The sequence below is a fragment of the Fibrobacter sp. UWB15 genome (assembly GCF_900177705.1).
Taxonomy (GTDB): Bacteria; Fibrobacterota; Fibrobacteria; order Fibrobacterales; family Fibrobacteraceae; genus Fibrobacter.
Genome location: NZ_FXBA01000001.1, coordinates 517056 through 632398, shown reverse-complemented (window position 1 = coordinate 632398; position 115343 = coordinate 517056). Strand labels below are relative to the sequence as shown.

Genomic DNA, 115343 nt, shown 5'->3' with positions numbered 1-115343 from the left:
CGGCTTTAGCGGCGGCGAAAAGAAGCGCAACGAAATTCTGCAGATGGCGATTCTGGACCCGAAGGTATCGTTCCTCGACGAAACGGACTCGGGCCTTGACATTGACGCTCTCCGCATTGTGGCTCACGGTATCAACCAGATTATGTCGCCCGAAAAGGCGGTGATTCTGGTGACGCACTACCAGAGGCTTTTGGACTACATCAAGCCGACTTACGTGCACGTACTCCGCCACGGTAAGATTATTCTTTCGGGCGGCCCGGAACTCGCGCTTAAGCTCGAAGAACAAGGCTACGACTGGATCGAGGAAAACTAATGGACGCCATTACCCGCATTAAACAATTGGGAATGCCGCGTCGCAATAACGAATTGTGGACGTTTTTCCCAGTCAACAAGATTCCGAATGTACTGGGCGCGGATGGAGATTGCCGCGTCGCAGACGTATGCACCTGCGACGAAGACTTTGCTAGCGAAGACGACTTTGCCGCCCTTCTGCCGATTGCCTGCAACGCCCGTGAACTCGTGAAGTCGATTGATGACGGCGAAAACGAAATGGCGATGCTCAAGTGCAACAACGACTTCGGTCGTACCGTCTTGAACATCGGCAAGAATGCCAAAGCAAGCATCGAAATCCTGGACAACAAGGTGATGCACGAAATTTGCGCCGAACGATTCGACATCAACGTTGCCGAAGGTGCCGAACTCGAAATCTTTTTTGCAAACCCCGCAAACGACTTGCCGCTGACCTTTAGGCATTTCGACATCAAGCAGGCCGCGCATTCTACGGTGCATTTCGCAAATGTTCTGCAAGATGCAGGCATCGGCCGCATCAGTGCGCGCGTCGAGTTGAACGGCGAAGGCGCGAACTTCGATTACCACAGCCTGAACATTCTGAAGGGTACGGCGTCTAAGCACCAGCGCCTGACGATTTTGCATAACGCCCCCGAAACAGTGAGCACGCAATTTGTACGTAACATTCTTGACGAAAACGCTTACGCCAGCTACGATGGCCAGGTGATTGTGGGCAATAACTGCAGCCAGGTGAATTCGAGCCAGCTGGTGAACACGATTCTCTTAAGCGACGGTCCGAGTGTTTCGGTGAAGCCGGTGCTCAAGATTTACCACGACGATGTGGAATGTACGCACGGCAATACCGTTGGCGAACTCGACAAGGATCAGATGTTCTACTTGACGAGCCGCGGAATTCCCTCCGACAAGGCCCGTGCCATGCTCACCAAGGCATTTGCGAAGGAATTGTTCCTGGAATTGCCTGAAGGACCTGCGAAAAAGCGATTGATGCAAGGCATCTGATTTTTAGCTAGAAAAGCTGACCCTGAACCAAGTTCAGGGTGGCGGTAGGCGTGACTAGCGGGAGTATACGGTCAACACGTCGGGGCCAATCATGAAGGATTCCTTAGCCACAAGACCCGTCGGTAATTCCGGATAAGCAAGGCCGTCGGCGCCGCTAGATTCTAGCGCACGATCGACCGTTGCGTCGGAGGACTGCCACAAATCAAGGCGGTTCCAAAGACCGCATTTAAAGATTTCTTCTGCAAGGCGTGCACCCGGCTCAACCATGAGGCGGTGCATGCCGCGGGCAGAAAGATTCGCATGCATTTCGTGCCAGTTGGCAACGAAAGAGGCATTACTTAAAGCGACGACTTCAATTGCGAAATTTTCAGCAGCCGGCGCCTCCCCTGCATTCAATTTATCCAGCGCGGGCTGCGGCACGCATGTAAAGACAATGGGTGCCTTGCCTTCTTCTACAGGCGTTTGAAACACGCGAAGGGTCGCTACTTCATCAGCGCTAAATTCGTGATGCCCGGCCCAGATGATTTTCACGGGATTATTCCCTTGGGCAAGGCGTACATCGAGCGAGGGATTGTCGGCAAGTACGGTGCCTGCGCCCACAAGGATTGCATCGCTCATGGCGCGAAGTTCATGATTCCAGCAATTGGCACCTTGAGCGGTGATTTTGAGCGGCGCATTGCACGCAGTACCCTTTGCACCACCTACAACCGCCCCCATGTAGCCTTCTTGCGAAATGGCCGACTTGATTTCGACAAAGGTCGCCTTGTTGCGGACATAGAAATCGTAGGCTTCGAAGAAGCGTTCGATTTCGTGAAAGAGCATACGGGCTTCGGCGATTGCCTCGGCGCGAGTTTCAGGCTCCCCCGCCATGGCAGCCGGATTGCCAGAAAGTACCTTGCAGCCGTCATGCGAGCAGGAATCGATCCAGCCGGTATCGGCAATCGCACGTTCGCAAGCATCCTGACCTTCGTAAACCTTGATTCCGGCTTCTTCTAAAATGCTTCGGCTCTTGCCGCGCACCACCGGATTCGGGTCGGCATGCGCGAAGTAGACTTCCTTGATGCCGGCTTCGATGATTGCCTTTGTGCAGGGGGGCGTGCGGCCATAATGGCAGCAGGGTTCAAGAGTTACATAGATGGCCGCCCCGCGGGCGAGCTCGCCCGCGTCACGCAGCGCCATCACCTCGGCATGAGCATTCCCCGGGCGCTGTGTACGCCCCTTCCCGACAACGATGCCATCGCGAACGACGACGGCACCTACGGCAGGATTCGGACGGCTGATGCCGACCGAGAAAAGAGAATTTTCAAAGGCGAGGTTAAGGTAGTTCATTACTTCTGCGGAAAGGCGAGGTAACCACCGAGTACATTATACACGCGAGTATAACCCTGACCCAGCAGGTAATTCGTAGCGGCTTCGCTGCGACGGCCCGAACGGCAGTAAATCAGCAAGTCCTTGTCTTTCGGAAGTTCAGCCAAGCGGTTCTTCAATTCGCCAAGAGGGATATTCTTTGCTTCAGGAGCATAGCCTTCGTTAAGTTCCGGCGGATTACGGACATCCACAAAAATGGCACCGTTCTTGTTCATTTCAAGAGCCTTATCCCAATCAATGGACTGCATTGCCGGACGTTCTTCAGCCGGAGCAGGCTTTGCAGCAGGCTGTTCAACTGCAGGAGCGGGCTGCGTCTGAACCTGAACTTGTTCGTCTTTCTTTCCTTCGCATGCAGAAAGCACAAGCAGCGAAGCAACAGCAAGTAACATCAACTTTTTCATTTTTTCTCCAGTGTTAAATTATTTACGGAACTAAAGTCATTTTCATCCAGCTGCAGATACACTCCCAAAACGCGGTATGTGTAGCCATCAGGGCGTTTCAACGGCACCGCATTGAACCACAGCAAGCGCTTTCCCACACCAAAGGCGCCTTTCCAAGATTTAGAAAGACCTTTTTCGAACACTTCCGAAAGTACGCCGTGGAAGAGCGAGAAATAGCGTGGGCGAACGACTTCGAGTAGGCGTTTGCCTTTGATATCTTCAGGAATCGGGCTACCAAAAGCAAGGGAAAAGGCTTGATTACAGCCACAAATCTTGTAATCTCGGTCAATCCAGAACAGACGAATATCCGGGAAAGCCAATGCGGACACCTGGGTCGATTCGCTCATGGCCGACGCTTCCACAACCGGAGTTTCAAGTTGCAAGTCCAACCTACGGGCAGAACCGCGGAACACAATCTTTGCGTTTTCTTCGGTATAAAGGCGACCACAGAACGCATACCAGTCCAACTTGCCGTTTTCACCTTCTAGGCGCAGTCTCACGCCGCGTGTTTCACTAAAATCTTGACCCTTGGCACGAAATTCCACAATACGGGCGTTCAAATGCTTGTCAAAGAAGGCATAATCTTCTTCAGGCATCATGGCACGAATATCTTGCACCCCCTGGGTTCTAGGAATTGCACGACCTTCGTCATCTACAAGAGGCGTCAAAAAAGTGAACTTACGGGAATCCACATCCATAGACCACAGAAAATCTCCCGTACTCTGAAGTAACATATCCACTTTTTCTTTCAATTCATCGCGCTGCGTACGGGATTCCACATCCAGGGTCACATTTTTCAGCAAAAGGACCATATGAACATCACCCTCCTGCTTTTGCCGTGCACGAATTTCGTACCAGTTCAAGCCATCCCCTGCATCTTGAGAGAATACGAAGGGAATATCAGGATAGGCGTCCAGACCTCTAATGTACTCCGAGAAACGCTTGTATTCCGGCGCCGAAAATACCTTCTTGAAGGACTTTTTGCGCATGATCAAGTTATAAAGGGGGTCCGAAATATAAGAGGGAGATGCGTCAATCAGTCGGCCTTCTTTAGAAATAATGACCAGAAAATCACTCAGGAATCCAGAAAAATTGGAATAGATTTTCTGCTTGTGGAGCAAGTCCCTAATCAAAAGGACCGAAATCACAAACGCCGTTGTCACAAGAAAACAGACAAAAGAAAGCGCTATCAAAAGACCTACAGATACCTGCATATCTACAATATAGTCTTTTTTCGGATTGTCTTAGATACCGTAAACCCAAACCAATCCCATATGGGGTAGGCATCGCCATAAGCCCCCGAAAGAGACCACCCCCCAACCGAGATTACCAGCGAAACAGAAATGGCAAACTCCGGAAAGCGGTAAGCGGATATTACTGACATATGCGAAAAATTCAAGTAGTTCCCTACATCAACGGAATACCCATCATATTCCACGAAAGTCCCGAAAATTTCACCATCGAACCGAAGGGACACCCCATAATCCATCTGGAAAAACGAACCTTGGTTGACTAGGGATGCCATTCCGGAAAAAGTCAAAGGCCTTTTTAGAACCGCAAACCCAACTTTATAGCGATTCAAGGTCCAGCTTTCTTCGCCTGGAAGCCAATCAACCGAAACACCATAACCCACGCCAGCAATCAACCAGGAACGTGTCAACGAAAGATCAGTCTCGGAATACACCTGCCTGTAAAGAGTATCCATTTCTGTATAGGAGCCGAAAACGCCGACCCGACTTTTCCACAGACCGATTTCGACTGCAGCCCCCGCCACTTGAAAGTCGGCCCCGGGTATTCGGGCATAGGCCACTCCAAATCCGGCTGCAGTCCCCTCTTCCAAATAACGGGCCGGAGTTGACTTGTACCCGGGCAACCCCGAAAAGGCGAGATTACCCTCGGGATTTTGGACAAATTCTCCCGGAAAATCCATCGCACAGGCAAGGCTCGCTAGCCAAACGAAGAAGATAACAGCACTTCGCATATTACGGCCTCAACAAGAATCCGACCAATTTTTCGTAGCGACCGGAAGAAAGCGAGATATAGGCTACGCCTATACCCGATAGGTGTTGAAGCGGTATATTCAGCCACGCATTGGAATAGGGAGACACGTTCATGTTCCATTGTTCTCGACCAGCAGAATCCAGTAATTTCAACACCACCGACTGTTCGCTTTCTACATAAACCCGCAAGGGCGTCTTGTTCACCCGCACAACGCGAGTCGACAACTTGAAGGTAAAGGGAGCCTTCTGATAAACCGTTCCTGCCCCGCGAGAACCTCGGCTGTCAATCGTCTTCTGGAAGCCCGGCGTATTTTCGGCGCGGCCCGTCCGCGGATTGAAACCCGAAGGGCAGGCAACCGTCGACTTATCCCATGCCACACTGTCAATGACAGAGTCCCCCTTGCAAATGGCAAGCGAGCCTGCCGTATTGTTCAAGTACCCCATGGCATATTGAATCAATCGCACATCCTTGAACCCGAGATATTCGCGAAGCAGGAGCGTGTCGCGGGTAAAAAGCACCGTCTCGTACGGGGCAACGGTGTCGCGCCGAGTCTTTGCCTTGCCTTGACTTGCGCCCCAGTTCTTGGCGCGGTTGCAAAAGCGGTAATCCTCTACCGGGAGCGGACGCCCCGAAGCATTGTAGACCTCCACCCATTCGGGTTCCGGTTCTACAGGGCAATGGTGAACCTCGGTAAAGTAGAGATCCGGAGTTTCGTCCGCTCGGGCCAAACCGAAAAAGAAAAACACCACGCCCCAAAGAAGCGTGTACAAACGCAAAAATGCATTCTGATTCATGAGACCCCCTAGGGGGTTACTGCCCTTAGCCAGTCAAAGCCGGCGCCATATTTTAGGGGCAGAGCGTTACCCGGAACCGTTAGTCGACGGTATATCCGTTGGGCAACATATAGGCAAGCGGGTTAACAGGGCTGTTGCGGACCCAGACCTCGTAATGGAGGTGAGGACCGACGGAACGGCCGGTGTTTCCCATATAACCAATCACTTGGTAGCGATGCAAATACTGACCCGGATGCACAATGGACAACTGCATGTGACCGTAGCGTGTCTTGATGCCGTTTCCGTGGTCGATCGTTACAAAGTTACCGAAGGTAGAACTCAACTGGGCGACTTCCACCACGCCATCGGCAGGAGCATAAATCGGAGTCCAGCGTTCGTTTGCGATATCCACACCCTGGTGCATTTTGCCGACTTCACCCGTCACCGGATGGATACGGGGGCCGAAAGCCGAGGCATAGCGGCCGTTTGTCGGAGAAATAGACGGAATGAAGCGCCACATGTAGTGCTTCTGATCCATGAACTTGTTCAGTGTGCGGAAAGAGGAATCGTTGTTCGCAAGCTTGCCCTGAATGCGCTGAGCGGTTTCATTCAAAATGGACATGCGTTCGTAGACCGGGGACGTCTTGCGCAGCAAAAGAGAATTAGGACTTACAGAACCACCCATACCGAGTTCACGAGATTCTTTATCCTGCACAGGCAGTCCAAAGCTTGCATAAAGGCGGTTTTCGTCCGAGAAGAAAGAAGCCGTGGTGTTCGACAGGTAGTCGAGGGTTCCCTGAATCTGGGACATTTCCTTGTCGAGCTTATGGCGCTCGTTCAACTGGTGATTCAGGATGCCATCGTAAATCGTGGTCGAAACCATCTGGACGACAAACAACAATACACCAATCGCAACAAAGATCCGAAGCACGGGCCATGCCTTGAAAAGGAACACCGGCATATGGACGGTCATCGACTTCGAGGAGTTCTGGAAGTGTATGGTTGTCTTGTAAAAATTCACGAGCGGAAAGATAGCAAAAAGGTCTCAGGTGGCAATGTAAAATAGTGTGACATGGGTCATACAGGGGGGTATACCATTCAAAAACGGCGATTTTCGTTCAAAATCGCCAAATCATTCTTCTTAGGGAAAGGAAAAAGTAACATTACACGAGGTGTAAAATCAAGGAAATTTACACTTCGTTATCGATATCGATAAAAGAGGCCGGGATACCCAGTTCGGCCTGGATTTTAGCAGCCAGGGCCCGGACACCGAAGATTTCGGTACGGTGATGCCCGCAGCTGAGCAAGTTGAAACCCAGTTCTTCGCAGGCGATAGGAACCGCTTCCTTGATTTCACCCGTCACAAAGGCATCGCAACCGAGAGCGATTGCTTCTTCAATGGCTGGAGCTCCGGCCGAGCCACTGCAGACGGCGAGCTTTTTAATGGATGGTTTGCCGTACATCAGGGAATGCTGCACGCCATGTTCGAACACGCCACAGGCCAGTTCCTCAAACGCTTCGCAGGAAACGGGTTCGGCAAACTCGCCCACGACCCCGATGGTACGCTCCCCTTCGCGGAGGAACCCTTCCACATTTTGGAGGCCGAAGGCGTTGGCAATCAAGATGTTATTCCCCACTTCCATATGACCGTCGAGCGGCAGGTGGAAGCCGTAAAGAGAAATTCCATGCTGCATGAGTCGGCGCATGCGTTCACCGAATTTACCCACTAGCCTGCAGTTTTCGCCCTTCCAGAAACCATTCGGGTGATGCACGATGATGCAATCGGCCTTGTTTTCAATAGCGGCATCGATGAGGCGATCGCGAAAAGAGACTCCGGTGACGATTCGCGTGACCTTGTCGGAAGCTTCGACGCAAAGACCGTCGACGCAGTAATCCCTGAACATCTTCGGTTCAAGCAAGTTGTCTAGCCATGTCGAGAATTCGGAAATTTGCATCGGGCACCTCTTTTTGCCTAAAATATAAATATCGAATCAGAAAGTCGCGGGCACTAGAGCCGCCCGAACCGGCCCTTGAGTTTTTTCAGGGCGTCATCTTCGATTACATCTTCGGAATCGTCGCCCTTGCGCTTGAACTTGAGGACTTCGAAGCCCTCGAGCAGGGCGTTTGCCTGCAAGTATAGTTCCGGATATTCAGGATCGTCTTGCGAGAGGCGCTCCATTTTCGAAAGCAAGTCACGGGCGTTTTTGAGCTCGTGGTCCTTCATGAAGCGGGCCTTGAGGTAGGGCCGGAACTTTTCGCGGAGCGTGCGCACCGATAATTCGGGGCGGGCAGGCACCACAGAATCACTCAAAAGACAAACCCTTTCAAACAGAATTGACTCTTTATCGGAGGTATAGAGCGCAACAATTTTACCGATAGACTTGTGGTTCGCCGTGATGACGCCGAGGGCATCGCGAGCATGGTCGCCGCCCTGGCGCATGGCAACCGAGAATTCGCGGAGAACGTCCCAATACTTTACGAACGCCTCGGCACCGAGAAGCGCCGACTCGTACGTGGCACGCACCAAGGCGAGGCGCACCTCGTCATCTTCGCTGCGAGAGGTCGCCGCGAGATTCTTGAAATCGTTGATTTTTTTTCCGCGGGAAAATTCCAGGCCGGTAAAGCGTACGCAGCGGTTCGCATCCAGATGGTCGGCGACGAGTGATTTGAGAGCCCAAGCTTTGAGCGCTGTCTTGAATCCGTCGGAATAGAGCCCCCCGGTTTCGAGCAAGTTCAGACGATCGGTTATCAACGCTGTATGCGCATCAGAGCCTTCGGGGGCAGCATTTGTGCTCCCTTCCACTCGCTTTCTAAAGTCCTGCCAGAAAGCAGATTCTTCAGAAGTCATCAGGGCCGATTCGCCGAGGCGCCAACCGAAGCGCATACCGCCGAGCGCAAAATCGATGCCGAAGGTCACCACAATCGGGCGGACTGCGGCGAACAAATTGAAGCATCCCCATTCCGGATTAAGCTCGACGGCGAATTTTTCCGGAAAGCCTTGCTTAAAGATTTTGGCATGCAGGCGCAGGTGGTTCTCTTTTTCGGGCGTCACCGTCGGAATATCGCAATCGATTTGCTTGATTCCGGCAAATACCTCGTACAGCGAGACCAAGGGTGACTTGTGCGGAGCGGCCTTCAGACGATCACAGAAAGCATCGTCGATAAAGGTGCGGCGGTTTTCAAGCTGTTTTTTTGCGGCCTTGGGCATTTCGCGCACGATGGATTCAATCATCCATTCGCGCCACTGGTGAATCGAAAGCGCAAGTTTCGCAGGAGTCAGTTGCGGAATCAAGTCGTAAGGCAAGTCGAGAGTAATGCCATCGTATTCCTTGGTCGCGTCAAAAACCATCTCGCCCGTAACCATGCGGCTAGAACCGTCGAGTCCTTCAATGCGGAACTGCTCGATAGAACCGCCGAGAGTGGGCTCGAGGTCGGCGCGTTGCGCCTTTGATGTATAGGGTTTAAGGTCCGAGTTTCGGGTCAAAAAATCGCCCAATGTATTTCGACCTCTCTCGTCTCTCGTCTGTAGGGCAGCGCCCGTTCTCTCGTCTAACTGGTCCAGCCAAAATTTCGCATCAAATTTCAGGAACTGGTCGGTGTGCTCCCGAATGTAATCCTTGAGCGTCTTGATGGAATTGACCCGCGGGGCAATGCGCACGTAGTAATCCACCAGGGCGTCTTCGCTGGGAGCAAGCCCGAATTGGCGCTTGCGGGCCTCAAGCCCATGCAGGTCTTCGACGACGCGCTCGTTGTGGGTCATGAAGGCGAAGGGGCGGGCCATTTGCCCAAGCACCACGGCCTCGCGCCAGAAAATTTCGGCACATTCGTCGGGATTTACGCGGGCGTAATCCACCCGGTGACCGCGACTGATGACAAGCCCCCTGAAGCTCACTTCTTCGACCGCTTCTACAAAGCCGCGTTCCTGATTCCAGGTCGGCATAAACCAGCGGCGGGTACAGAAGGGTTCTGCCACCTGCATAATCCATTCAGGCTTGATTTCGGCACCCTTGTTCAAAAAAATGCGGCTTGTTTCGCGGACTTCGGCGCTAAAGAGCCATTCCACACTCTTGCCGTACAAATCGCTACCGGGGAATACATGCGTTTCGCGGCCACTCACCAGTCGGTAGCAACCGTTTTCGATATCGCGGCGGGCAATGCCACCCAAGAATCCTGAAAGGAGAGCGATATGCAGGTTGTCAGCGTGGAAACTATCGAGTGGGCAGACGCGATTTTCATATTTCACGTCGAGGATGCGACCGAATTGTTCGTACAAATCAATCCATTCACGGCAACGCAAAAAATGGAAGCTGAACTTGTCGCAATACTTGCGCAACTTGTTCCACGATTTTCCGTCCCATTCACTGCAGAAACCATTCCACATGCAAATGTAGGTGAGAAAGTCGCTCTTGTGCCCCGCAAACTTGCGATGCAGCTGGCGGATACGGGTGCGCTCCGGCTCTTCGCTCGGCACCACTCGCGGGTCCTGAATCGAGAGTGCCGAGCAGACAATTAACGCGGGTTGTAGCACTCCCGATTCGCGCGCCCGTAAAAGCACCGCCGAAAGCGCCACGTCCATCGGGAGCCGCGTCATTTCGCGGCCAAGCTTCGTCACATGGCCACTGGAATTATCCGCAGTCAACGCGCCGAGTTCGAAAAGCGTCTTGTACGCGCCGCGGAATGCCGAATGCGGCGGCGACTGCAGGAACGGGAAATTTTCAAGTTCAAGCCCGAGGCTTCTGAGTTGCAAAACGACGTTCGCGAGATTACTACGCCGGATTTCCGGCTCCGTAAACTCGTCTCGCTTCTCGAATTCTTCGGGCGAATAAAGTCGAATACACACGCCGGGCTTTACGCGCCCCGCGCGCCCTGTGCGCTGCCGTGCAGACGCTTTTGAAATTTCTTCTACCGGAAGCCCCTGAATTCTTGACTGCGCGTTGTAGCGCGAGATGCGGGCCATGCCCGTATCGACCACGTAGGCAATCCCCGGAATCGTCAAGGAAGTTTCGGCAATGTTTGTCGCGAGCACCACGCGGGTTTTGCTCGTATGCTTGAAAATGCGGCGCTGCTCATCGGGGCTCATGCGGCCATAAAGCGGCAAGATATCGAAACTCGCCGAATCCAGTTCGTGGGCAAGCTCCCCCGCTAAATCCTGAATGTCGCGTTCCGTCGGCAAAAAACAAAGCAGATGGTCGCGATGGCGCGTTTCCAGGTCGAGAATCGCATCGCGGGCTTCATCCAGCAAACCCGAATCCCCCTTGCCACTGATATCGCGCCCCAAAACCCTCTCGTCTCTCGTCTGCAGGGCTCTGCCCGTTCTCTCGTCTGAAAAATAATACTCGACATCCACCGGGAACGTGCGCCCCTCGGCTTCCATCACGCAGCTGTTATCGTAAAATTCTTCAAAAAGTTTGGCATCCAGCGTCGCAGACGCTACAATCAACTTGAAGTCGGCGCGTTCTTTCAGCACCGTCTTGAAAATGCCAAGCAGGATATCAATATTCAGCGAACGTTCATGCGCTTCATCAATCACAATCGCCGAATACTGGCGGAAGAGTCTATCGCGGCGGAATTCCTGCAACAGGATACCGTCGGTCATCACCTTGATGGGCGCATCACTTTGGCCCTGCTCCCAAAAGCGAATCTTGGTGCTGACGAGCGTTTCGTCCTTGAGTTCTTCGCGCAGGCGGTCCGCAATAGAAATCGCCGCCAGGCGCCTCGGCTCCGTCACACCGATTTTAAAGGGGTTCTGAGGACGCGCTTCGCGCTCTGATGTCTGAGATTCCGAAACCTCTCTTCCTACTTCCGACTTCCTACCGTCTACTTTTTTAGCATACCACTCTAGCAAAAACTTCGGTAGCTGCGTCGACTTACCGGACCCAGTATCCGCTTTGACAATCACCACCTGGTGCGTTTCAAGCAACTCAAAAAATTCTTCCCGATGTTCAACAACAGGAAGCTCTGGGTAGGTAATTTTCAGGGACGACAAAAGCATTAAAAAAAGTGGCTAGTGGTTGGTGGTTAGTGGTTAGGATTTTCTAATCACTGTTTACTAACCACTGTCTACTTCCTACTGTATACTGTCTACTCTTTTATGTGTCCGCACTTGTCGCAAGTCAGCTTGTAGCTATTATCGGGGTCGACGACCATCACGCCGTCGCATTCCGGCACTTCGCACGGGAGTTCGCCCGGCATCACTTCACGGTAAGTTTCTTTTTCTGCCATCGATTATTCTCCGATTTCCTTGAGGTAGCGGGCCAACGCATCTTGCCACGTCGGGAGCGGCTTGAATCCGTTTGCAACAAGTTTGCTCTTGTCGAGGCGGCTGTTGAACGGACGTGCAGCCTTACTCAGGCCATATTCAGCCGTCGTTACCGGAACCACCTTGGTCGAAAGCCCTGCCTGCTTGTAGATTTCGCAGGTAAAGTCGTACCAGCTGATGAATCCGCCTTCGTTGGTAGCGTGGTAGTAGCCGTACTTTTCGGTTTCGTTCATGTCGATGAGCAGGCGCGAAAGGTCGAGCGTGTAGGTTGGGGTGCCGATTTGGTCGTTCACCACGCGCACGGTATCGTGAGTTTTGCCCACGTTCAGCATGGTCTTGATAAAATTCTTGCCATTGAGGCCGAACACCCAAGCGATACGCACAATAAAATACTTGCTGAGGGTATTCGCGACTGCAAGTTCACCTTCGAGCTTGGTCTGGCCATAAACATTCAGAGGTTTGTAATCCTTGCAGTCGGGCTGCCAAGGTTCCGTGCCCTGACCGTTGAACACGTAGTCGGTGCTAATATAGGTCATCTTGCAGCCCAGGCGCTTGCAGGCATCGGCAATGTTCTGCGTACCGCCGGCATTTACCGCGCGGACCTTCGCCACGTTGGCATCGTCTTCGGCCATGTCGACTGCAGTCCATGCGGCACAGTGGATTACGGCATCGGGCTTGATTTCAGAAAGAGCCTTGTCGACGGCGACAGAGTCCGTAATGTCGAGCTGCACATAAGGCATGGTCGTGACAGCAGAGCCGTCAGCCACACCGCTGTAGGCAGGAGCCATATCGGAGCCCACGCCCGTATGGCCGCGCTTTGCAAGTTCATTCATTACATCATGGCCCAGCTGGCCACCCACACCTGTCACAAAGAATTTCATAGTGTAAACCTCAGAGAGAAATATAGCATTAATGAAAAGCTGATGCTGAGTGTCCTCAGCATGACTCAAGCATGAAATGCCGATGCTGAGCGTCCTCAGCATGACAGTAGGCAAAGGCTGTATCTACAAAAAAAACACCCCGCGTTCGCGGGGCGCCTTCTCATCCACAATATAGGAGCATTTGGATGTTAAGTTTTACTGAATCACGCGTACCAGATTGAGCTTGTTACCCTGCTTGACCATGTAGACACCAGCCTTCTGGAACTTGGCGAAGAGAGCGTCAGATACTGAAGCACCGTTTGCCACATCCACGCGACCGAGGTTACGACCCTGCATGTCGAACACCTGGTAGGTCTTGCCAGTAGCGTTCAGGCGGAGGTCAGCAGCGATAGCCTGCGGTTCACCACCTTCCTTGCTGAACTTCACGTAGTCAACGTTGGTGTTGTCGTTGGCAATCGTGATGCGAAGAACATGCTGACCCTTGGTGAGCGTAGCCTTACCGGTAGCGTCTTCATAGGCATCCCAGTCGTTGCTTGTACCCGTGAAGGAGAGCGAAGCAATCTGCTTGCCATCGATAGCGAGGTTCAACTTGCCAGCACCGGAACCATTCGAAACAGAAGCCACGATATCGTATTCACCATCTTCAGCAACATTCACGGTATATTCCATCCACTGGTCGGCACTCGTATAACCGATAGCCTTGCCAGTACCGCTGTTCACAATACCGATATTGCTGTAATCGGAACCACGGTAATCCTTATCGACTTCAGCACTCGAACTTACACTGGAGTTGCCATAGGTAGAATCCTGGTTACCTTCGTCAAAGTTTTCAGCTTCGACAATACCCGGAATAGAAGCCGGGGTACCACCAAACGCCTTGCGTTCAATCGGCTTCGGCGGTTCAGGCGGGACATAGGAACCCACATAAACCCTAGCATGCGGGAAGTCCATGTGACCGCTGCGAACTTCACCATTCACGTTACCAGCTTCACCGAGCACCTTGGCTTCGTAAAGCTTACCCATGGTCAGGCCCATCTTTTCCCACTGTCTCATGTGTTCGGAAATATTGATGGTACCGCAATCACGCGGAGAAGTACGCACGCTGAAATACTGATAGAACGTCACGTTACCGGAGTTCTTAATAGCCGGACCCGTACGAGTGTTACGATAAACCGTATAGGTACCGCCGTCAACATTAATAGTACCCTTTCTTTCATTACCAATCCAGCTACCCGGCATATCATTGGCGAGGGTATTGTCGATCACGTAGTATTCCACCAACTGGCTAGCCGTTCCGGGAACGCCTTCCATCCAGCCGTAAATACCGATGTAGGAATAACCCACATTCTGTGCATTATTCTTGATGAGCTTGAATTCGGCAATCATGTCACCATCAAGCTGATCGTAGGTTTTGTTACTGCCGAGGGAAAGACCCGCGCGGCAGAGATAGTCCTTAGCACCGGAAATGTTACATTCCATGGAACCATCGCTATAGAAGGTTGCATCACCACCATAGCCGTTTTCGTCCCAAAGTTCGTAACCGATATCACCGATTTGACCGGTCTTGTTCGAAGAGACCTTCACAGACTGACCCGAGTGTGCAGCGGTGCTGCAGAAACTTTCAGTCTGAGCGAACGCACTGGTTGCAAGCCCAAAGGCAAGCACCAAGCCTGTTTTAACAAAAAGATTGGTTTTCATAATATACTCCTTAAGAAAATCCCGTTCAACCTCTATTCCAAAGTTATATCCATTTGGTCTAATTTGGAATAGTCCCCATATAAATGGCGTTGTTGCAAAAAACAACACCAAATCCACAATTTTTACACAAAAAAGCCTATTTTACGTCAAAATACGGCATTCTTTTCGTGTATATAAAAACGCCCCACAACAGTGTGTGAGGCGCCTTCTTCCACAAAATTTGGAGTTTTTTTCGGGATTTCCTGAAGATTGTGGAAACTCTTAGCGGTTGACTCTGACAGTGTTCAGGTAGCTACCCTGCTTGACCATGTACACGCCCGGCTTGTGGAACTTGGCAAACAGCACATCCTTCATGTTGCTGCCGGCCTGCATTTCCACAGAACCCAGGTAGCGGCCCTGCATGTCGAGTACCTGGAACTTGCCGCTGATTTCGTGCACTGCAAATTCCACCGGAGCGATACCGATAGTACCCTGGCTAGAAGAGCTCTTCACCTTTTCGCTAGAGCTAGACTTAGCTTCTTCGCTGCTGGATTCCGGTTCCGGTTCGGCAAGAGGATGCTTCTTGTCGGTCATCCTGAAGTAAGAAACGTCGAAGGAACCCGAACCACCGCCAGCTTCGACAAGCACCTTGGCTTCGTACATCTTACCCATCTTCATACCGAGTTCTTCCCACTTCTTGAAGTGAGCCGTAATGTCGATATGACCACAGGAGCGAGCTCCCTTACGCTTGCTGAAGAACTGCGGGAAGGTTTGGTTCCCCTTGATAGAGGGTGCATTGTAGCGCATGTTCTGGTAAACTTCATAAGTTGCTCCATCAACCGTGAACTCACCCTTCTTGGAACCCAGGAGGTTCGGCCCCGGTTCGCTGAACCAGTCATCCACGATGTAGTATTCTACAAGCGGATCAACCGTCCAGCCATAAATACCGATATAATTGTAGCCACCGGCATTACCCTGCTTACTCCAATTAAAGTACGCATCAATGGGGCCAACATCACTGTATGTCGATTTTTCGTCATATTTGAAGCCGACACGGGCAAGGAAGTCGTTGGTACCGTTCCAACTGGCCTTGTACGTACCGTTGTCATAGAACGTCATGGAGTTGTTGCCGCCCTGGTACCAGATTTCATAGTGGTACGGAGAGCTACCGACATTACCCGTCACGCTCGAGTTGTTCTGGCCCTGGGTCCTCGTTTCCTTGCCTTCATGGCCCATCTTATCCTTACAGGCATCAATTGTGCCCGAAACATTCGAGCCACCCTTAGAAGAACTGGACTTTGCAACCGCAGTCGAAGAACTTGACTTGGCAACAGAAGCACTGGACTTCGGAGTATCACCGTTAGAAATATACACCTTGGCATGCGGGAAATCCATATGGCCACCATTAACCTGACCATTGACGTTGCCAGCCTCACCAAGCACCTTGGCTTCGTAGAGCTTACCCATGGTCATGCCCATCTTTTCCCACTGTCTCATGTGCTCGGAAATATTGATGGTACCACAATCGCGCGGTTTGTCACGGACGCTGAAATACTGATAGAACTGCACGTTGCCGGAGGTCTTAATTGCAGGACCGGTACGAGTATTACGATAAACGGTATAGGTACCACCATCAACCGTAATGGTCCCTTTTCTTTCATTACCAATCCAGCTACCCGGCATGTCATTGGCGAGAGTATTGTCAATCACATAGTATTCAACCAGGTTGCTCGGAGCACCGGAAACTTGTTCCATCCAGCCATAAATGCCGATATAGGAGTAACCCACATTACTCGCACCGCTCTTCACAAGCTTGAACTCGGCAATCATATCGCCACCAAGTTCCTTGTAAGTCTTGTTACTGCCAAGAGAAAGGCCCGCACGGCAAAGATAGTCCTTGGCTCCCGTGATTGTGCAGTCCATGGAACCGTCGCTATAGAATGTTGCACTACCGCCATGACCGTTTTCGTCCCAGAGTTCGTAACCGATATCGCCGATTTTACCAGTCTGGTTCGAGGTAATCGTCACTTTCTGACCGGAATGTTGAGCATTGCTACAGAAATCCTGAGCAAAAGCCCCTGAAGTTGCACACAAAGTCAAAGCCAACCCGACTTTGACACCCGATTTGAATGGAATTTTCATTTTAGACTCCTATCAAAATAATCCCTAGGATTAAAATTATATCCATACAAAGCAATTCAGACTTTATATATAAGAAATGCCGTTGTTCCGAGAAACAACGGCAAAAGATTTACAAAATGCCGAATCCGGCGTAATTTAGCGGAATTTGAAGCTATTCTTCGTCAGAAGAAGGAACTCCAATCTGCTGTTCCGGCTTGTCTTCAACCTTTTCGACAGAATCGTCGTCGACTTCGACGCCTTCCACCTTGTCGAAGGTTTCCTTCGCCTCGGCGCTATCCTGTTCGATATCTTCGACGCTCGGAAGTGCGGTAGCATCTTGCACCACATCACCTTCGCGCAGGCTAATCGCCTTGACACCCTGGGCGTTACGGCCCGTGAGGCGGATATCGGCGGCCTTGATACGAATCACCTGGCCTTCGCGGCTGGTAATGATCAAGTCGTAGTCGTCAGCGACGCTTTCCACGAACACGGCGGCGCCCACCTTGTCGGTCACATTCAGGTTGCGCACGCCCTTGCTTCCGCGACGGGTAATGCGGTAAGTCGAAGGTTCGCTGCGCTTGCCGTAGCCGTTTTCGGTAATGGTCACGATCTTGTTGCCGGCCTTGAGCCACAACAGAGAAATCACTTCGTCGCCTTCGGCCAAGGTAATGCCCTTCACGCCGTGCGTGCCGCGACCCATGGCGCGGAAGCAGCTGATCGGGAAGGTCACGGCCTGACCGTTCTTGGTCGCAAGCATCAGCAAGTCCTTCGGAATCGGACGACCTTCGATATCTTCGGCGTCTTCGGATTCCTCGGCGATGGCGGCCTCGGCAGCCTGTGTTTCGGCTTCGGCATCAGCGTCTTCGCCTTCGGCAGCCTGGCTAGCCTTGAAGTCTTCGGCAGACATGCCCACGAGCTGCACCTTCACCAGTTCATCGTCTTCGTCCAAACTGATGGCGTTCACGCCCGCCTTGCGCGGACGGCTGAACAAGGTGAGGTCCATCTTGTTGATGACACCCTTCTTGGTTGCAAACACGAGACAGAAGTAACCGCCGAACTTGCGCACCGGCACAATCGCCTGAACCTTTTCGCCTTCGGTAAGACCGATAAAGTTGATAATCGGGCGGCCCTTGCCGTTGCGGGTTCCTTCGGGGAGTCGGTAAACCTTGGTCCAGTAAGCGCGACCCTTGTTCGTAAACACCAGCAGGTAGCTGTGGGTCGATGCCGTGAAAATCTGATCCACGTTGTCTTCGTCCTTGAGGGTCGCACCGATAATTCCCTTGCCGCCACGGTTCTGGGCCTTGAAGGTATCGATCGGCAAACGCTTGATGTAGCCTTCGCGGCTGAGCGTAATCACCTGTTCTTCTTCGGCAATCAGGTCTTCGTAATCGTAGTCATCGACAGCATCTTCGATAGAAGTACGGCGGTCATCGCCACACTTGTCCACGATGGCGTCGAGGCGGTCAAGCATAATCTTCACGCGGCGTTCGCGCTTTGCGAGAATGTCCTTCAAGTCGGCAACAGTTGCAACGAGTTCGTTGTATTCGTTTTCCAACTTTTCCAAGTTCAGGCCCGTGAGCTGAGCAAGACGCATGTCCACGATAGCCTGGGACTGAATTTCGTCCAGGTTGAAGCGGTCCTGCAAGCCCGTCTTTGCCGCTTCGGTCGTCGGGCTCGACTTGATAATCTGCACCACTTCGTCGATGTTCTGCGTTGCAATACGCAGGCCTTCGATGATGTGCAAGCGGGCTTCGGCCTTGTTCAAGTCAAACTGCGTGGAACGCGTAATCACATCAAGGCGGTGATCCACGTAAACCTGGATAAGTTCCTTGAGCGTCAGGAGCTTCGGCAGGTTGTTGACGAGAGCGAGGTTATAAATGCTGAAGGTGGTCTGCAGCTGCGTGTTTTTGAACAAATTATTCAAAACGACTTCGGCGACCACATCCTTGCGCATTTCGATCACGATGCGCATACCTTCGCGGCTAGATTCATCGCGAATGTCGGTAATGCCGTCAACGCGCTTATCCTTCACGAGTTCCGCAATCTTCTTGCAGAGTTCGGCCTTGTTGACCATGTAAGGAATTTCAGAGACGACAATGCGCGGTTTGCCTCGGCTATCGACATCGATTTCGGTACGGGCACGCACGCGCACGCGGCCATGACCCGTCAAATAAGCATCACGGATGCCCGCACGGCCGCAAATCACGCCACCCGTCGGGAAGTCCGGACCGGACACATACTGCAAAAGGTCTTCGCCGGAGATATCCGGATTTTCAGCCACCGCATGAATGGCGTTTGCAATTTCGCGGAGGTTATGCGGAGCCATGGAAGTCGCCATACCCACGGCAATACCCGTGGTACCGTTCACGAGCATGTTCGGGAGCGCGGAGGGCAGCACCTTCGGTTCTTCCAAAGATTCATCGAAGTTCGGGCCCATGTCCACGGTATCTTTTTCCAAGTCTTCCAGCATGAGGGCGCCCATGTTGTTCATCTTGGCTTCGGTGTAACGCATAGCGGCTGCGCCGTCGCCGTCGATAGAACCGAAGTTACCCTGACCGAACACCAGCGGGTAGCGCAGCGAGAAGTCCTGCGCCATACGCACCAAAGTTTCGTACACGGCGGAGTCGCCATGCGGGTGGTACTTACCGATCACGTCACCCACGATACGGGCGGACTTCACCGTCGGCTTGTTCGGCACCACGCCGAGCTTATGCATACTGTACATCACGCGGCGGTGCACCGGCTTAAAGCCGTCACGCGCATCAGGGAGTGCACGAGCCACAATCACGCTCATGGAATAGCGCAAGTAGCAATCCTGCATGTCCTTTTCAATCAAGGACCTGATTTGCGAACCTGGTACCAATTCTTCTGACATTAGTTTTCCTCTATCATTTCATTTATTACTTCTAAACTTTCTTCGTCGGTCTGGTCGATGCGGTGGGGCGTAATCGTCGCATAGCCCTGATTCAACAGATAGTCATCGCTATCCTTGGGCTGTTCGTCCCACAGTTTATCGCCATCCAGTTGCCACAGTCCATTTTCATGGGTGTAGTGGTCCGTAAACATTCCAAGGGCCATCCTGGTCGCCTTGAACCCTTTAAAGGTTTCGGCGGTAGCCTTTGGAAAATTCACGTTCCAGAATACGCCCACGGGAATCCGTTCAAACAGGCGGTTTTTAACCACCTTCACGGCAAATTCCTTCGCCGTTTCGAGCATGTTGGCGGTTGTGCCTCGGAGCGAAAGCGCAATGCCCGGCACACCCCAAAGAGCCGCTTCACGAGCTCCTGCGACCGTGCCCGAATAAAGCGACGATACGCCCGAATTTTCGCCGAGATTCACACCCGAAAAACACACGTCAAAAGCACCCGGACCGGCCCCCTCGGTAGTAAGCCCGTGGGTAGCAAAATGGCCTAACGCAAACTTGACGCAATCGGCCGGAGTTCCCGACATGGAATACGCCTCGATGGCCGAATTTTCTGCGCTTTCCACTTTTTTGACCGAAAGCCCACGCCGAACTGTAAAGGCGTGCCCTACCCCGCTCTGCTCCACTTCGGGCGCAAAAACGCACACGTCCGCATAAGGGACGAGCGCACACGCCAAAGCGAGCATATAGCCACTTTGGATTCCATCATCGTTTGCGATGAGGACACGTGTCTTCGGGTAGTCTTGCATGTAAGATAAAAGATAGAAAAAATAACGAAAAACGGGCTATTTTTGGAGGTCAACAAACAGCGAATCGAGACGTGCAGAAAGCCTTTCCGCACCCTTCTTACTCAGGTGGTCCTCATTGAATGCCATGTCGTCTGTATAGGCGTGTTTTCCCATGTTATTTTCATCAAAAACGACCGCCCCCATCGACGAAAGTTCGTCTATAATTTTCTGCACATCGGAGCGAAGAGCACCATAGATTCCGAACGATCCCGTCTTGGCGTATTCCGGGTTCTGCGGAGGAATCAAAAACACGACTGTCACACCCTGGCTCTTCGCCAATTTCACCAAGTTCCTATACTTTTCCAGATTGTTCACCACAATCGGATCCGTTGCACGCATGAATGTCGTATCGTGCATCACGTTCGGTGAGCCCCATCCATTTGCGGGCAACAGGAACTCCCCTAACTTGGCGGGACTTGTCATTTCTGACTGCGGCTTAGGAACACCGCTTACAAGTTTTTCAAGACCCTTCGGCACGCCATCTTTCCAGAAATCATGCGATTCATCGTAGCGGTAACCCGGAACACTTGCGAATACGATTTGCCAAGAGGCGGCCTCAGTCACCCACAAAAAGTCAATCGATGTTTCAAGCACGAGATACTTGAGCTTGGGCAAATGTTGCAGGGCGTAATTTCGGGCAAGGTAATCGATTCCATAAATGTCACCCGAAGAAAAAGCCATATTCAACAGTTTCTGCGATTTCACCCACGGAGCATGAACACCATACATCGTACGTGAACTCCCGAGTGCAACTGCCGTGACAGAATCGCGCATTTTCCAGAAATTTTCCATCTGCACACGCAGTTCCAGCACAAAGAAGGGGGCTCCTGCAGTATAGTAAACACCGGCACTGTCCAAATCCAGCAGCGGATCAAGGGAATCGCGACCTGCAATATCGCGCCACATTACCGGATGCCAAAGTTCATCACCTTCGGCAAGGTCGAGGATTTCTCCCGTGTACGCATTTACCAAGACCACTTTCTTGTGAGCGCCATTTGCATTTGTCAGCGTTGCCACGAACACGGAATCCGAGCCAAGCACCCATTCTGTATGGTCGAATGCATAGCCTTCCGGAGCAGCGACAGACAGCACCATTTTGCCGTCACTATCTGCCACAAAAGCGCGTTCATGCACACCATAAGCACTTCCGACAAAAGCCTTCCCACTCTTGCTTGCAAAATCAAGGAACAAAGTGCGATCCGCGCCTCCCCTACTCAAAGACACATTGCAAGCCTGTTCGCCATTGTACCAAATTCCATCTTCGCCTTTAACGCGAGAGCGCAACAGCCTTGCACCCGTCACGGCCAATTCATCGTTTTCAGAAACGCCACCATGATAAGCGCCATCAAAAAGTTTTTCCGAAGTACCGAACTTGCCATTTGCGAACTTCACCTGCCAAGTGCTAGAGGCAAAGAAGGTCGAATCAATCTTGTTGTTGCCGGCATTCGTCACATACACCAATACGGTATCACCGCCCGGAAGCACGCGCCACCGCGGGATCGCCGCTTGCTCCACATTCAATTCCACAAGATCGCCACCATCGAGCGGGTACACATACACCTTCGATTGTCCAGAGACACCTTCTAGCCCCGTGCAGAACGCAAGCCAATTTCCATCAGGCGAAATATCCGGATGGTAAGCGGAAATGCCAAAATTCAAGTTCGCCGTTATCGGCGCACCGACGGCCGGGTAATACAGATACGTCAGCGAATGGGTCACATCGTTACGGAACACGAGTTTCGAACGGAGGCCCGCATTAAAGTGATTCACATCTTTAGACTGCGCCAGAATCGAGACCGCCGCACTGTTCATGTGGCCTTCATTATCAAGCTTGCCGGGATTCAGGATAGCGCCAAACGCAAGCCTAAAGCCGATATAGTCCGCCTTCGATGACGAGGTAACCGTATAGATATCGCCGCGCTTGAAAATTTTCATATCGGAAGGGCCATCCCGATAGCTTCCGCCCTTTACAACTCGTTCATCTAACAGGCTATTCCCTTGCACGCCGATATAGTCAAGAATTTCCATGGAAACAAACGGCACAAGAGCGTCTTCGACCCATTCCTTTGCGTTTCCAGCCATATCGCACAAGCCGAGTTTATTTACATACGAAGAGCAAACATGGTGAAGTTTGAATCCCGAGTTATTTGAATTCCAGGAACCGTCAGGATTCCAGCCTTGATTTGCCGCATACGCCCATTCCGCTTCCGTAGGTAAACGGAACGCTTCCTTGGACGACCAGAAAAGCAAACTTTCCAATCCCGTACAGGCTCCGTTTTCATCGAAGGTCGCCTTCGAATAAGTATATGCCGTATCGAAACCTTCGGCTTTGCTCAATTTATTCGCGTACAATACCGCATCAAAATAAGTCACATCCGTTGCCGGCAAGGAATCGTCGCAATCTAGTCCCATCTCGCCACAAGTCACCTCATGTTTGCCCATCCAGAAATCATAATCGAAGTTAGCGACCATTGAAGGGCGATCTTTCACCGAAGCCGATTCATCATCTGTTCCAAGCGTCACCGGATTGCCGCTTGCACGGACAAGCACAAAGCCATTCTGCGCAAGGACATCTTGCATTGTATTTTCTTGTGCAGAAGAAAACGATTCAGAATTCGAGCAACCCATGCCCCAAAGGCAAAAGAAAAGAACCAACAATAAGCAAACAATATTCTTCACATTTACAATATACATTTTTCTACATTATGGCCATGTTTTCCGAAAAGAAATTCCTCGCTACCAAAGAGACCTCCAAGGCCAAGCGCATGGCCGAACTTTTGCGTGTCATCATTTTGCAGCTGGGCGACGACGTGCCCCGCGCCAAACGTGAATTCGAGACTTACGCCGAATGGATGAAGCTCCCCGAAAGCGAGCGCCTTACCGGAAAAAATCAAGCCCAGATGATCGACCTGTACAAGACTTTCCGCACACGAGCGGGCCTCGGGTTCGAACGCGACGTTTACCTGGAACAAGAGCCGGGGGACCGCGAAGTCGCAAACGAAGCCCCGCTCCCGTTCGCCGTACTGGTACATAACCTGCGCAGCGCCTTCAATGTCGGCTCCATCATTCGCAGCACGGACTGCTTCGGGCTCGAAGGAGTCCACCTGAGCGGCTACAGCTGCGGGCCCGACCACGTGACGGTCAAGAGCGCCGCCCGCGGCTGTCAGGAATGGATCCCCATCAAGCGCTGGGAATCGCCCTTCGACTGTGTGAAGTGGCACAAGGAAAACGGTTATGAAATCATCGCCCTTGAAACCGGCGAAGACATTCCAAGCATCAACGATGTCAAATGGCCCGAAAAAGGCCTCATCATTCTCGGCAACGAAGAATTAGGAATCGCCCCCGAGCTCATGGCGGAGGCGACTATGAAGGTGACTATTCCGATGGCTGGCCGCAAGGCGAGCATGAACGTCGCCGGGGCCTTTGCCATCATGTGCTTTAAGATTCGTTCGGATAACAACAGCAAGCAATAATCCGAGCAAAGTGTTCTTGACAAGCGAGCGGTTCCGGTAACTCCCGGATAGCGAGCAGGCAAGAACTTTGCGAGGACTAGATTATTTTGCCAAATTCTTTACGGCGTCCGTCAAGCGGTCAATGGCCTGAATAAGTTCATCCATCTTGGCTTCGCTCACACCACCGGCAACAGCGGCGGGCATGCTTGCGGCGGTCGCAGCGGCAGCCTTTGCAACAGGCGCAGCAGATTCCTTCACGGGAACCTTGCCGAGCCAAATGTCCGGCCAGCGGTCGTTACCGCTGTGATAAGTAATGCGGGTTGCCGATTCCACTGGTTCGCCAATCTTCCAGATATAGAGTTCGTAGTCGAACAAGTCGTGGTCATGGCCCTTGTCGGTTGCACCCCAGACAAGCCACTTGCCATCGGGAGAAAGACGCGGGAAATATTCGTGACTGCGGCGGCCAGGCAGGTCCATCAACTTCACGTTCTTCGGAATACCGAAGAAGCCCACCTTCTCAATCTGCTTGCCGTCTTTGGCTGAGAACCAGAGGATTTCGCTCGGGGCAGCGGTACCGCCGTTACCCGTCGGGTTCACGCGGTAAAGCTTGGAGCCATCAAAGTTCCAGTCAATCTGACAACCATCGCCGGACTTGGTCCAGGCGTTCTTCGACAGATCCCACACGCCCGTTTCACGCATGGAGCCGCGAAGCGTAATGGCCAAGTGCTTGCCGTCGGGACTCATGTTCGGCTCCTGCAGAATCACTCCGGACTTGTTGAAAGCCTTTTCGCCATCGAGCACGAGAGTCTCTTTTTTGCTGGCAAGGTCCATCGTAAACACTTTGCCTGCGCGGCTAAATACAATCGACTTGCCGTCGGGTCTCCAAGTGCCCCACGTCGCATTGTCCACCACCTTGCGTGCGTTTTCGCCCGAAATGTCGACCATCCACAGGTCCCACTTTTCCGGGTAGTTGGCATCGTTTTCAGGCACCCAGCCGCCCTTGCTGCGGTTAAAGAGCACCGTCGAGCCATCCGGAGAAATGCGCGGGAACCAGTCTACATTGTCACCCTGCGTAAGGGCACGGGCGTTTGTACCGTCGGCATTCATAATCCAAATGTCATGATGGCTATTCGCACGACTCGTGGCCCACACGATTGCACCTTCAAGTTTACCCTTGAGGGCAGAAAGAGCCTTTTGTTCGTCGGCAGTAGGATCAACGGCGGCACCCGTCGGAGCGCCCTGTTGGGCAAATACCGAGGTCACGCCAAAAGCGGCACAGGCACAAAACTTCACAAACTTATTCATGCCTTAAAGATACGAAAAAATAAACGCAAGCACCCAGCGGGCACCTGCGTTTTTCGCTAAAACATACAATAGACGCTTTATTGCAAGCGAATCTTTTGCATCACAGTCGCATTTTTAGCCTGAATGCGAACCATATAGACACCAGCAGGTAATCCCTGGAGGTCCATTGCCTGACTCCCCGCCTGCGTCTTGACCGCATGGCCCGCCACATTGAACACGTCAACGCGGGCGGCACCGTCGGTGCGGACTTGGAGCGTGCGGCCCTGCAGCGAAACCGCCGGAGCGTTTGCAACTTTGGACTTCGCGATGCCGGTCATGCCGGAATTTGCGTTCATGAGGTTCGGCATGTTGCCCGAAACCAGGAGGCCGTTCAAGAGTTTGAGCGACTGGTTAAAGTAGTTTTCATCGCCGAGCGCCACAGCTTCTTTCCAGTATTCGTCAAGCTTGGACTGGTACTTCGCATCAGAGATGAGTGCTGTCATCAGAGAGGTCACGAATGTACTGTTGTGGTCATTGCCGAGACTGCCCGAAGAACGAATCACGGGGCCTTTCATATTCGATGCTGAAACCGTAGAAACGAACTCCGCCATCTTCTTGTCGATGGCGAGCGCACGCTGGTCGCCATGCCAGCACACGGCCTTCGCGTTACGCCACGGAGCGCGCGAGGCATCGTAGCTATAATAATCGTCTTCGCTCTTGCCGTTTTTGTCGGTCCAGTCATCCACCAGGCCCGTCGAGACTTCGTCAGAGCTCGATTCGTACAACTTCATATTCGCATCGTAGGCTGTCTTACTCCAGAATTCGGCATTTTCTTCATCGATTGCGGCAAACAAGGGCATGTAAGCCGGATCGAAATAACCCGGATTCTTACGGTTAAAGCCGGCATCGCCCCACTTGTCGCCCGGCAAGTGCAAGCCATTCGATTCGAACTCGGACTTTTTCATGGCCTGGATGAGTTTCTTGGCATCTTCCTTATACTTTTCGTCGCCAAACTGGTAGTACGCCATCACAAGGGCGGCAGCGGCATCGATATCGCCGTCGAGAGCGGCTCCGTTGCCCGCATCCCAAGATTCCGAAAGGTTACCGATTTTCCAGATCATAAGTCCGTTTTCGTTCTGGAACTTCTTGTAAAAATTCCAGATTTTGTCGAATTCGGCCTGATAGCTCGTCGTGTTGTCGCTAAAGTAGACCATCAGAAGCATGCCGTAGCCGACACCTTCCGAAAAATACGCATCGGAACCGGGGTCAGAACGTATGCCTGCGATATCGCCCGATTCGTTGTACATGGCCTGTTTCCAGTACAGGAACTGCTTTTTCAGCTGTTCCGAAGCGGCGGCCTTGTCACTCAGAAGAGTCGCATTGCCACCATAGTCAGACATCTGCGGAAACGGGAAATTCACCGTCGCTTGAGAAAGACCAAAAGCCAACGCCAAAGACGCGGCCCAAACTTTACATCCCATATATATACTCCTTTTTACTCTACCCTCAAAGATAATGGATTTTTGCAAAAAAACAACTTTTATTTTTGCGTTTCGTGTTTAAAATCACGCTAAAAAGCTGTAAAAAAAGCGATTTTCGCCCATTATACAGGTGTAAACAGAAAAAGGTTCCGTTTTTTGTCGTTTTCGCATTCCAAAACCTATTTTCCGTAAAAAAAGGGATGTTCTATGAAAACTTTAACCATATCCGCATTTTTGTCGTCTTTGGCACTGTGCGCAACGCTTGCCACCGCCCAAGACATTACCCCCACCCGCATCGGGCCTGTCAGCCAGTATGGTCAGCTGATGACCGGCAAGAACTCACAAGGTCAGGGCCGCATTTACGGCAGTTGCGAAGGCGTTAAAGACGGTGCCGAAGTCCAGGTGCGCGGCATGAGTCTTTACTGGAGCTTAATGCCCCAGGCTCTGGAATTCTGGAGCGAAGAGGGCATTGCCACCATGGTGAACGACATGAAAATTCAGATTGTGCGTGCCGCCATGGCTACCGGCAACGAAGACTGGAAGGGCGAATGGAACGGCATTCAGCTCAAGGGCTACGCCAGCGACCCCAACAACCAGAAACAATTTATGAAGACGGTTGTCGAAGCGGCAATCAAGAACGATATTTACGTGATTATCGACTGGCATTCCCACGAAGCCCACAAGCAGACCGATGCGGCCAAGAATTTCTTTAAAGAAATGGCCGAGACATACGGTAAGTACGACAACGTGATTTTCGAAGTCTACAACGAACCGCAGCAGATTTCTTGGAACGAAGTCAAGAACTACGCGAACCAAGTCATCGAAGTGATCCGCCAGTATTCCGACAACCTGGTGCTCGTGGGCAACCCCTCTTGGGACCAGAATCCGTCTGACGCTATCGGCAACGAAGTGAACGATCCCAAGAAAAATACCGCTTACACCTTGCACTACTACGCCAACAGCCACAACTGGGCAGGCAATTACAGTTGGGGCGGCGAAAGCGAAGGCGTCAAGGGTGAAAAGGCGATCAAAGCAGGGCTCTCCGTGTTCATTTCGGAATGGGGCACGGCTGATGCAAGCGGTGCCGGAAATCCGGACCAGGGCCGCAACCAGAGCTGGCAGGAATACGTGAACAAGTATCAGCTTTCTTGGGCAAACTGGTCTGCATCCAAAATCAGCGAAGGTACCGCCGCATTTGAAGGTTCCTCTACCAAGACTTCGCTCCAGTACACGACCTCTGGCAACCTGGTGAAGGGCTACCTTTCTACCAACCCCGCCAGCTACACCAAGTGCGCTGTCAACAACAACAATCAAAGCCAGGGCGACGGCAACAATAATCAGAATCAAAACGAAAACAACAACCAAGGAAATAACAACGAAAACAATTACGGTCAAAACGGCAACGAAGTCCCGATTTTCGCAAAGGCTAGCGTAAACTTCAACGTGAGTTATTCGGACAACGCCTTGCACATTGCAGGCTCCCCCATGACAGTCGAAATTTACAGCATGATGGGCAATAAGATTATGGCTATCGATAACGTGAGTGGCACGCTTTCGCTCGCCAAGCTCCCTGCCGGCAAGTATTTCGCCCGAATCCATGGTAAGGCAACCAACATGGTTCGCGCCTTCCAGATTAAGTAAATCCAATCAAACGAGAGAGAGAAAGGGGTCCGACCTTTTATGGGTCGGGCCTTTTTATTTATCGAATACGGCGAAGTATTCGTCGCGATATGCCAGGTGCCAGCGGGAATCTTGCTGCAAAGCACGCAGAAGTGTATCCCAGCGGGCATAGTACTGCAGCGGGAATAGGGCGCGGTCTATGCCTAAGGAATCGGCGTCATGCATAAACAGGGCGGGGTCTTTGGCGTAATTCAGATACCGTTCAAAGAAATCCGCCGTCTTAAGGATAAACCTGCCATCGATGTAAATGGAATCTGCCGGGTTCATTAAAGCCAGGTAACCGCCGGCACGATCATCGTTAAAAAGCTTACCCTTATGCGGATGATTTTGCATCCAGGCTGTCGCATCAACCGGCACACGCTGGTAAGCGACCATGGAGATGTCGTAAGCATAAAGTGAACGAGCCCAGAGACCGAAGATAAAAAAAGTAGGAAGTAGGAAGTAGACAGTAGACAGTAGGCGGCTGGATGTGAAATGTGGAGTGTGAAATGGGAAATTAGGCAATGTCGCTAAAAGTACCGGCAGGAACAATACGAAATTACGTTCGGCAACAAGGGCAAGAATCGCCATCACCACAACCGTCACATTCAAAACATCCGGCCTGCGATTCTTATACAAGCGCCAAATGGCAAGTCCCATTCCTGCTAGGCAGAGCAAAATCATCAGCACGCATTCCAGTGTATTCTCCCCCGCCATCAAAAGCGTGAACGGAGAACGGTTCTCGGCGATTTCGCTTGCAAAGATTGCCGCCGAGGGCGAAAGTCCAAGCAAACGGTCCAAGAGTCCAAACGGGTACAGGAATAACGCGAGGCCCTCGCGATGCAAGAACGGCATCGCAAACAATGCAACAACAAAAGCTCCCCGCAACGCAAGCGCCTTCCGAGAAAACTTATCACCCGACTTACGCGAATTCCAAATTCTGGCAGTCAACACAAGCACCGCAAACAGCGGGCCCAAAATGTACAAGCCCTGCGTTTTGCACCAAGTCCACTGTATGGCAAGAATAAGAACCGCAAAAAGCGTGTTCACCGGGGTCAAGCGACTGTTCGCAAACAACCTCGGCAAGACATTCCAATAAATCCCGAGGAACAATAGCGAAAACAGCACCGGACGCATTTCAAAATGATAGCGGAATACAAAGAGGAGGAATATGCAGATTCCGGCTCGGAGGCCGGAATGACATGCTGATTCTGAACCAAGTTCAGAATGACGTTTAGAAAACAGAGCGACAACAACGCCCCACAATACCGCCTTGAAAGCCACCAAGAGAAGAGCGCCACCCAAACCGTAGACAAAGCCTACCGCCAGTTGAAAATATTCATGCACGTTCACAACGGGCGTGCGGACAGGTGTCCACGTAGTCACCCATTCGCGAGCACAAGCCAAATGCCACCAGATGTCGGTATCGGTCAGCGGGAATATCGCAAAGAGTATAACAAAGACAGCTATTATCATTCCAAAGTTTTCAACAACGAATCCAGGCGAGAGGTAATTTTAGGTACAGCTTTGTAGCACAAGTGATCGTTATCTAACGCTTCGTCATCCGTATAATCGTGATTCCCCATTTTATTTTCATCAAGCAACCTGAAGTTCGGATACTCCGTTTCGTACTTTTGGAACTGATCAATCAAAGACATCGCCATGCTTCGACGCATCCCGTAACGGCCAAAGGCTCCGGATTCCTTATACCTCGGATTTTGAGGGAAAATCATCCCCACAACGTAAATGCCTCGTTCTTGAGCCAATTCTATTATTTCTTTTAATGCAGAAAGACAATCATTGATCAAATAAATCTTGTCATCGAAATAAGTTGAATCTACTGAAAATTCTGGAGGATCCCCCCACGCGACGCAATAAGATTCCGTATAACGTCCACGATCTTGCAAGAACGGCTTGCTATCCGCTACAGAAATGGAATTATGCGTGCATTGCAGCAAGCCTTCAGGGTAACCGTCACTCCAATATCCATGATTTTCGTCATATACATATCCTGGGTATTTTTTATAAGTCACCTCAAAGAAATTATCGCTATATTCGCCAGCAATCTTCCACCAAAAATCAATATCCAACGACACAACGAGATACTTCAATTTTTTCAGATGAGCCAAGAGATATTTTTTTAGATAATCGCGAGATGAGTAGATGGAATTTGGGATATGCGCAAGATTTATGGCAAAAAATTCCGGAGATAAATGACTCGGCGACAACGAATGTAACGGACGAGAAGAACCTAAAATGGCAACATTCGCCGTATCACGATAGCGCCACAAAAGTTCCATATTATAGCGCATCAAAATGGAACCCATATCATCATCGGGATACATATAAACACCAGCACTATCCAAGTCCAAACCCGAATACACAGGTGATTCTCTGGGTTTCACCCACAGACTCGGATGCCAGAGTTCATCACCCTCGGCAAGTTCCACAAAGCTGCTGTCGGACAGGTTCATCAGAGTAATCATGCGATGAGCCCCGTTGGCATCGGCAAGAGTTGCCACGGCCAAATTAAGGTCTCCAGCCCATTCGCTATGGTCAAAGGTAAACCCGTTCGGAGCTCCTACAGACTGCACCAACTTTCCCGTGCTATCGGCCACAAGCAATCGTTCGTGAGTGCCGTATCGTTTACCTACAAAGTCGCGGCCAGACTTACTTGCAAAATCCAGGAACAAGGTACGTTTGCTACCATCTTTCGCCAAGGAAACATTGCAGGCCTGTTCCCCATTGTACCACACCGACTCTTGGCCAGAGACATTCACCCGGAGAAGTCGCGCTCCCGTCACTGCAAGATTGCCGTCCGTACTGACGCCCCCATGGTATGCACCGTCAAAAAGTTTCTGCGGAACACCAAACTGGCCATTTGCAAAAACCACCTGCCAGGTAGATGCGGAACGGAATACAGAGCCATCTTTATTGTTGCCGGCATCCGTCACATACACAATGGCGGTGTCGCCGTTTTCAAGAATTCTCCAACGCGGAATGGCAGCACTTTCTACATCAAGCTTTACCAGATTCGAACCTTCTGCATCTAAGTTGCGGACATAGAGCGAAGACTTTCCAGAAAGGCCCTCTAAACCGGTACAAAACGCAACGTGTTCTCCGTCGGGAGAAATCTCCGGATGAAAAACTTCGATACTGTCTTCGATTTCAATCACCGACTGTACACCGCTGGAATAATCTACATAGGCCAAGTTTCCCGTGATGTCGTTACGGAAAGCGAGTTTCACCTTGTAGGTACCCGTTAGGCTTTCCACTGTCGAAGAATTCGCAAGGAGAATAATCCTGCTAGATGCCGCCTTGCCATCGTCGCCCATCCATACAGCATCAGGGATTGCCCCGTAGGCCAAGCGAAAGCCAACATAATCTGCCCGAGTAGAAGAAGTTACCGTATAGACATCGCCGCGGCCATACAGCGTTATCGACGAAGCCGCATTCCGATAGCAACCTCCCTTTACAACGCGTTGCCCCAGAAAGCCCCCGTCGGGAGCGCCCACATAATTGCTTACCGTCGTTTTCTGGAACGAGCCTAGCCAATCGTTCACCCATTCCATCGCATTACCGGCCATATCGCACACTTCCGTGGCGGGAATAGCCCTGCTACAGACATTATGCAATTTGTATTCCGAATTCTCCGCCGTCCATGCTTCGCGCAGATTCCAGTTTTCACGGGCCGCATAAACCCATTCGGCCTCCGTCGGCAAGCGAAAGGACTTGACCTCGGGATGAAACGCAAAGCCCTCTAGGCTTACACAATGCTTTTCATCGTCAAATTTTGCAGACGAATAGGTATAGACGGTATCTAAACTGTCGGCCTTACTGCGTGCATTGGCATAAAGAACTGCATCGTAATAGGTCAAGTTCGTCGCCGGCAGGTTTTCGTCTTCACATTCCAGCGAAATGCCCGTAACCGTTTTCATCAAAGCATTGAATTCGGCGCAAGAGACTTCATGCCGGCCAATAAAGAAATCGTATTCCAGTTTCACCTGCATCATGGGGCGGTCAATGGCGCGGGATTTTTCATCTGTACCCAAAGAAATGACAGCGCCCGAAGCTTTGGCATTCCACATTCCTTCAAGAGTATCCACTTTTTCGATTTCTTCTTGAAGTGTATCTGCAAGAGTAGAATCCTCCGGTAAGGAATCCACGAGAGCCGTCGTATCTTCGAAGGAACCCGCTTTCAAGGTATCGGCATCCAAGGTGTCAACGAATAATGAATCGGGAGTAATTTCTTCTAAAACCGGAGAGAGCTCAACCATATCGACTTCCTGCTCTGAATTGGAGCAAGAGCATATCAGAAAAGGAAGCAATAGGAGTAGAGCAATTACCATTTAAGTGTTCTCAAGAGTGATTCAATGCGACCCGTCATCTGCTGCGCACCTACATAACTCAAATGATCTCGGTTTTGTGCCATATCGTCCGTATAGTCATGATCACCCATTTTATTTTCGTCCATCAAGATAAAATAGGGATTTTCTTCGGCAAAGGTTTTCAGTTGGGCAATAATGCCCTTCGCTACACTTCTCTGCAAGCCATAAAGGCCATAGGCCCCCGTATTCTTGTACTGCGGAGCTTGCGGAAACAGTATTCCGATGACATAAACGTTTCTTTCCGAGGCAATCTTGACAATTTCCTTCAACTCGTCAAGGTGCTTGTTCAAATTGGCCATTTCCACTTCACCATAAACGGAATCAGCAAGGACTTCTATTCCATTAAAAGTCCAACCATTGCTAAGCGGTTGCAGCCCCCCTCGCGAAGAAAAGCTGACGACTTCCTCTTCTTCGGCCGGAAATCCATTTTCTACAGCTTCGATAAAACCCGCAGGCAGGCCATCTTTCCAGAAATCATGGTTGGCATCGTAAGCATATCCCACTCCCGAACTCAAAACCAAGGCAAGATGGTTTTCGCTACCACGCCAACCGTCTAAGTCGACAGAGACTGCAATCGCCTTCAAATTCCTCAAATGATTCAAGGCGTAGTTTTTGACGAAATAGAAGTCTCGCTTTGCATCGATTCCGGTAACGCCAAAATTGAACATACCCCATTCGGGATAAAGGTCGGGATACACCCCCATTTCCATACGGGAACTCCCCGCAAAGAACACCTTTATGGAATCAAGGCTCTTCCAGAAAAGTTCCAACTTGATACGGAAACGAGCCTGCTCTATTTCATGATTTTCTGACAAGTAAGCACCGGCGCTATCCAAATTCAAGAATTCGTCTTCGCCAGACGATGCATTTTCCCGTTGCCACAAACAGGGGTGCCAAAGTTCATCGCCTTCCGTCAATTCCGTAACAGAGCTATCACCCAAATTCACGGCAACAATCTTCTTATGAGCACCATCGGCATTTGCAAGCGTAGCAACCACCAGGTTATTTCCACCGCTCACCCATTCGCTATGGTCAAAGGAATACCCCGTCGGGGCAGCCACCGACTGGATCAAGTTTCCTTGGGCATCGGCGACCAAAAGGCGCTCATGAGTCCCATAATTTACGCCCACAAAATCGCGACCTGTCTTACCGCCAAAATCGAGGAACAAGGAGCGCATGCTGCCATCTTTCGACAAAGACGCATTGCAAGCCTGCTCTCCGTTGTACCACACCGTATCACGATTTGAAATTCGAGCGCGCAAGAGCCTTGCTCCAGTCACTGCCAAGGAGCCGTCTTCACTGATACCACCATGGAATGCGCCGTCAAACAGTTTTTCCGGCTTGCCGAACTTATTGTCCGAAAATTTGACTTGCCAAGTCGAAGCCGATTTAAAGGAAGCATCATCTTTGTTGTTTCCTGCATCGGTCACATAGACAATCACCGTATCGCCATTTGCAAGAACTCGCCAGCGAGGAATCGCGGCAGATTCTACATCGAGCTTGACAAGGTTAGCCCCCTTTCCGTTCAAGTCGCGAACATAAAGCGCCGACTGGCCTGCAACACCTTCAAAACCCGTAGAGAATGCGACCTTTTGACCATCCGGAGAAATATCGGGGTGGTAAACGTCAAGCGTATCGCTAATTTCGACAACCGAATTCATTCCGCTCGAAAAATCAACATAAGCAAGATTTCCGGAAACATCGTTGCGGAAAGCAAGTTTCGTGCGGTAAGTACCCGTCAAGGAACGAATCGTCGAAGAATTCACCAAGGAAACAATTCGGCTTACAACAGCTTTTCCGTCGGAATTCAACCAGGTTGCATTCGAAATAGGTCCATAAGCCAAGCGGAAGCCCACGTAGTTGGCCCTGGTAGCAGAGGTCACCGTATATACATCGCCACGGGAATAGGGGGTAACGGAATTTTTTGCATTGCGGAAGCTACCGCCCTTCACCACTCGCTGCCCGACGGCATTGGCATCGGGGGCGCCCACATAATTCAGCACAGTCGTATCACGGAAATAACCCAGCCAGTCATTCGCCCATTCCATCACGTTACCGGTCATGTCGCAAGGACTATTTTCGGACACCTTCATGGAGCATACTTCATGGGATTGATAATCCGAATTTTCGGCAAGCCACCCCTTTTTTAGATTCCAATCGAGTGAAGCCACATACACCCATTCTGCCTCGGTCGGCAAACGGTAACCCGCAACTTCGGGATGGTAGGCAAAACCTTCCAAGCTAGTGCAATGCATTTCGGCATCGAAGGTGGCTTTGACATAAGTATAAGCCGTATCAAGATGTTCGGCCTTGCTGCGAACATTGGCAAACAGAACCGCATCGTAATAAGTCAAGTCTGCCGCCGGCAAATTACTGTTTTCGCAAGCTAGCTTAAGTCCCGTAGAAGACGGCATCCATTCATTGAACTCGCCGCAAGTCACTTCATGTTTTCCAATGGAAAAATCGTAATCGAAATTTACCTGCATGAGCGGACGTTCATTCGCCCTCGCCGAGACCTCATTCGTGCCCAAGGAAATATTCTTGCCGGTCGCTTTAACGCGAATCATGCCCGAAAGCTTATCTTGGCTAAATTCCGTCGGATATTCAGAAGACGATACATAGTCCGAATTAGAGCAAGACAAGCTCCCAAAAACCGTCATCAAAAATACGATGCAAAAAAGAATTTGTTTCACAACCTACTCCAAACCTTCTAACAATAAATTTAACCGTTCCGTCAACTGCTGCGCCCCCAAATCACTCAAATGGTCCTTATTGTTCGCCATTGAATCGTCATAATCATGGTCACCCATTTTATTTTCATCCCAGAAAATAAAGTTCGGATAAACCGATTCCAGGTTTTGGATTCGTTTCAGCAGGGCCGGGGCCTCGCTTCTGCGAACGCCATAACGACCAAAAGCACCTGTTTTCTTGAAATTCGGGCTCTGGGGGAACACAATGCCAATCACCTTCACATTGTAATTTTCCGCCATCTTCAAAATATTCTGCAAATGTTCAAAAGACGCCTCGAAATGATCGGGCCAGTAATCCATCCAAGTACTGTCAAATTCCACGGCTGGTTTTTCTTCCCAATTTGCAGGATTGCCCGGCACATAGCCCAGCGTCGAGCGCAACAAGTTTTCGTTGTATTCCTGGCCCAGCGTATTCTGGGTCAATTCCGCCAAGCCTTCGGGGTAACCGTTCTTCCAAAAATCGTGATTTTCGTCGTAGACATATCCCGGATATTTTCTGTAATCCTTGTAAAAGAAATTGTATTCACTTTGTTCATCCTTGTGCCACAAGTCAATATCCAAAGAAACAACAAGGTACTTCAAATTTTTCACGTGCGGGAACACATAATTTTTCGCGATGAATTCCGTAGAGGCAACCATATTCGGCACATTCGTCACATTCAGCGTCTTGAACTGGTCGCGCATCTTTGCAGGAATAATTCCCGACTGGGGGCGCGAAGACCCCAGCACCACCACATTCGCCCAATCTCTGTAGGTCCACACCAGTTCAATCTTGTACCGCAATATAGTGGCACCCACATCAAAATCTTCGTCCAGATAAACACCGGCGCTATCCACATCCAGCGTCACATTTTTCAGCATGCTGTTTTGCAGCGACCAAAAGCTCGGATGCCAAAGTTCGTCGCCCTCGGCCAAATCCATCACTTCACCGTCGGCCACATTCACCAACACAATTTTCGTATGTGCGCCAGCGCTATTGGTTAACGTGGCTACCGCAAGATTATCTCCGCCAAGGGTCCATTCGCTATGGTCAAAAGTATAGCCCGTCGGAGCAGCCACCGAGCCCATCAGCTTTCCCAAGCTATCAGCGATCAATAGTCTCTGGTGGGTAGCATAATCTTCACCCACATAATCACGGCCGGTCTTGCCGCCAAAATCTAGGAACAAGGTGCGCTTGCTGCTATCCTTTGCCAAAGACACGTTGCAAGCCTGTTCTTCGTTGTACCACACCGTATCACGGTTTGAAATTCGAGCGCGCAAAAGCCTTGCCCCGGTCACCGCCAAGGAACCGTCTTCACTGATGCCGCCATGATACGCACCGTCAAACAGTTTTTCCGGTTTACCGAACTTGCCATTTGCAAATTTCACCAGCCACGTAGATGATTCCTCGAAAGACGATTCGTTCTTGTTGTTACCGGCACCGGTTACATAAACAATCGCCGTGTCCCCGTTTTCAAGAACACGCCAGCGAGGAATCGCGGCAGATTCGACATCGAGCTTGACGAGGTTTGACCCCATCCCATTCAAGTCGCGGACATAAAGATCCGATTTCCCCGAAATTCCTTCGAGTCCGGTGCAAAAAGCGACTTTCTTACCATCAGGAGAAATTTCCGGATGGTATGCATCAATCGTATCGGCGATTTCAACAACCGACAGAATACTGTTGGAATAATCGATAAAGGCTAGATTCCCTGTTAAATCGTTCCGGAAAACCAACTTCGAGCGGAACGTTCCTGTCCGAGAGCGGATACTAGAGGAATTCGCCAAGGGTACAATTCGACTTGTCATGGCATCGCCATTGGAATTCATCCATGTCGCATTGGGTATTGCACCAAAAGCCAGACGAAAGCCGACATAGTCGGCCCTCGTCGAAGAAGTCACCGTGTACACGTCTCCGCGTGCATAAAGCGCAATGGAATGCGCCTCGTTCCGGTAGCTACCACCCTTCACGACGCGCTGTCCGAGCGAACCGCCATCAGGAGCGCCCACGTAATTCGACACGGTCGTATCGCGGAATGCTCCAAGCCAGTCATTTACCCACTCCATGGCGTTACCCGCCATGTCGCAAACATTCACATCGGCAGAGGCAAAGTGACAAACTTCATGCAGCTTAAAGCCAGAATTATCCGCAGTCCAAGCAGAATCGGGTCTCCAATTCAAATTCGCCACATAAGTCCATTCCGCTTCCGTCGGCAAACGGTAGCCTTCTTTTTCAGGGTGGAATGCAAAGCCCTCCAAATTGGAGCAGTGCTTTTCGGCATCGAAAACTGCAGCCGTATAGGAGTAAGCCGTATCAAAGCCTTCGGCCTTGCTACGGGCATTGGCAAACAAGACCGCATCGTAGTAAGTCAAATTCGTGGCCGGCAAATCTCCACTTTCACAATCCAGCGAAGTGCCCGCCGGCTTCATTAAGTCGTTAAATTCGCGGCACGTCACCTCATGCTTGGCAATCGAAAAATCGTAATTCAGCAAGACATTCATTTGCGGGCGTTCATTCGCCTTCGCTGCCACCTCGTTTGTTCCGAGATGCAAATTTTTCTGTTCCAGCCGAACAGAAAGCATACCGTCTAAAGAATCTGCAACAAGAATAGGATCCGAATCATGCTGCGAATACACGCTTTCGGAATTGGAGCAGGCGAACAGGCAAACGCCCAACAGCAACAAAAAAATCCTATTCATCTTTTTCCTTTAAGGTCTTAATAAACTCATAGAGGCGAGTTGAAAGCTTTTGTGCGCCCTTCTTGCAAAGGTGGTCGGAGTCATTCGCCTTTTCATCGTCATAATCGTGGTCCCCCATTTTGTTCTGGTCAAACACCTTAAAATGAGGATATTCTTTTTCAAGGTCCTTCAAGTCCTGGATAATCTTTTTCGCGAGACTTCTACGAACTCCATAACGGCCAAATGCGCCCGTCTTTTTGTACTTGGGATTCTGCGGGAAGATTACACCGACCACAAAGACTTTGTTCTCTTCTGCCTTTTTCAAGATATCCTTAAGTGTGGCTATCGAATTTTCAAGGACCTCCGGATTCTTGTCGTAATACATTGAATCCATTTCAATATCTGGCTCTCCCCAAGCTTTACAATCCGAAGCGAGGTAACGTCCGCGATCATCCAGATGATAGGCCTCGCCTTCGACGCCAATGTAGTTTTCGGTATATTCCAACAGACCCGTCGGATAGCCATCTTGCCAATAATTATGATTTTTGTCGTAGACAAAACCGGCATACTGTTCGTAACCTTTCTCGAAGAAATTATCGCTACTTTCCTTGTACCACAAGTCGATATCCAACGACAGGACAATGTATTTCATCCGACGAACATGGGGATAAATGTAATTGTTCAAGTAATCCCTGGTCATGTAGATGGAATTAGGCGTTTGCGCTAGATTAATGACAAAATACTTGGCCCCAAAATACTTCGGGGACACCGCAAGCAGCGGACGAGAAGAACCTACCACGACCACATTGGCCGTATCACGGAAACGCCACAGGAGTTCCATCTTGTAGCGCATCAAGACGCCTTCAAGTTTATCGCCCATGTGCATATAGACGCCAGCGCTATCTTCGTCAAGTTCCGAAGTAGACTTGTCAAATGGATCCGGAATCCACATCGTCGGCTGCCAAAGGTCTTCACCTTCTACCAGTTCTGTAATGCTGCTGTCCTGCACATTCACAAGAGCAATCTTATTGTGCATGCCGTTCGCATCGGAGAGCGACACAACGGCAAAATCCGAACGTCCACGAACCCATTCGCTATGGTCAAAAGAATAACCCGCCGGAGCCTTGACAGAATGAATCAACTTGCCCGTGCTATCCATAACCAGCAATCGTTCATGGACGCCATAGGATTCACCCACGAACTTCTTTCCAGTCTCACTGGCAAAATCAAGGAACAAGGTTTTCTTGGACCCATCCGTAGCAAGGGATGCGTTACAGGCCTGTTCTCCATTGTACCACACGGAATCGCGGCCATCAGGCAAAGTTTTAGAGGAATCGGCCATTTTCGCACGGAGCAAGCGAGCACCGCTCACAGCCAATTTATTGTCGCTACTAATGCCATCATGGTATGCTCCGTCAAACAATTTTTGGGGAGTTCCAAAGCGACCTTTTTCAAACTTCACCTGCCAAGTCGAAGCGGACTTGAATGTTTCGCTATTCTTGTTGCTGCCGGCATCAGTCACATAAACAATGACCGTATCACCATTATCCAGGACTCGCCAACGAGGAATCGCAGCACTCTTGACATTCAATACAGCAATATATTTTTCGTTCAATGTCAGCACTCTTACGTACAGCTTAGAATTACCCGACACTCCTTCTAACCCAGTGCAATAGGCAATGTACCTGCCGTTAGGAGAAATTTCAGGGTGATAAGATTCATAAATATCCGGAAATTCCGCCGTATAAATGGTACCATCAGAATAGTTCAGATAAGCCATGGTTTCACTAACATTATTTCTGAATGCAAGCAGAACCTTGTAGGTACCCAGTTTCGATTTCAGCGTACGTTGGTTCACCAACGAAATAACGCGTGTTGTATTCACCAAGCCATTGTAGTCCATCCATACAGCATCCGGAATATTACCGAAAGCCAAACGGAATCCGACATAATCGGCGCGGCTAGCAGATGTAATGGTATAGACATCGGTACGGTTATACAGACGCATGGCAGATGGTTGCTGGCGATAACTGCCGCCCTTCACAATTCGTCTGCCCAAGTTACCTCCATCCGGAGAACCCGCAAAATTGAATACCGTCGTGTCCCTAAAGAATCCGAGCCAGTCATTCACCCATTCCATGGCGTTGCCCGCCAAGTCGCAAAAATCACTGTTTTCGTTGCGGGTACATACTTCATGTAACTTCATACCCGAATTTTCGGAATTCCACCCCGATTTAGGATTCCAGTGGCGGCCAGCCACCAAGACCCATTCCGCTTCCGTAGGCAAACGGAAACCCTTGACGTCCGGATGAAAATTGAAACCTTCCAAGAACGTGCAATGGCCATCGGAGTCCATCTGCTTGCTTGTATAAGTGTACACCGTATCGAATTTGCCGTCCTTGCTCTTTTCGTTAACAAACAAGACTGCATCGTAATAAGTCAGGTCCGTAGCCGGGATATTTTTGTTTTCGCACGGAAGTTCGAGTCCCTGGGGTTTCATCAACTTATTGAATTCACCACAAGTGACCTCGTGTTTCCCCATAGAAAACGAGTAGTCGATTTTGATCCTCATTTGAGGCGTTTCTTCTGTCTTGGCCAGAGGGTCGTTTGTTCCAAGCAAGGCATTTGCATTTTGTGCCGTCACATGCACCATGCCTTCTAATTCGTCGTCAGAAAAATCAACAATAATGGCGCTCGAAGACCCACTCTCTTGCGAACACGCTAAAAGAACTAAAGATACAAAGAAAAATGCTAGTATCCGCATTTTCTAAAAATAGTATTTTTAAGAGGAAAACCTGCCTACAGGTGGTCTGGCAAGCGGCTTTTAGCGATTTCCTGATTCGCTTTTATCCCCGGATATTCCGAAAAGAATTCCTCAGCCATGCGGTACCATGTCAAAGCACGACGCAAATCGTTATCCAAATAAGAATTACCCATGTTAAAGGCGGCTAGGCCCACAAATTGTGTGGAGGTCAAAGGCTTAAATTCAAGGCCGGTCCAGGGGCCCTTTTTATACTTTTCACGGTACTCTTCATCCGTATAGGAATACCCCTTTCGATTGGGTTCCAAATTCACGCCAGTCGCAGATTCTGTCCCATAGCGCAAGAACACATGTCCCGGCAGCATAATGACCGAAAGCGGCAAGTTCCGCGCCTCGGCAACCATCATCGCAAGCCACGAAAGACCCATGCAACCGGATTTTCGAAATTCAAGAACGCGCAGGGGCAATATGGAATTTTGCACCACAGCAGGTTCCCCTGCTCCGGCAAATTCCAAATTCCAGTGTTCCCAAAGCAAGGCCTTCAGGCTCTGCAAGGTATCGCCAGTCGCCATCAACGCACTGTCATAAAAAGTGAGTCCTTCGTTCCATGCGGGTACCGCATTCAAGCAGCCCGGCAGTTTATCTTCAAAGGAACAGGCCGCATCTCTAAAGCTCATATTCTCGGTTTGTCCGCTCCAAAGCACTAGCGCAAGCGATGCCGCAAAAACGACAATCAGCACAGGCCAGAAGAACCTAGACGAGAGACGAGAGATGAGAGACGAGAGAGAAAAAAGACTTTTCATTTTATAATTTATCCTCTCTCGTCTTTCGTCTGTAGGCACGTAGTGCCGTTCTTTCGTCTATAAGCCATCCCATTCCATGGGCGATTGCCAGAAGTCACGAGCCGTCATCATGTAAATCACGAGGCGCTTGCTCTGCATATCCTTCTTCATTTTCATCATACGGTGATACACGCCCGGGCCGCCGCCCCAGCTAGTAAGCACCTGCACGTCGAGCCCCGTTGCATAAGCCAACAGAGAGCCCGGGCCGCCGCTCTTTTGATCGACGGATTCAAACACGCCCGTAAAGGAATCGCCCATCAAAAGAATCGGCGAATTCTTGCCACCCTTGTACGCTTCGGTTCCCTTGAAAACCTTCATGACCGGCAAGGTATCTGCTGGATACTTCGACTTTTCGGCATCGGGCAAATGAGCCACCAGGTCACCTTCGCGAAGCGTCTGGGTTTCCTGTAAGTTAAGCGAACCCGGCTGAGCGCCCGATTCAGCGTACCAGGAATACTGCGTCACGCGGGAAGCCAAGAGTTCCATGGCAGCAAGCATACCCGGAAGCGCCCAGTGCGTATCGTAACGCTGGTAGCTGTAATGTGGCGGTTCATCGCCAGACTTCGCCGCCATCAGGGCCGGGTAAAGATCCAACACGTCAAGGCCTGCGGCAAGCATTTCGCGGGTAAATTCGCGACCAGCGGGGTTCACGCAAAGGTCGGCAGCGGTTCCTTCGACCAGGCGTTCGCCATAAATTTCTTCTTTCACGGGCACCGGCACCACCAAAAGTTGCACATTCAAGGAATCAAGATACTTCTTGAGTTCCAGCAAGCGCGGAAGCGGATTATGCAAGGAATCCTGCTTAGTTATTTTATCTGCTAGCAAGTAGTTAGCGTTGCGTCTGAACCAAAGCATATCGCCATCAGCCCAGGCATTCTGTTCCTTCGGCAGTTTCTTGAGTTTTTCCGCAAGTGCATCGCGGAATTTTTTTGTCGCGGCATTCTCGGGGCAGGAGCCTTCAAGCGAAGCAAGCGTTTCGAGTCTGAACGCGGAATTCGTATCGAGCGTGCGGTTCACCGGCACCACCTCGCCCGCTTCGGCCAAGGAATCTGCCGTACGCTTGGCACGCAAAGCTTCGTCACTCAAGCAGAAAGCAGGCACTTCAAAAGCAATCCACATCGGCGTACCCATCGGGTTTCCGCGCATCACGGCAAAAGGCCTATTGGCATCGCCTTCCCACGGAGCACCAGCCGTATGGGGTTCCAAGTCCGTATTCAAAGTCGGATACCAGTAAGAAGACAAAGTACGAGCCCAGTTCATGGCATCGTCAATGTTCATTTCTCCGGTCAAGTAGTAATTCAAGATTTCAGCCGTTTCACCTCTAGAGGTCAACTTCAGCTTGCCATAAAAAGCAGAACGTCCCGTCCAATGAGCAGGCATCACCTCGACCCACCATTCTACGGAACCATCGCTCAGGGGAACTCCCCACATACGAGAAACAGTCTGGAATGCACGAAACACATCGGGTTCATCCCACTTGACAGCTTCGACGGCATTCAACACACCGCCCAAGGAATCGTTACCGGTCTGGGCATAAAGAATCTTTGTAAGCGGCTCCCATGCCAAAGGCTGCCTACCCTCAATTGCGGCCGGTTCATAATCCTGAATCGAATCCAGCATCGGGAACGGATATTCTGTCAGCTTTGCCGAAGCCATTTTGCCCGTATAATTTTCGGGTTTTTCTTCTTTGCCCGCTAAGCGAATCGGGTTATTAAAGTACGCCGCAAAATCAAGCGCCGCAAGAGTCGGCTTATTAACCACACGCACCTGCTTATCGGCGCTAATGAACTTCATTTCGAACACAGTCACCGGCGTCAAAGGCTGAGGCGGAAGAGCCTGCGGACGGCTTTCGGCAGCAACATTGGCCTGAGCCGTTTCAGGTTCCTGCTTGCTCGAAGCGCAAGAAGATAAAGTCCAGGCCAAAGCAGCCAAAACAGAGACTGCAACTGAAATCTTTTTATAGCGGGAATCAAGAAATTTCATAATTCAAATATACTAAATCTGCTTTTCAAGCTAAATTTCTAAATTTACCGCGCAATCAAGGATTATCCATGAATTTTAGAGATTTTGGTAAATACAACCAGTTCAAGGAACAATTCGCCGGCATGTCTCCCGAAATGAAGGAGCAGATGATGCGTATGGCGAAGGAACAAATGAAGGCTAGATTCAGTACATTTGTCCAAAAGTGGCTATCGCTCCCTATTTTGACGGTTACCGCTATTGTCATAGGCGCTATCGTTGGCGCCCTTACAGCTTTCTTTGGGCAAGTGCTCTTGGCAGTCAGTGCGGTACGTGACGCCAATCCGCCTTACTGGATTCCGGGGCTTGCCTTGATTGGGATTGTGATTGTATTGGGTTTCCAGAAATTCGGCAAGGGCACCGAGCGCGGCATGGACATGGTCTTCGGAGTCGCACACGGGAAAGAAAGCGAAATTCCCCTGCGTATGATCCCGATGGTTGCCGTAAGCACTTGGCTCACCCACCTGTTCGGCGGTAGCGCTGGCCGCGAAGGAGTCGCGATGCAGATTGGTGCGACGCTCGGGCACAACATCAGCAAGAAAATCCATGTCGAAAAAGCGGGTAAGGTCCTGCTGGTTGCAGGAATGGCGGCCGGCTTCGCGGGACTTTTCCAGACACCCCTTGCTGCGATTGCACTCGCCCTTGAAGTATTATTAGTCGGTTACCTGGAACTCTCCGCACTGTTGCCTGCTGCGGTCGCCGCTTTCACGGCCTACAAGGTTTCCGAGATGCTCGGACTCGAAAAATTCTCCGTTGACTTGCACACGCTTTTCCCTGATTATAATGTTGCGAATTTACTCTGGAACGAAAACGGATTCGACATCCATTTTGTGTTGAAACTTGCACTGCTCGGCGTACTGTTCGGAATCGTTGGAGGCGGGTTTGCCAAGTTGCTTTCACTCGCGAAAAAATTTGCGGAGAACAAGTTGCCGAACCCGGTCAAGCGCATCGCCTTCGTCGGGATTGGAATCAGCTTCTTACTGTTGGTATTCTGGCAGGGCCGCTATGCAGGACTCGGAACGAACCTGATTGACATCTGCTTTGCGGGCTCGCAGGCCGCAGATGTAAATGCTGCGGGAGCCGCAGGAATTTTCGCCTGCGATTGGATTCTGAAATTTGCACTCACGATTGCAACAATCGCCGTCGGATTCAAGGGCGGCGAAGTCACACCGCTATTCGCCATTGGCGCAACCTTCGGAGCATGGGTCGCCACGATGGTCGGCGTTCCCCTGCCGCTTGCCGCGGCCCTCGGATACGCGGCAGTCTTTGGCGGAGCGACCAATACGCTGTTTGCCCCCATCTTTATCGGTGCAGAAATTTTCGGTTTCGACACCTTGCCCGCATTTTTCATCGTATGCGTAGTCGCCTTCGCCTGCAACGGCGGCCAAAGCATCTACGCACAGAAAAAACTAAGACTTAAATAAAGCATGAATGCGGTCTATATCGAAATCACGGATGTCTGCAACTTGAATTGCAGCTTTTGCCCCTGCGGCAAGGCGAATTCATCGGCAGTATCCCTTTCGGCAAAAAGACCCCGCGAATTCATGAACACGGAGCTTTTCAAACGTTGCATCACAGAGGCGGCGACCGTTGCCGAAAACGTCTACTTTCATGTGCTGGGCGAACCGACGTTGCATCCTGGTTTCGGACAGTTTCTCAAAAGGCTGGAGCAGACGCCGCTCAAGTTGAACTTGACCACCAACGGCACCACCATAGCACGAGTTTCGGAAAGCATCTTGAAATGCCCCGCCGTACGCCAGGTGAACTTTTCGACGCACGCCTATGCGGAATTACCGCAGGACGACGCGATGCGACACCTTCAAGACGTTCTTGATTTTTGCAAAATGGCGAATGCGGTACGCCCCGACCTGTACATCAATTTGAGGCTCTGGAATGTAGGCGATGCAACCAGCAATTCTTGGAACGAGACGATGCTTGCCAAGGTGAACGAGGCTTTCGGCACCAATGTTGAACTAGGTCAATTCTGCAGTCGCCATAAGAGTTTCAATGTCACCGGACGCATCTACCTGCACCAGGACAGCCGCTTTGAATGGCCTATATTAGACGAGAGACGAAAGACGAGAGACGAGAGAAACGCAACAGGAACATGCCGTGCACTCGACACTCATGTTGCAATTCTCCATGACGGACGCGTTGTAGCCTGCTGCTTAGATTATAGCGGACAAATCACGCTCGGCAACATTGCCGACCAGAGCCTTGCCGAAATTCTGGAGACACCCCTCGCCCGCAACCTACGCGAAGGTTTCGAGAAGCACGAATTGCGCCATCCGTTTTGTCAGAATTGCACTTTCTGCAAGCGCTTCGGCAAATAAGTTTATATTTGAGTCAAGATGCCGATAGTCACCATTCAAGATTTCACTGGCGTTTACACCGAGCAGCCCTTTATGCAAGGACTGCGGGAAACGGTTGCATCTAACGGCGACATTCATTGGCTGGACTGCACAAAGATTGAAGGTACAGACTGCTACTGCGATGACGAAGCGCAAGATGCCCTCAACAAGATGATGGACGAAGGCAATGCAACCGCTACAAATACTTCTGCAACAAGCACTCCCGGCATCCACTTCTTCGATAACGGCAATTACCATTACATGAGTAAGCTCTGGACGGACCGCGTTCAAGAACCGTTCGACCTTATCGTATTCGATCACCATCCCGACATGCAACCACCCCGTTTCGAAGGAATCCTCAGCTGCGGCGGCTGGATCAAGGAAGTTCTTGACAACAATAAATTCGTGCAGAACGTCATCGTTATCGGAGTCGCCGACCATCTCGTCGAAGAAATCCGCGAAGACCTTTTGCAGGCAAACGCCGCCGAAATTCTGAACCGCGTCACCTTCATCCGCGAAAGCGAACTGAAGAAACATCCAGAAAATCTCTCGTCTCTCGTCTGTAGCGAGCTTGCGAGCGTTCTCTCGTCTAACATCTACCTTTCTATCGACAAGGACGCCCTTTCTACAGCAGAAGCCGCGACCAACTGGGATCAGGGTTCACTCACCTTTGGGCAACTCGCCAAGACACTCAAAGTTCTCGCCGAAAACAGAAAAATTTTGGGTATTGACATTTGCGGAGAACGCGCCCGCGACATGGGATTCGAGGACACCGCCGCGGCAGATGCGCTTAACAATGCGCTGAACGAAAAACTTTTCCACACGCTTGAAGGGCTCCATGGCATTCAATAACCGCAAACCACAAAAGCAAGGCGCCCACGGCGTCGCCCGCGTGATTTCCAAACGCGGCTATTGTAGCCGCAGCCAAGCCGAAAAGCTGGTACGCGAAGGCCACGTAATTCTCCGAGGCAAGCCTGTGCGCGACCCCGAAACGCCCGCCTACGAAAACGACGAAATTCTCGTCGACGGCACTCCCGTCACCGCAAGTGAATTCGTCTACTTCGCCATGAACAAGCCCCGCGGAATCGTCACCACCGCAAGCGACGAAAAAGGCCGCAAGACCGTGATGGATTTATTCCGCGAAGAGTACGCCAAAATGTTCCCCGGCAAGCCTATGCCGCACATTGCACCCGTAGGCCGCCTCGACGCCGCCAGCGAAGGCCTGCTGCTTTTTACGAACGACACCAAGTGGGCAGACGCTTTATTAAAGACGAAAGACGATAGACGAAAGACGATAGAGTCTCGCAGTCCAAACGTCATCCTGAGCCCTTCGACAAGCTCAGGGCAGGCTCCGCAGCAAAAGAAACTGAAGGATCCAGGCACGAATCAACACCTCAAAATCTACCGCGTGCAAGTCGCGGGCAAGCCCTCCGACGCCGAACTTTCTCAAATGGAAACAGGCTTCAACGTCCCGCCCCGCGTCTTCGGAGAAAAAGAAGAATTCATGCACGCCGACCGCGTCACGCTCGTAAGCGAAGGCGAAAAAAACTGTTGGCTCGAATTCACCCTTTCCGAAGGCAAGAACCGCGAAATCCGCCGCATGCTCGCCCACTTAGGCTACGAAGTCATGCGCCTCATGCGCATCCAATTCGACAATTTCACACTAGATGACATAAAACCCGGCGAAATTCACAAAATCGTCCCCAAAATAGCCTCACATTAGACCGCGGCGCTTTATCAAGAAATTTTTATCTATATTCGTTCATAGGAGGATTTCTATGAATCTGAACAAACTTGTATACACCACATTCATTGCCACTACATTAACCACCTTCTTTGCCTGCAGCGATAACGATTCAAGCTCGGCAGCCATTACCACACCCGGCAATTCTTCTGAAATAGACATTGCCGACTCCTCCAGCATCGGCACAGAATCAGGCAACGCAGCCAACAACAGTTCCTCCAACAATTCGACTGTGGCAAATGACTCCACAACAGCAAAAGATTCTACCGCAGCAAAGGATTCCTCCGTTTCCAAAGACAAATCCTCGTCTAGTTCCGACAACAACAGCACAATTTCATCCAGTTCGGATAACAATAGCACATCATCTTCAAGTTTCAGTAACAACGAAACATCTTCCTCTAGTTTCATCAACAACGAAGGCGCCTGCATTGTCAAACTGGATTCCCTCTACGGCTACCCTGTTATTTGCGACAGCATTCGCTTCGGCAATCTTTACAGCAAAGATGGTGAAATCTACCCCATCGCCGTTGACGGTCAAATTTGCACCTTAAACGACCACATGGACGCTGACAGTATCGTGGAGGTCACCTGCGACGGCATCACCTATACGCTATACAAAAAGTATAACAACAGAGCAGGAGGGGTAATGAGCGCATATTCCGAACCGACACTCGTCTCCTGCGACAACAATGACTTATGGTGTCATAACCCCATCGTAGATGGTACAACGGCACCCGTCGGCTCAATGACTTATCAAGAAAACGAAGGCATATATTTCAGCAGTCCGGGTACTCACGATTTGTCCGATTGGGATGGCATCTGCATTACCTATACAGCCGATACAAACGTGAATATCTTTCTAGACCTTGGCGAAACCAAGAATCAGGAATTCAACAACAACCTACCCTATATTTCACTCCGGCCTAGGCCCATAATTCCCTCAGAAATCTGCTACACTTGGTCTGAATTTAAGCCTGCTCGCTGGACTAGTCCTGCCATATCTGGTAAAGAAGCGGCTAAAACGATTGCCCATATCAAAATCCAGAATCAACCCACAGCGAACTTCAATCTTATTCGTCTAAAAAAATATCTGCTAAAAGAAAACTATTCTTACAACAAAATCAATTGTGGCGACAATTACAGATGGTGCGCCGAATATGGCGAAGATGGAATCATAAGCGGTTGCGGTAAAGAACAATTCGGAACATGGGATGCCCAGACCGATGCGACTTCTTCCATAACTTGGCCAGGAAAAATAGGAAATGAATTCAATCCAAACTCCCTATTAGGTATTATCGAATACTACCAAGCTCTCACAGGAAAGTTTACCTTAGGCAACGGCGAAAACGCATACGTCAAAATCGGTTTCAAACTGGATTACGAAACCAACCAAAATTTCGATATTACCTCCTGGGGCGGTTTCTGTTTTGTCTATAAATCCACCCACGACTTTGAAATAGAATTGGTTCCCTTCAACGCAGACGATAGCCAAAACATTCCGAAGGTTTCAATTCCCAAATCATTGGAACCAACAGTCGTCAATTTGTCATGGGATTCGTTTAATCCGTCGGACGCAAGCGCCGTAAACCGCATAAACACCGTGTTCCGTGAAGCCGCAGGAACAACAGGGTATTTCGCCTTCTACACCTTAGGCGAACCGGGATCCTGCACCATAAAAGAATTTAAATAAGGTCTCTGTTCAAGAGTTCACCGTGGTCAAGCACCAGGCGACGGAACGGGCTATTCAAGTAAAAGTCCGGGTTATGCGTCGCCATCACGACGGTTGTACCGCGGGCATTGATTTCCTTGAAGATTTTGAAAACTTCTTCGGCGTTTTTCGGGTCAAGGTTACCGGTCGGTTCGTCCGCCAACAGCAAGTACGGGTTATGCACCATGGCGCGCGCAATCGCCACGCGCTGCTGTTCACCGCCCGAAAGCGTATAAGGCATGGCAAAGCGTTTTTGGCTAATGCCCACAAGGGCTAAAGCATCGAACACCGCCGCATTAATCTTGCTGCTCGGAGTTCCCACAATACGCAAGGCCAGCGCCACATTTTCAAACACGTTGCGGTCTGGCAACAGCTTAAAGTCCTGGAAGATAATCCCCATCTTGCGGCGAAGCGACTGAATCTTGCTATCGGGCGTGTTCTTGCTGTCGTACAGGCAGTCGCCCGTAAACTTCACCATCACCTGTCCGCCACGTTCTTCGTCCGGGCGTTCGTCCATGTAAATCAGCTTCAAAAGCGTCGACTTACCGGCACCCGAATGCCCTGTCAGAAAAACGAATTCACCTTTATGAATGCGCAACGTCACATTGGAAAGAGCCTTCCAATTATCCTCGTAGGTTTTAGTGACGTGGTTAAAGTGAATCATAAAGGACCGTTATTATTCCGTCATGCGGATTTCGATGTGGACTTCATCGCGCCACTTCTTTACCAGCGCTTCAAGCTTCTGGTTTTCAAGATGCGTTGCAGCCATCTGTTCAATTTTACCGTAGTCTTCTTCCAGAGTCAAGTCGCGAGTCTGGCGAGAATCATCCAGGCGGAACAAATGGTAAGCACCATCAATCAAAACCGGTTCCGAAATTTCACCCACTTCCAAATTGGCCACAGGTTCCACGTAGGCAGGTTCCATTTCGTTGCGTTGGAACCAACCGAGGCGACCACCGGCAAAATTGCTGGACTTGTCTTCGCTGAACTTCTTGGCGGCAGCAGCGAACGCTTCAGTCGTCTTGATTGCTTTTCTCAAAGAATCGGCACGGGCAAGAACCGCGGCAGAATCCTTCGCCGTCGGAATCGTACGGAGCAAAATCTGCGCAGAACGCACGCCGTCTTCTTTACGGCCAAGTACGCGGGCAATATGCCAGCCCAGCTTAGTCTTCACTGGGTTTGCAGAATACTGGCCATTCTTCAAAACATCTAGAGCACGTTCAAAAGCCGGATCCAACTGGCCGCGTTTGAAGTAGCCGAGGTCACCGCCCTTGGCTGCAGAAGTATCCTGCGAATGAGCCTTGGCCAAAAGTTCAAAACTCATACCCAAGTTCAACGTATCAATCAAGGCATCCGCAATATGCTTCACCGAATCTACAATCATGGAATCCGGCACAATCGGCAGCTGGATGTGGCTCAACAACACACAGTTGAACTGCTGCGGAATAGAATCCTTGTAGTTTGCAAAAAAAGCATCCACTTCTTTCTTGGTCGGCGAGACAGAGCCAACATGGCGTTGACGCACGCGAGCCATTTCAATGTGGTTGCGGATCTGCTTCGACAACTGGTCGCGGTACTGCGCCATGCTAATACCAAGCTGAGCACGAATGGCCTTTTCAAGAGTCGCCAAGTCCGTATTCTGGCTTGCGGCGAGCTGCGACAAATGGGCGTTCACGCGCTGGTCGACTTCGGCATCGGTAATCACGATAGAGTCGCGGTCAATGCGACTCAGCAAGACCTTTTCGTCAATCAACTGGTCCAGCACATACTTGCGCAGGTCCGTTTCCGCCATGGCGTTTCCTTCGGGAGTTTCCTGATAGCGGTACACCGCATTCAAGTACTCCGAACGCATAATCGGCTTTCCGTCGACAACTGCAGCAATTCCTTCCATCAATGCCGGTTCAGCCTCGGCAAACGAGATACCGAGAATGCTCAAAGCAAAAACCAAACGACCAGGAAACTTCATTACTTTTCCTTTTCACTAAAAACATTCATCTGCGAGAAAATCGGACGGGCCTTCTTCCATTCCTTCTTCAGGCGAGAAAGGACCGTCTTCTGATGTTCAACCCAAGCGCGAGCAGCAACATCTTCGGCCACTTCGGCATAAGGCAGCACATCTGCAGAATCAAGTCTAGACAAAACAACCACAGCCTTGAGCTGGCCACCGCAAAGTTTCACTTGAGAAAGCTTGCCAAATTCCACGTCAGTAAAAGACGGGAGAATGCAGCTATCGGGGCTTACCGCAACGGTATCAAAGTTTTCGATGCGCTTCACCATCCAGCTGTTGGCGGCATAAGTTTCATAGGTAAGCTTTCTGTGGCCCTTGTAATACATTTCAGCCATCTGCCAATCCTTAAAGTAAAGGATTGAGCCGGTCAGCAAGTTACGACCGCGGACAAAGAATTCCGGATGGGCGTGGTAGTAATCCAGTTTTTCGGTATCGCCGAGCATCATGGTGTCGGCAAAGGTCTGCAGGTAGTAATCGACCGTCAACTTGCGTTCGGTGCGCTTGATTTGTTCCTGCAAAGCGGGATCCTTCCAAAAACCCTTAGCAAGCGCTTCCTGGTAAATGGTTTCTTCATCGATCCAGTGTTCCAAGAAGGTCAACTTTTCACGATCCGACAAATAGTCCCATTCGGGAACGAGGCGGTATACAGCAGACTGACGGAGCTTGGATTCCCCCACCGATACCACCACCGGATCATCTTCGGAAAACGGACTATTACAACCTGCTATAACCGAAAGAAAAGCAAGGCTGACTACACTCAAAAAACGGGTTAAATATTTCATGGGCTTAAAAATAGAAAATTAAGTATTCACTAGACTAGGACATTTCACTAGAATTGGAAATACAAAAACGGATTGTAACTCTGTGTAAACAAAGCAAGTACCGCCACCACAAAAATGACCAAAGCCAGCGCCACGCGCACGGGCGAAACGTTGTTGCAAAAATCAAAGCTACGGAACTTCCAGAACGAAAGTAAAGCCGCAAGAGCCATAAAGAACAGGCAAGTCGGCGTAAAGATTTCAGCCGACAGAATCGCATCGGCAGAGCTCACCGCATTGAAACCAAGCATGCACTTCCACATGCGCCAGGCCTCGCCAATGCTGTCGGCACGGAACAGCACCCAGCCAAACAACACAATCACTTGTGTAATCAGGACCTGCACCAGCTTGGGCGCCTTGTAATAAAAAGCGTTCTTGTTGTTTGCGCGTTCCACAATCATAAAGAAGGCATGGTACAAGCCCCAGCAAACAAACGTCCAGTTGGCACCGTGCCACACACCGCTCACGAACATCACCAGGAACAGGTTAAAGTACAGGCGGGCTGTGCCCACGCGGTTGCCACCCAGCGGAATGTACAGGTAATCGCGGAACCAGCTCGTGAGCGAAATATGCCAGAACTTCCAGAACTCGGTAATGCTCTTGGAACGGTACGGGCCATTAAAATTACGCGGAAAGTGGAACCCGAGCATGAGCCCAAGACCAATCGCCATGTTCGAATACGCTGAAAAATCAAAGTAAATCTGGAACATGTACGCAAGCGAACCCCACCAGCTGTTCAGCACGCCGGGAGCATCGGCCGCAAACACACGGTCCGCAATAATGCCCACCTGATTTGCAAGGAATATCTTTTCGGCAAAGCCAAAACAGAAAAACGATATGCCGCGCACAAAATTTTCGAGCGTATGCGTACGGGTCGCAAGTTCCTCGGCCACGGTATTGTAACGGACAATCGGGCCCGCCACCAACTGCGGGAACAAGGCCACGTAGCAAGCAAATGTCGCAAAGTCTTTGACCGGAGGCGCCGTTCCGCGCCACACGTCAATCGCGTAACTCATGGACTGGAACGAATAGAATGAAATACCCACCGGCAAAAGAACCGTCATCACCGAGAACGGTTCGCAACCGAACTTGGTAATAACGTCATTGATGACGCCCATGCCGAACATGTAATACTTAAAGTAACCGAGCGCCCCGAGGTTCACCGCAATAGCGGTCCCCAGTGCCAAGTTCCGTTGCAGTTTAGATGCTCCCGGAGCCGAAATAAACCGGCCCGCCACGTACACCACCAGGGTGCAGCCGAACATCAGGAACACAAGCCACGGTTCAAGCCAACCGTAAAAAACGTAGCTGAAAATCGTGATGAAAAAATTCAGCGTCGAGTGCTTCGCGTGCAGTTTGTACAACACGAAGTAACCGACCAGGAACGTCGGCAAGAAATAGAAAAGGAATAGCTGGGATGAGAAGACCATGAGTTAGTAGGAAGTAGGAAGTAGACAGTAGGCAGTGAGGTACGACCTCATAGCCAATCACTCATTCACTTCAATTGCCAGGTAACGCGGAGATTCATCATCAAAGTATTCGTCTTCGACAGCGCCATCCCAGTTGCCTTCGAGCGGCACAAGTTTGAGCTTATGCTTGGCCTTGGCCTTGAATTCGCCTACATTGCCCTTGGACTTGTCAGCCATCTTGTCCTTGACCTTGCCACGAGCAATGAGCGGGTTGTAAACGCCCACCAGCACATCCTTGGCGTCCAGTTTGCCCGATTCCACCTTGAGCACCTTGTACTTGAACACGTACACGTAGCTGTACAGGTCGTTACTCGGCATCTTGCCCGGAATTTCGGTCAAGCGGCCTTCGATAGAAATAGGATCAGCCACGGCAAAGACCGCGGCAGCAAACAGAAAGGCAATCAGTTTCTTGAGCATAAAAGCCCTCATTAAAATGGTACATTCAAAATATAAAAAATAAGGACTTAGGCAGCCCCATTTTGCCGAGTCGAGAGTATAAGAAAAAGGTCCCGACTTTCATCGGAACCTTTTTCACTGCTTCACTTGGACTCGAACCAAGGACAACGCGATTAACAGTCGCGGGCTCTACCAACTGAGCTATGAAGCAATTTGGTTTTGCCTTTGAGATTGCTCTCATCGACGGCACCAAATATAGATATTCAGAATATTTCGTCAAGGGGTAAGGGCGAATTTTTTGCGTTTTTTTTGAAAAAAATCGTTTTCGAGAGCTTTTCGCAATTTTAGACGCCGCTTTTAACCCTTTTCACCAGCTCTGCCATGTCTGCCGGATAGTCTTGGCTGTCGAAAACGCGCGATTCTTTCCAGTAGGGCAACTGGATTTCCACCTTGTACGCATAAAGCATCTGCGATTTGCCGCCGAGGGCCTTTAGGTCTTCGGCGGAAAGGCCTTCTTCGGAATTGTCGATAGAAGGATCGCGCGACCAGGAGCGCGACATCTTCTCGTAGTAGATACCATCGAAGCTGTACAGGCGGTCACCCAGAATCGGGTACCCGAGTTCTGCGAGGTGAGCCCGAATCTGGTGCTTGCGGCCCGTCAAGAGTTCGGCCTCGACTACGGAATATTTCGTCTCGCCGCCCACCGGTTGCGATAACTCGCCCACACCCACCTTTCTAAAACGCGTGTGGCAAGGTTTGCCGTCTTCAAAGTGGTGCATGCGGAGCCGCAAGCGGTCCGCGGGGTCTTCGCGCAAAGGCATCGTGCAATCTACAGGCTCGCCCGCAGGGGTTCCATCAACCGCGAAGTCCCCGCGCACAACCGCCATGTAGAATTTCTTCAGCAAGATTCGGTCCAGATTCTTCTGGAACCGCGCCGCCGACTCGGCATACTTCGCAAACAGCATGAGCCCGCCCGTGTCGCGGTCCAGGCGGTGCATCGGGGTCGCCGTCTCGCAATCAGTCCCACGGCGCACAATCGAGGTAAACGTATTGTAGAATATGTGCCCCGTATGGTGTACCGGCACGCCCGCAGGCTTTGCCACCAGCATGAATTCGTCATCTTCGAACACGACCTTAAAATCCGTCGGGACTTCGGGCTCGGTGTAGTTCGTTACGTGGTAAACCACCTTGTCGCCGCGGTGCGCAATCGTCTCCAAGTTCGCGACTTCGCCGTTCACCGACACAAAGCCACCCGCAATTTTTTCGCCCCACAGTTCGCGGCTATGGTAGGTAAAACGCTTGCAAAGCGAATCGAGCAGAAGCCAGCCCTCGTGTTCGGGCTGCACCACGCTCTCGAAATACATATCAGAAGGTACTGGCATAAGAAAAATCAGACTACAGGGTTCAAATGTGAGATGTAAAATGTGCGATTAGTAATTACTCATTTCACATTACACATCATCCATCTATTCTCTATACAAATTGTGTTGCTTTATATACTCGTACACCTTCGGGTGTAATCCCTTCGGCTCTTCGCCACACAGCAGCGCCTTGCGGATCGCGGTACTCGAATACACGCCTTCAAACCCTTGCTCCGGCCCAAGCCACAAAAGGTCAGCATAACCCTTCGCCTTGTGTTCAACTATATCCGGCTTCGGGTAACCGTTACGGGCAAACACAATCAGTTCAAAATCGCGCAGCAGCAGGTGTCCGTTGTAGTTGGTTCCGAAAAAATTCATCGGGTCGCGCCAGTGCGGAATGCCGTCGTAGGTATCGGCACCGGTCAGCAGGCGAAAATTGATGTCCGGGAATTTTTCCTTGAGCCCGCACAAAAACACGTACGAGCCGCGAAAATCACCCTGTTGAATTTCCAAGTCCGAAAGAATCAGTCGCGGGTCGCCTTCCATGGCAAGTTCCAGCATGGCAAAGCGGTCTTCGGGGCTTGCGTTCAGTTTCTTGTCCCAACGGTCCGGGCTCGGCATAAACCAAACTTCGTCACAAAATTTCTTTTCTAGACAAGTCTTTGCCACCCTAATGTGATCCATGTGAACCGGATCGAACGCTCCCCCTAAAACAGCAACATTCTTCTTATAGTCAGACAAAGCAAATTCCTTAAAAACGCAACCACATTTTCTAGAACACGTACACCGAGAATCCCAAATTCATCTGAATACGCCCGCCGTGAACCTTCTTGTCCAAGAACGGGTCGTAATGCGTCAGCACCCAGCGGTAAGCGACTTCGGCAAACAGCATCGTCTTCGAGAAAATAAACAACAGCGAACCAAAGCCCGCGCCCCATTCGTTCCAGGCCACGTCACCCAGGTCGCTCAGTTCCTTCACGCGAGAATACGACCCCAGCAAATAGACTTCGCCCAGCAAGTGGAGCCCCAATTCGAAATCCATTTCCGAATGGTCCACCTGGTAGTCCTTTCCGTCATCGGAATCCTCTTCGTAACCGTACATGCCATACCCCACGCGGAACAGCGCAAGTCCCGGGTACCAAATACCGATTATCGGTTCAATCTGGCGGAGTCCGATTCCTCGGTCAGAGCCAACGCCCGTACCGGAGCCAAAGCCAAGAGCCCCGCCCACAATCAACGGCGTGCGGATTCCGTTCAGCAACGGGCCGGCAGATGTTCCTGCAGCAGCCCCCGTGGTCGGGTCAATGGCCGCTTCCATCTGCGACCAGGCCGGAACGCAGGCAAACAGCGCAAACACGAGCAAGGCAATCATCTTTTTCATAGGCACCTCACGATACGGCTATCACCGCCACACCGAGCCCCACCAACACGTTCACCGCGGCATCGACCTTGGTCATCTTGAAGAATTTGGGGCGGATCGACTCTTCCTTAAAAATCTGCGAAATTTCCAAATGCGACAAGTACATCGAAATAGCGAGTTTCACAAATACGGCTCCCACCACCCAGTAGGCAAACTCCGAAAGATACGTAAGCGCAATATACAGCACCGAAAGCGTGCCCGTCAAGAAAAAGTTCGAGCGGCGCACAGCACTCTCGTCCGAATCGTTTTCCAGCGCCATCGCCTTGAATTCCTTGACTTTTTCGCAAATTGCCTCGTAACTCGTCACCAGCTGGTGCAGGTTGTAACCCACCAGCACAATCGACGCCACCAAGGTAATTTTTACAGCAATATCCATCAAACCTAGTTCCTAGAATTCAAAATTCTCAAATAACTCGCATAGCGGGCCCGCGAAAGCTTACCCGATTCTACCGCCTCGCGCACCGAGCAGCCCGGTTCCTTCAGGTGCTTGCAGTTGCTGTACTTGCAGGTAAACAAGTCGCCCTCGAAAAAACCCGGGAAAATCTTCGCCAAAGTTTCGCCATCCATATCGTCTTCGCCATTCGCAAGACCGATGCTCCGGATCCCCGGCGTATCAATTACGTAGCCGCCACCCGGAAAATCGAACAGGCTCGAAGAAGTCGTCGTATGCCTTCCCTTGCCGTCGCGTTCGCGCACGGCGCCAGTTTCGAGTTCGGCACCCGGCACCAGGGCGTTCACCAACGTCGATTTACCCACGCCGCTCTGCCCGCTGAACACAGACGACTTGCCCAGGAGTTCCTCGCGCAGGCGTTCAAGGCCCACCCCCGACTTCACGCTCACGGGAATCACCTTGTCCACGATACTCATGAAGTCGCGGATGTCATCATTCAGGTCCGCTTCGCCGTTCGGCAACAAATCCATCTTGGTGAGCACCAGCACAAACGGCAGATTGTTCAGGTTCGCCGCCAGCAAAAAGCGGTCCATGAACCCATAGTTGAATTCCGGCTGCGTCACGCTCGCCACAATCACCACCTGGTCAATGTTTGCTGCCAGGGTGAGTTTACGCCTAAAGCTATCGCGGGGGCCGGGGCGCTTGAGTTCGCTCTTTCGCGGGAGCACGCGCACCACGCAATACTTCTGCGAACCGACACCTTCGCCGCTGTCCTCGTCTTCGTTTACCTGCCCCAAAAGCACGCGGTCTCCCACCGCCGGAAATTCCCCTAGCGCCTTCGAAGTCGTCGCACGGTACATGGCAGTAACAGTTTCACCCTTAATGTCATCCCCGACTTGATCGGGGATCTCCTTTTCTAGTCGAGCCTCGCACGTGCGGCGATGCACTTCGACCACCAAACCTTCGACGCAGTCCTTTTCGTCGATTTTTTCGAGCGGGTCCTTGATTTTCTTGATGCGGGGATTCTTGAATTCGCGACTGAAACGTTCCTTGACGGGGCGCTCGTCAACAACGCCAGACTCCATTTCGCGCATTACGTCGATACGCCTGCTGCGGTGATCGCGGCGGGTCGGCCTTACACGTCTAGGTTCGCGTTCATCTTCGAAATCGCTATCAAGCATCACTTTTTTTCTTTAGCGTTCTTTTGGCAATTTAGAAAATCCGGCAAAGTTTCTTCGAGTTCTTCTTCCGAAACTGGCCTGTTCTGGCGAATGGACTCCATCAAGAAATGAATCGCCTTCAGGCGCCCATTGCACTTTTCGATGCAATTATCATAAAAGCCCTTGGTTTTGTAGTCGCCCTCGACCACGCGCTCCGACGCATACAGAAAATGCTCCACGCAAATCGAAAGCTGCTCGGCTTCCGCCCGCAAGTCCACAAGATTGCTTTTGGTAAAAAACGGCATGCAGCAAATATAGTAAAAGGGGGACGCCTCCCCCTGCTTGCAGCCCCGTCTTCGGCTTGCACGTCATTGCGAGGAGCAAAGCAACGAAGCAATCCATAGCCGTGTCTTCCAGCACCCCCTCGAACGGGCGCTCAATCGCCGCGCCCGTAACGCCCTGGGCTACAAATGCCCACGGCTCCAGAAATGTGCTCGTCTCACTCACATGGATTCGGCCTTCGGCCTCTAATGTTCGCTCAACGACACATTTTCTTCCGCCTTAGGGCATTCATTTCTGGTTGTCTTGCTGCACTCGATGCGGCACCTCCTTTGATGAATGAAAAGGGAGAAGTCTCTCCCTGGTTCGCACTTCGTTGCTCTCCACCCTCTCTAGCGGGGGCACCCCGCAACGCCCCGTCCCAATTGTCATGCCGGACCTGTTCCGGCATCTCATTTCCTAGCCACAAAAAAAAGCCACACGGATTGGAAATGCCTAACGGCATTTGTTTTCGTCACACGAATTCGAAATCACTAACGTGATTTCTTCTTTGCCATAAATAACTCCCATAGGGCTTTTGACGCCTACGGCGTCCGCGGCGTTCGGTCATGCCAAAACGCAAGCGTTTTGTCGCGACGTTCACTTAGCACGCTTTTCCCCAAAGCCCTGTTTCATGTTTAAAATTTTAAAGAAAGAAATCCGGCTCACCTAGATTTCGACAAATAATCCTTTACACAGCGAATGGATTGACCATAGTTCTTACGAAAGCCAGAATAATCATACCGATTTTTCTCTAAAAGAACATATCCTGCCGCTATATCCGTCCGCTCTTTAGGCAACCAATAAAAGCCCAATTTTTGCATATGATCATATCTACAGCCTTCTTCATCATTAAACCCTCCTCCATTAAACAAAGCAGAAAATCCACTTTCATTGCCTCCATACGAAGCTTTTGATATCGCACGAGATGCAGACTCATCTCCATGAATCAAAGCTCTCCATTCACGTTCATTCATCACATGCCAACCATCAGGGCATATCCCCTGTATTTGCAATTCACTCCATTCAGCCTCATAAACAATCCCTGGTGCAACAGAATCAGGGCAATCAGGCGTTGCACCCGTTTTCACACTATCACAAGCCTTCGGAAGTCCCATAGCCTCGCTCCAAGAATACAAACCACCAAAATAGTGTTCGCAATACCAAGGGTCATCGTCATAACAAAACTTTTCAACCTTGTCATCGTCAAAAGCAGTTGTTTCAAGTTTCACTTGTGTGCCATAATTCAGATTTTGAGCAAATACCGTAAAATACTCAATTTCTTTATAGTTGAAGTATATCTCAATCGTCTTGTATTCTTGACCGTCGCGTGAATCCACAAAAGTTCCGTACTCCATCTTTTTATTAAATACACTGTCTTCTTTAAATAATTCCTTGAATGTATAGACTTTTTCTGAAGAACTTGAATACACAACCAGTTCATAAACGCCATTCGTACAAAGATACACATCAATCAAACCAGTTGCTTCATTATATCTTGTAACAGATTTTCCCTCCTCTTTACAAGTCCACGCCTTACTTGACGAAGATTTTACATTCGAGCTACTGCTAGATTGTACCGTTATTGCGGAACTAGAATTTTTCTGCGAACCATTCGAATCAGGCTTCAAAGACGAAGAAGAACCATTCTCCCAACCATTCTCGCCGACACTCGAACTGGAACCAAGGTCCTCATTGCTACTCGACGAGATTTCACCGATAGGATCGGGAGCGGAGCTACCAGACTCATCGCCACACGCAATGAAAATGCACGCAAAGACAAGCGCAAATACTAACAGACCAAAAATGGATTGCTTCGCCCTTACAGGGCTCGCAATGACGTTTGTAAAAATCTTCACAGAACCTCCAGTAATCTCAATCGTTTTTGCCAAATTTAGTTAAATGTCACAAGAATTGAAAAAGCCGACCCCAAGGATCGGCTTTAGATCTTTTAACCTAGCATAAAAAGCTATTTCAAGGCTAGCATCGCCGCAATCACGTTGTCAGGCACGTTCTGCGAACGCAAGTAGTCGGCCCGTTTGGTGTCGCGAGCTGCATTGTCCGCATCATTCTTTTCGCGTTCCTGTTGGACGCCCTTTTCCATGCCCCTCGCTTGGCCCTTCAAGAAGGCTTCAGCTTCGAGAGCCTCGTATTCATGATGGTCGAACATGTTTGCCTCCAGTGCTTTCAAAAGTTCAGGGTTCACGCGGCTTACGCGCAGGCGGTCAAGTGCATTCGCAAAGATCGGGTCTTCCGTTTCAGGAACCTGGAGAGGTCCTCTCGAAATGAGCCGGAGCCAGAAATCTTCGCGGGTTTTCACGCCTTTGCGTAACTGCAAAAAATTGGGCAGGTCTACTACAATATACCTATTTTTCCGCGAAATGGGAAGGGCGTTCCCTGACTTGACCTCATGTTCGCTATAGGTGGACCAGACATCCTTATAGATATCCTTCGCCCGGAGTACCGGATTGTTGCAAAGCCAAATGGATACCGTTTCCGGAAGCTCATAGTAGCGGTACTTGCGTTCCTCTTCCGGCAGGCCCATAAAATAGTCGGAACGGTTGAATTCGTACTTGCCACGCAGCGTAAGATACGAATTGTAGAGCTGCATGCGGTCAAAAAAGAAGGCATGAACCTTGTTTTGCATCTCGACATTCAAGTAGCGGTTATCTCTGGTATGCACCCAGACATCGAGGCGCGCGGGGTCGTTTTCGGGCATAAAGATGTCGATGGGTTTCTCGAATTCGTATTCAAGGTCGACAATTTCATGATCGCGGTCCAGCTGGAGCAGGCTGTTAAGCACATCGCGGATCGTGTCCTTGTCGTCCATCAGGATGCGGAAGGTCGCCGCGTATTTGGGCAGCAGGAATTCTTCGCCACGCTCGTTTGTGACGATGTAGTTTTTTGTCGAATGATTGGTATTAGCAGACATGAGTTTCCTTTCGTGTTAAGTTACGGGTACCCCCTATTACCTAACACGCTTTTTTCAGGCATCTGAATACCATTTTCGCATGTAAAATTTTCAAAACAGCAAGCAGGCCGGAGAACATCCTTTCATTTCATCAAATATTTCTATATTCACGCCATGCTCCTAGCCCTCGTTAAAATGTCCCGGCCGGTGAACATCGTGATTGCGATGGTCACGCTTGTGATTGGCTACTACCTGCTTTCGGCGTTGCCCACGACAGCGGGCGGTATCGAATGGTTGCCGCTTGTTTTGCAGGCGCTCGGTTTTGCATTTGCAATTGCCTTTGCGAACATCCAGAACGACATTTGGGACTTGGATAGCGACCGCCTGAATCGCCCGGAGCGTCCGCTGGTGAGCGGAACGGTTTCGGTGGCGGCGGCGCGGAGGGCGTGGATTATTCTTCTTGTGCTCACAGTTGCGGCGGGCCTTGCCGACAGCCTGATGACCAAGACGAACTTCACAGCTTGCATTTTCTTTGTGCTACTCAGCGCGCTTCTGGTCGCCTACAACAAGTGGCTCAAGCACATCCCGCTTTTAAAGAACATGACGGTTGCCTTCCTTTGCGCAACACCCCTGATTCTCAGTCTGTTCTACCCCACGGGCCTCAAGGAATCCATCGAATCGACGCTTGGAATTTCGAACAAAATCGGACTTCTCTACCCCGCGATGCTGTTCGCAATACTCCTCACGACCGCCCGCGAAATCTACAAGGACCTGGAAGACGAAACGGGCGACCTCAAGGCTGGCATCATGACGTTCCCGCTGATTGCAGGCGCCCCCACCGCAAGGCGCCTCGCCGGCCTCATTTGCCTTTTCACCTGGGCCATTTTACCGCTGCCTGTCGCGCAGGGTTACTACCCCATGCTTTTCTTGATTATCACCGGAATCGCCTTTACCCCCGCCGTCATCGCGATTCTCGTTTTTGCAAACAAGCGTAACTACCGAAACGCCCAAAAACTCGTGAAAATCGCCATGTTCGCAGGCCTCATCGCCCTCGTCGTGAGCTGCTAAAAGCCTCCTTACTCAAAAAAAATACTTTATCCAGAGCCAAAACGGTAAGTTTTTTGTAACTTTCACTTGCTTTCCACTTTAAAGGAGGAGATATGAAAGTCACAAAGATAATCCTGGCATTACTGTTTTTACCCCTTGGAGCATTCGCCCTAGACCCCCCGATAGAACCGACTAAAACGGTGGAAGTTTCTAGCGAAGACAATTTTGAACATCGTCATACCGTTGACGGCTGTTGGGTGCTAGATGAAGATACTGACTACATATTAAAAAAAAACGTGACATTATCTCATTGCCTTTATATCAATCGAGCATTCATCACCTTAGACCTTCATGGGTTTAGACTAACACGCGATTCGCTAAACCATTCGAATGAACAAAAAGGAGAAATTTTCGTCGTCGACGGCGCACTAATAATCGAAAACAACGATGAGTCGCGGAATGGCGGAATAATTGGAGACTACGTTACAAATACAAATAATGCTCCTGCAATTTTAGTCAATGGCGCCATGTTCCTGCAAAAGGGATTTATCCGATCTAATAAAGATGTAGATCCGGTCATTAACGTACAAGGAGACCTTAAAATAGGCGAAGGAATGATTTACGCCAGTGATATAGGGATTGTAGCCCAAGCCGGTTCAAAAGTCAACATGAAGGGTGGTTCAATTGATGCAAACAGCAGAGGCATCATCGCAAACAAAGGCTCCAAGGTGACCATTTCCGGAGGGTCAATCTATGTAAACTACGCCGTAGAAGCTTTCGAAGACATCGATATTTCCGGCAATCCTCATTTTTACAAGACCGACGCAATCGTCCTGTCCAACGGAAAGAAAATCAATATTGTAGGCGAATTAAAAAGCGATGCCATCATCAACCTGAACATCGCAGAACCTTTGTCTGACAAAAATCCGAAGATTGCCCTTTCCACAAAATCGGAATACGTTACCAAAGACGCCATCTCCAATAATATCTTCAGACATGTCACAGGAACAGCGACTGGTTACGAATTATACGCCTACAACAACACGCTCATGCTGAGAAAGGATTACCCCGCTATCCGGTACATAACCGAAGACGGGAAAACAACAGCATACATCGATGGCGACTACTACGGGTCCGTCGGCGACGTCGAAGAGAAACACGTAGACTCCGTCGTTTTCGAAAGAACGTTCCCTCTTTCAGCAAACGGATACTCCACAATCATGCTCCCCTTTGCAGTCAACCTGAATCAACTGAGTGGAGTCAAGAATATCTACAAATTCCGAGGAGTCGAAGAAGTCAACGGCAAAATGGAAGTGCAAGTTCAAAACCTAAAAGAAACCTTCGATAACGAAAGTCAAGTCCATACCACCGCATATACCCCGTATCTCATACAGATGGAATCTGAAACCCTCGAAATCAAGGGTGCTGTAGATATAGAAAAGACTCCTTTTAATCACGACTTCTTATACCAGAGTGGCAGCTGGTTTATTGACGGCTCCGATGAATACATGGAATTCACACAAGAAATGCTCGAAAGCGGCAACACCTATGGATTTAACGACCAAGTCACAGAAACCTTCAAAACCGTAGGCCAGTTTGTCAAAATCGGTGCAGGGGCCACGCTCCCGCCCTTCCGAGCATTCATATTCACAAGAGATATTTTCACTCCAGAACTCAAGGAAAAGAATCGCCCTGCCACCATGGACGTGGTCATTGTCGAAAGTACCAACGGCAACGAACATACGACAGTTATCGGGAGCATCAATACTCGTTCCGGCGAATTCAAGATGAACCGCAACTACGACCTTAAGGGCCGCAAGCTGAATGGCACGCACCAGGCCCGCGGCGCTTACTACGGCAAAAAAGTCTTAAAGAAATAAGGAGAACTCCATGAACAAAGAACAGAAAAAAAGCTATTTCGCCCCCGAGTTGAAAGAAATCAAGCTCAAGAACCAGGCTCATCTGCTGCAGAGCAGCAATCCATACACTGGCCAGCTTTCGGCGATTGCTTCTTCGCTGGACAAGTCTGACAAAGCATAACATTTTACACAAAACGTAAATTAAATCAAAAGGCTTTACATTCATTGTAAAGTCTTTTGATTTTGCAATTAGTTTTTTGTTGTTTTTAGCCCATTTTCGTCAATTCGGCACATTTTTTGCTTAACAAGGGCGACCGTTTCCTTGCCTGCACCCGTCCGGGTGGGCTGTGACCTTCGAGGTAGAGGGAACATACATTTCAAAGAGGCGTTATGCTCGACGAATTGCACGAAGAATGCGGAGTGATCGGCATTTACAATGGCGACACTGTCGTAAGGAATATTACCATGGGGCTTTACGCCCTGCAGCACCGCGGTCAGGAAAGTGCCGGATTCGCGGTCACTGACGGAGACAAGATTCGCGTCCGCAAGTCCATGGGGCTTGTATCGACTCTTCTCCGCGAACACGACATCAACGAATTTGACGGATTTGCAGGCATTGGCCACGTGCGTTACAGCACCACAGGCGCATCAACCTTGGCCAACGCGCAGCCGATTCTCGTAAGTTGCAAATGGGGCCAGATTGCAGTCGCCCACAACGGTAATATCACCAACGCCGCCGAGCTCCGTGCCGAAATGGAAGCCGACGGCCATATTTTTCAGACGACATCCGATTCCGAAATTCTCCTACACGAAATCGCCCGCACCGAGGCCGCCGACTTAGGAGACGCCATCAAGAAGGCCATCTCCAAGTTTACCGGCAGTTTCTGCCTCGTATTCATCAGCAAAGATACCATGTATGTCGCCCGCGACGGTTTCGGATTCCGCCCGCTGTCGCTTGCCCGCATGGGAAAAGCCTGGTGCGTTGCCAGCGAAACGTGCGCATTCGATTTGCTCGGTGCCCACTACATTCGCGACATTCAACCGGGCGAATTCCTGACCATCACCAAGAACGGGCTGCATTCCGAACGCTTCGTGCAAAAGGACCGCTTGGCCCACTGCATTTTCGAATACATCTACTTCAGCCGCCCCGACTCCAAGATTTTTGAACAGAGCTGCGACAAGGTTCGCCGTAAAATGGGCAAGCAGCTCGCCAAGGAATGCCCGGTCGATGCCGACATCGTGATTTCAGTGCCCGACAGTGCCACAACCGCCGCGCTCGGCTACGCCCAGGCGAGCGGCATCCGCTTCGAAATCGGGCTCCTCCGTAACCACTACGTAGGCCGCACCTTCATCGACCCCACGCAAAACGTGCGCGAACAGAAAGTCAAGCTCAAGTTCAACCCCATCGAAGGCGTACTCAAGAACAAGCGCGTCTGTGTGGTCGAAGATTCCATTGTGCGCGGCACCACGCTCAAGATTCTATCCAAGATGCTGCGCGATGCCGGCGCTCTCGAGGTCCATATTCGCATTGCATCGCCACCCGTGGCGCACCCGTGCTTCTTCGGCATGGATTTCCCGAGCCAGGGCGAACTGGCCGCAAGTTCCATGACACCTGCCGAAATCGCCAAGATGCTCGGCGTCGAAAGCCTCGGTTACTTGAGCGTCGAAGGTATGAAGGAATGCACCGGCGAGGGCGAAAACTACTGCGCCGCCTGTTTCGACAACGACTACCCCGACTACATCGGCAGCGATTCTAGCAAAACAAGGTGCGGGTAACTAAATCTGGTTATATGTCCACTTGACGTGATCAAGCATGAACTCGTGAGCATCAAAGGCGAGCCCGAACTGTTCCTGGATCTTGCTTACGTCAAAGAGCATGGGTTCATCGCCCCAGCCGAGGTCCGTTTCGATGATTTTGGACTTGCAGCCGGGCTTCATCGAGACCATCATTTCAGCGATTTCTTTCCAGCTCATCCAGACTTCGCCAAGACCGAGGAAGATTTCTTCGTTCTTGTCAGATTCAAGAACGCTCAGGTAAAGCTGAGCCTGCTGGCTTGCATGAATAAACTGCGTACCGTCATTCTTGATGATGTTGATGTCGCGATTTTCCTTGACTGCCTGGGCCATCGAGAAGAATCGTCGGTCCGGCTGAGAGCAGCCATCGGGCCATGCAGGGTTACCGAACGTATAACCCGGGCGAATAATGTTGCGGGTCATCTTGACTTCGGGGAACTGAGTTCCGTAGCCGTGCGTAAAGCCAAGTACAAAGGCTTCGCCGGCGGCCTTGGTGGCACCGTAAAGATCCATCGGCAAGTTGCTCGTAATTTCGCGCATCGTGGGGCGCATGCGGCCCATAGCGGCCGTGCTACTCGTGTAAATAAACTTCTTGCAACCGGCCTTTGCCGCATTTTCAAGCAGCATCACCGTTGCGCGGGTGTCGTTAGCAAGCATCGTGCTCGGGGTATCGCCCCAGCCGAGTGCAATATGAATGCAGGCGTCGCAACCTTGGAGACCTTCGGCCATCAGGTCAAAATCTGTCAGGGCGCATTCCACGAACGAGACGTTGGGATTTGCCTTGAGTGTCGGGACCTTGTTGGGGTGCCTAGTCGCAATCACGACTTCGTGGCCTTTCTCCAAAAGGGCCTTGACCACGTAGTGACCTATGAATCCTGTTCCACCTGTAACGAATACTCGCATACATATACCTCTCTAATACCTACAAAATACAAACCTTTTGCCATACAGGCAACCTAGTTTACAAAAAAATATGGAATGAGGAATACGATACAGTCTACCGCCTACTTCCTACTGTCTACCGTCTACTTCCTACTTCCTACTGTCTACCGTCTACTTCCTACTTCCTACTGTCTACTTCCTACTATTTTACTACATTATTCACAAAGTTTTTTTCTAAAGAGGTTTATAATGGCTCGTATGCGCGTACTCGTTTTAATGGGTGGCCCGTCCACCGAACATGATGTTTCCGTTGTCAGTGGCACCGGCGTTGTTCGTGCCATGAACCCGGACCGTTACAACATTCATCCGGTGCTCATCGACAAAGACGGCACCTGGCACTGGTCTTCCCGCGAACTTTCCCCCTACCAGAAGGACAACTTTTCGGTCAATTACTTCCGCGGACTCGAAGGCTCTGCCGCAAACTGCAAAAAGTCTCCGGCCCTTTCTGAACTTCCCGACGCCGACATCGCCTTCCTCGCCCTGCACGGCAAATGGGGCGAAGACGGCCACATCCAGGCCATGCTCGAGAACTGGGGCATTCCTTACACCGGTTGCGGTCTCTTGGCCTCGGCACTTGCCATGGACAAGGTGAAGACTAAGGAAATTTACAAGGCAAACGGCATTCCGACGCCTCCGTACCGAGTCATCTGGAAGCATGACTTTACAGGCGATACGCTCGTGTCCGTTTCCGACGAACTCGGATTCCCGCTGGTGATCAAGGACCCGCTGGGCGGCTCCTCCATCGGTATCGGTATCGCCAAGGACTTGGACGAAGCCGGCAAGATTGCCCAAGATTTGTTTAAGGATTCTAACCGTCTGCTCTGCGAAAAGTTCATTGCCGGCGAAGAAGCCAGCTGCGGCTACATCGAAGGCGAAAAGCCGCTCCCGCCGACCGAAATGCGCATGACCACCCGCGAATACTTTGACTTTGAAGCCAAGTACAACGGCGAATGCAAGGAAGTCACTCCGGCCGAATTCGAGCCCGATCTTACGGCACGCATCCAGGAACTCGTGAAGAACGCCCACTATGCCTTGGGCGGTGCAGGCTACAGCCGTACCGATGTGCGTATCACCAAGGACAAGCAACTGTTCGCTATCGAAACGAATACGCTCCCGGGCATGACTCCGACTTCGATTCTTCCGGCCGAAGCCGCCAGCATCGGCATTACCTACAGCCAGCTGATCGACATGATCATCGACAAGAGCCTGTACATTAAGAGATAAGTCCCATGACCTTCGACTTATTTGTAGATACTTCGCGCAAGGGAATCTCGATGGCGCTTCAGGAATCGGACGCCGCCCGCCCCCGCTACGAAGAAAGCGTCGACGAAACGGCCCGCGGCGAAACCGCATCGGTCATGCTCGACGCCCTGCTCGAAAAAACGGGCGCGACCCTCGACCAAGTGACCCGTGTCATGGTCACCCTCGGCCCAGGGTCTTTCAGCGGACTGCGCACGGGAGTCGCCTTTTGCGAAGGCTTATGCTTTAGCGGCAAACGCAAACTCTACGGAGTTTCTACACTGCAGGCCCTCTCCTGCTTCGCAGCAGAGCCCGATAAAGCTGCAGTCGTGATCCGCGCTCGCAAGGACTACTGGTACCTGCGCCTAGACGAAAAAGAAAGCTTCATCGAAACAGAGCAAGTGGTAAAGGCACTTAAGTCGAGCGACGTAAACTACGTGGTCATCGACGAGAGCGCTGCAAGCGACGAAGCCCTGAAATCACTGTTCAGCGAAATCGGCGCCACCACCGTTATCGACAAGGGCAAGCCCCTGAGCGATTGGGCAAGGCTCTTTGAACGTGTGGCTCCGAGCCTCATGCAAGAAGCAAACTACATTCAACCGTCGTACTTCGAAAAATTGCACTGAGTTTGCCCATAGCCTCTAGGATTCGCGCCATGTCCATCCGCAAAATGAATTCCGCCGACATTCCTGCCGTACTGAGGATTCAGGGTGAGCTTGCATTCCAAGACTGGAACGAGCGACAATACGAGTTAGAAATCAAGGCTCCCTACACCTACGCCATCGTTTACGAAAACGAAACCGGAATCGTAGGGTACGCCGTATTTCATTTGCTAGGCGCCGACTCCGAGCTGCTTTCCATTGCCGTAAGCGAATCGGCGCAGCGTAGCGGAATCGGTTCGCAGCTGTTGCGTGCAGGACTTTCGCAATTGGATTTAGACAAAACGGACTGCTGCTTTCTAGAGGTCCGCGAAAACAACCTCAAGGCTCGTCGTTTTTACGAGAACCATGGTTTTAATTTGTTCGGAATTCGCAAGAAGTATTACGCCGACGGCGAAAATGCGGCGCTGTACCGCACTCAAGGAGCAAAAATTGACTAAGCTACCCACAAAAAAACAGATCAAGAAAAAGAAAATCATTTTGAGCATCATTGCGGCCGCCGCAGTGCTCCTCGTCATCGCGTTCTACTTGGTGATGACCAAGAGCGGCCATTGGCTTGTCGATGATGACGATTTTGAACATGTAAGCTGGATTGTCGTACTCGACGGACAAACCGCCGACATGGAACGTATCGATATGGCCGCCGAACTTATGGCTAGCGGCAAAGCGGACTCTGTCTTAATTCTTGGGCGCCGTGTTCTGCGCAACCGCAGCAACGCGGAATTCTACCTGGACGACTTCATGCGTCTCGGAAACTTCGACAGCAACGCAGTCTTTATCGCAAGGCACGACGACCCCTCCACCATGGACGAAGCCTACTCCATTATTCCCTGGCTTAAAATGCACAACGCCGACACGGTCTTGCTCCTTACCGGAGCGGCATCCACTTACCGCGTCAAGCGCATCTTCACAAAGCTTTCTGGCGAATCACCCGTTTACCTGACCAAGGACGTACACCATTACTACTACAATCCCGATTCCTGGTACACACACCGTGAATCCCGCAAGGAATGGCTCCGCGGCTGGGCCGCTCTTGTAGCCTCTTACATAGACCTGCTCCCCTCCCACCCCATGAGTGCCCAGGATTCCTTCTACTACAAGCCTATCGTTTCGGCCAAGGAATTCGAAGCCGAAAAGAATCCGGTAGTCAACCTGCAATCCCTCTTACCGAAGGTTCAGGAAAAAATCAAGGAAGCCGAAACAGATACAACGGCCAAAGATACGACCGCAAAAGCATCTGCCAAAGAAGCCGTTAAAGATTCTGTCGTAAAGGAATCCGCTAAAGACCCTACATCAAAAAAAGATTCCAAGGAAACCAAGGAATCTAAAGAATCAAAGAAAGACTCGACCTCTAAAAAGGACGAGAAATCAAAAGCAAAGTAGCGCAAGCACCGCAGTCAGCGGGGCATTCCAGTTAATAGCCGTTTCGTTGCTCGCAAAAGAGCAGCGTTCGTCGGTGTACGAATAGCCGGACAGATTTCCCGGATAATGGGGAGCGCGGTGCATGTCTTGGCGGTCGCTGTTAATACCTCCCACCAAAAGTCCCGGAATCGGTTCTTCGACACCATCAGAATGGCTAAGCCTATGGTGCGGATCCTTCGGTGAACTCCAAGCAGAGCCCGTTACAAAACTCACATCGACCGGATTGCGGCCATAAATATAGTTCAGCATTTCTCGGCACCAGAAATCCAGGGAGTCGCCGCCCAAGCTAGGTGCCCAACGCTTTACAATAGCCAAGGTAAGCGCATGGTTTGCGACATCGCCATTGCTGCCCCAAATAAATTTGCGTACCGGAATTCCGTAGGCATCGCCATTTTGCATGTCGACAATTTCACGAGCAGTCATGTTCAGCGTCGTGCGCGCATAAAGGCGGAATTCGCGGTCAAAGCCCTGCAAGGCAAGGGCTAGCCAGCCCAAGTTCTGGGTGTCACGCCAGTCAAGGCCCGACTTAGGCGGAATCACCTTCATGTCTTCGAGTAGCAGGGGGCGCAAGCTTTCGGCGGAAACTCCGTCCACTTCGCCGCGTACCTGCAATTCGCGGTAAAGCATTGCACGCGCCCAGAAAAATTCGTCTTCGGCATGTTCGTCTCCATAGCCACCACTGCCTTCGGTATTATGCGGCCAGTCCACAAAGGGGCGCGAAACAGCCCATTTATAGGCCTTTACCGCCGATTGCAGGCAGCGTTCTGCGAACGCTGGGTCGCGCATGCTATACACGCGCGACGCCGCGGCTAGAGTACCAGCAAAGTTCAGCGTCGACGTTGTCGACTTGCCTAAAATCATACGCTTTTGCAACAGGTCGGAATCCGTAGGCGAAACAAATCCGTCCCAATGTTCAGGAGTCACCTTAAAAAATACGCCGCCGTCGGTGTCCTGCATTCGCAAGAAAAAGTCCAGTTCAAAGCGGATTTCTTCCTTAAGGCTGTACATCTTGAGCCCGTCTGGTGCAATAAAAGGTTCCTTCGCATTGATTGCCTTATTCTTCAGGCTTTCGCATTCACAATCGCCAATCAATTCGCAGGCAAGCAAGAGTGTCGCCACCGAGACGCCACCATTCACAATATACTTGCCATAATCACCGGCATCGTACCAACCACCATGGGCATTCCAGGTGCCTTCGCGATGCATGCTCGGGTGGAATCCGATATTGTCGTCTAAATGAGCTGCAGGCCTTGCCCACTTGCCCGCAAAATCGGCAGGCAGTTCCACACCGCTACGTTGGTAGTAAAAAGATTTGATGTTTGCGAGCAACTGACGACAGATCCAGTCATTCGATATTTCAAACGATTCCGTTTCAAAAAGGAGCGTCTCCTTCTCAGCGCCACCTTTTCGCAGAATTTGGATAAAGAACAATCCCGTTTCGTTAACGTCCGTAAAATTTCCCGACCAGAGAATTTCACCTGTGTACTCACAAACACCGGAATGCCCAAAAGTCCCCTCGACAAATGAGCCTTCCCAAACAGCAGCATATTTCGTATACTGAAGTTGCCGTATTACACGAAAAAAATAATTATTCACATTACCACAATCAGGTTCAAGCTCCTTCGGGTTCACAAAGAAAATCTTTGCCGAATCAGGAGCATAACCGACATGGTTATAGCGAACAGGAATCTTCATATTACAAGAATAGCTTTTCATGTGTAATTCAGGTGTTCCTGTGTATACAAATCTGTTTACCGTTGCAACCGACTAAAAATCGTAATTCACTGCTGCAATTATATAAAAATCCTTATACTGGTCAGCCTTGTTATCCGGACGATAGTTGAAAATCGAGCCAATAGTCCAATCTGTATACAAGGCCTGAGTATGATGTATACGCAACTTTGCAGAAGCGTCGATATCGAGTTCCATTTCGTCGTAATCCTTGTCCTCGATCTCGTAGCTCAAGAAATTCTGACGCAAACCACCCGACAGGCCCAGTTCCAAAAAGTCCCTGGAAAGCTCAATGTTCATGTTATCCAAGAAGCTCCATTCGAACTCGCACATTTCGTTACGGTTGTACACCTTGTATCGGGGCATCAACGAAACGGAATTCTTGAATCCATCCATCGTTGTCGTCAACGATATCGGGTAACGCTGTTCCAGGTAATCACTTCCGTGGAAATAGTAACCCAAAATGCCGTAGGTTTCGTTCCTGAATCGGAACCCGGAAATCAAATCATCCTGCTTGAATTCCGACATATCCGTAAAGGCCACCAAGGTAGCCCCAACCTTCAGCAAGTTCTTGGGGAACTTGAAAGAAAACCCGAGTTCAAGAGTATGCTTCATCAGTTTTTCTTCGAACTGGGTCGCCAAATAATCTTCGTCGGCAAGGGCATAGTATTGCACCCAATGATCCTCGTCAACGACGGTCGTATCAGAGCCTTCGATTAACTTCAAAGTCGAACGTCCTTCAATAGCATCGAACCACGGGTCGTCATAAATACCCGAAGAAGCCGAGTAATTGGTATACAGGCGTTGCGGCGTGTTGCGGGTTCTGTAATTCAAGGCGTACTTGAAAGAAAGCCCAACCTTTTCATTCAGCTTGAAGTCGTTCTTCAAGTAACCGTCGTGAATGTACAGCGTGCGCACCATATCCTGCTCATGCTTCTTGAGCCAATCGTCATCGGCGCCCGTAAGGCCCCACTGAGTACCTTCGCCCAAACCGAAGACATTGTAATCGTTACCCTCTCCGGCCGCATTTTCAATGTTCAAGGTATAGCCAAAGCCCAAGTTCCAGAAGTCGTAAATCTTGTGCTTCAAGTTACCGCCAATCATACGGGTATTCTGCAGCAAGTCTTCAGAACCGGGGCTGTAATATTCGGCACCCACATACCTGAAGAACCCTTCAATCGAGGTAGTCGGATTTGACCACTGGTAAGATCCAGCAAAAGCCCAATGTTCATGTCCCCAGAATTCGCCATGAGAAGGCCTGCTGTCTTCGGTCTCCATCGTCTTTGCCACTTTTGATGCCTTATTCAAAAGATTCTTCAATTCGGCGCGCATTTCAGAAGGAGTCATCATGGCATTTTCACCGAAAATCGCATCCAATTCAGCGCGGCTCAAGGAATTCACCTGGTTCACGTTGCTCATCAGCTTATTCAACAGAGCAAAATTCGACGGATCCAGTCCCGCATCCGAGAACACCTGGTTTATCGCCCTGATTTTGGCAGCATTCAAAGTATCGGCTCCACCTACGGCAACCTGGCCATTCAGCTTGATATCGCCAGGGTAAACCAGCCAGTTACCATCGGCAAAGAAGGCTCTAGATGTCACCAGAGGTTTTGCCGTGTTGGTTTCGGGAGACATGCCGTCCCTCATAAAAGGATCTTCCAGGTAATCCTTGCTGGCCACAAAGCCCAAGGTTCCGTTAAAGCGACGGTGCATATTCCAGCGGATACTTCCGCCGGCACCGATGCGCTGGGCCTCGGCTTCACCATCATCAATGTAATCCTTGTACACATCGTAGTTGCGCTTGCCCTGAATCTTGGGAGCATTCATTTCACCCGCAAAAGCCGTACCGACGAAAGTCGGGATGTTGGCAGCATTCTTGAGCAGCGACAGTTCATACAAGCCACCAAAAGCGTTCATGCCAGACAGGTAAATCTCTCCCCCGTTCGCATAGAAATCACCGAGGACCAAGTGCTGCATATCGTCCGTATAGCTGGCCTGCAACTGGTAAAGCTTAAGGTTATCCCAGGAATCGCTTGAAGCATCCAAGAGGAATTCCATCGTTGCTCCCGTAGGAGACTTCATCAACAAGTTGGCATTCCAGTTGGTAAAGAATCCAGGAACCTGGAAGTAGTTGATGTAGCGTTCACGCGGAAGCACCGTATCCTTATCGGACACGTACTTTTGGCCCGAAGAATTGTGGCGCATCAGCACCTTGTGATAGCCCATTTCAACGCCTACGCTACCCGAAATAGACCAGACAGAATCCGCAGAATCGTCCTGGTTGCCTGCAAATTTTTCGGTATTTGCGTAAGGATTACGGGGCTCGTCGCCCAGCATACCCGTATAGTCGTTCATATTATTCGCAAGCGGTCTCTTGTTGTCTTCCAACGCCTGGCGAATTTCTTCAGGCGGAATGTCCTTGGAAACAAGGCCGATTACGTTATCCATAATCAAGGAATTTCTCTGCTTCAGGTTGTTGTTACCAAAGTCGAGAATGGCTACATCGTTAGATTCCAAGTGAACGCGTTTCATGTTCACCACGGCATTTTCGCCGGCAACCAAGGCAATCTTGTTTTTCGTCAAGTTGGAGCCATCGATTTCAACCTTGGCACCAGATGCCGCCCACACGCCTACATTTCGGCCGTCTTCAATGGTCGTCCACATCATCGCCAAAGAGGCGTTGCGGACATAGATGGCAGTGCGGCCAGCGTTCTTGATAACGCCATCGCGAACTTCCAAGGAACCGCTTTCAACCGCATAGCCAAACTGAGCATTCTTGATATGGGTGCCTTGAGTTTCGCAAGACTTGTTTCCCGTAATGGAAATACCGTTCCAATACTTGTCTTCTTCTGCAGCGGTCATCACCACCGGATTATGGCTCTCGCCCATCACCGCCAAGGAACCGCCGCGGACATCAAGACCCGTGCCCTCGTTAAAGTAAATCTCGGTTCCCGCTTCCACGACCAGGGCTTTGCCTTCGGGCACCACTAGGGTCTCGTTCACCAGGTACGGAGACTTGTCTTTTTTCAAGAAACCGGATACTTCGCCTCCAATCACGCTCCCTTGTTGGAGGGTCGTATCAACGGCAAAAGCACTCACGTGGAGTGCTACCATAGAAAGTACGCCTACAAACCAATCCCTTAGTTTCATCAATCAACCCCGTAATCCTTCTTAGCCTTTGATATGTATCCACTCTTGTGAACAACTTCGATATCAAAATGATTTCTCACCCCTCGCGTTAGCGACACTGGAATCTGGTAATCCAGGTTGTGAATCTGCGATAGCGATTCTTGCAAAATGACCTTGCCGTTTTGTCTAACAGTTACCTTGTACAAGTAATCAGGATCATTTTCAGGAATTCGAATTCTAAACTGGAGCGTCTGCGTAATGCGATCCGGAATATCCTGCGGCGGAGGCGGGACCTTCAGCACTTCCTTTGCGGGACCCAGGACTTCTACCGGGAATCTCTTGTTCGGGTAGCAACCCATCTTCTTGGTGACTTCAGCCTTGTTCGACGCCAAGTCTTCAACACGGACCACGTATTCATGGCGACCCTTCTGCAGTTTCAATCGCTTCTGAGAATTCTTGGTCACCGTTTCTTCGCCCATTTTGCTTCCATCTGCTTCCATGACCAGCACGCCCGCATCGTTCTGAATTTCACTAACCATCACGTTGGCGATACAGCGCAAGGAATCGTAAGAAACGATAGAGGCCACAGGAGCCTTCGTATTCACGTCGACACAAGCCTTGTTGACCATCAAGTCTATGGACTTGGTACTGGTCACGCCAGCGCCTTTGAATTCCAGAGTTGCCTTATCTGCCGTCCAGAGTCCGTTGTCATCGTTGACCACCACCTTCTCGGAGAAGGAATGCGCCTGGCCGTCGGCAGCGCGAATCAAGTTGCTAGAGGTATAGGAGTTGCCCACCTTCAATACCAGCGTGGCGGCTTCGTCAGAGGTACGGTAAGAACCGTCAACCACGAGTCCGTCTTCGCAAATTTCTACCGGCGAGGAGGTGCTTACAATAAATCCATTTTCGGGAACCGTCGATTCAGCCTGCTTGGCTTCTTCTTTCAGCTGGGCCTGGAATTCAGTATCGGCTTTTTCAAGTTCAGCCTTCAAAGCCTTCATCGACTTGGACTTGTCCGAAATAATCTGCAAAAGACGCTTAGCGAAACGAGCCTCACCAGAAGAGGCCAACTTCAACACCACCAGGGTATCAACCCCGAATGTGGTTTCGCCAGCGACAATAGAAACCGGCTGGTCAGAACCGTTAGGCTTGATTTCCAGCCTACCCGTCTTTAAGCCCGCAAAGAAAACACCTTCGCCGCCAATATAGCCTTCTGTACCACGAATCGATGCCGTTGCGGTACCTGTCTTGAAGATGAATTTAGACTTCTTGTTTTTGAGTTTATGTACAGCGAAATTCAAGAAACCTTTTTCGACGTCGATCTTGGTTTCGAAACCACCTTCGTCGTTTGGTTCAAAAAGACTTTCCATTTCAACAATCGTCTTTTCACCAATCCTAAGAGAGCTTCCATCTTGAAGTCGAATCGTCACTTCGGATTCTGCGCCTGTACGTACCTTGTCAGACTGATAAACTTTAGCACCGTCACCGAGATGCGTCCACTTACTCTGCTTGGCCTTCCAGCGATCAACATCTTTCACAGGCATAAATGCCGTACCGACAGAGGGTGCCGAAAACGCCATCAACGGCACTACGGCAAGAAGGAACAACGAGCGTAAAAACGTTTTGCGTGAAACGGAAATTCTGACCATGGTAAGCCCTCTTCTCAATCTCTTAAAAAATACCCTTTTTTTTCAAAAAAAGCACTCATTTTTTTTGTCTGGTGATATAAATCAATCTCCCCTCGAAAGGCTTAATCTAGCCACCGGCAAGCTTTACCGTGTACCCGCGCTTTTCCAGCTCCGTTTTAAGCAGATTGCGCTTGTCGCCCTGGATTTCGATAGCAAAATCCTTGACAGAACCGCCGACCCCGCACTTTTGCTTGAGTTCACGGCCTAGTTCCTTGAGTTCGGGTCCATCCAGAGGCACTCCGGTCACCACGCTCGCCATTTTACCGCCACCCAAACGCTTTAAAAGGATACGGACCACGCCGTCACCCTGGGGGCGCTCCGCCTTAGGTTTTTCTTGCTTGACACGGCCACCGAGTGCCGTCGAATATACCAGTGTAGAACGGTCTTCAATACTCATACTTAGAACTTAGAAATTTTCTCTATAAATAGGAGATGCCCGCCTGCGCGGGCATCTCCTACATTTTCAATTATTCAACTTATTTGTTTTTCGGACGACGGTAACCGAAGGACTTCAAGAGTTCGTCGCTATTCTTCACAACGTCACCCTTGCGCTTGGTGGTTTCGCCGTAGCCATCACCCGTGTTGTGATCCGGATCGTAGGTGCCGTCCGGAATCGTACAACGAGCCTTGGAACGAATATTGGCCTGAACCTTGTAGACGAAGGCGCCAGTAGCATACTGCTTGCCATTGTCAGCCCTCACAAAGCCATCCTTATCCGGTTTCATTTCGAAGTACATCTCAAGGAGACCGGCGTCATCCGTGAAGGTCGGGTCGTTCAGTTCCTGAGTGAAGCTGAAGTAATCCACGAAGTTGCCCAGCGAAGTGTAGACCCAAATCTTGGCATTCAGCTTGATGTCAAACAGGTTCACCTTGCTTGCATCGCTACCGATCTTGAAGCCGTCTTCGCAGAATTCTTCAACGTATTCTTCAACAGTGATCTTATGGCTCTTCTTGGAGTTCGTACGTTCGAGAGCGATCATTCCATCCGGAGTAATCAAGTCGTCGAGCGTTGCAAGGCCAGAAATAGCGTCGATCACCGGCACCTTGATATCCATGGCGAGGGTCGGGCCCAAGTGCTTGGATCCAGAAGCGCCCGGATACGGTTCCTTACCGCTACCTTCCTTGGTCTTGAAGTCGCCACCGATCAAGGTTTCCACTTCTTCGCCCGTAGTCGGGTTACGGATACTCACAGCAAAGGTTTCACCCTTTTCAGGCGGGTTGATAGCGTAGTATTCTTCGATCTTTTCTCTCGAAATCTCGGTCACCGGCTGTTCAACAGAAATATCAACATCCTTGCTGTCCTTCATGTACACATACACCGTAGCAGAGGCTTCGTTACCGGCCTTGTCGCGGTAGATACGGATAATCGGGTTCGGACCCTTAGAAAGACCCTGGAGCGTCAAGGTATCCTGAACGACGCCGTCGACAGTCCAAACAACCTGCACAGAGTTCGAACGGATAATTTCCTTGTTGGTCGGCGAAAGGATTTCCACCTTCGGCAGCACCTGGTCAACCACGATAAACACGGATTCCGTTGCGACGTTGCCATACTTGTTTTCGTAGGTGTAAGTCACAGAGAAGCCCATATCGCCTTCGGGGCTCTTGACCTTGTTACCCTTCTTGTCGACGAAGTACGAAATCGTCCTGTCGTTGCCAAGAGCGTCCCTGGTCGTCGTGGTAATCGTAAACAAGCCTTCGTTGGTCGTGTAACGGCTGAAGGTCTTGGAAGTATCCTTGTCCATGTTTGCAAACACGGTCTTGGAAGCACCCTGTTCCATCAGTTCGCCAGACGGACCCTTCACAAAGATTTCACCGGTCAAAGCGTCAGCCTGGTAAGAAACTTCGACGTCCTTGCCATTGTTGCCGCCAACCCTAGTCTTGTAGGTCACGGTAATCACTTCGACAGAGTCAACCTTACCCTTGTCGTTAATCACCGGCACCTTGATGGGGTTACCCTTCTTGTCGGTCATGTAAGAAATAGTCACAGTATCCTGGCCAACGATTTCCTTGTAAGAGAACTTGATCGCGTTGGCATTCACCGGAGTTTCGGTCACCTTCTTGCCGGTTTCGTCGCGCATCAGCTTGGAATCGGCAATCTTGCTAACCTTATCGAGCGTACCCTGAGAAACCGTAACCGGATCAAGATTCACTTCGATAGCGAAAGACGTATCGCGCTTACCGGCAGGATCCTTAATGGTCACCCAGACAGAATCCTTCATCGTGTTGATGTAGATGTTAGTGTCATTACCCATATCTTCCACAAGGGTAAACACGTTTTCAGCATCAACCAACGTGGGCTTGCCCGTCACGGTCACTTCAGGAATAGCGTCGCTGAAGTAGATTCTCACCGTATCGCTACCCGCATGGTCCTTGGCCGGGTTCTTCCACTTGATCACCACCACAGAATCCTTGGCGATGTTCAGATCAGTCATGCAAGTATCGTAACCATCTTGGTTCCAGCAGATTTCGCGGATCGCATGGTTGGTGTAAATCGTTTCAGGATCTTCCCAAGTCTTCTTATCGGAACTTGCTTCCGTAATTTCGACGGTAGTCCATTCTTCGATGTTACCGATATTGATCTTGACCTTGGCGGTATCGTAGAATTCGCCGTCGTCCACCTGAACATCTACGTAGTAGTTGTTCTTGTTTTCGTAATCGAGGGTGTCGATCAACGTCAAGGCGCCCGTCTTCGGGTCAATCTTGAAGGTGGTCGTGTCACCGCCAACCAGCTTATAAGTCAAGTCACGCTTCTTCGGATCCTTATCCGGATCGGTTGCGCGAACGGTATCCACAACCGTACCCGGCTTGGTGTCTTCCTTCACCGTGATCGTCTTATCCGTAATGGAAGGCGGTTCGTTCACGTCGTGAATGTTGACCTTAATCGTCTTCGTCACGGTGATCGGGTCACCAGAAATCAGGCTACGGTCCGTGATATCCACCATGTCAGTGATAGATATCTTGAGGTCGATCGTCGGATTCTTTTCGAAGTCAAGACCTGGGCACTTGCTATCGCTGATAGTCACGACACCCGTCTTCGAATCGATTTCGAAGCAGCCAATCGGATCGTCAACAATCTTGAAGGTCATCACAGAATCGAAGCGGTCAATGTCATCCCACTTGATCGTATCGACAACGGTACCCTTCGGCGAGTTTTCATCAACACCGATGGTATCGGTCAGAATCTTAGGCGGTTCGTTCAAGTCAATCAGCTTGACAGGAATCTTCAAGTCTGTATAGACAGTCTTGAGGGTCGTATCGCCATACGTCATGTACACCCAGTACATGGAATCCTGGCCGCAGATATACTCACCATTTTCGCAGTCAAGCACGACATTCGCGCGAATCATGACTCGCATCAAGTCCGTAGAGTCCTTGTCGAGCCAGAACAATGCGGTATCACCACCCGTCATCTTGAAGCCGTTATCGTACAATTCCGGATTCCTAGACATCGAGTCGATATCGCTCGGGTGTTCCACGTGGCCAAGGGAATCGTTAATATGGTTGTTTTCGGTAATCACGAGCGGCCAGACATCGAAGAGCGGCTTTTCGTTTTCATCCGTCACGCGAATCTTACGATACAGCGTATCGGCCAAGCCATCCGGGTCGGTCACGACAATGCCCATCGTGTATTCCGGATCCGGATCATCACGAGAAGTTGCATTTCTAAGTGTTTCGTAGTCAAGCAGCTTTTCGTCCTTGACGCGCACCGTAATCACATGCTTTACAGAATCGTAAGCAATCGTAAAGAGGTCGGAGCCCTTCGTGCTCACGCCCGGAATTGTCGTACCAGCATCGAACCAAGTTACCTTAGCACCAGTAGCATGGTTGGTATCTTCGTCAGCAACATGATACTGGAACAAGATCATACCCGTCGGAGTAACGATCTTCTTAGTACCATTCGGATTATCCGGATTTTCCTTGATACCAATGGTAAGGATAGAATCCTTGCTCTTGACGCCACGGTCTGTAGTATCGCAGACAGCCACGCAAAGCGTATCGGAATCGTCGTCGCCATCCGGAACAGGACCATCGACAATAATCGTCGGCTTTTCATTAACATCCTGAATGTCTACAGTCACCTTGGCTGTGTCATAGAGGCATGCGCCATCATACTTGCCGGAGGTCGAATTCAGTTCGCAGTTCGAAATAAGAACATCGAACACATACTTATGAACGGCCAATTCGTAATCCATCTTGGTCGGGTCATTCACCTTAACCTCGTTGGAGTCCATGACAAAGGCAAATGTGCTATCCTTACCGATAATAGAGTATTCCAAGTGGCCAAATTCCTTGACATGCTTAATATCCGGTTCGGTCACATCAAGCTTACCAATGACAGTACCCTTCGGCAGATTTTCTTCGGGCTTCAGGTCAGCATCCTTAGCCTTCGGAGCTTCGTTCACGTCGACAACTTCGATAATGCGGCGGATAGAGTCACCCATACCGGCAGGATCTTCAGGATCGCTAACGTAAATCGTGAGTTTGTGAATGTCGCTGACAGTTTCGTAGTCAAGCTTGCTGCCATCCTTTACGGCAACCACGACTCTCCACTTGCCACCGACCTTCTGCACATAAATCTTGAACAGGCTGTCAGCGCCAGAGGCATTCGTATTCTTGAAGTATGCGTACAGAGAATCCTTATGGCCAGTTCCGACGTCTTCGTCAGCAACTAAGTAGTCGATAATCTTGTAACCGGTCGGAACATTTTCCTCTACCGCAAGAGTCAAGACAGAATCGTGGGTATGAACACCGGTGCAGTTCGGGCCCTTGCAGAGCGAGTCCACAATGTCGTGGCAATCCGGACCAGTGCATTCCGTGCAGCTGTCACCCTTACAATCAGGAATAATGACCGTCTTTTCAGGCACATCCGTCACAGCCAGCGAGACCTTGGCGGTATCGTAGAGACATGCGCCATCGTACTTGCCAGAAGTCTTGTTCCATTCACAGTTTGCGACCTGAACCTTGAACGTGAACACGGTATCCGGCTTCAAGGATTCATAATCCAAGGTATCAACATTGGTCACGACAATCTTGTTGGAATCCATCGTGAACGGGATGTTATTACCAATGATAAAGTATTCCAGGTGACCGAATTCCTTGACATGCTTGGTATCCGGGTCAAAAGCAGGCAACTTGCCAACGACAGTACCGTTAGGCGTATTTTCCTTAACTTCAATCGTCGTATCCTTAGTTGCAAACACCGGAGCTTCGTTCACGTCGACAATGTAGATGACGCGGACAATGGAATCACCAAGGTTATCGGTATCCTTAATCGTCAAACGAACCTTATGAGTGTCCCTCACAGCTTCGTAGTTCAGTTTCGACTTATCCTTGACATACACCCTCAAGGAATCCTTCACAATCTTAACAGCGAACAGGGAATCAGCTCCGGTACCGCTAAGGTCAGTAAGAGTTGCCTTAAGAGTTGCAATCTGACCGAGGTCCGGGTCATCAACCAGGAATGCATGGATAATGGTTCCTGTTGCAGAGTTTTCTGCAACTGTGAACGGACCGTCGCAAATCGTATCGTTTTCGAAGCACTTGATTTCCGGTCCTTCCGGAACGTTCTGGATTCTCACCGTAATCACCTGCGTTGTATCCAAGCAAGCATTCACACCGGTGATCGGATCCTTCGCGCAGTTTTCGACCTTCACCGTAAAGATATAGACGCTATCAGCCGTTTCACGGTTCATCTTCGAAGCGTCCTTCACGACGATCGTCGAATCAGTCATCTTGAACGGCACATCCGTTTCAACAATGGAGAACGTCAGCTTTCTGAAATCAGCGTTGTAGATATCCGGATCGGTCGTACGAACGATACCGATAGGATCGTTCACCTTCAGATTTTCCTTCGGATACAAGGTAAACTTACTCCTTGTGCCCGTACCCGTATAACCATCATTCTTGCGAGCAAGGCTATCGATCGTAGGAGTTTCGTTGACGTCAATAATGTTGATTTTACGAATAATCGTATCTTGCTTGTTATCGGCATCCGTTACAGTTACAGTTACTTCATAATACGGTTCAACCTTTTCGTAGTCAATCTTACTCTTGACCTTAAGGCTCAAGGTATCGTGTGAAATTTTAGCATCAAATAACGTAGAGGTTTGATTAGTCTTGTTATCCTTGACTGTAGTTTTCAATGTTGCAAGCTGACCAATATCCGGGTCAGAGAGCTTGAAAATGTGAATCACAGAGTCAATTTTGGAATTTTCAAGAGCCTTATACGGACCCTTACAATTCTGATCACCGCCAAAGCATTCAATTTCAGGATCTTCAGGAACATTCGCAATCTTCACGGTCACCTTATGGTTTGTAGTCAAGCAATTCTTTGTCCACGAGCCATCAGTTGCCAATTCGCAGTTGTCAACTTTAACGGTAAATGTATAAACGCTGTCCTTAGTTTCATGATTCATCTTAGATGCGTCGTTAACGACAATCACAGAATCCTTCATCGTGAACGGAACACTAGAGGCTTCAACAATAGAGAAAGCCAAGTGACCATATGCAATCACATTGTAAATGTCAGGATCCACTGCATTAACAATGCCAACCGTAGTTCCCTTTGCGACATTTTCCTTTACACTCAAAGTGTCGAAATTACCTGCGGCGACAGTCAAACTAGGATCATAGATTTTCTTGATTTCCGGAACTTCGTTCACATCAAGAACGTTAATCGTACGATCAGAAGCGTCAGTAATTTTGCCGTCATTTTCCAAACTGAAAGTCAATTTGAGCGACGTCTTCGTTAGAGCTTCATAGTTAAGAGTTTCGGTCTTAACAGTCATCTTGACATAAGCGGAATCATAAAGAGACGGATCAGTACTATTTTCTAATTTCACCAGTTCAAAATCAAATAATGTCTTGGCGAGCGTAGCATCAGTACCACCAACAATAAGTTTAAAATCATCAATAGCAGTTGCTGCAATTTCTACACCATCAACTGGGATTGTAGCAAACTCAGTCCCCTTGGCCGTATTTTCATTGACATTATAACTTTTAACATCATCATCAAAATGAGGAGGACGAACATCTGTAACAACAAGATTAAACCTACCTTCTTTCTTATTTCCAGGCATTACAGCACCAACAAGGTCAAAAATCTTCAAAACAAGGATTTCTTCGCCTTCATCATAAGAATCAGAAATCACATTGATATAGATTTTGGTCTCATCTGTCGGCTGTAGATTACCCTCTTTAATCAACACCCGTTCCGATTGATTCAAAGCACAAACAGGGAATTTGGATTTCGACGTCTTTTTAAAATCTGCAAGAACTGCTTTTCTCGGCGTTGCGCTGGCATCCTTTTTCGGATCAGGTTCACCATTAGGATCCACTTCAAAGCAATAACTAAACTTCACATTGGTTCCCGGAATTGTATCCAAGAAAATGGGAACCAACGAATCACGACTATTTTCAATCCATTTTCCGTCTTTCAACAGATTAGGGTCAATTTCTGGTCCTCCAAACGGAACATAAATGAAGCTTTTGCCATCGAAGTCCGTATCAATATAAATGCTATCTGCCAGCACCTGACCAGCAAGAATCAAGTGGTGTTCAATCGTTATTGTACCTTTAGAAATGATTGAACCTTGGAAATAAGCATAGTTTTTATCCATCGACAAAATTTTAAGATTGCTGTTTGTATAAATCAACAGCGTTCCCAAATATTCATCGTTTTTCAATTCATTGTATTTACCAGCAACAACCGAGTCCTCAGTAGCAACAACAATACGACCTTTTGTCGTTTCAATATCAAGATCGTCAATAAAGAGTCTCGTCAAACGACCACCATAGGGCTGTTTAACAAGAATCTTAGAGTAGTTTTCCATTTTAATATGACCGATATGAACATCATACGGTTTATCAGAACCATCTGCTGTTGCAGGAACTTGAATCGTATAAGTTTCATAGGTACTGCCATCACCAGCACCCGCCAAATTCCCATCAGGCATCGTTATATCGTACGACGAGGCTTTATTTACAGGAATTTCCAAATCGGTTTTAATCTTCGGAACACTATCAGGGCAAGCTCTCGCCGTAGAAGAATTCAAATTGGTAAACAATCTGTTCGTTTCGGCTCCAAATTTGTCTACAAAAGCCTGATCTGCAGATCCACCAACACACACAGTGCCGGCAAATTTACTTGCATTATCTTTAAAACCAGACGCAACAACATTAACATCACCCGCAACATACATCGGTCCCGTAGTAAATACATCCGGTCCAAGATGGAAGGTAACATTTTTACCAACAAGAATCGGGCCACCAATGGTATCCTTACCATTGTCGCTCAACTTAAGACTACCTTTGGAGGTTCCAAACCAACCAACGGAATCGGTAACGCGGATACTTTCATTATGGAATTCAATACCCTTGGTACCGAACATTTTGAATTTCATCAAATAGTCCCATTCTGCCTGCTGGGCATCATGGCCAGAGCCAACTTCACTGAATTGGAACGGTTCCACAGGAGCACCCGCAAAAGATGGAACCGCCAATGCCAGTGCAAGGCCGAGTTTTTTCATTATGCTTTTTCCAAACCACATAATAAACTCCTAAAAAGTTCAGTGTATACAATACACCCCTATATTTCACCATCATAAAAGATACAAAACTTTTTTAATTATTACAATAGTAATACTGCATAAAATGTTAATAAGTTGTTATTTTACGTAAAAATTTGCGTATTCTGAGTTAAAAATGACGTTTTTGCGTGATGTCCGACACCCCCGACCGGAGCCTCCAGTCAGTCCTCGAACGAAAAAATTCATTTACAAGCAAACTATTTCAAAAAAATTCATATAAATTACACGCCCTTATTACAAAATACCCCTGAGCCTTGGCCCAGGGTTTTTGTATAAGATAACACTTACAAATTCTTATTACTTGTTAGACGGACGCTTGTAGCCGAAGGGTTTCAGGAGCTCTTCGCGAGACCTGGTCACGTCACCCTTGGTCTTTCCGGTGCCACCGTTGAACGGCGGAATTGAGCAACGCAGCTTATTCTGTAGGCTAGCTTCTACCTTGTACACGTAGGCGCCCGTAGCCATAAGCTTACCGTTTTCGGCGTGCACATAGCCATCCTTATCTGGTTTCAGTTCGAAGTAGAGCTTCGTGAGGCCGGCTTCGTTGGCGTAGCTGGGATCGTTCAGTTCCTGGGTAAAGCTGTAATCGCTTACAAAGTTACCGAGAGTCGTGTAGACCCAGATTTTGATCTTCAGCTTGGAGTTGTACAGGTTAAAGGCGCTTGCGTCGTCGGGGATCTTGGTTCCGTCTTCGCAGAATTGGGAAACGTATTCGTCAACCGTATATTCCTTGTAGTCCTTCTTCGCTTCGTAATCGAGCTTGGAAGTATCCACACCCATACCGGCCGAAGAAATCCTACCGTTAGAGAGCATCAAGTCGTCCATAGTCGCAAGGCCGCTCACGGTACCGCTCTTGCCATCGCTGACGGTCGGGAGCACAACGTCAAGAATCAGGGTCGGGCCCAGGTGCTTGGAGTCGCTAACTCCGGCATAGGGCTTTTCACCGCTACCGTCCTTGGTCTTGAAGGAACCACCAATCAAGGTTTCCACTTCGTCGCCCGTAGTGGGGTTCTTCACGCTAACAGCGAAGGTTTGGCCCTTCACAGGAGCGTTTTCGGCGTAGTATTCTTCGACCTTGTCCTTGGTCACGATAATCACCGGACGTTCCACAGCAATGTCGAGATCCTTGCCATCCTTCATGTACACGCGCACCGTATCGGCGGCGATGTTTCCAGCCTTATCCTTGTAGAAGCGGACAATGATGTTCGGTCCCTTTACAAGCCCCTGGACAGTCAGGGAATCCTGCTTTTCGCCGTTGACAGTCCATTCGATATTCACGAAGTTCGTATGAGCCACCTGGTTGTCGACAGGCTTGAGGATTTCCACCGTCGGAAGCGTCTGGTCGAGCACCACGAACACGGACTGCTTAGCCGCATTGCCATACTTGTCTACGTAAGTGTAAGACACCTGGTAGCCGCGGTCGCCTTCCGGGTTCTTGACCATGTTACCCTTGTCGTCAACAATATAAGTCAACTCGACCGCATTGCCGGTTTTTTTGTCGGTGTATTCATAAGAAACTTTGAACACGCCCGTGGATACGTCGGAATTCTTGGTCGCGATAAATCCGCCGTTGCCATCCACATTAAGGGCCTTGCCCGTGGTAGCGTCAGCCTGGTAAGAAACCTTCACCTTCTGGCCGTCTATTTCGGTTTCGTAGGTAACCGTGATTACTTCGATGGAATCGACCTTACCCTTTTCGTTCACCACGGCCTGCTTGACTACGTTCCCCTTGGTGTCAGTCACGTAGCTGACGGTCACCTCAATGCCGGCAATCGTCGTCGGGTAGGAATTCAAGTAGTTGGTTCCGTTAATCGGAGTAACCTTGGTTTTCGGATTCAGTTCGTCAAGGGCCACCGTCTGCTTGGCCACATTAGAAAGAGCGTCATAAGTCTTTTGCGGCACGCTAACCTTCTTGGTCAAGTCAACGGGGATCGTAAAGCTATAGCTGGAATCACCCCTAATCGGGTCCTTGTCCGTAATGTGCACCGTAATCTGGCGAACCGTGTCCTTCACGTACACGTTAGTGTCGCCTTCGGCGGGCTGTTCCACAATGGTATAGATGTTGCTGGCGAGGTTAGCATCGCCACCGGCATCGATGTAGACCAACGGAGACACGTCGCTGTAGTAGGCAATGAAGCAATCCTTGGAGCAGCCTTCGAAGCCGTCCACATCGCAAACTTCCTTACAGATTTTGTTCTCGCCGGGCTTGAGGGTCGTATCGGAGCAATCCTTGTTCGCCTTGTTGATTTCCCAGCAGAGGTTAAGGGAATCCGTATGGGTGTAGATGATTTCAGGATTTTTCCAGAGGGAATCCTCGTTACTAGCCTCGGTAATTTTGAGATCAGGTGCAGGAACATCGATCAGCTTCACGACAATAATCTTGGTATCAACACCACCGCGATTATCCGATACACTGACCTTGATCGAGATTGTCTTGTTCTTTTCGTAGTCAAGATTGTCGCACTTTTTGGTCGTCACAACACCGGTTACAGACACATCGAAGCACTTGCTCGGATCTTCGACAAGCGTCCAGGTCAGGCTGTCGTTGTCTTTATCGATAGCTTCCAAAGTATCTACGATGGTACCGGGATCCGAATTTTCCTTGACTTGAATGGTATCCGTAACAATCCTCGGAGCTTCGTTCACATCATTGATGGTGATCGTAATGGTTGCGACAACGTAGAGCGTCGGATCGTTCTTGTCGGCAAGCATTACATCGATTGTGTAGGTATGCGGCTCGGTTTCGTAATCGAATTCCTTCTTGGTCTTGATCACGCCTTCGGATGTAATCGAGAAGTAGGCCGTGTCGCCACCCACAGCGGTGAATACGTCTTGTCTGAACACGGGCACGGAGTCGTTTTCACCCCATTCAAGTGTTCCGACAACCGTTCCCGGAACCTTATGTTCATCGACATCAAATTCCTGATCGTCAAGAATCGGATTTTCGTTGACGTTGATAATAGGGATTGTAACCGTGGTATCAGAAGTCTTTTGGTACAAAGTATCTATCACGAGCACACGAATCTTAATTTCGGTAATCGATTCATAGTCCAAAATAGAACTATCCCGAACCGTCACCAAGCCTGTTTCAGATACATACACATAGTCGGTTGAATCGGCAAGAGCGAATTTACAATGCGTGCAGAACTTGCTTCCACGAATAGCCATCAGGCTGTCGATGCGAGTTCCGACAGGCGAATTTTCAGGAACGGAATCCAGGACAATCTTCTTAAGAGATGCCGGAGTCGGATCATCAACAATCGGGAGCATGAAAGAGCCCTGGCGCTTGTTGCCCGGCATTACGGCTCCGGCCAAGCCAAACACCTTTAACGGAAGAGTCTCTTGACCTTCGAAGAGAGTATCTATAGCCACATTGATGTAAACGTTATAATCACCACGAGGAACCGTATCGCCCATCAATATCTTTACAGAACCCGTATCCTTCCCACAAACAGGAGTGATACTGTTAAAGTCCTGAATAGAAGCAATCTTGGAATTCGGATCCGTAAGGCTGGAATCCTTTATATCAAAGCAGTATCTAAAGCTAACATCCACCGACGCAAGCGTATCGAGCTTGATAGGCACAAGAACCGTTTGGTTATTTTCGATGAACTTGCCTTCAGCCAAGGCAGTCGGATCAAAATCCAATATAGTCGGATTAAATGGAACAAAGATGAAGTTACTTCCATCAAAATTATAATTAATACGAATTATATCCGCAAGCAGTTGACCAGCCAACTTAATATGGTCATTAATAACAATTGTTCCCGTAGTAAGGATTGATCCCTGAAGTGATGGATGGCTGTTTTGGTTGGTAGACTGGAACGAAATATCCTTCGTCGTATAAAAGAGCAAGGTCCCGTTATAGTCCTCGTTTTCTTGTCTTATATATGTTCCATTGCTCAATGTATCATACTGAACAGCAATATTCGTTGTTGAAGAAAAAGATATACTCCCATTCAAAAATATTCTAGTAAGCCTTCCCCCATCTTGCATATTAAACAAAAGAGTCGCATCATTTGTCAACGTAATATGATCAAGATAAATATCAAAGGGCTCCTGAGGGTCTCCTTCAGGAATATAAATTTCATAGATTTGATTATTAACATCAACAGCCGTTACAGAGCCTGTTTTTTCTTCGACAGAAAGCGTATTAAGATTAGTGACTCGAGTCTTTAATTCCGTTGAATAGGTTGGAGCAGTATTTAATTCAGGTATATACAGATTGTTCCGCACTTCAGGAACTTTAAGTCCTTTTGTGGTATCTAAGCAATCTTTATAACCGTTATTACTATTGACAGAAGCAGTCCCCTCAACACCGAAATGTTTATACTCGTTTCCTATAAGCGAAGCATACACACTAGGAACATCCCCTTGAACACACTGATGTCCATGGAATTCATTAGGCTTAGACGCAAAATTGGTTTCCTGACCAACAAGAATGTTTCCTGTCACATTTACAGGTCCATTTACAAAAACCTCTGGGCCCATTTTAATATCGATATCCCCCCCAATTAAAATGGGGCCTCCAATGGAATCATCTCCATTCTGAAAAGAAAGATTACCATGGGAGGTTCCAAACCATCCCACAGAATCGGTCACACGGATATTGCCATTTTCAAACTTAATTCCACTGGCACCGAACATCTTGTACTTCATCAGGTAGTTCCATTCGGCTTCCTGAGTTTCGGCATCCGTACCTGCGGCATTACCGAAGTAAAACGGTGCAATATCCATAGCCGAGGCAACCCCCGCTACCGTCAGTACGAGCCATAACTTGTTTAAAAAGTTTTTCATGTTGTTTACTCTTACCATCTTATACCCCCTGTTTGGAACAGATTTTTTCTCCCATCCCAAAAATAAATAAAAAAAGTTTACGTAGGTTTCTTTTTTTTCACAAAACTAGACATTTCCATGGATAAATCGTCCACTTTTGTTCCGAAAATTTGTTTTTGCCGCTTTCCCTTGACAAAAATCACGAGATATTGCTAAATTGCGGGTTCCTAGGCCCTGCGCAATGACTATTTGCGGGCAACTCGCCAGGGCGAAAGCAGCAACGGACTTGTGAATTTTTATGTGCTCAGGTCGCCTAGGATTTTTTTCGCCCTTAACAGGGCTTTTTTTATAAAAATATGGATTCCGTCGCTACGCTCTAGGATGACGTTGCGCCGGTCTACTGTCTACTAACCACTGCCTACTGTCTACTAAAAAAAATGATTCTTTGGACGATTCGCCACACCAAGCCCTACAACCCGAACGATGTCTGCTACGGCAGACTGGACTTTGACGTCTCCCCTACTTTCGAAGAAGAAAGCGACGGAGCCTTGAAGGCATTGCTTGGTGCAGGCGCCAAGCCCACGCGCATGTACACCAGCCCACTTCTCCGTTGCCTTCGACTGGCAGAGAAGGCCGAAAAAGCTACAGGGCTCACCATGGAAAAGCGCGAAGAAATCATCGAGATGAACTTCGGAACCTGGGAAGGACAGAAACTGACAGCCGTGCCCCGCGAAGAAATGGCCGCCTGGGCTCGCGACCTGCGCGGCTACAAGTTCAAAGACGGCGAATGCTTTTATGACATCGACCGCCGAGTGCAGTCGCTGCTGGACACGCTCGATGACGATGGCGAATTTTTGTGGATTACGCATGCGGGCGTAATTGCGGCCTTGCAGCATTTTGCCTGCGGACTGCCCGACGAACAGTTCGTGGAAGGCGCATTCAGCTACGCTATGGTGACCAAGTTCGAATTCAAGCGTGACGCCGACGGGCACTACCACGGGACGTTCACGAAGATCCACGACGGCATCCAGATGGCGCCGTTAAAAATAGGATAGCCGTAAAAGGAGATCCCACCTTGGTGGCCATGCGCACTAAGCAACAAGTTGCTAAGTGCTGTCCGCCCGGGTCAAGCCCGGGATGACAGTGAACGGCAAGAATCAGAAATCAAACGACATCAAGGCCTGGAGACCGCCGCCTAGGCGTGGCAGTACGGCCAAGTGCATGGGGTTGTCAAAGTCGCTGAGCAAAGCATCGACAGCGGCATCGCCAACGGAATACAGATAAAGTAAAGCAATTGCCCAGATGTACTGGTTACGGTTCTTGCGGTAATAGGTAACACGTTCATCGACGCGTTCATATTCCTCAGAGGTCGTGCTTTCTTTTTCTACGACATGCTTACGATCCAGGTAATATTCCACCATATTCTGCGATGTCCAAATACTGGTCGCAGAGCCGATAAACGCCATGTACAAAAGCCCCTGCTTACCGAACTCACGGTTGTACATTTGTCCAAAACCGGGAATAATGGACCAGAGCAGCGCCGTTTTCATGCTCTTGAGCTCAACGCTACGGTAATTGTTGTTGTACCAGATTCCAAAAGCGTCAAAGAAGCTGTACAGATAAAGGCCGTACATCCAGGCGGTTTCCGCCTTGCGCAAGTCTTCCTGCTCCATTTTCTTGTCGCTCTTTTCGTGAACGCGGCCAATGAATTCGGTTCGTTTTTCGTGGTAGAAGGCAAGGCTGTCGCGGTTTCGTTCGCGCAGGACTTTGTCGGTATAGAACGCCACGGAATCTCGAAAAGGTTCGGCTTGTTCAAGAACTCGCTTATGCTGGTAACTCTTGTTTGCAGTCACTTCGTAAAGCAACAACAGCTCGATACCCGTAATAAAGCCACCACGCACGTAATGTTCCGTATAATACTGGCCGCCCCCCGGAAAGATGGCAAACAGCATGGTCATGGCAAGCGAATTTCGTTTGGTAGGAATATCCCATTCGTTTACGGCAAGCGTGTCGATAGCGACAATACCTGTCTTGCCCTTTTGCAGGGGATCTGCCGCTACAACGGAATCTGCAGCGGAGTCTTCTACAGGCTGTTCAATCGGCTGTTCGGAAACTTTGTCATCGGCATAGAGCGGAGCCACAAAGAGCACCGACAGGAACAAGCCAAAAACAATCGAGCGTAAAAACATCGGGGTCGAATATAGAAAAAAGTCAATCCATTTCCTACTATCTATTGCCTACTTCCTACTTTCTGGAGCCCACCGTCCACCACTTTTTTCTACTTTTTTTAGCGGAGACACTCCATTGTCAAAATATGACGCAAACTTTATGTATATTTGAACACGTAAAGGAAACAACATGGTACACGAAACGGATATCGAAATGAGCACCAAGGCTCTCGCACAAGCAATCCAGAAGGCGCTTTTGACTCGTGGCGAAATGATGGCTACGGCCGAATCGCTCACGGGAGGCCTTGTGGCAAGCCACATTGTAGATATTCCTGGGAGTTCCGCGATTTTAGCCGGCGGCATTGTCGCCTACCAGAACAAAATCAAGGAATCCCTGCTCGGTGTCCCGCACCAGGTACTCGAAACAGAGGGGGCAGTATCGGCCGAAACGGTAAAAGCCATGGCCGAAGGCGCCCGCAAAAAGTTCGGTTGCGAGTGGGCAATTGCCACTTCCGGAATCGCAGGCCCTACCGGGGCAGAACCCGGCAAACCTGTCGGTACTGTATGGATGGCTGTCGCCAATAGTTTGCAAAACGAGGCTTTTTGTAAAATTTTCGAAGGAAACCGTACCGAGGTGCGCGAAAAAAGCGTGTATAGTGTATTGGGCAAGCTACTTTTTTTGCTAAATAACCAAAAAAGCACTTGCACAAGTGAACACTAAATGTTATATTTAAAAACGAAAAAACAAAATGGAGTCCAACATGGCTAAGAAAACAACAAACACCCCGACTAGCAACCTTTCCGCAGACAAGGCCAAGGCAGTAGAAGCCGCCATCGCCCAGATTGAAAAGAATTATGGTAAAGGTTCCATCATGGCTCTCGGCCAGCAGCCCGTCGAAGACATCCCCGTAATTCCTACGGGTTGTATCCAACTCGATATGGCTCTTGGCGTAGGCGGTTTCCCGCGCGGCCGCATTATCGAAATTTACGGACCGGAATCTTCGGGTAAGACGACTTTGACCCTGCACGCCATTGCCGAAGCCCAAAAGCTTGGCGGTGTCGCAGCATTCATCGATGCTGAACACGCCTTTGACGCCGTCTACGCCCGCAAGCTCGGTGTGGATATCGAATCTCTCCTCGTTTCCCAACCGGACACTGGTGAACAGGCCCTCGACATCGCCGAAACGCTCGTCCGCTCTGGCGCTATCGACATCATCGTGATCGACTCCGTGGCAGCGCTCGTGCCGCAGGCCGAAATCAACGGCGAAATGGGCGACAACCACGTAGGTCTGCAGGCCCGACTCATGAGCCAGGCCCTGCGTAAGCTCACCGGTATTCTTTCGAAGTCCAACACCTGCATGCTGTTCATCAACCAGCTGCGTATGAAGATCGGCGTCATGTTCGGCAACCCCGAAACCACTACCGGCGGTAATGCACTCAAGTTCTACGCCACGCAGCGTATCGACATTCGCCGCATTGCAGCCATCAAGGACGGCGAAGAAGTAATCGGTAACCGCACCCGCGTGAAGGTAGTGAAGAACAAGGTAGCCGCCCCGTTCACCCAGTGCGAATTCGACATCCTTTACGGTTGCGGCATTTCCCGCGAAGCCTCTATCCTCGACCTCGCTACCGAACTCGACATCATTCAGAAGAGCGGTTCCTGGTTCAGCTACAACAACGAACGCATCGGCCAGGGTCGCGAAAACACCCGCCTGTTCCTGAAGGACAACGTGGAACTCTGCAACGAAATCGAGGCTAAGATCCGCGAAAGCATGAAGGACGTTGAACTGTTCAAGCTGAACGAAGGCGACGCCATCGAAGCTGACGACAGCGACGAAGTCAGCGTTAGCGAAGACGCATAGAACCCTATCCAAACATTTTCTTCCTGAAGAGCAACAAACCCTGGCCTATCCTTTAGCCATTGGGATGGGTCGGGGTTTTCCTTTGTTGTAAATTTGCTATATTCCAGACCATGAAGGCAGAATTTTTCAAGGCAACATTACGGACGACAGCAACATTCCTCGCTATTGCTTGCTCCGGCGCCTTTTCCCAAACATCCTGCCCCCACTTTTTGCTGAACGGCCCCATGGTCGTCAACATCGAAGGTTTCTTCGTGAACGAGAAGATGTCCCGAGTAAGCCTCGATGTAGAATGGCGACACCATCCCGAAGCGCTGGACACCTTCTTCGTGAACCAGCCGGACGTTCCTAAATTCAACTTCGTGACCGCCGGCGAATACCGCTACATGGAATTCCCCGATATCAAGGTCAAGCGCCAACTGGGCACCCACCACTTGAAAGAAAACATCGGCGAAACGCCCTTAAAACTCGACGATATGGAACTTTTGGCCAACGGCCAGTTCCTATGCAGGGATTCTAGCGTCCAGAAGCCGAACGTTCTTTCTACCGCATTCTCTATGACCTGGTGGAGCCTGGTTGCAGACAGCCTTCCGCAGCCGTCAAAGGTGACCATGAACGGCGCCCGCAAAGAAAAACGCACCTTCTGGATCCGCCAGTGGAAAAACTATTCCGGCGAAATGCTGCCGACCTTAGTGAAACTTGAAAGCGAAAAATACAGCGGCGAAATTTGGATTCGTTCCGCCTACACCATTCAGGCACTGCAGGCCGACCCGCTCAAGAACAGCGTTGAAGGCAAGCCGAAACCGCCACTGCCGGATTTATTTAGAAAAATTCCTGTGAAAGGGGAAAGAAAAATACCCCTGATACTCAAGCTGAACCAGGAACTGCTGCGCGAATGATCCGTCGTAGAAACGCTTTTCGGTACGTTTCCAGCCGCCCACTTCTAAAATAATGTTCTGACGTTCCTCGCTCCAGAAGAAATGGGCGCCCAGCATAGCCCTGCCGTAACCGAGGGATTCCTTACGTACCGTATTCCTGTCGCGCAAGAAGCCGGTTTTGTAGAAATTCGATTCAAAAATGGCAGCGAAATGTTTTGTCAGAGGGATACGTCCATAAGTATCTAACACCAGCAAGAAATCGCGGCTGAACACGGGGATATTGCGGCGGTAATCGTAGCTTTTGCCATCGAAATCGGTACTGACATCCAGCAAGATGTAGTGGAATTTTAATCCGAGATTTGAACCCTTGGGTAAGGCATAGTTCAAGCAGAAGGACATATCGATCAGCTGGGTGTAATCAAAAGCGGCATCGTCCTTATAGATGTTGTCCACCACATAGTCCGCATTCCAGCTTTCGGCAATACGGCCCTCGCCCTCTACTTCGGCGGTAACCATTTCCAAGTTCGAACGCATATAGAGATAGCTTTCATAGACCACATTCGCCTCGATTTGCGGATTGGTCTTGAAGGGACGGATTCCTATACCGGCCAAATAGCCTGCATAGAAGGGGGAAACCTCGATGGCGGCGTCCATTCGCAAGTAGGACGGGAGGGATTCGAGTTTTTCACCGTAAGCAAGTTCGTCGAGCGGTTCGAGCCAAGTGTAATGGAGCATGCCTGTCGCCTGCGGGAGCCACTGGCCCCACACAAACGGCGTATTGCCCATGATAGTCCACGAAAGGTTTGGACCGTAGCGGAAGCCAAAATTCGCATTTTCGTTGAAACCATCGGCAAAAGACGCGACGTTACAAGTAAAAAAAATTATAGAAAAGGCCAATAATTTCTTAAAATAAGTCATTTCGGAATAAAATTTAAAATAATTTCCCCATTCGCGCCATAAATTCTTATTTTGTAGGCATTAATTTATAGGAGTCACTATGAAGCTCTCTCATATTTGCGTGCTTGGCGTGAGTGCCCTGATGTTCTGGGCCTGTGCAAGCCGCTATTCTTCCCCCATTCTGATCGAACGCGGCGAAGGTCGCAAAGAATACGAACGCGAATACTACGCCGTTAAGGAAAGTATGGGCATCGACAAGCGCCTCAAAGACGTGTTCAAGCAGGGTTATATCGAAGAAGGCATGACCAATGACATGGTGAACCTCTTGTGGGGCCCTCCTGACCACGAAAAGACCACCGACAAGCAGAGTATTTGGGAATACTACACCCGCGAAGGCGAACTCATTACCCGCCTTATCTGGAAGCACCCCGACCAGGCTCGCTTGAAGGGCTACGAAGAAGAATGGATCTTGGAAAAGATCGAAGGCGACCGCTACGGTGGTTCCCCGGCTCCGACTTCCAAGCATTCTAGCAACTACTAATAGACGTTTTTTATACGAAAGATTCGCCCTCGGACTACCGGGGGCGGTCTTTTTTTACTAAATTTAGGCGCGTTAAATTTTAAACAACTCAAGGAGTTAATTATGCGTCAGTATATCATTGCTGGTAACTGGAAGATGAACAAGACCGTTAGCGAATCCATTCAGCTCGCTAAGGACATCGTGGAAGCCGTTAAGGACGTGAAGAAGACCGAAGTGGTCATCGCCCCGACTTACCTCGCCGCCGCCAAGGTCGCCGACGTCATCAAGGGTTCCAACGTGAAGCTCGCCATCCAGGACATCCACTGGAAGGACCAGGGCGCATACACTGGTAAGGTTTCTGTGGACATGGTCAAGGAAATCGGTGCCGAATACATCATCATCGGTCACTCCGAACAGCGCCAGTACTTCCACGAAACTGAAGAAACCGTGAACCTCAAGGTCAAGAAGACCCTCGAAGCCGGTCTGAAGCCGATTATTTGCATTGGCGAAACCCTCGACCAGCGTAACGGTGGCATCCTCAAGGAAGTCCTCGGTCTCCAGATCAAGGGCGCATTCAAGGACGTTTCTGCTGAAGACGCAGCCAAGTGCGTTCTCGCTTACGAACCGGTTTGGGCAATCGGTACCGGCGTTACTGCTACCGACGAACAGGCTCAGGACACGCAGGCCTACGCTCGTTCCGTTGTGAAGGAAATCTACGGCGAAGCTGTTGCCGAAGGCATGCGCATCCAGTACGGTGGCTCCATGAAGGGCGCCAACGCTGCCGGCCTCCTCGCTCAGAAGGATATCGACGGTGGTTTGATCGGTGGTGCAGGCCTCAAGGCTAACACCTTCAAGGAAATCATCGACGCTGCCGAAGCTCGCTAATTAAAACTTAAATTCAAGGTAAAACGACTATGACAACACTCTTTTGGATTGGTATCGTCCTGCACGTGTTCCTGTGCCTCTTCCTCATGTTGCTCGTTCTGGTTCAGAATGACAAGATGGGCGGTCTCGCAGGTCTCGGTGGCATGACTTCCCAGTCTGCATTCTCTACCGCAGGTGCCGCGACCTTCATCCAGAAGTTGACCCGCGTCGTGGCCGTGATCTTCTTTATCGTCGTGTTCGCCCTCGGCCTGATTACTGCTAAGCAGGACCAGACCGTAGAAGAATCTTCGATGCAGAAGGCTACCCGCGAAAACGCTGCCCAGCAGCAAGCCCCGGCTCCGGCACTCCCGGCTGACTTTGCAGCTCCCGCTAACGCTGCTGCACCGGCCGCCGACGTTGCTCCGGCTACAGAAGCTCCTGCTTCGGAAGCTCCGGCCGCTCCTGCTGAAGCCAAGTAAGGTTTTGTCTCGCGCGGCTTAGGCTGCGCAGGCAACGCTGCGGTCGTGGTGGAATTGGTAGACACGCTAGCTTGAGGTGCTAGTGGGAGCGATCCCATGACAGTTCAAGTCTGTCCGACCGCATTACGAAGTCCGCCCTGCATTATTGTAGGGTGGATTTTTTTGCCTTTGGCACAGTGTGAAGTGTGGAGTGTGAAGTGAGGGATGAGAAATGTAGTACTCATTATTCATTTCACACCACACATTTCACATTACACATCGTTTTTCTACTTTTCCCCAGAGGTTTTTTATGCAGAATTCTATTGTTGCCCCTGTTGGCGTTTTGGGCTTTGGCGTCGAAGGTCAGAGCACATTCGATTACCTTGTACGTAACGGTGTCAAGGACATCGTTGTCATGGACAAGAACCCGGTGAAGTTGCCGGAAGTCCCCGCCGGCGTAAACGTAAAGGTGTGTTCCGGCGAGAACTATTTGGATGGCCTTAAGGATTGCGTAACGGTGGTGCGTTCTGCAGGCGTCTACCCCATGAGCCCCGCATTGTTCAAGTTCCAGATGAACGGCGGGATGATGACTAGCCAGATTCAGCTGTTTTTAGAACAAACTAAATCAAAGAAGGTTGTAGGCGTTACGGGCACGCTCGGCAAGGGTTCTACCGTGAGCATGATTAGCCACATCCTGACCAAGTGCGGTGTGAATAACAAGATTGGCGGCAACTTCGGTGTGCCGGCGCTTGACCTTTTGAAGGACGAGACGGCAGACCGAGTGAGCATTCTGGAACTTTCGAGCTTTCAGTTGATGACTTTGTCTGTGTCGCCGGACGTAGCTGTGGTGCTGCGCGTGTCGACCGAGCACTTGGATTGGCACCAGAGCGTCGAAGAATACCGCGACGCGAAAGCGAATCTGGTACGTTGGCAAAAACGTGACGGTGCATGCGTGTACTTGAAGGACGCCGCCCCGACGGCAAAAATTGCAAGCGAAAGCCCGGCCAAGACGAAGTACGCCGTGAGCCTAAGCGACGGCCCGAGCGCTGGCGACGGAGACGCCGTAATTGAAGGCGCCACGCTCACAATTGACGGCGAAAAATTGTTCCTGTCGGACTGCAAGGTACGCGGTATTTACCAGCTTGAAAATATGGCGGCGGCAACCCTCGCCGTGAAAGCCTTGGGAATCAAGGTGGCCGATGCCTTCGAAGCCCTCAAGAGCTACGAGACACTCCCCTTCCGTATGGAATTCAAGGGCAAAAAACGCGGCATTGAATTTTACAACGATAGCTACGCCACTCGCCCGGACGCAACGATTGCAGCAACAGCAAGCATGAAGCGCCCCTTCGCGCTCATTCTCGGCGGTTCCGAAAAGAACGCCGACTTTACCGAGCTCTCGCAGATTCTGGTGAACGACCGCCCGAACCTCAAGCGCGTAGCGCTCATCGGCGCTACCGCCGAACGCATGCTAGAATCCTTGCAGCAGGCCGGACTCCAAGTTTCGGCGAAAATCTTCCCCACTCTGGAAGAAGCATTTGCAGACAGTTTGCAAATCGGCGAAGGTGGCACCGTCATTATGAGCCCCGCCTGCGCAAGCTTCGGACTGTTCAAGAACTACAAAGTCCGCGGCCAAGTGTTTGACAAGCTCGTCGCCGACTTGTAATTCAGACATCGTTCTAACCAATGCGAAGGAAATTCCCACCATACGTGGGCCTGCGCACTAAGCAAACAAGTTAGAGAAGCAGTCTTTTATTAGGCTGCTTTTTTTGGTAGCGAGAAGAATAAAAGAGATTTTTTCACTTTTTTTTATAAAAAACAATCCTTACCCCTTTACAAGCGTAACAAATTATACTAAATTTGGGCTGTTCCGCTAAGGACCACGCGGTCGTGGTGGAATTGGTAGACACGCTAGCTTGAGGTGCTAGTGGGAGCGATCCCATGACAGTTCAAGTCTGTCCGACCGCAGAAGAAAGACTCAGTGAAAACTGAGTCTTTTTTCGTTTTTGCGAAGCCGATTCCGAATCAAGTTCAGAATGACTTGCAAAAAAAATCCTCCCGGCACCGAAGTACCAGGAAGACTTGTTGGAGGTGTATGTAGGAAGCTTATTTGGTGAAGTTCACCACAAAGGTCTTATTGCCCTGCTTGAGCATATAGACGCCTTTCTTGAAACCGGCGGACTTGAGCGCTGCAGAAGCGTCGCCCTTACGAGCCATATCAACCGTTCCAAGCACGGTGCCCTTCAGGTCAAACACACGGTAAGATACAGAAGCGTTGTTCTGGAGTTTGACCGGAGCGATAGCCGTCGTTGTTTCCGGGGCATCCTTACCAGCCACAAAGTTGAAGTAGTCAACGTCAAACCAGTCGCCAGTCACTTCGAAGCGGAGGATGTGTTCGCCTGCGGGGAGCGTCAGGTTAGCCTTCACCTTGGTAAAGTCATCCCAGCTAGAGCCAGAAACAGCCACTTCGGCCACAGCATCACCATCGACAGAGAGCTTAAAGCCTGCAGTCGAATTGTCGGTTGCAACAGAAGCGTACATGGTGTAATCGCCCGCTTTCTTCACGTTCACGGAGTATTCGAGCCATTCGCCAGCCTGGTTGTAACCCACAACGACGCCCGTTTCCTTTTCGTAAAGGTCAACGCCAGTGTCCTTGCGCAAGTCGCTATCACCGTGGTTGTCGGAATCATTTTCGGCATAGGAATCGTTACCAGCGCCGTAACCCGGTTCATCGAAATTTTCGGCTTCAATCTTGCCCGGAATATCCCAAGCCTTGCCGCCAAAAGGAGTCTGCGGTTCAGGTTCACGCTTCGTACCCTGGAATTCCCATTCGAGAATGCCCATGGTCGAATCCTTTCCATTATTCTTGAACACGAAGAACACCTGGTCGATAACACCTGTAAGGCCCTTCATTTCGCAATCGTTATCCACGAAGGTCGTGTTATTGGCTGTCTTTGCAAGTTCGCAAGTACCAGCGAGCGTGCCGCTAGCGCTACCCGTATGGATTTCAATCTTGTTGCCGTCGCCTACGTTTGCGGCCTTGATGCGGAGATTTTCGGCACCTTTACCAAAGTCCACGCCAGTAACGCGGATCCAGGATTCGCTACGGCTCGTGAGCGGCAAAAGCACGTGCTTCACCGGCTGTCCCTTGGTCCAGTCGGTACGGCTACGGATGTTCAGCTGCTTGGAACTCGTCGTTGCCTTGTAGGTCTTGTACGGGTCAAAGTTCTTGATCTGCTTCGGTCCTTCACGGGTGAAGGTGAGCTTGTTCATCTTGTCGCCACTCCAGGTGAGTTCATCGATGGACACGCTTCTGTGGTTTTCGTAGTTCGGGTTTTCGGAACGCACCCCCTGCTGCGTCGTTGCTGCCGGATGGTTGTCGGAAGTCACTAGGCGGCGATCGTGGTAAACCGCATACCACTTGTCCTTGAACGGAGCAAAGCCATGGTGGTTGTTGCCGCCTTCGCCATGAGCGTCCGGCACAGAACCGATGCCCGGAATGACCTGCCCCACATAGTTGTAAGGGCCCATGATCTTGTTGGACGTACCGTAATCGATAATCTGGCTACGGTTATTGAAACTCAGGTAATAGGTGCTACCCTTCTTATGCAGGTACGGCGCTTCAAAGGAATTCGGCAGCTGGACACGAGTAAGGGAGTTCTTGTCCATGGTAATCTTGCCGTTGCTTTCGGTAAACTTGATGATATCGAAGTTGTTGCCGTAGGGGCGCTGGCCGCTTTCACCACCGCCAAAGATTACGTAGCCCGTGCCGTCGTCATCGAAGAAAATGCCCGGGTCAAAGCAGTGCGCGATACCGTCACAGCCGCCAATAACGCTGTTGCCACCGCCGGCGATTCTGTTCACGCCATGAGATGCCTGAATCGGGTCTGTATAGGGGCCATCGATTGCCGGGGCGGTAATCATGCCCACGCCGCTCGCGCCATCAGGGTAAACGATATAGACCTTGCCGTTCTTCACTGCGATGCCCGAAGCCCAGGTATTGTTCGGGTAGCTCCCGAATTCACGCTTGGAACGGAAAATCATGCCGTGGTCGGTCCAGTTTTTCATGTCTTCAGAGGTGAAGGCATAAAGACCGACAATGTCGTAGTTCCAGTTTGTCTGGTTGTTGTAGTCATCGACGTCGGTCAAAATGTAGAAGGTATCACCATCAGAGGCGCAAGAGGGGTCCGCCAGATAATGGTAAGATGAAATGGGGTTGTCGGCCAAGCCAAACACTGCAAGACCAGCCACAAGACAGGCGAATCTTTTCCACACCTTTTTGTAATCCATATATCACTCCATGCAAGGGCTACAACTTGTAGGCCCATCCAAAATTAAAGTTACCCCTTTTTGGCTCCAAAAAACACATTTATAAGGGGAATCCTATGGATAAATTGACAACGGGGCGACGTAGCCGCAGCAGGCAGAACTTAGTTGGTAGAACTTAGAATTATTTCTAAATTTATGCATAATGAACCGTTTTGAACTTCTAAAGATCTCCCAAAAATCGAAAGCGCGTCTTGGCGTGGTCCATACCGACCATGGCGACGTGACAACGCCGATTTTTATGCCTGTGGGCACCGAAGCGACCGTAAAAGCGGTCACTCCCGCGCAGCTTAAGGACATCAAGGCCGAAATCATTTTGGCAAACACCTACCACCTTTACCTGCGCCCCACTACCCCGCGAATCGCAAAAGCGGGCGGAATCCATAAGTTTATGGCGTGGGACGGCCCGGTTTTGACGGATAGCGGCGGATTCCAGGTGTGGAGTTTGAAGGATTTGCGTAAAATTACGCCTGAAGGCGTGGAATTCAGAAGCATTCTGGACGGTTCAAAGCACTTTTTCAGCCCGGCAAGCGTCATGAACGCCCAGCGCGAAATCGGCGCGGATATCATTATGGCGCTCGACGAATGCACCCCGTTCCCGAGTACCGCCAAGGAAGCCGAGCATAGCCTCAAGTTCACGCTCAAGTGGACCGCCGAGGCCATGCAATGGCTCAAAGAGCACCCGCCCATTCATGGTTACGACCAGCAATTCTTCGGAATCATTCAGGGCGGTATGCACAAGGACCTGCGCAAGCAGGCTATCGAGCGTATTGCCGAACTCGGCCCCGACGGTTATGCCATGGGCGGACTTTCGGTTGGCGAACCGACCGAGACCATGTACGAAATCGCCGATTTTTGCACCGACATTTTACCCAAGGACCACGCCCGCTACGTGATGGGTGTGGGCACGCCGTGGAACTTGCTTGAACTCATCGAGCGCGGCGTGGACATGTGCGATTGCGTCATGCCCACGCGCAACGCCCGTAACGGCATGCTATTCACCAGCGAAGGGGTGTTGCGCTACAAGGCCGCCCGCCATGCCGAAGAATTCGACAAGCCCGTGGACCCGAATTGCGACTGCTACTGCTGCCGCAACTTTAGCCGTGCCTACCTGCGCCACCTGCACCATGCCGGCGAATCGCTCGGATTTACGCTTGCAAGCATCCACAACCTGCATTTTTACTTGCACCTGATGCGAGAGGCCAAGCAGCACATCGCCGACGACACCTTCGAGGAATGGAAGCGGGAAAAGTGCGAGATACTGCAACGCGACCTACAGTAATTTTCAGATGATAAATGCCGATGCTGAACCAACCCTGAAACAAGTTCAGGGTGACGTTGTTCAGCATGACTTGCTGACCCTGAAATAAATTCAGGATGACCGCAGAACACAAAAAACTCCGGTTAAACCGGAGTTTTTTTAAAGGTGATCCCCGCCTTCGCGAGGATGACAATTGAGGATTAGCGGATGCTAATGCGGGCGGTCTGAGCGGCCTTCACGGTCTTGACGCGGACCACGTAGTTACCGCGATTCAGGCTTTCGAGAGAAACCTGATGGTTGCCGGCGGCACTTTCGAGGTGGTTCATGACCATGTTACCCTGCATGTCGAACACCTGGATGCGGGCTGCAGCGGTGGTCGTCACGTTGAGCATAGAACCGTTCACGCTGAGCTTGAGCGGGCTTGCAGCCTTGGCCATGCGAATACCCGAAGAAGCGTTCACGCACTTGAAATCATCCACATAGAGGAAGTTGAGTGTCGGCTGGTATTCAATATTCTTGTAACCAATCACTTCCCAAGCGAACTTCTTGATGTTCTTCTTGTTCAAGTCAACCGGTTCACCCCAGCTCGGCTGAGAGATATCATCCCAGCTGGCCACAACAGTCGTCCATTCAAGAGCATCTTCGAAATTGATTTGGTGATATGCGTAATCAGCCACTTGACCGTCTTGGATCTTGAAGGTATGAGCACTACCTCTGTAGCGGTAGCTCAAAGCGGAGCAAGCGCTGAGGTCGACACCCTTAGAGGTATCAGCATTCGTATTGAGGCCGAGAGCGACAAACGGAGCTTCCTTATAGGTTCCCTGGTTCCATTGGATTTCGGTCAAAGCGGAAAAACCCTTCGATGCATTAGTGACATCAGCGGTGCCCGGGAATACCACAACATAGCCACCGAGGGTGTTGTCATAGACGTTGGCAATCTTGGAAAGTCCACCCGGTTCCTTGTCGGTATAGGCATACCAGGTACCAGTCGTAGCGGCAACTTCATCACAATCTTCGAAGTCATCGATGACCATGAGGTCAGTAATCACCGGAGCGACAGAAGAAGAGGAGAGCGTCGGAGCAACGCTAGAGCTGGACTTGCCTCCCTTGCTGGAGCTAGACTTGTCCTGACCATTGCTGGAACTGGACTTGCCACCCACAGAAGAAGAAGACTTCGGAGAGTCGCCGGCACCACCGCTAATAGCAGTAAAGCTGAGGCCATCGCACTTCACGTCATCGATGTAGAGGTACGGATACTTGGGCTGGTTGATATCGTCCGGAACCTTTTCAAGGCCCTTGATTTCCCAAGAAAGACGAGTTGCATGAGCCATGTTGATCGGCTTGGAGCGTGAATCGTCACCCCAAGTTTCCTGTTTCAGCATATCGGTCGTGATTTCGACTTCCTTCCAGCCTTCAGAGGCGTCCTTGTTCACGCGATGATAGTTATAGTCAGTAACGTCAGTCGTTTCGATTGCGAAGTTATGGCTGGCCCCCTTGTACTTGTACTTAATGGTAGAGCACTTGGAGAAATCTGCATAAGCCTTCGGAGAATCCTTCTTTTCCTCCTTCAGGAGAGTGAGGAACATCTTGATATACGGACCGTAATCAAGAGTACCCTTACCAATCTTCACGTCCTTAAGGGCCGCGACATACTTAGAGGTGTTCTTGCTGTCGCCACTGACCGGGTACACAACCTGGTAGGTCGTATTGCCAAAGTCATCTTCAATCTTGTCGTTAGAAATGGAGCTCTTACCGCCATTTTCCTGGTCTTCGATAGCAGCCCATGCACCGCCAAGGTAGCCATAACGGTCACCATCTTCCATGTCATCGAGAATGGAAGTCGAAGCACCGTTTGCGACACCCGTAGAGAAGCCGGATTCTTCTTCGGCATCACCATTCTGGAGGCCGCAATCCTTATAGGAAGCGCCACCGAGCTTGCCCTTCACATACTTACCGGAATTGGTGTAGGAAAAGCCGTTTTCAAATACTGCAGTAGAGAATGCTGCAGAGGTTTCGTTCATGGCAGAAGCGTTCCAGTTCGTCCAGGACACGCCCTTCTGAGCCATCCATTCAACCCACTTGTTACTGGAGCCTTCATCCGGTTGGCCATCACCGTTGGCATTGACGGTACCCCATTCGGTAGCGAACACCGGAACACCCTTACCCATAGCAGATTCAGCAGCCTTGTTGTAGCCGCCATCGCCCATGTAGTGGGTTGCAGCATAAAAGTGAAGCGTGCAACCATAGTTCTTGTCGGAAATACCTGCATTAGCGCAAGCATCCGGCTGGCTAGACCATCCCGGGCTACCCACGAGGATAAGGTTGTCGGAATACTTACGAATGACCGGAATCACGCGATCGGCATGCTGCTTCACGGCATCCATGCTACCGGTCGGTTCGTTCCAGATTTCGAAAATCACGTTGTTGTACTTACCGTATTCCTTGGCTGCGTATTCAAAGAATTCGACAGCGGCATCAGTGAAGCCTTCGGAACTTTCGATGTGCCAGTCAATGATGACGTAAATGTCCTTATCAACTGCAGCGTTCACCACGGACTTGAGCAAAGCCTTCTGGAAGCCTTCGCCACCCGTCGTGTAAGAACGGCCCGAGCTATTGAACTTTTCGTCTGCTGCACCGAGAGCAAAACGAACCACTTCGACGCCCATGTCGTCGACCAGGCGGTTAATGCCCTTTTCAGAGTAAAAGTCGGTAGAATAGGTATTGCCCGAGCTCCAGAAAAGGCTCATGCCCTTGACCTGGACAGCCTTGTTGGCATATTCGGGACAAGAACCCGAAAGTTTGCCACCATTGGCCTTAAGTTCGCCGTAAGTGCTAACAGGGCCGACCCTGCTTGCCGTGATTGCCATGGCGGACACCGCAGCCATAGACATAATCGCAAGAATCTTTTTCATTCTAGACCTTTTGGTTTATGTTAAAAACCAATCCCTTATTAATCCCACATAAAAAATAGTAATGAGAAGAATAATTTCCTTGTAATATTTTTTTATAGTTTTTTTGAGCCCTATAAGCACAGCGTTCCTAAACATCTTTTTACAAAAAGAAAGTCCCACCCGAAGGCAGGACTTTCTCCATTGTAAAATTTCAAACACCTCGATTTTACAATTACTCCACAGACTTGCCCTTTTCAACAGCGTCGGCAAGGGACATGCCAGTAAATTCCTGAGCACTGAACCAGCGGCCACTCTTCTTGTCGTCGAGCATGACAGACACCATGGAACCCGGAATCACGCTTTCGGGGGCGTTAGGAGCGTTGGGGCCACCGAGATCGGTGCGCAACCAACCCGGATCCATCACGTTCATCATAACATCGGTACCATTCAGCTTGCAGGCAAAGTCCTTGACAAATTTTGTCAGAGCAGCCTTGGCGCAGGCGTAACCCATGAGTTCGGGTTCGTTGGCGATGCCACTAGTGGTAAGCTGCATACGGCCAAAGCCACGCTTGATCATGCCCGGCAAAAAGTGGTAGGCAATCTTGATTGGAGCCAAGAAATTCACCGCCATGGCCTGGTGGAAGTCTTCCATGGTATTGGTGAGATAATCGGTAAAATAGTGGCTCATGAGGCCGGCGTTGTTGAACACGATGTCGACCTGCACGCCCCAGGAATCGATCTCGGCGAGAGCGGCATCGATTTCGCAAGCATGTTCGAGGTTGCAACCCACTGCGCGGACTTCGACACCGTACTTCTTGATTTCGTTCATTACCGGTTCAGCATGGGACTTGTCGCGGCCCTGCAGAATGATATTTGCGCCGAGCTTCGCCATTTCGATAGCGGTGAGACGGCCCACTCCGCGGCAGCCGCCAGTAATCAAGGTCCATTTGCCCTTAACGTCGATCATAATTCATCCTTTATTTTTTCTGCGAGGGTAACCCCACCCTCTCGGTTTATGAATATAAAGATAGACTTCAGCGAGACAAAAAGCACCGAATTTTTCAAGAAATCTGTATACAAGAGTAAATAAACTCTATTACAAACACAATACAAGCTCTTTTTTTCCGCGCCACACGGATTCGAATTCGCCAACGTAAATTCTTATTCATACGGATAAATGCTAGATTTGTTCCGAAAAAAAATAAGGATGTGAAAAATGAAAAGCTCTAGAGACAACTGGGGTTCGAAACTTGGTGTGATTCTCGCGGTCGCGGGTTCCGCCGTCGGACTTGGCAACTTTTTGCGTTTCCCGGTGCAGGCAGCCACAAACGGTGGCGGCGCCTTCATTATCCCCTACCTCATTGCCTTCTTGCTTTTGGGCATTCCTCTTTCTTGGATGGAATGGACGCTTGGCCGCGCTGCCGGTAACAAACACCACGGTACCGCCCCCGGCGGATTCCACTACATTCTGAACAAGAAACCCTGGGCCAAGTACCTCGGTTCGCTCGGGCTCTTGCCTCCGCTGTTCATCAGCTTCTACTATATCTTTATCCAGTCTTGGATTCTCGCGTTTACCTACTACTCTGCCACAGGCAAACTGATGGAAGTGGTCGCCGGCGGTTACGAACCGATGAAGGAATTCTTCGGCAACTACATCATGCTGAACACCAAAGTCGGCCCTGTTCCTGCCGCCATTCTCTTCTTCTTGCTCACCTTCGCCTGCAACATGGGGCTCCTGTCGTTCGGCGTGCGCAAGGGCATTGAACGCGTGAACAAGATCACCATGCCGATTCTTTTGATTATGGGCATTATCCTTGTGGTGCGCGTGCTTACGATTACCGATATCGGTAAGGGACTCGCTTTCGTGTGGAACCCGAACCTTTCCGAAATTTTCAACCCCACGGTTTGGCTCGCCGCCTCTGGTCAGGTCTTCTTTACCATGAGCCTCGGTATGGGCATCGTTTTCTGCTACGCCAGTTACCTGAAGCCCAAGGAAGACCTGGTGCTTTCGTCTTTAACGGCAAGTGCCACCAACGGCTTTGCCGAAATTATCCTCGGCGGCACGATTGTGATTCCGATGGCCGTACTCATTGCCGGTAACAACATCGAAGAATGCGCAAAGCTCGGTACCTTCGGCCTCGGATTCCAGACCATGCCGTTCGTATTCGGCCAGTTGCCCTTTGGCGGATTTTTCCAGACGCTTTGGTTCGCGATGCTCTTTATCGCGGGCGTCACGAGCGCCATTTCGATTATCCAGCCTCTGATTAGTTTCTGTGAAGACGACCTGAAGTTTAGCCGCAAGGGCTCCATTACCGCCACCAGTACAGTGACCTTCTTGGGAGGCCTTGTGGGTATTTTCGGCCTTGCCGCAGGCGCGGTCGACGAGCTCGACTTCTGGGGCGGAAGCTTCTTGCTGGTGGTTCTCGGCACCATTCAGGCGTTCATTTTCTCGTTCGTACTCGGCCGCCGCAAATCCAACGTGATTGGCGAAGACGGCAAGCCGGAATGCGAAGCTTTCGCATTGATGAACGACGGCGCCGCATTGAAACTCCCCCGATTCTTTAGGCCGATCATTATGTACGTGTGCCCGATTTACCTGGCAATCGTGCTAGTCGCCTGGATCATTCACGACGGCATGGGCGTGCTCCTGTTGAGTAACGTTCCGGCCGATGCCAAGGTGACATTCCTCGGCAGCGAATTCTCGCAGATTGGCTTTACCTGGGGCGTCCGCGGGTTCCTGCTCGCTCTCGTAGTGCTTTTAAACGTCGCTATCTACTACGCCTGGAAAAAGAACGGCCCGGCCAGAAAGACCACCGTTCTCCACAAGCAGAATATGACCGTCGGCAATTCCGACGAGGAGGCATAACATGGAATTTTCTACTAGCGGCCTGATTTTTATGGTCCTTTCGTGGGCAGGTATTATCGGGATGTGCACTTTCTGCTTCTACAAGGTGTTCAAGAAGAAATAGACGAAAGAACGGACCTACGGTCCTACAGACAAGAGACGAAAGATTAAGATGAAACTTACAAAGTACCAGAGTTCCATAGCCTATTTAATTTTTGTTTTCTGTAGCATTTTTGTGCAGATGGGCCTGTTCGTCCATTTCCAGAGATGGCTGTCCATCTCGTTCGAGGGGTCCGCCTTCTGGTGGCGCAGCATGCTTTTACAATTTGCCATTTTTGCACCGAGCATCTTTATGCTCCCAGCAGCCAGCTATTTTGCAGGCCGATTCCACAAGGGTCGCGTCATGGCATGGTCTTCGGTGGGAATGCTTGCCTCCGTGATTGCCGTCGTGGTCTGCTACGTGGCTGGAGCCGAATGGGTCGCCTACGGACTCCTCGGGCTGTACGGAATATTCCTTGCGGTACTGAGCCCGGCCAAACTTGGTATCATGAAGGAAATGGTCGAAAGCGAAGACCTCGTTAAAATTAACTCCTGGTATATGGCGCTTTCTGTTCTCGGTACTGCTGCAGCGGCTTTCTTCGCCATGGGACTTTCTGGCAGGCCTGATTCACCCATCAGTATCGACCTTACGCTTTGGATTTATCTCGGCTTAAGTGTCGTGACAACGATTGCAGGCTTTTGCATCAAGGTCGGCGAGACGCACGACAACCTCAAGATGCGTTCCCCCATGCGAAATTTCTCGGCCACCTGGAGCCACCCGATTGTACGTCTTTCGATTCTTGGTCTTGCCGCCTTTTGGGGCGTGACGCAGATTTTCTTGATTTTGATTCAAGACTTGGCGAACATGCTGAACACAGCCGTGATTCCGATTTCCATGTTCATCGTGACCGCCGGCTATGTGGTTGGAGCATTCTCTGCCAGTTGGGCTTCCAAGGGCTTTGTCGAAACAGGCCTGATCCCGTTTGCAGCAGTAGCCTCCGCTATAACCATGTTTGCACTCCCGTTCGTACATAACGCCTGGTTGCAGGCGATCCTTTACGGCATTATCGGCTGGAGCGCCGGCTGCGCCTTCGTGATTTTGCGTACGGTCATTCAAAGCTACACCCGCCCCGATACAGCAGGCCGCATTCACGCAGTGGCAAACTGCATTCAGATGGCTGCACTCGTGCTGATTATGGGCGGCCAAACATTGCTCCTCATCTTTACGCCGATTACGCTCGATTACTGCTTTATGATTTTAGCGGTAATCCTTGCACTTTGCTTTATTGCAACCCTCAAAAACAACCCGATGGCCCTTTTGCGAGCAACACTCCGCTTTGCTTTCGCCTTCGTATTCCGTTACCGCGTCAAGGTCATGGGTGTGCAGAACATTCCCGAATCTGGCCCTGTTCTCTTGGTGGGTCCGCATTTCAGCTTTATCGACTGGGCGGTGCTCCAGATTGCTTCGCCGAGACCTCTCCGCATTGCAAGCAACCGCAACACATTCGCCGACTGGTACCAGCGCTGGTTCTTCCACGGGAACTTCCTAATTAGCATTAACCGCCGCGATCCAGGCCCCGCTATGGAAGAAATCCACAAGGCTCTCTTGAATGGCGAAGCGGTCGTGATTTTCCCTGAAGGCGAAGTTTCGAAGACCCCGTTCGTATCAACCTTCTCGCTCGATTATTCCAAGGCCATCGAAGGCACCGAAACTCCGATCATTCCATTCTACATTCAAGGCCTTTGGGGCAGCCGTTACAGCCACGCCAGCGAATGCGTAAACCGTCCGCAGTCCTTTAACCGCATTATTAGCGTCGGTTTTTCGAAGCCGCTTCCTACGAACGCAACCGAAAAAGAAATCCGCCACGACCTAGAACTTCTGGACACCGATATTTGGAATGCCGCCATGGACCATTCCGCATCGATAGTCCCGCTTTGGTTCAAGGCTATGCGCAAGCGCCGTTCCCGCGTGATGCTGATTGACCCCGCCGGCAACCATGTCAACGGCTACGACATGATTCGATTGTGCCACCACTTCGGCAAAGTCATCAAGTCTGTCGCGAAGGGTGACCGCAACGTGGGCTTTATGCTTTCGACTAGCCGCGATGCCGCTCTTGGCATTATGTCGATTCTCGGTACCGGCAAAACGACGGTGAACCTGAACTATTCCGCTCCGGTCGATACGATTCTCGGCTGCATCGAAAAGGCAGACATTTCTACAGTCGTTACTACCCACGCCTTCTTCGACAAGCTCTGTGGAAAGAATGTCGCCTTCGGACAAATCGCCGGCAAATGCCAGATGATTTACCTGGACGAAGAAGAAGCCAAAATATCGACCATCTGTCGCCTAGTTTCGACATTTATCATCCATTTCTGTCCGGCAGCGATTTTACGCCATCTATGGTTTACCTCGGCCAACCTGAACGACGATGCAGTCATCCTCTTCAGTTCGGGTTCCGAAGGAACACCGAAGGGTGTTGAACTCACCCACAAGAACGTGATCTCGAACGCCCAGCAGGGAGACCACATTATCAAGCTCCGTCGTACCGACGTAATGACATCGCTACTTCCGCTGTTCCATTCGTTCGGTTTTACCATGACATATATGATGCCGCTTTTGGACGGTGTGCCCATGGTGCTCTGCCCCGACCCGACCGACATCAAGACGCTCGCCCGCGTGTGCGCCCAGTACAAGACCACGATTATGATGGGGACTCCGACTTTCCTGCGCGCCATCGCCATTAACCGCTGGGTACACCCGATGTGTTTGGATTCATTGCGTTACATCATTGCCGGTGCCGAAAAGCTGCGCCCCGAAATGCGCGAAACATTCAAACTCAAGTTCGGCAAAGACGTTTACGAAGGCTACGGTTGCACCGAGCTTACACCGCTTGCAACGCTCAACGCCCCGAACGTGCTGCTGGACGACTTCTTGACCATGGAAAAGTGCAGCGACAATTCAAGCATCGGCATGTCAGTGCCAGGCTCCGTCTGCGCGATCATCGACCCGGAAACCAACGAATTCCTGCCCAACGGCGAAGAAGGCATGTTGGTGGTGACCGGCCCCCAGGTGATGAAGGGCTACCTGAAAGACAAAGAAAAGACTGACTCCGTGGTCATCAACATCAATGGCCGTCGCTGGTACAAGACGGGTGACAAATGCAAACTCACTCCGGACGGATTCGTACAGATTCTCGGCCGCTACAGCCGCTTCGCTAAGCTCGGTGGCGAAATGATTTCGTTGACGGCTGTGGAATTGCGCATCGCAGAATCCAAGGTCATGGAAGATTGCGAATTCGCCGTTACGGCAGTGCCCGATTCCGCCAAGGGCGAAAAGATTGTGCTCCTGGTCAAGGGCAACGTGAACGCCGAAGACGTTTCTCGCAACCTCCGCAAGGCAGGCATTCCGCCGCTCATGCAGCCGGGTGCGGTATTTGTCGTAGACAACATTCCGAAGCTGGGTTCCGGCAAGTGGGACTTCAACGGAATGAAGAAAATGGCTCTGGAGCTTGTCGAAAAGAAAGCATAAGCCCCACACTAAACGATATTACACGGCAATTTATACATAGAGTGTAAATTGCCGTTCTTTTTTGCAGATAAAATTGTATATTAATGGGGCAAAAAATGAGCAAGGAGTCTATATGGAACAAATCGTTAAAAAAGTTCAAGAACTGGGATTGACGCTCCCCAAGTGCCCCGCACCGCTCGCCGCCTATGTTCCTGCCACTCGAAATGGCGACACCATTTATGTTTCGGGCCAACTGCCCTCGGTAAACGGTGATTTTTCCGCATTTTGCGGTTCTGTGCCTACTGACATTTCTGTTGAAAAAGCCACTGAAGGCGCCGCTATTTGCCTTATGAATAACGTGGCCGCAGCCCTCTCGCTGCTAGAAGAAAACGAGACCCTCCGCTTGGTCCAGATGCAGGGCTTTGTGCAGTCTGCACCGGGATTCCATGAACAGCCGAGCGTGCTGAATGGCGCCAGCGAACTTGCCGTGAAGATTTTTGGCGAAAACGGAAAGCATGCCCGTACTGCCGTAGGCGTATCGAATTTGCCCAAGAATGTGGCTGTCGAAATCAGCTGTACCTTCCAAGTTTTAAAGGCTGAAGCCAAGTTCAACGGCCGCTACGGCTGGATTGAAGGCTAAAAAAGTCTATTTTTCATAAAAAACGTCCTTTCCGAGACTCTTTCGGCTTTCGAAAGGGTCTTTTTACTTAAGTTTCACTTCAAAAGCACACGATTTACTTTATTCAAAATTTAATTTTTAGCAAATTTAAGCACAAAACACACCAATTTCAAAAGCCCAAAACAAAGACTTTTTCAAAAATAGAGTAAAAAACAGCAAACTTTTTAGAGTGCAAGGTATAAAAAAGCACAACTTTCCAAAAAAACTTTAAAATTTTCAGATATTTCGGAGTAAATATCTTGCCACTAGGGGGCATTCGTTCTATATTTCTGCCATATTTTTTGAACAACAACCCGTTAAGTACAGGAAATTATATGGCAAATTCTCCATTAAGTGGCGCAGAGGTGATTATTGAATGCCTCAAGCGCGAAGGAATTGATACCATTTTCGGTTATCCCGGTGGATCGGCCATCCCGATGTTCGACGCCATTCTGGATTCCAATATTAAAGTCGTGTTGACCCGCCACGAACAGGGCGCTACCCACATGGCCGACGGTTACGCTCGCCAGACCGGCAAGGTCGGCGTTGCTCTCGTCACCAGCGGCCCGGGCGCAACCAACACCTTTACCGGTATCTACACCGCCCTTATGGATTCTAGCCCGATCGTGGTTCTTGCCGCCCAGACGACTACTCCGAACTTGGGTAAGGACGCCTTCCAGGAATGCGATACAAGCGGTATGACTTTTGCAGCCGTGAAGCATTCTTACCTGGTGAAGGATTCCAACGACCTTCCGCGCGTGATGAAGGAAGCCTTCCACATCGCACGCAGCGGCCGTCCGGGCCCCGTGCTGATTGACTTGCCGAAGGACGTGACCGCAGGCCCCTGCACCGCTCCGTTCACCGACAAGATGGACCTTCCGGGTTACAAGATCCCGAGCTACGCTTCTACTGAAAGTGTCGAAAAGGCCGCCGAATACCTGAAAAAGTCCAAGAAGCCGCTTTTGCTCGTGGGCCACGGCGCCATGATTTCGGGTGCTAGCCGCCAGGTGAAGGAACTCGCCGAAAAGTTGAACGCCCCCGTGTGCTGCACTTTGCTCGGCCTTGGCACCTTCCCGACCGACCATGAACTTTCTTTGGGTATGCTCGGCATGCACGGCACCGTGTACGCCAACAAGGCCGTTCTCGATTGCGACTTGATTCTTTCGATCGGTAGCCGCTGGGACGACCGTATTACCGGTAAGCTTGACGTTTTCTGTAAGGACGCTATCAAGATGCACATCGACATCGACCCTGCCGAAGAAGGCAAGGTGTTGCAGCCGGATGTGTTCATGTGCGGCGACGCAAAGCTCGTTCTGGAACAGCTCCTGCCGCTCGTGGGTAAGCTCGACACCGCCGAATGGGTGAAGACTTGCCAGTCCTGGAAGAAGCGTTTCCCGCTGACCTACCCGAAG

78 protein-coding genes, 3 tRNA genes, 1 other RNA gene and 1 pseudogene (2 of these 83 cut by a window edge) are annotated in these 115343 nt (G+C 50.3%); 33 read left to right on the top strand and 50 right to left on the bottom strand.

Features of this window, described 5'->3' with window-relative positions:
• On the top strand, positions 1 to 313 hold the 3' end of the coding sequence (gene sufC / locus B9Y58_RS02600; RefSeq protein WP_073053983.1) for a Fe-S cluster assembly ATPase SufC. The gene continues 434 nt to the left of window position 1, outside the view; only the last 313 of its 747 coding nucleotides appear in the window; its start codon lies beyond the left edge, outside the window; the stop codon is at positions 311 to 313.
• Positions 313 to 1308, top strand: coding sequence for a SufD family Fe-S cluster assembly protein (locus tag B9Y58_RS02595; RefSeq protein ID WP_073053981.1), 996 nt, complete (start codon positions 313 to 315; stop codon positions 1306 to 1308). Before sufC ends, B9Y58_RS02595 begins: the two co-directional genes overlap by 1 nt.
• A 54-nt stretch (positions 1309 to 1362) precedes the next feature.
• Here B9Y58_RS02595 and B9Y58_RS02590 read toward each other — a convergent pair whose 3' ends face one another.
• The 15 genes and pseudogenes from B9Y58_RS02590 to B9Y58_RS02525 form a co-directional block, all read right to left on the bottom strand.
• Positions 1363 to 2637, bottom strand: coding sequence for a bifunctional diaminohydroxyphosphoribosylaminopyrimidine deaminase/5-amino-6-(5-phosphoribosylamino)uracil reductase (locus tag B9Y58_RS02590; protein WP_073053979.1), 1275 nt, complete (start codon positions 2635 to 2637; stop codon positions 1363 to 1365).
• Positions 2637 to 3077: a rhodanese-like domain-containing protein gene (locus B9Y58_RS02585; protein WP_073053977.1), complete on the bottom strand. Its 441-nt coding sequence runs from the start codon at positions 3075 to 3077 to the stop codon at positions 2637 to 2639. The genes B9Y58_RS02590 and B9Y58_RS02585 overlap by 1 nt, the downstream gene beginning before the upstream one ends.
• On the bottom strand, positions 3074 to 4330 hold the full coding sequence (locus B9Y58_RS02580) for a PAS domain-containing protein (RefSeq protein ID WP_073053974.1): 1257 nt from the start codon (positions 4328 to 4330) through the stop codon (positions 3074 to 3076). The genes B9Y58_RS02585 and B9Y58_RS02580 overlap by 4 nt, the downstream gene beginning before the upstream one ends.
• Before the next feature lie 2 nt (positions 4331 to 4332).
• Positions 4333 to 5097 (bottom strand): hypothetical protein, encoded by a 765-nt coding sequence (locus tag B9Y58_RS02575; RefSeq protein ID WP_073053972.1) that lies wholly within the window; start codon positions 5095 to 5097, stop codon positions 4333 to 4335.
• A 1-nt stretch (position 5098) separates the two neighbouring features.
• Positions 5099 to 5911 (bottom strand): hypothetical protein, encoded by an 813-nt coding sequence (locus tag B9Y58_RS02570; RefSeq protein WP_109639648.1) that lies wholly within the window; start codon positions 5909 to 5911, stop codon positions 5099 to 5101.
• 79 nt (positions 5912 to 5990) lie between these two features.
• Positions 5991 to 6911 carry a M23 family metallopeptidase gene (locus B9Y58_RS02565; protein WP_073053968.1) on the bottom strand — a complete coding sequence of 307 codons (921 nt, stop codon included), beginning with the start codon at positions 6909 to 6911 and terminating at the stop codon, positions 5991 to 5993.
• Between the two features lie 169 nt (positions 6912 to 7080).
• Positions 7081 to 7845, bottom strand: a complete 765-nt coding sequence (locus B9Y58_RS02560) for a Nif3-like dinuclear metal center hexameric protein (protein ID WP_073053966.1) — start codon at positions 7843 to 7845, stop codon at positions 7081 to 7083.
• 53 nt (positions 7846 to 7898) lie between these two features.
• On the bottom strand, positions 7899 to 11882 hold the full coding sequence (locus B9Y58_RS02555) for a DUF3418 domain-containing protein (RefSeq protein ID WP_073053964.1): 3984 nt from the start codon (positions 11880 to 11882) through the stop codon (positions 7899 to 7901).
• 89 nt (positions 11883 to 11971) lie between these two features.
• The gene (locus B9Y58_RS14535) at positions 11972 to 12112 is read right to left on the bottom strand and encodes a hypothetical protein (protein WP_158212913.1); all 141 of its coding nucleotides are present in this window, start codon (positions 12110 to 12112) and stop codon (positions 11972 to 11974) included.
• Between the two features lie 3 nt (positions 12113 to 12115).
• The gene (rfbD, locus tag B9Y58_RS02550) at positions 12116 to 13030 is read right to left on the bottom strand and encodes a dTDP-4-dehydrorhamnose reductase (RefSeq protein WP_073053962.1); all 915 of its coding nucleotides are present in this window, start codon (positions 13028 to 13030) and stop codon (positions 12116 to 12118) included.
• 423 nt (positions 13031 to 13453) lie between these two features.
• Positions 13454 to 14728: pseudogene (locus tag B9Y58_RS14530) on the bottom strand (glycoside hydrolase family 11 protein); the annotation flags it as partial.
• Positions 14729 to 14989: 261 nt separating this feature from the next.
• A complete protein-coding gene (locus B9Y58_RS02540) occupies positions 14990 to 16849 on the bottom strand; it encodes a glycoside hydrolase family 11 protein (RefSeq protein ID WP_073053960.1) in 1860 nt (619 codons plus the stop codon).
• 151 nt (positions 16850 to 17000) lie between these two features.
• Positions 17001 to 19703 (bottom strand): DNA gyrase subunit A, encoded by a 2703-nt coding sequence (gyrA, locus tag B9Y58_RS02535; protein WP_073053958.1) that lies wholly within the window; start codon positions 19701 to 19703, stop codon positions 17001 to 17003.
• Entirely contained in the window at positions 19703 to 20500 is a 798-nt protein-coding gene (gene surE / locus B9Y58_RS02530) for a 5'/3'-nucleotidase SurE (protein WP_073053956.1), read from the bottom strand. Before surE ends, gyrA begins: the two co-directional genes overlap by 1 nt.
• 36 nt (positions 20501 to 20536) lie before the next feature.
• Complete coding sequence (locus B9Y58_RS02525) at positions 20537 to 23233, bottom strand: TIGR02171 family lipoprotein (protein WP_073053954.1); 2697 nt, start codon at positions 23231 to 23233, stop codon at positions 20537 to 20539.
• A 17-nt stretch (positions 23234 to 23250) separates the two neighbouring features.
• Between B9Y58_RS02525 and B9Y58_RS02520 the strand changes: the two genes are divergently transcribed.
• Positions 23251 to 24012 carry a TrmH family RNA methyltransferase gene (locus tag B9Y58_RS02520; protein WP_073054733.1) on the top strand — a complete coding sequence of 254 codons (762 nt, stop codon included), beginning with the start codon at positions 23251 to 23253 and terminating at the stop codon, positions 24010 to 24012.
• Between the two features lie 81 nt (positions 24013 to 24093).
• On the opposite strand, the gene B9Y58_RS02515 is transcribed toward B9Y58_RS02520, so the two are convergent.
• Together B9Y58_RS02515 and B9Y58_RS02510 are read right to left on the bottom strand one after the other, a co-directional pair.
• Complete coding sequence (locus tag B9Y58_RS02515) at positions 24094 to 25296, bottom strand: PD40 domain-containing protein (protein ID WP_073053952.1); 1203 nt, start codon at positions 25294 to 25296, stop codon at positions 24094 to 24096.
• A gap of 77 nt (positions 25297 to 25373) precedes the next feature.
• Positions 25374 to 26756 carry a glycosyl hydrolase family 8 gene (locus B9Y58_RS02510; protein ID WP_073053951.1) on the bottom strand — a complete coding sequence of 461 codons (1383 nt, stop codon included), beginning with the start codon at positions 26754 to 26756 and terminating at the stop codon, positions 25374 to 25376.
• A 207-nt stretch (positions 26757 to 26963) separates the two neighbouring features.
• On the opposite strand from B9Y58_RS02510, the gene B9Y58_RS02505 reads away from it, so the two are divergent.
• The gene (locus B9Y58_RS02505; protein WP_073053950.1) at positions 26964 to 28397 is read left to right on the top strand and encodes a glycoside hydrolase family 5 protein; all 1434 of its coding nucleotides are present in this window, start codon (positions 26964 to 26966) and stop codon (positions 28395 to 28397) included.
• Between the two features lie 54 nt (positions 28398 to 28451).
• Here the strand turns inward: B9Y58_RS02505 and B9Y58_RS02500 are convergent, their stop codons facing one another.
• The 7 genes from B9Y58_RS02500 to B9Y58_RS02470 all read right to left on the bottom strand — a co-directional run bounded on the left by B9Y58_RS02500 (position 28452) and on the right by B9Y58_RS02470 (position 43797).
• Positions 28452 to 29891: a hypothetical protein gene (locus B9Y58_RS02500; protein WP_233247810.1), complete on the bottom strand. Its 1440-nt coding sequence runs from the start codon at positions 29889 to 29891 to the stop codon at positions 28452 to 28454.
• Positions 29888 to 32692, bottom strand: coding sequence for a TIGR02171 family lipoprotein (locus B9Y58_RS02495; RefSeq protein ID WP_073053949.1), 2805 nt, complete (start codon positions 32690 to 32692; stop codon positions 29888 to 29890). Before B9Y58_RS02495 ends, B9Y58_RS02500 begins: the two co-directional genes overlap by 4 nt.
• Positions 32693 to 32757: 65 nt before the next feature.
• Positions 32758 to 35496: a TIGR02171 family lipoprotein gene (locus B9Y58_RS02490; RefSeq protein ID WP_073053948.1), complete on the bottom strand. Its 2739-nt coding sequence runs from the start codon at positions 35494 to 35496 to the stop codon at positions 32758 to 32760.
• Between the two features lie 3 nt (positions 35497 to 35499).
• Complete coding sequence (locus B9Y58_RS02485; protein ID WP_073053947.1) at positions 35500 to 38232, bottom strand: TIGR02171 family lipoprotein; 2733 nt, start codon at positions 38230 to 38232, stop codon at positions 35500 to 35502.
• Positions 38225 to 40975: a TIGR02171 family lipoprotein gene (locus B9Y58_RS02480; RefSeq protein ID WP_073053946.1), complete on the bottom strand. Its 2751-nt coding sequence runs from the start codon at positions 40973 to 40975 to the stop codon at positions 38225 to 38227. Before B9Y58_RS02480 ends, B9Y58_RS02485 begins: the two co-directional genes overlap by 8 nt.
• A gap of 35 nt (positions 40976 to 41010) precedes the next feature.
• Positions 41011 to 41775, bottom strand: a complete 765-nt coding sequence (locus B9Y58_RS02475; RefSeq protein ID WP_073053945.1) for a transglutaminase family protein — start codon at positions 41773 to 41775, stop codon at positions 41011 to 41013.
• 57 nt (positions 41776 to 41832) lie between these two features.
• A complete protein-coding gene (locus B9Y58_RS02470) occupies positions 41833 to 43797 on the bottom strand; it encodes an alginate O-acetyltransferase AlgX-related protein (protein WP_073053944.1) in 1965 nt (654 codons plus the stop codon).
• A 134-nt stretch (positions 43798 to 43931) separates the two neighbouring features.
• On the opposite strand from B9Y58_RS02470, the gene B9Y58_RS02465 reads away from it, so the two are divergent.
• Genes B9Y58_RS02465 through B9Y58_RS02445 form a run of 5 tightly spaced genes read left to right on the top strand, consistent with a single transcriptional unit; the run spans position 43932 to position 49618 of the window.
• Positions 43932 to 45257, top strand: a complete 1326-nt coding sequence (locus B9Y58_RS02465; RefSeq protein WP_369827939.1) for a chloride channel protein — start codon at positions 43932 to 43934, stop codon at positions 45255 to 45257.
• A 3-nt stretch (positions 45258 to 45260) separates the two neighbouring features.
• A complete protein-coding gene (locus B9Y58_RS02460; protein ID WP_073053943.1) occupies positions 45261 to 46166 on the top strand; it encodes a radical SAM/SPASM domain-containing protein in 906 nt (301 codons plus the stop codon).
• 18 nt (positions 46167 to 46184) lie between these two features.
• Positions 46185 to 47036, top strand: a complete 852-nt coding sequence (locus B9Y58_RS02455) for an arginase family protein (RefSeq protein WP_073053942.1) — start codon at positions 46185 to 46187, stop codon at positions 47034 to 47036.
• A complete protein-coding gene (locus B9Y58_RS02450; RefSeq protein WP_073053940.1) occupies positions 47023 to 47907 on the top strand; it encodes a pseudouridine synthase in 885 nt (294 codons plus the stop codon). Before B9Y58_RS02455 ends, B9Y58_RS02450 begins: the two co-directional genes overlap by 14 nt.
• A gap of 55 nt (positions 47908 to 47962) precedes the next feature.
• Positions 47963 to 49618, top strand: a complete 1656-nt coding sequence (locus B9Y58_RS02445) for a hypothetical protein (protein WP_073053938.1) — start codon at positions 47963 to 47965, stop codon at positions 49616 to 49618.
• Here B9Y58_RS02445 and ftsE read toward each other — a convergent pair.
• From ftsE to B9Y58_RS02370, 14 genes are all read right to left on the bottom strand, one after another.
• Positions 49611 to 50300, bottom strand: a complete 690-nt coding sequence (ftsE, locus tag B9Y58_RS02440; RefSeq protein WP_073053936.1) for a cell division ATP-binding protein FtsE — start codon at positions 50298 to 50300, stop codon at positions 49611 to 49613. The genes B9Y58_RS02445 and ftsE overlap by 8 nt on opposite strands.
• A 12-nt stretch (positions 50301 to 50312) precedes the next feature.
• Positions 50313 to 51602, bottom strand: a complete 1290-nt coding sequence (locus tag B9Y58_RS02435; RefSeq protein ID WP_073053934.1) for a peptidylprolyl isomerase — start codon at positions 51600 to 51602, stop codon at positions 50313 to 50315.
• Positions 51602 to 52426 (bottom strand): hypothetical protein, encoded by an 825-nt coding sequence (locus tag B9Y58_RS02430; protein WP_073053932.1) that lies wholly within the window; start codon positions 52424 to 52426, stop codon positions 51602 to 51604. Before B9Y58_RS02430 ends, B9Y58_RS02435 begins: the two co-directional genes overlap by 1 nt.
• Before the next feature lie 47 nt (positions 52427 to 52473).
• Positions 52474 to 53892 carry an MBOAT family O-acyltransferase gene (locus tag B9Y58_RS02425; protein ID WP_073053930.1) on the bottom strand — a complete coding sequence of 473 codons (1419 nt, stop codon included), beginning with the start codon at positions 53890 to 53892 and terminating at the stop codon, positions 52474 to 52476.
• 57 nt (positions 53893 to 53949) lie between these two features.
• Complete coding sequence (locus B9Y58_RS02420) at positions 53950 to 54348, bottom strand: hypothetical protein (protein ID WP_073053928.1); 399 nt, start codon at positions 54346 to 54348, stop codon at positions 53950 to 53952.
• A gap of 117 nt (positions 54349 to 54465) precedes the next feature.
• A tRNA-Asn gene (locus B9Y58_RS02415) sits at positions 54466 to 54538 on the bottom strand.
• Positions 54539 to 54671: 133 nt separating this feature from the next.
• Positions 54672 to 55709 carry an RluA family pseudouridine synthase gene (locus B9Y58_RS02410; RefSeq protein WP_073053926.1) on the bottom strand — a complete coding sequence of 346 codons (1038 nt, stop codon included), beginning with the start codon at positions 55707 to 55709 and terminating at the stop codon, positions 54672 to 54674.
• 84 nt (positions 55710 to 55793) lie between these two features.
• A complete protein-coding gene (locus B9Y58_RS02405) occupies positions 55794 to 56429 on the bottom strand; it encodes a nicotinate-nicotinamide nucleotide adenylyltransferase (protein ID WP_233247809.1) in 636 nt (211 codons plus the stop codon).
• Positions 56430 to 56460: 31 nt separating this feature from the next.
• Positions 56461 to 57069 (bottom strand): hypothetical protein, encoded by a 609-nt coding sequence (locus B9Y58_RS02400; protein ID WP_073053922.1) that lies wholly within the window; start codon positions 57067 to 57069, stop codon positions 56461 to 56463.
• 7 nt (positions 57070 to 57076) lie between these two features.
• Positions 57077 to 57484, bottom strand: coding sequence for a hypothetical protein (locus B9Y58_RS02395; RefSeq protein WP_073053920.1), 408 nt, complete (start codon positions 57482 to 57484; stop codon positions 57077 to 57079).
• Between the two features lie 5 nt (positions 57485 to 57489).
• A complete protein-coding gene (gene rsgA, locus B9Y58_RS02390) occupies positions 57490 to 58680 on the bottom strand; it encodes a ribosome small subunit-dependent GTPase A (protein ID WP_073053918.1) in 1191 nt (396 codons plus the stop codon).
• A complete protein-coding gene (locus B9Y58_RS02385; RefSeq protein WP_073053916.1) occupies positions 58680 to 58964 on the bottom strand; it encodes a hypothetical protein in 285 nt (94 codons plus the stop codon). The genes rsgA and B9Y58_RS02385 overlap by 1 nt, the downstream gene beginning before the upstream one ends.
• Before the next feature lie 678 nt (positions 58965 to 59642).
• Positions 59643 to 60836, bottom strand: a complete 1194-nt coding sequence (locus B9Y58_RS02375) for an FISUMP domain-containing protein (RefSeq protein WP_143154629.1) — start codon at positions 60834 to 60836, stop codon at positions 59643 to 59645.
• Positions 60837 to 60946: 110 nt separating this feature from the next.
• On the bottom strand, positions 60947 to 61909 hold the full coding sequence (locus tag B9Y58_RS02370) for a PD-(D/E)XK nuclease family transposase (protein ID WP_073053910.1): 963 nt from the start codon (positions 61907 to 61909) through the stop codon (positions 60947 to 60949).
• A gap of 153 nt (positions 61910 to 62062) precedes the next feature.
• Here B9Y58_RS02370 and B9Y58_RS02365 point away from each other — a divergent pair, with 153 nt between their 5' ends.
• The 4 genes from B9Y58_RS02365 (at position 62063) to purF (ending at position 66570) form a co-directional block, all read left to right on the top strand.
• Entirely contained in the window at positions 62063 to 62956 is an 894-nt protein-coding gene (locus B9Y58_RS02365; RefSeq protein ID WP_109639640.1) for a geranylgeranylglycerol-phosphate geranylgeranyltransferase, read from the top strand.
• 593 nt (positions 62957 to 63549) lie between these two features.
• On the top strand, positions 63550 to 64815 hold the full coding sequence (locus tag B9Y58_RS02360; protein ID WP_143154628.1) for a hypothetical protein: 1266 nt from the start codon (positions 63550 to 63552) through the stop codon (positions 64813 to 64815).
• A 10-nt stretch (positions 64816 to 64825) separates the two neighbouring features.
• On the top strand, positions 64826 to 64975 hold the full coding sequence (locus tag B9Y58_RS14525) for a hypothetical protein (RefSeq protein ID WP_158278304.1): 150 nt from the start codon (positions 64826 to 64828) through the stop codon (positions 64973 to 64975).
• A 209-nt stretch (positions 64976 to 65184) separates the two neighbouring features.
• Entirely contained in the window at positions 65185 to 66570 is a 1386-nt protein-coding gene (gene purF, locus B9Y58_RS02355; RefSeq protein WP_073053905.1) for an amidophosphoribosyltransferase, read from the top strand.
• Here purF and B9Y58_RS02350 read toward each other — a convergent pair whose 3' ends face one another.
• On the bottom strand, positions 66571 to 67491 hold the full coding sequence (locus B9Y58_RS02350; protein WP_073053904.1) for an NAD-dependent epimerase/dehydratase family protein: 921 nt from the start codon (positions 67489 to 67491) through the stop codon (positions 66571 to 66573).
• A 228-nt stretch (positions 67492 to 67719) separates the two neighbouring features.
• On the opposite strand from B9Y58_RS02350, the gene B9Y58_RS02345 reads away from it, so the two are divergent.
• The 4 genes from B9Y58_RS02345 to B9Y58_RS02330 are packed head-to-tail and all read left to right on the top strand — an operon-like array spanning position 67720 to position 70811.
• The gene (locus B9Y58_RS02345) at positions 67720 to 68754 is read left to right on the top strand and encodes a D-alanine--D-alanine ligase family protein (protein WP_073053903.1); all 1035 of its coding nucleotides are present in this window, start codon (positions 67720 to 67722) and stop codon (positions 68752 to 68754) included.
• 5 nt (positions 68755 to 68759) lie between these two features.
• Positions 68760 to 69395, top strand: a complete 636-nt coding sequence (gene tsaB / locus B9Y58_RS02340; RefSeq protein ID WP_073053902.1) for a tRNA (adenosine(37)-N6)-threonylcarbamoyltransferase complex dimerization subunit type 1 TsaB — start codon at positions 68760 to 68762, stop codon at positions 69393 to 69395.
• A 29-nt stretch (positions 69396 to 69424) separates the two neighbouring features.
• On the top strand, positions 69425 to 69868 hold the full coding sequence (gene rimI / locus B9Y58_RS02335) for a ribosomal protein S18-alanine N-acetyltransferase (RefSeq protein WP_073053901.1): 444 nt from the start codon (positions 69425 to 69427) through the stop codon (positions 69866 to 69868).
• A complete protein-coding gene (locus B9Y58_RS02330) occupies positions 69861 to 70811 on the top strand; it encodes a YdcF family protein (protein WP_073053900.1) in 951 nt (316 codons plus the stop codon). The genes rimI and B9Y58_RS02330 overlap by 8 nt, the downstream gene beginning before the upstream one ends.
• Here the strand turns inward: B9Y58_RS02330 and B9Y58_RS02325 are convergent.
• The 6 genes from B9Y58_RS02325 to B9Y58_RS02300 all read right to left on the bottom strand — a co-directional run bounded on the left by B9Y58_RS02325 (position 70797) and on the right by B9Y58_RS02300 (position 90783).
• The gene (locus tag B9Y58_RS02325; RefSeq protein WP_073053899.1) at positions 70797 to 72545 is read right to left on the bottom strand and encodes a glycoside hydrolase family 9 protein; all 1749 of its coding nucleotides are present in this window, start codon (positions 72543 to 72545) and stop codon (positions 70797 to 70799) included. The two genes, B9Y58_RS02330 and B9Y58_RS02325, sit on opposite strands and share 15 nt — an antisense overlap.
• A gap of 72 nt (positions 72546 to 72617) precedes the next feature.
• A complete protein-coding gene (locus tag B9Y58_RS02320; protein ID WP_233247808.1) occupies positions 72618 to 75731 on the bottom strand; it encodes a right-handed parallel beta-helix repeat-containing protein in 3114 nt (1037 codons plus the stop codon).
• A complete protein-coding gene (locus tag B9Y58_RS02315; protein ID WP_073053898.1) occupies positions 75731 to 77359 on the bottom strand; it encodes a FecR family protein in 1629 nt (542 codons plus the stop codon). The genes B9Y58_RS02320 and B9Y58_RS02315 overlap by 1 nt, the downstream gene beginning before the upstream one ends.
• 106 nt (positions 77360 to 77465) lie before the next feature.
• Positions 77466 to 77795: an SUI1 family translation initiation factor gene (locus B9Y58_RS02310; protein WP_073053896.1), complete on the bottom strand. Its 330-nt coding sequence runs from the start codon at positions 77793 to 77795 to the stop codon at positions 77466 to 77468.
• Positions 77796 to 77874: 79 nt separating this feature from the next.
• On the bottom strand, positions 77875 to 85926 hold the full coding sequence (locus tag B9Y58_RS02305; RefSeq protein ID WP_073053894.1) for a cadherin repeat domain-containing protein: 8052 nt from the start codon (positions 85924 to 85926) through the stop codon (positions 77875 to 77877).
• 357 nt (positions 85927 to 86283) lie between these two features.
• Positions 86284 to 90783, bottom strand: a complete 4500-nt coding sequence (locus B9Y58_RS02300; RefSeq protein WP_158278303.1) for a cadherin repeat domain-containing protein — start codon at positions 90781 to 90783, stop codon at positions 86284 to 86286.
• Positions 90784 to 90987: 204 nt separating this feature from the next.
• Here B9Y58_RS02300 and ffs point away from each other — a divergent pair.
• Positions 90988 to 91084: signal recognition particle sRNA small type (ffs, locus tag B9Y58_RS02295), an RNA gene on the top strand.
• Positions 91085 to 91199: 115 nt separating this feature from the next.
• The gene (locus tag B9Y58_RS02290) at positions 91200 to 91817 is read left to right on the top strand and encodes a histidine phosphatase family protein (RefSeq protein WP_073053890.1); all 618 of its coding nucleotides are present in this window, start codon (positions 91200 to 91202) and stop codon (positions 91815 to 91817) included.
• Positions 91818 to 91919: 102 nt separating this feature from the next.
• On the opposite strand, the gene B9Y58_RS02285 is transcribed toward B9Y58_RS02290, so the two are convergent.
• A complete protein-coding gene (locus B9Y58_RS02285; protein WP_073053888.1) occupies positions 91920 to 92951 on the bottom strand; it encodes a DUF5683 domain-containing protein in 1032 nt (343 codons plus the stop codon).
• Between the two features lie 169 nt (positions 92952 to 93120).
• On the opposite strand from B9Y58_RS02285, the gene B9Y58_RS02280 reads away from it, so the two are divergent.
• The 3 genes from B9Y58_RS02280 (at position 93121) to B9Y58_RS02270 (ending at position 95688) form a co-directional block, all read left to right on the top strand.
• Positions 93121 to 93651 (top strand): CinA family protein, encoded by a 531-nt coding sequence (locus B9Y58_RS02280; protein ID WP_083532176.1) that lies wholly within the window; start codon positions 93121 to 93123, stop codon positions 93649 to 93651.
• Positions 93652 to 93691: 40 nt separating this feature from the next.
• Positions 93692 to 94792, top strand: coding sequence for a recombinase RecA (gene recA / locus B9Y58_RS02275; protein WP_073054724.1), 1101 nt, complete (start codon positions 93692 to 93694; stop codon positions 94790 to 94792).
• Between the two features lie 110 nt (positions 94793 to 94902).
• Positions 94903 to 95688 (top strand): hypothetical protein, encoded by a 786-nt coding sequence (locus B9Y58_RS02270; protein ID WP_073053886.1) that lies wholly within the window; start codon positions 94903 to 94905, stop codon positions 95686 to 95688.
• On the opposite strand, the gene B9Y58_RS02265 is transcribed toward B9Y58_RS02270, so the two are convergent.
• Positions 95608 to 96564, bottom strand: a complete 957-nt coding sequence (locus B9Y58_RS02265; protein WP_143154627.1) for a hypothetical protein — start codon at positions 96562 to 96564, stop codon at positions 95608 to 95610. The two genes, B9Y58_RS02270 and B9Y58_RS02265, sit on opposite strands and share 81 nt — an antisense overlap.
• A 100-nt stretch (positions 96565 to 96664) precedes the next feature.
• Between B9Y58_RS02265 and B9Y58_RS02260 the strand changes: the two genes are divergently transcribed.
• From B9Y58_RS02260 to B9Y58_RS02235, 6 genes are all read left to right on the top strand, one after another.
• Positions 96665 to 97105 (top strand): hypothetical protein, encoded by a 441-nt coding sequence (locus tag B9Y58_RS02260; protein ID WP_072799445.1) that lies wholly within the window; start codon positions 96665 to 96667, stop codon positions 97103 to 97105.
• Positions 97106 to 97207: 102 nt separating this feature from the next.
• Complete coding sequence (gene tpiA, locus B9Y58_RS02255) at positions 97208 to 97969, top strand: triose-phosphate isomerase (protein ID WP_073053882.1); 762 nt, start codon at positions 97208 to 97210, stop codon at positions 97967 to 97969.
• A 29-nt stretch (positions 97970 to 97998) separates the two neighbouring features.
• On the top strand, positions 97999 to 98427 hold the full coding sequence (gene secG, locus B9Y58_RS02250) for a preprotein translocase subunit SecG (RefSeq protein WP_073053880.1): 429 nt from the start codon (positions 97999 to 98001) through the stop codon (positions 98425 to 98427).
• Positions 98428 to 98466: 39 nt separating this feature from the next.
• Positions 98467 to 98550 (top strand) — tRNA-Leu (locus tag B9Y58_RS02245).
• Between the two features lie 166 nt (positions 98551 to 98716).
• Positions 98717 to 100069, top strand: coding sequence for a UDP-N-acetylmuramoyl-L-alanine--D-glutamate ligase (gene murD / locus B9Y58_RS02240; protein ID WP_073053878.1), 1353 nt, complete (start codon positions 98717 to 98719; stop codon positions 100067 to 100069).
• A 218-nt stretch (positions 100070 to 100287) separates the two neighbouring features.
• A tRNA-Leu gene (locus B9Y58_RS02235) sits at positions 100288 to 100371 on the top strand.
• Positions 100372 to 100509: 138 nt separating this feature from the next.
• Here B9Y58_RS02235 and B9Y58_RS02230 read toward each other — a convergent pair.
• Positions 100510 to 102693, bottom strand: a complete 2184-nt coding sequence (locus tag B9Y58_RS02230) for a carbohydrate-binding protein (protein WP_073053876.1) — start codon at positions 102691 to 102693, stop codon at positions 100510 to 100512.
• Between the two features lie 181 nt (positions 102694 to 102874).
• Here B9Y58_RS02230 and tgt point away from each other — a divergent pair, with 181 nt between their 5' ends.
• On the top strand, positions 102875 to 104011 hold the full coding sequence (gene tgt / locus B9Y58_RS02225; protein WP_073053874.1) for a tRNA guanosine(34) transglycosylase Tgt: 1137 nt from the start codon (positions 102875 to 102877) through the stop codon (positions 104009 to 104011).
• 179 nt (positions 104012 to 104190) lie between these two features.
• On the opposite strand, the gene B9Y58_RS02220 is transcribed toward tgt, so the two are convergent.
• Together B9Y58_RS02220 and B9Y58_RS02215 are read right to left on the bottom strand one after the other, a co-directional pair.
• Complete coding sequence (locus tag B9Y58_RS02220; RefSeq protein WP_073053872.1) at positions 104191 to 106902, bottom strand: CIA30 family protein; 2712 nt, start codon at positions 106900 to 106902, stop codon at positions 104191 to 104193.
• Between the two features lie 211 nt (positions 106903 to 107113).
• A complete protein-coding gene (locus B9Y58_RS02215) occupies positions 107114 to 107848 on the bottom strand; it encodes an SDR family NAD(P)-dependent oxidoreductase (RefSeq protein ID WP_073053870.1) in 735 nt (244 codons plus the stop codon).
• Between the two features lie 249 nt (positions 107849 to 108097).
• On the opposite strand from B9Y58_RS02215, the gene B9Y58_RS02210 reads away from it, so the two are divergent.
• From B9Y58_RS02210 to ilvB, 4 genes are all read left to right on the top strand, one after another.
• A complete protein-coding gene (locus B9Y58_RS02210) occupies positions 108098 to 109747 on the top strand; it encodes an SLC5/6 family protein (protein ID WP_073053869.1) in 1650 nt (549 codons plus the stop codon).
• Between the two features lie 151 nt (positions 109748 to 109898).
• A complete protein-coding gene (locus B9Y58_RS02205) occupies positions 109899 to 113294 on the top strand; it encodes an MFS transporter (protein WP_073053867.1) in 3396 nt (1131 codons plus the stop codon).
• A gap of 112 nt (positions 113295 to 113406) precedes the next feature.
• Positions 113407 to 113913 (top strand): RidA family protein, encoded by a 507-nt coding sequence (locus tag B9Y58_RS02200; protein ID WP_072799419.1) that lies wholly within the window; start codon positions 113407 to 113409, stop codon positions 113911 to 113913.
• 353 nt (positions 113914 to 114266) lie between these two features.
• Positions 114267 to 115343, top strand: partial view of a biosynthetic-type acetolactate synthase large subunit gene (gene ilvB, locus B9Y58_RS02190; protein ID WP_073053863.1) — the 5' portion only. Its footprint extends 642 nt past the window's final position; the window shows 1077 of its 1719 coding nt (coding positions 1-1077); the start codon lies at positions 114267 to 114269; its stop codon lies off the right edge, out of view.

Coding starts and splice junctions, on each gene's coding strand:
- B9Y58_RS02595 (WP_073053981.1), top strand. CDS start 313: ATGGACGCCATTACCCGCATTAAACAATTGGGAATGCCGCGTCGCAAT.
- B9Y58_RS02590 (WP_073053979.1), bottom strand. CDS start 2,637: ATGAACTACCTTAACCTCGCCTTTGAAAATTCTCTTTTCTCGGTCGGC.
- B9Y58_RS02585 (WP_073053977.1), bottom strand. CDS start 3,077: ATGAAAAAGTTGATGTTACTTGCTGTTGCTTCGCTGCTTGTGCTTTCT.
- B9Y58_RS02580 (WP_073053974.1), bottom strand. CDS start 4,330: ATGCAGGTATCTGTAGGTCTTTTGATAGCGCTTTCTTTTGTCTGTTTT.
- B9Y58_RS02575 (WP_073053972.1), bottom strand. CDS start 5,097: ATGCGAAGTGCTGTTATCTTCTTCGTTTGGCTAGCGAGCCTTGCCTGT.
- B9Y58_RS02570 (WP_109639648.1), bottom strand. CDS start 5,911: ATGAATCAGAATGCATTTTTGCGTTTGTACACGCTTCTTTGGGGCGTG.
- B9Y58_RS02560 (WP_073053966.1), bottom strand. CDS start 7,845: ATGCAAATTTCCGAATTCTCGACATGGCTAGACAACTTGCTTGAACCG.
- B9Y58_RS02555 (WP_073053964.1), bottom strand. CDS start 11,882: ATGCTTTTGTCGTCCCTGAAAATTACCTACCCAGAGCTTCCTGTTGTT.
- B9Y58_RS14535 (WP_158212913.1), bottom strand. CDS start 12,112: ATGGCAGAAAAAGAAACTTACCGTGAAGTGATGCCGGGCGAACTCCCG.
- rfbD (WP_073053962.1), bottom strand. CDS start 13,030: ATGAAATTCTTTGTGACAGGTGTGGGTGGCCAGCTGGGCCATGATGTA.
- B9Y58_RS02540 (WP_073053960.1), bottom strand. CDS start 16,849: ATGAAAATTCCATTCAAATCGGGTGTCAAAGTCGGGTTGGCTTTGACT.
- gyrA (WP_073053958.1), bottom strand. CDS start 19,703: ATGTCAGAAGAATTGGTACCAGGTTCGCAAATCAGGTCCTTGATTGAA.
- surE (WP_073053956.1), bottom strand. CDS start 20,500: ATGCAAGACTACCCGAAGACACGTGTCCTCATCGCAAACGATGATGGA.
- B9Y58_RS02525 (WP_073053954.1), bottom strand. CDS start 23,233: ATGTATATTGTAAATGTGAAGAATATTGTTTGCTTATTGTTGGTTCTT.
- B9Y58_RS02520 (WP_073054733.1), top strand. CDS start 23,251: ATGTTTTCCGAAAAGAAATTCCTCGCTACCAAAGAGACCTCCAAGGCC.
- B9Y58_RS02515 (WP_073053952.1), bottom strand. CDS start 25,296: ATGAATAAGTTTGTGAAGTTTTGTGCCTGTGCCGCTTTTGGCGTGACC.
- B9Y58_RS02510 (WP_073053951.1), bottom strand. CDS start 26,756: ATGGGATGTAAAGTTTGGGCCGCGTCTTTGGCGTTGGCTTTTGGTCTT.
- B9Y58_RS02505 (WP_073053950.1), top strand. CDS start 26,964: ATGAAAACTTTAACCATATCCGCATTTTTGTCGTCTTTGGCACTGTGC.
- B9Y58_RS02500 (WP_233247810.1), bottom strand. CDS start 29,891: ATGATAATAGCTGTCTTTGTTATACTCTTTGCGATATTCCCGCTGACC.
- B9Y58_RS02495 (WP_073053949.1), bottom strand. CDS start 32,692: ATGGTTGAGCTCTCTCCGGTTTTAGAAGAAATTACTCCCGATTCATTA.
- B9Y58_RS02485 (WP_073053947.1), bottom strand. CDS start 38,232: ATGAATAGGATTTTTTTGTTGCTGTTGGGCGTTTGCCTGTTCGCCTGC.
- B9Y58_RS02480 (WP_073053946.1), bottom strand. CDS start 40,975: ATGCGGATACTAGCATTTTTCTTTGTATCTTTAGTTCTTTTAGCGTGT.
- B9Y58_RS02475 (WP_073053945.1), bottom strand. CDS start 41,775: ATGAAAAGTCTTTTTTCTCTCTCGTCTCTCATCTCTCGTCTCTCGTCT.
- B9Y58_RS02470 (WP_073053944.1), bottom strand. CDS start 43,797: ATGAAATTTCTTGATTCCCGCTATAAAAAGATTTCAGTTGCAGTCTCT.
- B9Y58_RS02465 (WP_369827939.1), top strand. CDS start 43,932: ATGAAGGAGCAGATGATGCGTATGGCGAAGGAACAAATGAAGGCTAGA.
- B9Y58_RS02460 (WP_073053943.1), top strand. CDS start 45,261: ATGAATGCGGTCTATATCGAAATCACGGATGTCTGCAACTTGAATTGC.
- B9Y58_RS02455 (WP_073053942.1), top strand. CDS start 46,185: ATGCCGATAGTCACCATTCAAGATTTCACTGGCGTTTACACCGAGCAG.
- B9Y58_RS02450 (WP_073053940.1), top strand. CDS start 47,023: ATGGCATTCAATAACCGCAAACCACAAAAGCAAGGCGCCCACGGCGTC.
- B9Y58_RS02445 (WP_073053938.1), top strand. CDS start 47,963: ATGAATCTGAACAAACTTGTATACACCACATTCATTGCCACTACATTA.
- ftsE (WP_073053936.1), bottom strand. CDS start 50,300: ATGATTCACTTTAACCACGTCACTAAAACCTACGAGGATAATTGGAAG.
- B9Y58_RS02435 (WP_073053934.1), bottom strand. CDS start 51,602: ATGAAGTTTCCTGGTCGTTTGGTTTTTGCTTTGAGCATTCTCGGTATC.
- B9Y58_RS02430 (WP_073053932.1), bottom strand. CDS start 52,426: ATGAAATATTTAACCCGTTTTTTGAGTGTAGTCAGCCTTGCTTTTCTT.
- B9Y58_RS02425 (WP_073053930.1), bottom strand. CDS start 53,892: ATGGTCTTCTCATCCCAGCTATTCCTTTTCTATTTCTTGCCGACGTTC.
- B9Y58_RS02420 (WP_073053928.1), bottom strand. CDS start 54,348: ATGCTCAAGAAACTGATTGCCTTTCTGTTTGCTGCCGCGGTCTTTGCC.
- B9Y58_RS02410 (WP_073053926.1), bottom strand. CDS start 55,709: ATGCCAGTACCTTCTGATATGTATTTCGAGAGCGTGGTGCAGCCCGAA.
- B9Y58_RS02400 (WP_073053922.1), bottom strand. CDS start 57,069: ATGAAAAAGATGATTGCCTTGCTCGTGTTTGCGCTGTTTGCCTGCGTT.
- B9Y58_RS02395 (WP_073053920.1), bottom strand. CDS start 57,484: ATGGATATTGCTGTAAAAATTACCTTGGTGGCGTCGATTGTGCTGGTG.
- rsgA (WP_073053918.1), bottom strand. CDS start 58,680: ATGCTTGATAGCGATTTCGAAGATGAACGCGAACCTAGACGTGTAAGG.
- B9Y58_RS02385 (WP_073053916.1), bottom strand. CDS start 58,964: ATGCCGTTTTTTACCAAAAGCAATCTTGTGGACTTGCGGGCGGAAGCC.
- B9Y58_RS02370 (WP_073053910.1), bottom strand. CDS start 61,909: ATGTCTGCTAATACCAATCATTCGACAAAAAACTACATCGTCACAAAC.
- B9Y58_RS02365 (WP_109639640.1), top strand. CDS start 62,063: ATGCTCCTAGCCCTCGTTAAAATGTCCCGGCCGGTGAACATCGTGATT.
- B9Y58_RS02360 (WP_143154628.1), top strand. CDS start 63,550: ATGATTTACGCCAGTGATATAGGGATTGTAGCCCAAGCCGGTTCAAAA.
- B9Y58_RS14525 (WP_158278304.1), top strand. CDS start 64,826: ATGAACAAAGAACAGAAAAAAAGCTATTTCGCCCCCGAGTTGAAAGAA.
- purF (WP_073053905.1), top strand. CDS start 65,185: ATGCTCGACGAATTGCACGAAGAATGCGGAGTGATCGGCATTTACAAT.
- B9Y58_RS02350 (WP_073053904.1), bottom strand. CDS start 67,491: ATGCGAGTATTCGTTACAGGTGGAACAGGATTCATAGGTCACTACGTG.
- B9Y58_RS02345 (WP_073053903.1), top strand. CDS start 67,720: ATGGCTCGTATGCGCGTACTCGTTTTAATGGGTGGCCCGTCCACCGAA.
- tsaB (WP_073053902.1), top strand. CDS start 68,760: ATGACCTTCGACTTATTTGTAGATACTTCGCGCAAGGGAATCTCGATG.
- rimI (WP_073053901.1), top strand. CDS start 69,425: ATGTCCATCCGCAAAATGAATTCCGCCGACATTCCTGCCGTACTGAGG.
- B9Y58_RS02325 (WP_073053899.1), bottom strand. CDS start 72,545: ATGAAGATTCCTGTTCGCTATAACCATGTCGGTTATGCTCCTGATTCG.
- B9Y58_RS02320 (WP_233247808.1), bottom strand. CDS start 75,731: ATGAAACTAAGGGATTGGTTTGTAGGCGTACTTTCTATGGTAGCACTC.
- B9Y58_RS02315 (WP_073053898.1), bottom strand. CDS start 77,359: ATGGTCAGAATTTCCGTTTCACGCAAAACGTTTTTACGCTCGTTGTTC.
- B9Y58_RS02310 (WP_073053896.1), bottom strand. CDS start 77,795: ATGAGTATTGAAGACCGTTCTACACTGGTATATTCGACGGCACTCGGT.
- B9Y58_RS02305 (WP_073053894.1), bottom strand. CDS start 85,926: ATGAAAAAACTCGGCCTTGCACTGGCATTGGCGGTTCCATCTTTTGCG.
- B9Y58_RS02300 (WP_158278303.1), bottom strand. CDS start 90,783: ATGAAAAACTTTTTAAACAAGTTATGGCTCGTACTGACGGTAGCGGGG.
- B9Y58_RS02290 (WP_073053890.1), top strand. CDS start 91,200: ATGATTCTTTGGACGATTCGCCACACCAAGCCCTACAACCCGAACGAT.
- B9Y58_RS02285 (WP_073053888.1), bottom strand. CDS start 92,951: ATGTTTTTACGCTCGATTGTTTTTGGCTTGTTCCTGTCGGTGCTCTTT.
- B9Y58_RS02280 (WP_083532176.1), top strand. CDS start 93,121: ATGGTACACGAAACGGATATCGAAATGAGCACCAAGGCTCTCGCACAA.
- recA (WP_073054724.1), top strand. CDS start 93,692: ATGGCTAAGAAAACAACAAACACCCCGACTAGCAACCTTTCCGCAGAC.
- B9Y58_RS02270 (WP_073053886.1), top strand. CDS start 94,903: ATGAAGGCAGAATTTTTCAAGGCAACATTACGGACGACAGCAACATTC.
- B9Y58_RS02260 (WP_072799445.1), top strand. CDS start 96,665: ATGAAGCTCTCTCATATTTGCGTGCTTGGCGTGAGTGCCCTGATGTTC.
- tpiA (WP_073053882.1), top strand. CDS start 97,208: ATGCGTCAGTATATCATTGCTGGTAACTGGAAGATGAACAAGACCGTT.
- secG (WP_073053880.1), top strand. CDS start 97,999: ATGACAACACTCTTTTGGATTGGTATCGTCCTGCACGTGTTCCTGTGC.
- murD (WP_073053878.1), top strand. CDS start 98,717: ATGCAGAATTCTATTGTTGCCCCTGTTGGCGTTTTGGGCTTTGGCGTC.
- B9Y58_RS02230 (WP_073053876.1), bottom strand. CDS start 102,693: ATGGATTACAAAAAGGTGTGGAAAAGATTCGCCTGTCTTGTGGCTGGT.
- tgt (WP_073053874.1), top strand. CDS start 102,875: ATGAACCGTTTTGAACTTCTAAAGATCTCCCAAAAATCGAAAGCGCGT.
- B9Y58_RS02220 (WP_073053872.1), bottom strand. CDS start 106,902: ATGAAAAAGATTCTTGCGATTATGTCTATGGCTGCGGTGTCCGCCATG.
- B9Y58_RS02215 (WP_073053870.1), bottom strand. CDS start 107,848: ATGATCGACGTTAAGGGCAAATGGACCTTGATTACTGGCGGCTGCCGC.
- B9Y58_RS02210 (WP_073053869.1), top strand. CDS start 108,098: ATGAAAAGCTCTAGAGACAACTGGGGTTCGAAACTTGGTGTGATTCTC.
- B9Y58_RS02205 (WP_073053867.1), top strand. CDS start 109,899: ATGAAACTTACAAAGTACCAGAGTTCCATAGCCTATTTAATTTTTGTT.
- B9Y58_RS02200 (WP_072799419.1), top strand. CDS start 113,407: ATGGAACAAATCGTTAAAAAAGTTCAAGAACTGGGATTGACGCTCCCC.